The 115,343-nt window shown below is 52.3% G+C and carries 82 protein-coding genes and 2 pseudogenes (1 of these 84 running past the window's edge); 54 read left to right on the forward strand and 30 right to left on the reverse strand.

All coding sequences use genetic code 11. The features are described 5' to 3' along the window. Positions 1-790: 790 nt before the first annotated feature. From GGR27_RS05415 to GGR27_RS05425, 3 genes are all read right to left on the reverse strand, one after another. On the reverse strand, positions 791-1,633 hold the full coding sequence (locus GGR27_RS05415) for a CPBP family intramembrane glutamic endopeptidase (RefSeq protein ID WP_168036405.1): 843 nt from the start codon (positions 1,631-1,633) through the stop codon (positions 791-793). Positions 1,634-1,825: 192 nt separating this feature from the next. Beyond that, complete coding sequence (locus GGR27_RS05420; RefSeq protein ID WP_168036406.1) at positions 1,826-2,278, reverse strand: nuclear transport factor 2 family protein; 453 nt, start codon at positions 2,276-2,278, stop codon at positions 1,826-1,828. 76 nt (positions 2,279-2,354) lie between these two features. After that, positions 2,355-2,924 carry a Crp/Fnr family transcriptional regulator gene (locus GGR27_RS05425; RefSeq protein WP_168036407.1) on the reverse strand — a complete coding sequence of 190 codons (570 nt, stop codon included), beginning with the start codon at positions 2,922-2,924 and terminating at the stop codon, positions 2,355-2,357. A gap of 838 nt (positions 2,925-3,762) precedes the next feature. On the opposite strand from GGR27_RS05425, the gene GGR27_RS05430 reads away from it, so the two are divergent. Both GGR27_RS05430 and GGR27_RS05435 read left to right on the forward strand, forming a co-directional pair. Next, positions 3,763-4,827 carry an alpha/beta fold hydrolase gene (locus tag GGR27_RS05430; RefSeq protein ID WP_168036408.1) on the forward strand — a complete coding sequence of 355 codons (1,065 nt, stop codon included), beginning with the start codon at positions 3,763-3,765 and terminating at the stop codon, positions 4,825-4,827. A gap of 320 nt (positions 4,828-5,147) precedes the next feature. Continuing rightward, on the forward strand, positions 5,148-5,729 hold the full coding sequence (locus tag GGR27_RS05435) for a hypothetical protein (RefSeq protein ID WP_168036409.1): 582 nt from the start codon (positions 5,148-5,150) through the stop codon (positions 5,727-5,729). A gap of 106 nt (positions 5,730-5,835) precedes the next feature. Here GGR27_RS05435 and GGR27_RS05440 read toward each other — a convergent pair whose 3' ends face one another. The 8 genes from GGR27_RS05440 to GGR27_RS05475 all read right to left on the reverse strand — a co-directional run bounded on the left by GGR27_RS05440 (position 5,836) and on the right by GGR27_RS05475 (position 14,938). Then, positions 5,836-6,417: an AAA family ATPase gene (locus tag GGR27_RS05440; protein WP_168036410.1), complete on the reverse strand. Its 582-nt coding sequence runs from the start codon at positions 6,415-6,417 to the stop codon at positions 5,836-5,838. Positions 6,418-6,620: 203 nt separating this feature from the next. Then, positions 6,621-7,499, reverse strand: coding sequence for an alpha/beta fold hydrolase (locus GGR27_RS05445; RefSeq protein WP_168036411.1), 879 nt, complete (start codon positions 7,497-7,499; stop codon positions 6,621-6,623). 44 nt (positions 7,500-7,543) lie between these two features. Continuing rightward, positions 7,544-8,236: an SRPBCC family protein gene (locus GGR27_RS05450; RefSeq protein WP_168036412.1), complete on the reverse strand. Its 693-nt coding sequence runs from the start codon at positions 8,234-8,236 to the stop codon at positions 7,544-7,546. A gap of 89 nt (positions 8,237-8,325) precedes the next feature. Then, positions 8,326-8,907: a Crp/Fnr family transcriptional regulator gene (locus GGR27_RS05455; RefSeq protein ID WP_168036413.1), complete on the reverse strand. Its 582-nt coding sequence runs from the start codon at positions 8,905-8,907 to the stop codon at positions 8,326-8,328. Between the two features lie 255 nt (positions 8,908-9,162). Next, positions 9,163-11,844: an FtsX-like permease family protein gene (locus GGR27_RS05460; RefSeq protein ID WP_168036414.1), complete on the reverse strand. Its 2,682-nt coding sequence runs from the start codon at positions 11,842-11,844 to the stop codon at positions 9,163-9,165. An 11-nt stretch (positions 11,845-11,855) separates the two neighbouring features. Beyond that, a complete protein-coding gene (locus GGR27_RS05465) occupies positions 11,856-12,206 on the reverse strand; it encodes a PadR family transcriptional regulator (protein WP_168036415.1) in 351 nt (116 codons plus the stop codon). Positions 12,207-12,971: 765 nt separating this feature from the next. Beyond that, positions 12,972-13,676, reverse strand: coding sequence for an ABC transporter ATP-binding protein (locus tag GGR27_RS05470; protein WP_168036416.1), 705 nt, complete (start codon positions 13,674-13,676; stop codon positions 12,972-12,974). An 8-nt stretch (positions 13,677-13,684) separates the two neighbouring features. Beyond that, complete coding sequence (locus GGR27_RS05475) at positions 13,685-14,938, reverse strand: efflux RND transporter periplasmic adaptor subunit (protein WP_168036417.1); 1,254 nt, start codon at positions 14,936-14,938, stop codon at positions 13,685-13,687. 1,209 nt (positions 14,939-16,147) lie between these two features. Here GGR27_RS05475 and GGR27_RS05480 point away from each other — a divergent pair. Then, positions 16,148-17,884, forward strand: a complete 1,737-nt coding sequence (locus tag GGR27_RS05480) for a M6 family metalloprotease domain-containing protein (RefSeq protein WP_168036418.1) — start codon at positions 16,148-16,150, stop codon at positions 17,882-17,884. Positions 17,885-19,803: 1,919 nt separating this feature from the next. On the opposite strand, the gene GGR27_RS05485 is transcribed toward GGR27_RS05480, so the two are convergent. After that, positions 19,804-20,322: a RidA family protein gene (locus tag GGR27_RS05485; RefSeq protein WP_168036419.1), complete on the reverse strand. Its 519-nt coding sequence runs from the start codon at positions 20,320-20,322 to the stop codon at positions 19,804-19,806. Positions 20,323-20,710: 388 nt separating this feature from the next. On the opposite strand from GGR27_RS05485, the gene GGR27_RS05490 reads away from it, so the two are divergent. The 12 genes from GGR27_RS05490 (at position 20,711) to bglX (ending at position 40,993) form a co-directional block, all read left to right on the forward strand. Further along, positions 20,711-21,523 carry an arylamine N-acetyltransferase family protein gene (locus GGR27_RS05490; RefSeq protein ID WP_168036420.1) on the forward strand — a complete coding sequence of 271 codons (813 nt, stop codon included), beginning with the start codon at positions 20,711-20,713 and terminating at the stop codon, positions 21,521-21,523. 100 nt (positions 21,524-21,623) lie between these two features. After that, on the forward strand, positions 21,624-22,922 hold the full coding sequence (locus tag GGR27_RS05495; protein WP_168036421.1) for an amidohydrolase: 1,299 nt from the start codon (positions 21,624-21,626) through the stop codon (positions 22,920-22,922). Positions 22,923-23,497: 575 nt separating this feature from the next. After that, positions 23,498-24,106: a hypothetical protein gene (locus GGR27_RS05500; protein WP_168036422.1), complete on the forward strand. Its 609-nt coding sequence runs from the start codon at positions 23,498-23,500 to the stop codon at positions 24,104-24,106. 155 nt (positions 24,107-24,261) lie between these two features. After that, positions 24,262-24,672, forward strand: a complete 411-nt coding sequence (locus tag GGR27_RS05505) for a DUF6463 family protein (RefSeq protein ID WP_168036423.1) — start codon at positions 24,262-24,264, stop codon at positions 24,670-24,672. 367 nt (positions 24,673-25,039) lie between these two features. After that, positions 25,040-26,692 (forward strand): hypothetical protein, encoded by a 1,653-nt coding sequence (locus tag GGR27_RS05510; RefSeq protein ID WP_406603637.1) that lies wholly within the window; start codon positions 25,040-25,042, stop codon positions 26,690-26,692. Between the two features lie 779 nt (positions 26,693-27,471). Next, a complete protein-coding gene (locus GGR27_RS05515; protein WP_168036424.1) occupies positions 27,472-30,426 on the forward strand; it encodes a SusC/RagA family TonB-linked outer membrane protein in 2,955 nt (984 codons plus the stop codon). A gap of 10 nt (positions 30,427-30,436) precedes the next feature. Next, a complete protein-coding gene (locus GGR27_RS05520) occupies positions 30,437-31,900 on the forward strand; it encodes a RagB/SusD family nutrient uptake outer membrane protein (RefSeq protein ID WP_209037889.1) in 1,464 nt (487 codons plus the stop codon). 110 nt (positions 31,901-32,010) lie between these two features. Beyond that, positions 32,011-34,113 (forward strand): RICIN domain-containing protein, encoded by a 2,103-nt coding sequence (locus GGR27_RS05525; RefSeq protein WP_168036425.1) that lies wholly within the window; start codon positions 32,011-32,013, stop codon positions 34,111-34,113. A gap of 92 nt (positions 34,114-34,205) precedes the next feature. Continuing rightward, the gene (locus GGR27_RS05530; protein WP_168036426.1) at positions 34,206-35,450 is read left to right on the forward strand and encodes a T9SS type A sorting domain-containing protein; all 1,245 of its coding nucleotides are present in this window, start codon (positions 34,206-34,208) and stop codon (positions 35,448-35,450) included. Between the two features lie 34 nt (positions 35,451-35,484). Then, positions 35,485-36,789 (forward strand): hypothetical protein, encoded by a 1,305-nt coding sequence (locus GGR27_RS05535; RefSeq protein ID WP_168036427.1) that lies wholly within the window; start codon positions 35,485-35,487, stop codon positions 36,787-36,789. A gap of 216 nt (positions 36,790-37,005) precedes the next feature. After that, positions 37,006-38,484, forward strand: a complete 1,479-nt coding sequence (locus tag GGR27_RS05540; RefSeq protein WP_168036428.1) for a glycoside hydrolase family 30 protein — start codon at positions 37,006-37,008, stop codon at positions 38,482-38,484. Between the two features lie 193 nt (positions 38,485-38,677). Further along, entirely contained in the window at positions 38,678-40,993 is a 2,316-nt protein-coding gene (bglX, locus tag GGR27_RS05545; protein ID WP_168036429.1) for a beta-glucosidase BglX, read from the forward strand. Between the two features lie 588 nt (positions 40,994-41,581). On the opposite strand, the gene GGR27_RS05550 is transcribed toward bglX, so the two are convergent. Then, positions 41,582-44,596 carry a ligand-binding sensor domain-containing protein gene (locus GGR27_RS05550; RefSeq protein WP_168036430.1) on the reverse strand — a complete coding sequence of 1,005 codons (3,015 nt, stop codon included), beginning with the start codon at positions 44,594-44,596 and terminating at the stop codon, positions 41,582-41,584. Between the two features lie 876 nt (positions 44,597-45,472). On the opposite strand from GGR27_RS05550, the gene GGR27_RS05555 reads away from it, so the two are divergent. After that, the gene (locus GGR27_RS05555) at positions 45,473-46,918 is read left to right on the forward strand and encodes an amidohydrolase family protein (protein ID WP_168036431.1); all 1,446 of its coding nucleotides are present in this window, start codon (positions 45,473-45,475) and stop codon (positions 46,916-46,918) included. 89 nt (positions 46,919-47,007) lie between these two features. Beyond that, positions 47,008-47,319, forward strand: a pseudogene (locus GGR27_RS05560) (multidrug DMT transporter permease); the annotation flags it as partial. On the opposite strand, the gene GGR27_RS20525 reads toward GGR27_RS05560, so the two are convergent. The 3 genes from GGR27_RS20525 to GGR27_RS05575 all read right to left on the reverse strand — a co-directional run bounded on the left by GGR27_RS20525 (position 47,316) and on the right by GGR27_RS05575 (position 50,625). Continuing rightward, positions 47,316-47,615: a type ISP restriction/modification enzyme gene (locus GGR27_RS20525; RefSeq protein ID WP_168036433.1), complete on the reverse strand. Its 300-nt coding sequence runs from the start codon at positions 47,613-47,615 to the stop codon at positions 47,316-47,318. The pseudogene GGR27_RS05560 and the gene GGR27_RS20525 overlap by 4 nt on opposite strands. An 854-nt stretch (positions 47,616-48,469) precedes the next feature. Continuing rightward, on the reverse strand, positions 48,470-48,967 hold the full coding sequence (locus tag GGR27_RS20380) for a T9SS type A sorting domain-containing protein (protein ID WP_168036434.1): 498 nt from the start codon (positions 48,965-48,967) through the stop codon (positions 48,470-48,472). Between the two features lie 119 nt (positions 48,968-49,086). After that, entirely contained in the window at positions 49,087-50,625 is a 1,539-nt protein-coding gene (locus tag GGR27_RS05575) for a trypsin-like serine peptidase (protein WP_168036435.1), read from the reverse strand. Positions 50,626-51,310: 685 nt separating this feature from the next. Between GGR27_RS05575 and GGR27_RS05580 the strand changes: the two genes are divergently transcribed. The 5 genes from GGR27_RS05580 (at position 51,311) to GGR27_RS05600 (ending at position 59,228) form a co-directional block, all read left to right on the forward strand. Further along, complete coding sequence (locus tag GGR27_RS05580; RefSeq protein WP_168036436.1) at positions 51,311-51,952, forward strand: TetR/AcrR family transcriptional regulator; 642 nt, start codon at positions 51,311-51,313, stop codon at positions 51,950-51,952. 11 nt (positions 51,953-51,963) lie between these two features. After that, the gene (locus GGR27_RS05585; protein WP_168036437.1) at positions 51,964-53,325 is read left to right on the forward strand and encodes a TolC family protein; all 1,362 of its coding nucleotides are present in this window, start codon (positions 51,964-51,966) and stop codon (positions 53,323-53,325) included. A 23-nt stretch (positions 53,326-53,348) separates the two neighbouring features. After that, a complete protein-coding gene (locus GGR27_RS05590) occupies positions 53,349-54,410 on the forward strand; it encodes an efflux RND transporter periplasmic adaptor subunit (RefSeq protein WP_168036438.1) in 1,062 nt (353 codons plus the stop codon). Positions 54,411-54,645: 235 nt separating this feature from the next. Continuing rightward, complete coding sequence (locus tag GGR27_RS05595) at positions 54,646-57,693, forward strand: efflux RND transporter permease subunit (RefSeq protein ID WP_168036439.1); 3,048 nt, start codon at positions 54,646-54,648, stop codon at positions 57,691-57,693. A 329-nt stretch (positions 57,694-58,022) separates the two neighbouring features. Next, complete coding sequence (locus tag GGR27_RS05600) at positions 58,023-59,228, forward strand: coiled-coil domain-containing protein (RefSeq protein WP_168036440.1); 1,206 nt, start codon at positions 58,023-58,025, stop codon at positions 59,226-59,228. Positions 59,229-59,281: 53 nt separating this feature from the next. Here the strand turns inward: GGR27_RS05600 and GGR27_RS05605 are convergent, their stop codons facing one another. Next, entirely contained in the window at positions 59,282-61,432 is a 2,151-nt protein-coding gene (locus GGR27_RS05605; protein ID WP_168036441.1) for a Sip1-related alpha-galactosidase, read from the reverse strand. Positions 61,433-61,950: 518 nt separating this feature from the next. On the opposite strand from GGR27_RS05605, the gene GGR27_RS05610 reads away from it, so the two are divergent. Beyond that, positions 61,951-63,108, forward strand: coding sequence for a S1C family serine protease (locus tag GGR27_RS05610; protein WP_320060340.1), 1,158 nt, complete (start codon positions 61,951-61,953; stop codon positions 63,106-63,108). Positions 63,109-63,323: 215 nt separating this feature from the next. Here the strand turns inward: GGR27_RS05610 and GGR27_RS05615 are convergent, their stop codons facing one another. Beyond that, positions 63,324-64,211, reverse strand: coding sequence for a beta-1,6-N-acetylglucosaminyltransferase (locus GGR27_RS05615; RefSeq protein ID WP_168036442.1), 888 nt, complete (start codon positions 64,209-64,211; stop codon positions 63,324-63,326). A 325-nt stretch (positions 64,212-64,536) separates the two neighbouring features. Here GGR27_RS05615 and GGR27_RS05620 point away from each other — a divergent pair, with 325 nt between their 5' ends. The 10 genes from GGR27_RS05620 to GGR27_RS05665 all read left to right on the forward strand — a co-directional run bounded on the left by GGR27_RS05620 (position 64,537) and on the right by GGR27_RS05665 (position 78,122). After that, positions 64,537-65,418: a poly(ethylene terephthalate) hydrolase family protein gene (locus tag GGR27_RS05620; protein ID WP_168036443.1), complete on the forward strand. Its 882-nt coding sequence runs from the start codon at positions 64,537-64,539 to the stop codon at positions 65,416-65,418. A 227-nt stretch (positions 65,419-65,645) separates the two neighbouring features. Further along, the gene (locus tag GGR27_RS05625; protein WP_168036444.1) at positions 65,646-66,218 is read left to right on the forward strand and encodes a TetR/AcrR family transcriptional regulator; all 573 of its coding nucleotides are present in this window, start codon (positions 65,646-65,648) and stop codon (positions 66,216-66,218) included. Positions 66,219-66,292: 74 nt separating this feature from the next. After that, complete coding sequence (locus GGR27_RS05630) at positions 66,293-67,288, forward strand: NADP-dependent oxidoreductase (protein ID WP_168036445.1); 996 nt, start codon at positions 66,293-66,295, stop codon at positions 67,286-67,288. A 161-nt stretch (positions 67,289-67,449) separates the two neighbouring features. Beyond that, positions 67,450-68,610: an iron-containing alcohol dehydrogenase gene (locus GGR27_RS05635; protein WP_168036446.1), complete on the forward strand. Its 1,161-nt coding sequence runs from the start codon at positions 67,450-67,452 to the stop codon at positions 68,608-68,610. A gap of 339 nt (positions 68,611-68,949) precedes the next feature. Further along, positions 68,950-69,636: a type 1 glutamine amidotransferase domain-containing protein gene (locus GGR27_RS05640; protein WP_168036447.1), complete on the forward strand. Its 687-nt coding sequence runs from the start codon at positions 68,950-68,952 to the stop codon at positions 69,634-69,636. 280 nt (positions 69,637-69,916) lie between these two features. Continuing rightward, the gene (locus GGR27_RS05645; protein WP_168036448.1) at positions 69,917-70,570 is read left to right on the forward strand and encodes a hypothetical protein; all 654 of its coding nucleotides are present in this window, start codon (positions 69,917-69,919) and stop codon (positions 70,568-70,570) included. 321 nt (positions 70,571-70,891) lie between these two features. Next, complete coding sequence (locus tag GGR27_RS05650; RefSeq protein WP_168036449.1) at positions 70,892-73,936, forward strand: hypothetical protein; 3,045 nt, start codon at positions 70,892-70,894, stop codon at positions 73,934-73,936. A 105-nt stretch (positions 73,937-74,041) separates the two neighbouring features. Then, the gene (locus GGR27_RS05655) at positions 74,042-74,842 is read left to right on the forward strand and encodes a 2Fe-2S iron-sulfur cluster-binding protein (RefSeq protein WP_168036450.1); all 801 of its coding nucleotides are present in this window, start codon (positions 74,042-74,044) and stop codon (positions 74,840-74,842) included. A gap of 49 nt (positions 74,843-74,891) precedes the next feature. Next, on the forward strand, positions 74,892-75,884 hold the full coding sequence (locus tag GGR27_RS05660; RefSeq protein WP_168036451.1) for an FAD binding domain-containing protein: 993 nt from the start codon (positions 74,892-74,894) through the stop codon (positions 75,882-75,884). Between the two features lie 66 nt (positions 75,885-75,950). After that, a complete protein-coding gene (locus GGR27_RS05665) occupies positions 75,951-78,122 on the forward strand; it encodes a xanthine dehydrogenase family protein molybdopterin-binding subunit (RefSeq protein ID WP_168036452.1) in 2,172 nt (723 codons plus the stop codon). Positions 78,123-78,350: 228 nt separating this feature from the next. Here GGR27_RS05665 and GGR27_RS05670 read toward each other — a convergent pair whose 3' ends face one another. Next, positions 78,351-79,157 (reverse strand): T9SS type A sorting domain-containing protein, encoded by an 807-nt coding sequence (locus GGR27_RS05670; RefSeq protein WP_168036453.1) that lies wholly within the window; start codon positions 79,155-79,157, stop codon positions 78,351-78,353. A 407-nt stretch (positions 79,158-79,564) separates the two neighbouring features. On the opposite strand from GGR27_RS05670, the gene GGR27_RS05675 reads away from it, so the two are divergent. The 3 genes from GGR27_RS05675 (at position 79,565) to GGR27_RS05685 (ending at position 81,823) form a co-directional block, all read left to right on the forward strand. Further along, a complete protein-coding gene (locus tag GGR27_RS05675; RefSeq protein WP_168036454.1) occupies positions 79,565-80,665 on the forward strand; it encodes an ATP-binding protein in 1,101 nt (366 codons plus the stop codon). Positions 80,666-80,814: 149 nt separating this feature from the next. After that, the gene (locus tag GGR27_RS05680; RefSeq protein WP_168036455.1) at positions 80,815-81,387 is read left to right on the forward strand and encodes a hypothetical protein; all 573 of its coding nucleotides are present in this window, start codon (positions 80,815-80,817) and stop codon (positions 81,385-81,387) included. Between the two features lies 1 nt (position 81,388). Next, positions 81,389-81,823 carry a T9SS type B sorting domain-containing protein gene (locus GGR27_RS05685; RefSeq protein WP_168036456.1) on the forward strand — a complete coding sequence of 145 codons (435 nt, stop codon included), beginning with the start codon at positions 81,389-81,391 and terminating at the stop codon, positions 81,821-81,823. 178 nt (positions 81,824-82,001) lie between these two features. On the opposite strand, the gene GGR27_RS05690 is transcribed toward GGR27_RS05685, so the two are convergent. From GGR27_RS05690 to GGR27_RS05700, 3 genes are all read right to left on the reverse strand, one after another. Continuing rightward, positions 82,002-82,688, reverse strand: a complete 687-nt coding sequence (locus GGR27_RS05690) for an NADAR family protein (RefSeq protein ID WP_168036457.1) — start codon at positions 82,686-82,688, stop codon at positions 82,002-82,004. A gap of 121 nt (positions 82,689-82,809) precedes the next feature. Further along, on the reverse strand, positions 82,810-83,085 hold the full coding sequence (locus GGR27_RS05695) for a hypothetical protein (protein ID WP_168036458.1): 276 nt from the start codon (positions 83,083-83,085) through the stop codon (positions 82,810-82,812). A gap of 255 nt (positions 83,086-83,340) precedes the next feature. Continuing rightward, positions 83,341-84,030 (reverse strand): hypothetical protein, encoded by a 690-nt coding sequence (locus tag GGR27_RS05700; RefSeq protein ID WP_168036459.1) that lies wholly within the window; start codon positions 84,028-84,030, stop codon positions 83,341-83,343. A gap of 375 nt (positions 84,031-84,405) precedes the next feature. On the opposite strand from GGR27_RS05700, the gene GGR27_RS05705 reads away from it, so the two are divergent. Continuing rightward, positions 84,406-85,230: a sulfurtransferase gene (locus tag GGR27_RS05705; RefSeq protein WP_168036460.1), complete on the forward strand. Its 825-nt coding sequence runs from the start codon at positions 84,406-84,408 to the stop codon at positions 85,228-85,230. Between the two features lie 66 nt (positions 85,231-85,296). Here the strand turns inward: GGR27_RS05705 and GGR27_RS05710 are convergent, their stop codons facing one another. Next, positions 85,297-86,154, reverse strand: coding sequence for a LytTR family DNA-binding domain-containing protein (locus tag GGR27_RS05710; protein WP_168036461.1), 858 nt, complete (start codon positions 86,152-86,154; stop codon positions 85,297-85,299). A 152-nt stretch (positions 86,155-86,306) separates the two neighbouring features. Here GGR27_RS05710 and GGR27_RS05715 point away from each other — a divergent pair, with 152 nt between their 5' ends. The 6 genes and pseudogenes from GGR27_RS05715 to GGR27_RS05740 all read left to right on the forward strand — a co-directional run bounded on the left by GGR27_RS05715 (position 86,307) and on the right by GGR27_RS05740 (position 93,893). Continuing rightward, on the forward strand, positions 86,307-87,914 hold the full coding sequence (locus GGR27_RS05715; protein ID WP_168036462.1) for a SulP family inorganic anion transporter: 1,608 nt from the start codon (positions 86,307-86,309) through the stop codon (positions 87,912-87,914). A gap of 163 nt (positions 87,915-88,077) precedes the next feature. Further along, the gene (locus GGR27_RS05720; protein WP_168036463.1) at positions 88,078-88,494 is read left to right on the forward strand and encodes an SRPBCC family protein; all 417 of its coding nucleotides are present in this window, start codon (positions 88,078-88,080) and stop codon (positions 88,492-88,494) included. Positions 88,495-88,734: 240 nt separating this feature from the next. Beyond that, on the forward strand, positions 88,735-90,498 hold the full coding sequence (locus GGR27_RS05725; protein WP_168036464.1) for an alpha/beta fold hydrolase: 1,764 nt from the start codon (positions 88,735-88,737) through the stop codon (positions 90,496-90,498). A gap of 109 nt (positions 90,499-90,607) precedes the next feature. After that, positions 90,608-92,117: pseudogene (locus GGR27_RS20530) on the forward strand (class I SAM-dependent DNA methyltransferase). Then, on the forward strand, positions 92,107-93,459 hold the full coding sequence (locus tag GGR27_RS05735; RefSeq protein ID WP_168036465.1) for a restriction endonuclease subunit S: 1,353 nt from the start codon (positions 92,107-92,109) through the stop codon (positions 93,457-93,459). Before GGR27_RS20530 ends, GGR27_RS05735 begins: the two are co-directional and overlap by 11 nt. Positions 93,460-93,476: 17 nt before the next feature. Continuing rightward, on the forward strand, positions 93,477-93,893 hold the full coding sequence (locus tag GGR27_RS05740) for a hypothetical protein (RefSeq protein ID WP_168036466.1): 417 nt from the start codon (positions 93,477-93,479) through the stop codon (positions 93,891-93,893). Positions 93,894-94,173: 280 nt separating this feature from the next. Here the strand turns inward: GGR27_RS05740 and GGR27_RS05745 are convergent, their stop codons facing one another. The 4 genes from GGR27_RS05745 to GGR27_RS05760 all read right to left on the reverse strand — a co-directional run bounded on the left by GGR27_RS05745 (position 94,174) and on the right by GGR27_RS05760 (position 99,014). After that, positions 94,174-94,797, reverse strand: a complete 624-nt coding sequence (locus GGR27_RS05745) for an HNH endonuclease family protein (RefSeq protein ID WP_168036467.1) — start codon at positions 94,795-94,797, stop codon at positions 94,174-94,176. Next, positions 94,781-96,088 (reverse strand): AAA family ATPase, encoded by a 1,308-nt coding sequence (locus GGR27_RS05750; RefSeq protein WP_168036468.1) that lies wholly within the window; start codon positions 96,086-96,088, stop codon positions 94,781-94,783. Before GGR27_RS05750 ends, GGR27_RS05745 begins: the two co-directional genes overlap by 17 nt. Positions 96,089-96,429: 341 nt before the next feature. Then, the gene (locus GGR27_RS05755; RefSeq protein WP_168036469.1) at positions 96,430-97,524 is read right to left on the reverse strand and encodes a T9SS type A sorting domain-containing protein; all 1,095 of its coding nucleotides are present in this window, start codon (positions 97,522-97,524) and stop codon (positions 96,430-96,432) included. Further along, positions 97,521-99,014 carry an SUMF1/EgtB/PvdO family nonheme iron enzyme gene (locus GGR27_RS05760; RefSeq protein ID WP_168036470.1) on the reverse strand — a complete coding sequence of 498 codons (1,494 nt, stop codon included), beginning with the start codon at positions 99,012-99,014 and terminating at the stop codon, positions 97,521-97,523. Before GGR27_RS05760 ends, GGR27_RS05755 begins: the two co-directional genes overlap by 4 nt. A gap of 212 nt (positions 99,015-99,226) precedes the next feature. Between GGR27_RS05760 and GGR27_RS05765 the strand changes: the two genes are divergently transcribed. Both GGR27_RS05765 and GGR27_RS05770 read left to right on the forward strand, forming a co-directional pair. Continuing rightward, a complete protein-coding gene (locus GGR27_RS05765; protein ID WP_168036471.1) occupies positions 99,227-102,520 on the forward strand; it encodes a type I restriction endonuclease subunit R in 3,294 nt (1,097 codons plus the stop codon). Positions 102,521-102,758: 238 nt separating this feature from the next. Continuing rightward, a complete protein-coding gene (locus tag GGR27_RS05770) occupies positions 102,759-103,535 on the forward strand; it encodes an amidohydrolase (protein WP_168036472.1) in 777 nt (258 codons plus the stop codon). Between the two features lie 185 nt (positions 103,536-103,720). Here the strand turns inward: GGR27_RS05770 and GGR27_RS05775 are convergent, their stop codons facing one another. Then, positions 103,721-104,872 (reverse strand): BamA/TamA family outer membrane protein, encoded by a 1,152-nt coding sequence (locus GGR27_RS05775; protein ID WP_168036473.1) that lies wholly within the window; start codon positions 104,870-104,872, stop codon positions 103,721-103,723. 229 nt (positions 104,873-105,101) lie between these two features. On the opposite strand from GGR27_RS05775, the gene GGR27_RS05780 reads away from it, so the two are divergent. Beyond that, positions 105,102-106,019, forward strand: coding sequence for a helix-turn-helix transcriptional regulator (locus tag GGR27_RS05780; RefSeq protein WP_168036474.1), 918 nt, complete (start codon positions 105,102-105,104; stop codon positions 106,017-106,019). On the opposite strand, the gene GGR27_RS05785 is transcribed toward GGR27_RS05780, so the two are convergent. Both GGR27_RS05785 and GGR27_RS20535 read right to left on the reverse strand, forming a co-directional pair. Then, positions 106,005-106,214: a hypothetical protein gene (locus tag GGR27_RS05785; RefSeq protein WP_168036475.1), complete on the reverse strand. Its 210-nt coding sequence runs from the start codon at positions 106,212-106,214 to the stop codon at positions 106,005-106,007. The genes GGR27_RS05780 and GGR27_RS05785 overlap by 15 nt on opposite strands. Positions 106,215-106,249: 35 nt before the next feature. Next, positions 106,250-106,741 (reverse strand): DUF6932 family protein, encoded by a 492-nt coding sequence (locus tag GGR27_RS20535; protein WP_406603638.1) that lies wholly within the window; start codon positions 106,739-106,741, stop codon positions 106,250-106,252. A 328-nt stretch (positions 106,742-107,069) separates the two neighbouring features. Here GGR27_RS20535 and cas6 point away from each other — a divergent pair, with 328 nt between their 5' ends. The 8 genes from cas6 to cas2 form a co-directional block, all read left to right on the forward strand. Further along, complete coding sequence (gene cas6 / locus GGR27_RS05790) at positions 107,070-107,729, forward strand: CRISPR-associated endoribonuclease Cas6 (protein WP_168036476.1); 660 nt, start codon at positions 107,070-107,072, stop codon at positions 107,727-107,729. A gap of 7 nt (positions 107,730-107,736) precedes the next feature. Next, on the forward strand, positions 107,737-108,597 hold the full coding sequence (locus tag GGR27_RS05795; RefSeq protein ID WP_168036477.1) for a hypothetical protein: 861 nt from the start codon (positions 107,737-107,739) through the stop codon (positions 108,595-108,597). Beyond that, entirely contained in the window at positions 108,587-110,122 is a 1,536-nt protein-coding gene (locus GGR27_RS05800) for a hypothetical protein (protein ID WP_168036478.1), read from the forward strand. The genes GGR27_RS05795 and GGR27_RS05800 overlap by 11 nt, the downstream gene beginning before the upstream one ends. A gap of 70 nt (positions 110,123-110,192) precedes the next feature. Further along, on the forward strand, positions 110,193-111,083 hold the full coding sequence (cas7p, locus tag GGR27_RS05805; RefSeq protein ID WP_168036479.1) for a type I-PGING CRISPR-associated protein Cas7/Csp1: 891 nt from the start codon (positions 110,193-110,195) through the stop codon (positions 111,081-111,083). After that, positions 111,080-113,503 carry a CRISPR-associated helicase Cas3' gene (gene cas3, locus GGR27_RS05810; protein WP_168036480.1) on the forward strand — a complete coding sequence of 808 codons (2,424 nt, stop codon included), beginning with the start codon at positions 111,080-111,082 and terminating at the stop codon, positions 113,501-113,503. The genes cas7p and cas3 overlap by 4 nt, the downstream gene beginning before the upstream one ends. Beyond that, positions 113,500-114,000, forward strand: coding sequence for a CRISPR-associated protein Cas4 (locus GGR27_RS05815; RefSeq protein ID WP_168036481.1), 501 nt, complete (start codon positions 113,500-113,502; stop codon positions 113,998-114,000). Before cas3 ends, GGR27_RS05815 begins: the two co-directional genes overlap by 4 nt. Positions 114,001-114,107: 107 nt before the next feature. Continuing rightward, positions 114,108-115,112, forward strand: coding sequence for a type I-B CRISPR-associated endonuclease Cas1b (gene cas1b / locus GGR27_RS05820; protein WP_168036482.1), 1,005 nt, complete (start codon positions 114,108-114,110; stop codon positions 115,110-115,112). 46 nt (positions 115,113-115,158) lie between these two features. Then, positions 115,159-115,343, forward strand: partial view of a CRISPR-associated endonuclease Cas2 gene (gene cas2 / locus GGR27_RS05825; protein WP_168036483.1) — the 5' portion only. It continues 79 nt past the right edge of the window; the window shows 185 of its 264 coding nt (coding positions 1-185); its start codon is at positions 115,159-115,161; its stop codon lies off the right edge, out of view.

A 115,343-nucleotide genomic window follows, 5' to 3' on the forward strand; every position in this document is an offset into this window, starting at 1 on the left:
CCTACACCCGCAGTTAATTAAAAAAGTGTGGCCGGAGGTGGTTAACTTCGGACTACGTACGGCCCGAGCAGCCTAAAAACCTCCCCGGACCATTGCTCATAGGATTAAAAAAATATCGATAACAGGTAGCACAATTATTAACTGATGTCACGCAGATTATTTAGCCACATAAACACAAAAGCACAAAAAAAACTTTTTTCAACTACGCCGAAGCCCCTTTTCCCTACACTTTTGTGGTTCTGTGTTTTTGTGGCAGAATCTGCTTGCGTAAGGTCAGTTATTAAGTTAAGCAATTCAAGGGTAATTTTGCCTCCCCGTACGGCGTATAGCTTTCTGGGATAAACGGCATAGCTCGCGGAGCCTTGTCTTCAACCATACAGATCCCCGTCCGGCCTTGGAGGGGCCTGCTGTCGTCACATCCACTCTGGTTAGCGTTATCAGATAGCTGAGCGATAATTTTTATCTGGAATGTATAGTCCCTGGGCCCTCATAATCTTTCGGTTCGTTCCCGACCGGTGCGGGGTCGGTTATGGTTCGTAGTGATTTAAGTAGTGATTTAGCAACACTTTCGTGCGAGCCCTTCACTTGCGGGGTCCGTCGAGGAATAGAGAATGAACCCACCGTTTAATCAGCCCGGCGGTCACATTGCGAATGATCCCATAGGTGTATTAGCGTCGTTGGCAAAAGGCGGATTTGGATACCGGACGGTTATTAGTATAGCTAAAACAATCGAATAACTCAATGGCCAAATCAGGTTATAGCAGAGAATTAATCATAGCAACGTTTCCCCTCACATTTTTTCCTTGATTGCCTTCCTCCAATAGTACAGTCCAAAAGCACAGGTCACAATTGCAAACATAATTCCGTTTTCACCGAGCCAATGCTCCGTACCTTCAATTTTTGATGTCAGAGGAGGGAATACTTTCTGAATGTACACATTGCTTACAGAATGAAAGATTACTGCCGGCCAGATACTTTTAGATTTAAAGGTGTAATAAGTCATAATGAATGACATGGAGATCACAAAAACGAAAAAGGTGATAAATTCCAACGTGATGTTTTTGCTGTAATACAGCAATATTGGCCAATGCCAGAATGCCCAAATAAATCCGGCGAAAAGTGAAACGCCGGTGAAGGAAAGGACCTTTTTTAATTCATAGATCAAAAATCCTCGCCACCCTATTTCTTCTCCTAAAACCGTGGCTGCTGCTCTTATTACTCCGACAGTTCCTAACAAGATAATGGCTATGACTATTATTGACGTTGGATTTAACGTTCCTATTCCAACCAACCCGAGTTCTTCTGCCCAATCCGTAACTGCTTCTTCATTAGCTAAGCCTCCAAATCCGCAAACCCAGATTAGTACATAAGTGATCAAGCCATATAAGGCGGGAATAAAATAAGCCCATCGAATAAATTTCCAATCTCCCCAATTCCAATTCAGGGAAGCCGTTGACCGTCCTTTTAGTTTCATGGTGATTATTGCCGCTATAGCTGGAGACCACATGAGTGCACCAACGTATATTCGAGAAGGGTATAGATTGACGATGGCATAGTGAAATGGCGTGCTTATAACGGTAAGAATAGTTAAGAAAATAAGGATTGTTTGCCACGCTTCTTTTCGTTCAGTCATGTCTTTGGGTTTTAGTTTTAGTTAAGGAAGGCGAATTGGACAGCGTTTTGCTATGTGTGCCTAAGGGTTTACTAGTAGGATAGTAGCGGACATTATAAAAACTAACGATTCCACTTTAGAAGGACTGCAACTAAAAATAGCGACTTCGATTAAAAATCAAAGTCGCTATCTTTATATATTGTTGTCAGTAGGTTATTTTTCTATCTTGGCATAAAAATTTCTCCATTCCGAAGCATCATAGATCAAATTCGATTCTTTTATGCGGCCATTTTCAACTCTAAACCATTCAGTTGCCGTGTTTGATTCCAGGCCTTCAACGGATGATTTAAAATTATAGAAAACGGCTACCCAATTTCCATTTTCGGCAATGTTGATAATTTCTATCGCCGTAATTACGGCTCCGATTTGCTTGGCCAGTTCAATGAATTCAGTTTTAGAATTTAGTTTTACCATGGGGTTCTTAAACTTATAATCAGCCGTCAGTAAATCCAGGGATTCTTGAATTTCTGCAGGATTGTTAAACCCATTTAGGAACTTTTTTACGATTTCTTGATTCGTCATATCACTATTTGGCATTTTTTGTGCGTAGCTGTTAATTGAGAACAATATGATCCCAACTATAAGTGCATAATTCATTAATCTCATGATCACTGTTTTTAATTTACGATGTGACAAAGTTCCTAAACATTTAGGGTTCTATTCTTGGTAAAAACCAAGATTGTTAAATTTTAACTCTATTGATTAACTTACTGAAGTTAGTAGCGTCGATTCGTAAATAGGAGGCAATATCTTTCTGAGAAACCATATTCAACAAGTGCGGGCTTCTCTGGACAAAACTTTTAAAACGCGTTTCTGCGTTAAAAGCCATCAGTTGATGATGTCTCTCTATGATACCTAGTAAAAATTGTTCTGCTATTTTTCTAAACAGTGTTTCAAGTTCTCTGTATTGTTCTATTAATTGTATATGTTTTTCATACGGCAATCGTAATAATTTACTGTCAGTAATTGTTTCAAGATAGTATTTTGAGGGTGTTTGGGTAAGGAAAGATTCCACAACGCCGCTAAATGAAGGAGTGTAGGCAAAAAATAGTACGTGTTGTTTTCCATTGTTTAAGTAATATGATTTTTGAATTCCTTTGTTTACGAAATATATGTAGCGTTCAGTTCTCTCTGGTTCCGTCATTATGGTTTTCTTTGGTATCGTACATTCAGACCAATGTGAGGTGTACTCGTCTAGCGTTTCACTATTTAATTTGTAGATATCTGATAGAAACTTTTTCAATTGGTCCATTTTAGTAAATTATTGTTAACGCATTTATCTCTGCACAAAATATATGGATTCTATGACAGGCAGTTTCTTCAGGAATGTAGTTACTCCTGAAATGACAGGTTTAACATGCTACAACCCTAGTTCAAAAGTGTGATCAGAATATACAAGTTTAAACTTTGATAGCCAATATATTTGGATGATAACTTTGCAAGGAGCTAAATCTCATCAGAAAAGCAGAAAAATAGGCGTTATGTTAATTTGCATACTATTGGACATTTTCCCCGGACGCTTGGAGGACCTCAACAATTTCGCCTTTGGCTTCACGGCAGAGGACGCTCCAAGGTCCTCAAGTAGGATTTTAGAACCTTGGAGCGTCTCGAAACTAAAGCGTAGCGAAGGGTTTCGAATCCTCCAAGCGTCCGATTTGAAAATGTCCAGTAGTGTGGTTAATTTGTTATTCTATTTTAAGAAAATGGACCTTGTTAGAATAGTAAAGACAAAATCTAGCTAGGATTTAGACCTTTGAGATCAAAAAACATGCCGCTGACATAGCCGCACAACCATTAGATTAAGTAATTTGGGAATGATTTTGCCTCCCCGTACGGCGTATGGCTATTCAGGATAAAAGGATCTCAGCGCGTAAATAGCTGTTTCAACGCCCCCCGTTTGCCATGAAGCCAGCCGAACTGTTTAAGGTAGGAATACCTTGCCTCGCTACGCTCAGCTAGGGCCGGAGAGAATAGAAAAGCTGATTATCTTTGATAGAAGAAAGTGTCGAGTATGTCGCTTTTTACGCTGTTCAAGGCGTCTGTTACACTCAAGGTTTATAAACTGAAAGCAATAGTAAATCTTAAAACGCATGATGATAATTAAAGCTGTTATCTATCTCGCCACTTTACTGTTCATAACAAGCACCGCCATAAGCTGCCAGAATACCAACACAAACCCAACTAAAAAGCAAGATAACTATTACGAGCAAAGCCTACAGAAATTCAAGAAGTTCGAGCGGAACCACGGTGCATTCACCTTAACGCAAAACGGCAAAATCCATTACTATCGGGTAGGAGATACCAAGTTACCGACCATCCTTTGGTTACACGGAACGTTCGGAAGTTCCTACGACTTCATGGAGGCAAGTCAGGAATTATCAGCGCAGGGCTACGGAAGTTTGTGTATTGATTATTACGGCCATGGCCAAACCAACCGACCTGATTCAGCCAAATCTGTTTACCACATGGCTGACGATATTGACCAAATACTCGAAGTCGAAAAAATAGCAACGGTGGTACTGATCGGTGTGTCACGGGGTGGTACCATCGCGACGGCCTACTATGACGAGTATTCGGAAAAGGTTGATGCTTTGGTGTTAGTGGATGGGGGAAGCGTAATGTGGACCAGTGAAGTACAGAAGTTATCCGAGGAGCAAGCTAGAAATAAATTGGGTGACTTCACCGCGCGTAAGGTTGAAAGCTTCGCAAGTCAAGCCTCCGCTTTCAGTCATTTCAAAACCGGTGACGCTCAGCAAGATTGGAAGTTGTTCAATACCATCAAGAGAAGACCAGCGGGTGATACATCTGCCTGGAGCATAAACTACGGCATAAGTGAATGGCTCTGGGAAGCTAACACCAGTCAAATCCTGGACGGGGCCTTCCGTCCCAGTCAGGTTCCGCTGTTTGAATCGAGTAACGTACTGTTGCAACCTGAAGTCGTGTACCGAAATTTGAGCGTGCCTCTACTGATCATCGATCCGATCATGGAGGGAGATTGGCTGATGGATTTTGAGGAGCAGAATCGACAACTCGCTGACGCACATTCAAATTTTATTGAGCATTTGATGTATCGGGATGTCGGGCATAATGTGTTGCTGTTGGAGCCGGAGAGATTGTTGGCTGATGTGGCGAAGTTTTTGGCTCGACTCGAGTAACTGGTCTTACGTACTTGCTATAATTTCTGAGCACGGAAGATTATTTAACACATAAAACACAAAAGGAAGAGACAAAAGCACAAAGTAAGAGTTAATGAAATCAACGCACTCACGCCATTTTGTGCTTATGTCCTGTTTTGTGCCTTTTGTGTTCCGCTATGTTCATGCTTAGAAAAATTCCCGTGCGTAAAGTCAGTTAAGTAACCTCCGTGCAGCACAACAAGCGACATGTTGGCGATTGAAGATAGAAAACAACATAATATGCGTAATTTAGACCACTCAATTATTTATCACCGCATTACCCTATTAATTACCTCATCATGAAATATCTTTTCTCCGCGCTACTACTCGTGTGCAGCTTCTTGGCAAGTGCCCAATCAGATTCTACGTACATCAACAGTCCGGTATTCTTGCAACTCGGGGTAGGTATTTTTCCCAACATCGGGAACCTAAAAGGAGAAATCTCCGCCGCCGTGGGGTACCGGTTCAATCAATACGTCGGCTTGGGCGCGGAATATCGTTCCTCAAGTACCCACAACGAAAGCTTCGGGACTTCCGCAAAGGGCGTAGGGCTACACTTGCGGGGTCAAAACCGCCGTGGCTGGCTAGCTGGTTTGGGTGGCGGGAAAGTCTTATCCGGATTTCAGGGTAGCGATAACATTGACTCCCAGCAGTACCGAACCGGTGGGTATTACTACGCTGCCGACGTGGGTTATCAGTTTCGTTGGGGAGGGACCCTCGGTCTGTTCGCAACGGCGGTCAAGGACATGACTTTCGATGGTTATCTCTACAACAACGATACCAACGTTGACGAACCAACGGGCACTTCCCGATTGGAAGAATTCGGGAGTTTTGGGGTGAAATTCGGGTTTGCATTTCCTTGGCGGGGTAAGCGACGGTAAGCATAGCGGAGCGCAAACGAACGTAGAATGAGCCATTACCTTAAAATTGCACCAACATGTTAATCGCCGCACGCAAACAGTTCCTCCTACTGGTGATCATACTGTTCTACGTACTTGATGTAGATGCGCAAAGATTCAGACGTTTAGCTATCTCCGATGCGACTTGACGCGGAGTCAAACTGTTGTTATTGATCGACAAGATGTTTTTCTCACTGATTTCTGTTTCGCTTGACTTCATGCGGTATTTCAACTCGCCTTCCAGCAGCCATTTTTCGGATGACTTCACGTCCTGCTTTGAAGGCTTCAGCCGTAATCTGTCGGCACCGCGGTTTCTGACCAGCCTGGTATCCAAATCCGCACATAATTCGACTACCGATACTTCGGCGCCGTGCTTTTGAAACACTTGGAAAATCTCGTCTACGTAGGTCGTATCGTCCGGGTCATCAAAAGCCCACACGTAAGTGAAAATAAGCCCGGGCAAGTTGCTCGCCGCTATTTCTTCGAAGAAACTGAACCTGATTAACTTATCCAGTCTTCTGAAGGCCGGTGTGCCGTGGTCGAAAAACTTATTGACGAGCTCAATCGATAAGTGGTTGTGAAACAGTTTGAAGCCCGTGATGTCGGCCAAACTCATTCCAACGGTCATTTTTCCAACTGCCGGAGGTCCGGTTATGATGATAAGTTGCATGGTTGCTGCGTTTAAGTTTGAGTGATTGCCAGTGAGTTGTTTCGGTGTCAGTAACGACCTTGTTCCCAAGATAAGTTACCGGTCTTCCCGGGGGGGAGAAGTCGACGCGGAGGTAACGGTGCGGAGTTGCATTGTCAAGAAGCTACGCTTGCCTTCCGAATTTCCCCGGCATCCTGCGACCGCGCCCCTAATCATTTGCCGGACTACTGCGAAATGGGCGTCACCGACGATTTTCGCATAATCAATTCCTGGATCATTCTATTATTTGTCCTATTTTGAACGTGCTTAGAATTTTCGAGTAGCACTACGTTACCAAAAGGGAATAGCTTGGAGAATCTGGCCACCATCTTTTTGCCGGGGAAAAGGAGGTCTTTTCCGGCCGCAATTAGTGTTATCGGGGTTTTAATTTGACCGGCATCCGCCGTGCTGATGACGGGGACGGGCGTGAAGTCCATCCTGAAGTGTAGGAAAACTTTGGAGAGGTACTTTATGGCGAACTCATCCCTTTCGGTAAATATTTCATTGAGAAACTTCTCTACGAACTTGCGCTTTTTCGTTATTTGGTATAATTTCATGGGGAGAAAGACCTTTAACAAGGTCACGAATGGGTTGCCATTGACTAAGTAGGCGGGTGCGGCTAGGAATACTTCTTTGATTCTATCTTCCTTGTCCGCGAGGGTTTTCAGGATGACTAAACCCGCGAAGGAAAACCCAACGAGGGTGACGTCTTCCAGTTCCAACGAAGCGATGACTTCGTTAAGCCACTTCCCGTAGGAGTCGTCTTCCATGCTTAATCTCGTCTCGGCGCTCTTGTTGGGCTGGGCGAGTACGTCAACTGCAAATACTTGAAACTGAGCCGATAAATTCGGGTAAGTTTCCAGGCTGATTGGAGCGCAAGCGTTGGACCCGTGTATTATTATTAGTGGTGGATTTGAAGCACTCCCCGTAACTACCAGGTTGGTTGCTCCGTAGCTGGTATCAACCGTTTTGTATTGATACACTATTTCTAGTTCACGTAGCTTATCGTCGTATAGTTCGAGTATCTCTTTCTTTCCAGATTCTGATTTGAAGAGCGATGCCATAGTAGTTATTTGCTTATTCTTATATTTTGCTAACTCCAAAAGATCTACCGGTCATTTTCCTGAGAAGTCATCTCCCTCAGGTTGGTCAACCCTGCAACCAATAACTTAACAACCATAGGCTCTACCAGCCACATCGGCATTCTCTTGGGGTCGAACCGTACGTGACTTACCGCTTTGCTAAAATTGGTAGGCGTTGGTACGAACGACCAGTCGCCCCGGAAAGTCTCGACTCTAGAAAGCTTCCTTGAAGCGGGTGGCGTTATAGTGGCGTTCCAATCTTCCGTCCATTCAACCCCTTCACCACTACTTTCGCTTGTTGGGGAGAACAGGTAACGGATGCTCATTTCCGTGTTTTTCAACGGAAAAGGCTCTTTATGGATGACGTAGGTTAAAAGCTCGTGCGCGGACTCCTCCGCTATATCGTACGTAGGATATTTTTTATTTTTCGGGTCGTCAGCCAGGGTATGTATTTCCCGTTTAAACGATGAAATACAGGCCGTCGGCGATGCTTCGATTTCTCCTTCGATCTTGTATTCCAGAAAATTTTTTCCGGCAAGTTCTCGTGTACGAATCACCCACGTAGGGGTGTCCCGCTTGTCTGTTTTGACCGTCCGCCACTGCGTTTTCTCCCATTTTTTGATGCTTTTTTCCCTTGGGGACGTGCAACTTTGGCCAGAAAAAGCTAGGAAAATCAAGAAAAGAAGGAGGCCGGCGGGAGGAGTTGTTCTGTAGATCATGGGAATGGTGGTTCTGAAGGAGCAAAATTATGCTCCGGCAAAAACACTGGCATTCACTTAAGTTAAAATCGTATTCACAACGTGGGCTGTTAATCCTGTTTACTCATCAATCTCTTACGGATTCTGCTCAGAGATTGTGGTTTAATACCGAGGTAACTCGCAATTTGGTGTTGCGGCACTACGCCGAGCAGCCCCGGCTTCGTTTCCAGTAAATTAAGGTATCGTTCCTCGGGCGAGGAATTGGCAAAACGAGTCAGTGCCTCTTTTGCTTCATTTATTTTTCCGATGGCCATTTGCTGAAAAACGGCATCAAGTCTGGGGAGCGCCGCCCGTATTTCTTGCTCGTACTCCTCATTACTAACAGTTAAAACACAATCTACGGCACATTCCCAGGTGTATTCCGAAGGTTTGCCGTCTTTGGCAAAAGGTGTAAATGATTCGCCTTGCGTGAAAAAGGCCGTCGTTTTTTCTTCTCCGTCCGCCGTTAGGTACTCCCGGACGCAGCCCTCCACCACGAGGTAACACTTTGTCGGGATTTGCCCCTGCCTCAGTAATACGGTCCCTTCATTGAACGCACGGACGATGGTTTTCTCAACGATGGTTTCAATTTCTTCCTTATTCAGAAAGGGTATCTTACTAATTTGGGCCCTTATTTTTTCCTCTAGGTTCATAATTATTGAATTGCGCGCCCGACGCGGCAGTACGATTTAGCCGGCCCTTGCTGCCCTTTACCTTTATGATATCAACTGTGTCGTCCTACTCAATATACTGATTTTAATGGTCTAATCGCAGTTGGCTCTGCTGGTGTCCTAAAGGGCTTCTGATTTGCGTTTGGACACGGGCACCCCGCGCAACTACCAGCCGCACGGCTTTCTTTGCTAGTACGGTCATTCTTTGCCATAGTTAATAATCCTAAACCGCTCAGCTTATTCCCCGGACAACACCCTGGCCGGCAGCACCCGCATCGCCAGCACCGTAACCATACTAACCACCAAAACGGTAACCAGCAAAGTCAAACCCGCCGCCAGCAAGAACACCCACGGCCCAACGTCAATACGGTACGCAAAACCAGCTAACCACTCGTCAACGGCCAGCCAACTAAGCGGAGTAGCAATGAGCAGCGCCACCGCGAGGAGCGGTAAATACTCCCCATTGTAGCGACGCAGAATCGACCACTGGCTAGCCCCCAGTATCCGGCGTATCCCAATCTCCCGCTGCCGCAGCGTCGTCAGGTAAGCCGTGAGCGCGATGAGCCCGAGTAAAGCCAGCCCGAAAGCAACAAGGCTGAAGTAAGTGCTCAAAGTAGAAATACGCGACTCATCTTCATAAAGATCCTCCAGATTTGCCTCCAAGAAAGCGTGGGTGAAAATGGGGTCGAGGTTCATGCCGTCATAAACCGTCCTGACATCCTTTAGAATCTCCGTCGGGCTATCTTCTCGATACCGAACGGCCGCCCAGTATACGTAGCGGGGGTTGCGGGAAACGGTCATGAGCATGGGACCGACCTGCTCCCGGAGCGAGAACACATTGATGTCCCCAAAAGTCCCGTAGATCTCGTAGGGGAAACCAACTTCGCCGGTCTCTTCGTCGGTGTACTCCGGTTCCTCGATGATGGTGCGGCCGACCAGGTCAGCGTCCGTCAGGCCGTAGCGGTTCTTGAGGCGTTCGGCCAGAGTGTTGTTGATCAGGACCAAGCGCGCCGGTGCCTGCTCCGGGTCGGCGACCAGTTCCGGAATGGAAGTCTCTATGTCCAGCAAGGCCAGCGACTGGAAATCCATATAAACGTTGTAGGCGTCGTCGAATACTTCACTTTGCCCCTCCAGTTTATACGTGAGCTGATTAAAATCCTGTTGCCCCAACGGGGTGCCCGCCCCGACGGAGGTAACGGACGGCAAGCGCAGCACCTCTTCCCGAAAAGTAGCGAAGCGGCTACTGTCGGCGTTCACGTTGACGTACAGCACTCGATCGCGGTCGAAACCCAGGTCTTTGGTTTGCATGTAATTCAACTGCCGGTTCACCAGCAAGGTCAGGCTACACAGGGCGATGAGCAGCGTAAACTGGAGCGTAATGATCACTTTTCGGGTGGACACGGCGCCTCCGCCCCCGGACTTCATCCGGTGGTCAAAAAGCCCGATGATGGGCTGGCGAGATAGGTATACGGCGGGGTATAATCCAGCGAGCGAGCCAATCACTAAAGTGGCGGCTACCACGATTCCCCACACCACCGGGGAGCGGAGTGCGCCCTCCCCGATGGCCGTTCCCATCAGTGCGTCGAAGCGCGGCAGGAGGAAGTAGAGCACGGTCATCACCAGGGGAAAGGCCAATAACCCCAGCAGTGCGGCTTCGAGCAGGAACTGTCCGGCGATTTGCCCGTCACCGGCTCCGAAAACCTTGCGCATCCCGATCTCCCGACTGCGGCCGGTGTGCATCGCTACGGCGAGGTTGGTGTAGTTGCTGATAGTCAGGAGCAACACCAGCAGCGCCATGATGCCAATCACGTAGAGGTAGGCCGGTTTGCCGGGCGGTTTGAGTTCGTAGAGTAAGTCCGACCCCAGATGGATACTCCGCAGCGGTTGCACGATGACACCGCCAAATAAGTCCTGCTGCGCCAGGGACGCATTGATCTTGGCAAAGTTGTCGTCGATGGCGGCGGCCAGCGTCGCAGCGTTTTGCGCGGCGTCGGCTTCCACGTACAGCCGGCTGCCCCAGTAAGCGATGCGTTCGCGGTGCAGGGCGATGCTGAAGTCGAAGTGAGTGTTCGGGGCCGGGTCCGCCAGCACGCCGGCGATGGTGTAGGTAAACGTATCGATGGTGAGCGGCTGGCCGATGATGTTCTGGTTGCGCCAGTCGGGGCCGAAGATTTTCTCGGCTTCCCCGGCGGTCAGGGCGGCGGTGTTCGGGGCGGCGGCGAAGGCGGTGGCGGAACCACTCAGGAAGCGGTAGCCGAAGAAGTCCGCGAAGGCGGCGGGCGTATTTGTTTCTAATAGATTCTCAACTTCGAATTTCCCCTCCCGCAAACGGATCAGTTGTCGCTCGGGAAAAGTCTGAAATTGCACCGCGGTCAAAATACCCGGCAGCTCCGTCAGCGCCCTAACCCGCTCTAACTGCTCATCCGCATCCGTCTGATTATAATCAGAAAAACCGATCATGCTGTAGCCCTGGGAACGATACTGCATGCCCAACCGGTACTTCGCCTGCGCGTTCGGCGTGGTGGCGTCGTAGCGTAATTCGCTCCGCAAATAAAGTAGGGCAATGGCCGCCGTAACGATGCCGATCGTCAGGCACAGATAATTAATTAGATTATAAATTGGGCGCGAACGCAGGGTGCGGAGGCCGGTTTTCAAATAGCTGGGTAAGAGGTACCCCAGGGCAAATCCCGACGGACGAGCGGCCTTACCGTACTCCGCCACGGCCACCCGGGGAACGTCCCCGACCTTCTCCCGGGCACGGGCAAACGCCTCTGCGGGCGGCAGACCGGACAACAGAAAATGATCGTACCGGTCGTACAAACCAGACTCCAATTCTTCCAAAAAAGAAGGGTCGCTACCGGCGGAAATAAGCTGGCTACGCCACTGCGCCACCGCAGCGGACACATCAAAAGACTTCATACGAAAATAATTTAATCGGCGATGGAAAGTGGGTTCCCCTCGGCATCCCACAGGCGGGAGAACATTCGGGAGACGTTGAGCCACTGGCGGCGGTCTTCGGCGAGCCGTTCCTTACCGGTGGCGGTGATTTCGTAATATTTGCGTTTGCGTCCGCTTTCCGTTTTTACCCAGTGGGAAGCGATCAATTCTTCGTTCTCCATTCTTTTTAGGACGGGGTAGAGCATGGCGTCCGTCCAAGCAAGTTCTCCGGCGGAGAGTCGTTCTACTTCCTGGATGATGCGGTAGCCGTAGTTTTTTCCGTGGGATAGGATGGAGAGGACTAAGGGTTTTGTGGAGGCGGCTACTAGGGTTTTTGTGGTCATGGTTTTATTGTTTTTATTAATATTGATCTATTTAACCTGGTTCAAAAGACTTAGTATGTTATAACCAGGCCCGGAGGGTCGTCTCTTGTAGCGTGGGGATGCTTCCCCACGTTTTCGTTTTACAATGCGTAGGATTAATTTCCCCTATTTTCGTTTTTACCCATTTTATATTTCTTTTCGGAAGAAAAGAAACAAAATTCTTGTCCTTTGAGCCTGGCTGATCAATGTTTTGGTGCTGGAAAGGCTAAAATCCGTAAACTCGCCGCTCACTTTGTGTCTCAGGATTAAACTTCTTGGTAACATCAACTGGTGGTTTTAATACATAATTAGTGGGGGCTCAAACAGTACGGATTTCTTCACGCCTTTCCAGCACCAAAACATCGGCCAGGCTCAAGGGACGATCAACAAGGACTTGTGATATTTAATATATCTTATCATTTAGGCCCGGAGGGTCGTCTATCGTAGCGTGGGACCACGAAGTAGACGCGCAGCGCATGCTTCCCCACGTTTTCGTTGTTCCCACATTCTGGTATTCCCATATTTTGTTATTCCTACATTTTGGTATTTCCATATTTTAATATTCCTATATTTTTAATATTCCACATGTCCGTTGTTTCTACATATTTATCATTCCAAAATTTTGTTGTCCCCGTATTTTAGTCATTTCATGTTGCTGTCGTGCCAATCTTTTTGTTTTCCCGGATGCCTCCCCAAATTTCCATTCAAAAAGGAGTAATTGTTAATTCTCTCAAAATCTCCAAATAATCATCTCGCAAGAAACTCCTTTTCCAACCCCAATACTTTTCCATCAAACAACTCCACCACCCGCCCAGCAAACCCAGCATCCTTCATAGCATGCGTAACCATAACAATAGTAGCCCCACCCGCATGAAATTCTTTTAATTTACGCATCACCGACCGGCTATTCTCCGAATCCAAATTACCGGTCGGCTCATCCGCCAGAATAAGCGAAGGATTAGTCACAATCGCCCGCGCAATCGCCACCCGCTGCTGCTGCCCACCGGATAGTTGCCGCGGATAATGACCGGCCCGGTGCCCCATTTCGAGTTCGCTCAGGGCTCTGTTAACCCGCTCCCGCCGCTCGGCCGTCGGCACCTTGAGGTAAACCAACGGTAGTTCGACGTTTTCAAAGGCGGACAACTCGTCGATCAGGTTGAAGCTCTGGAAGATGAAGCCCATGTGGTTCTTGCGGAACGCCGCTCGTTTACGGCGGGAGAGGGTAGTGACGTCTGTCCCCAGAAAGTTATACGTCCCCCGACTCGGCTCGTCAATCATGCCGACAACGTTGAGCAGCGTCGATTTACCACTTCCGGAAGGACCCATGATGGCTACGAACTCCCCCTGAGCAATATTTAGGTTAAGCCCGTTGAGGGCCGCGGTTTGGAGCTCGGCGGTGTAATGAATTTTATGGACATCCCGCAGGGAGACGACGGTTGGTGTTGCGGACATAGGGGTATTTAATTAATGATGATAGTTTCGTATTCCTGAAATCCGTCGTAAGCGGACGTGATGACCCGGTCGCCGGGGCTCAGGCCCTCCAGTACTTCGTAATAATCGGGGTTCGCCCGGCCGAGCTGGATGGGCGTGCGTTCCGCGCGGCCGTCGGGTAATAAGCGGTAGACCCAGCGCCCGCCGGTCGAGCCGTAGAAATTTCCGCTGGCCAGTAGGACGGAAGGTTTGGGTGTCCCGAAGAGGAGGCGAATGCGCTTACTCTGCCCCTTGGTCCATTCCCTGGCACCAGTCCCGTACTTTGTCGGGACGCCCAACGCCATAACCTCAATTCGAAACCGCCCATTCTCTACCGCCGGATAAACTTTGCGCACCGCCAGCTCGACGGTGTCGTCACCGAACAGCAGCAGACCGGGCTGATCGGGGTAGATGCGATCGAGGTGAAATTCGTCGACTTCCGCGACCAGGATCGGCCGTTCCAACCGGTAAATCTCGCCCAGCCGCTCGCCGGTTGCGATGGCCTGACCGCCGCGCACCGTGAAATCGCTCAAGCGACCGTCGGCCGCCGCCAGTACGTAGCGCCGGTCCAGAATCGCCCGCACCCGTCCCAAATTACGGACTAACCGAACCTCCGCATCTGCAATCTGCCGGAGTTGCGACCGCCGCGCGCTACTGTCCGCCCGGTAAGCTTGTTGCAGCAAATCCCGCCGCTGGGCGTAGTAAGCAAATCCGTTTTCCGTCGGTTCGAAGTCGCTGCGGGCGATCAGCGAATCCGCAAGTAAAACGGTACTCCGCGCAAATTGCTTCTCCCGCAACCGCAGTTGATAATCGACTTCCACGAGCTGGTCGCGCCGCGTAAAGTCGTTCTGATTGAGCAGCAGCCGCGTCTGCCGCTGGGCGTTCAACTGCTCGATCAACTGGCTTTCACGCTGCATCACTTCCAGCTCCAGGTCCGCGTTAGAAATAAACAGCAGCGTATCGCCCCGCCGCACCTGCTGCCCCGACTCCGCATAAATCCGCCCCACATTCCCCGCCACTTTGCTGTCTACATAATAGGTCTCCTCCGGAATCACCCGCCCCGTCAGGTTGATGTACTCGTAAAACTGATCGTTCGTCACTGTTTGCACCGTCAGTTGTCCGCCGGGCACGCGCGTTGTACTATCCTGGCTGAGGTAGTAACCGGCCAGTCCGGCTACGGCCACCAGTAGTATTGCCGCGAAGTACCAGCGCTTGAAGCGGGGGGTGTTTCTCTTGCTGTCCATTTGCCTAATGTTGTTAGGTATGTAAGCCTAATGGTATTAGGTATGATTTGTAAGTTTTGGGGGTTTTGTTTTATGGAAGTGGGTTTGGTTCTCAGCTGAGTTTGCTGGTTCCTATAAAAATCTGGGTCCCGACTAAGTCGAGACAAGCACCAGAATGATTCGAGAGGGAGCGGGGTAGCAATCGTGTACTGTTTCAGGTCGCTAGTTAGTGTGCTTCCAGTTAAGTCGGCACGACCGCGCCTTAATTGGAAAGTACCCTATTGTCGGTAGCTAACGTACGCCAAGTACATTCGAGGCCCTTGCCTTGCTATCAGGAGTCTCTTCAGCATGTATGCAGTAGCTCGAGTCACTGAGCTTGCTTCAGTACAACTAAGAGACTTTACTACAAGTATCGAGAACTATAAATGATTGCATTAACAATTATTGCGATGACAATGGTAGCAACTTGAACAACAGGAGTATTACTAATCCAACCCCATCAGTAAGCAAATTACAGTATACTTTACCCTGTAATTGCTCCTAAAACCTCACTATATTGATTAATTTTTATAAATTAGACATCAAATTTAGATATTTTGTAAGATTTTTCATGCAGTTTGTTATTTATTTTGCTATATTGAAGTGTCAAAACATTATTCGGCTTTGGGTGCAGGTTTCAGAATGCACGCAGGGGGCGAGAAGCAGTACTAAAAAACACACACAATACACTTGCAATATGATGGCTTTGCAAAAATTAGAGCACCAATATTTTGCTAGGAAATTACTGGCAGGTAATATGCCTTTGCAATATTTTAGGCAAGTACGTGAGGGCGAGAATAATCTTGGAGTTGAAAGACATACACATTCTCCCCCAACAGTATGAATGTAAGGAATGATCATTCTCATTTCTTCTATGCCTGATTTGGACGTATAACCGTTATGGTCTTCTACTCTGCTACGTGATTTGATGAATAAGCTTTCAGTTCTATCGAAAGTTGCTTTAGAGGGTGCTAGAATTGTTTGTCGCCACTATGGAGGCAAGTGGAATAAATTCTCTCACTACAACATCGGCCCACATGGTAATCAGGCGTAAATCAAAAGCGCTGCCTAATCGTTAACCAGTTTGCAAGTACCGTCAAGCTATACTATCAGGGGTGCGAAACGGCATGACGTGCTAGCCCCAAATGTACTATACTGTACACCTTTCACTTTACCTAAATATTTGACACGATGCCAGCACCATTTATAAATCAAAAATTTACCTTCACAAACCCTGACGGTAGTACCATTGAGGTTGTAGGTTCAGGAAACCAGTTTTATGCTAGATTTGAAACCGAAGATGGTTATACGGTAATTAAAGATCCTAAGACAGGATACTACAGGTATGCTCAACTTTCTGATGACAATAGTAAATTGTTGCCAATAGCGAAGAGTATAAATGATGTAGATCCTAGTGGACTTGGAATAGAAAAACACGTACGTCTGCGAAAGTCGAGTGTAAGGCAAATAGTTCAAAGTTCTCCTTTGGCAGAGGGGGCAGTAGTCCCTCGATGGAAAACCCGTCGAGCGATGAAGAAAGCCGCTGTTACTCAACGTCTTTTAGTGGATGGCCCTCAAACTGCCCCGGTGACCGCACCTACCGTTGGTAATTATGTTGGGCTTTGTATACTTGTCAAGTTTCCGGATGTTACGGATACAATCAGTGTCCAGGAAGTTGGCAACTTCTGTAATCAACCTGGGTATTCTGGATTTGGGAATAACGGCTCAGTACGCGACTATTTCTTCGATAATTCAAGGAGTAAATTGACTTACACTAATGTTGTGACACGATATTATACTGCTTCAAATAATCGCTCATACTATACGGATCCCGCAATTTCGTTTGGGTCCCGAGCGAGAGAACTAATTACAGAAGCATTGGATCACTTTAAATCACAAGGATTCAATTTCGGTCAACTGACCTCAGACAGTGGTGGCTTTATTTACGCTTTAAATGTGTATTACGTTGGGGCACGAATGAATAACTGGAGTGAAGGTCTTTGGCCTCATCAATGGGGACTAGCCTCGTCGTATGATGTTGGTGGGGGTAAAAAATTCTCCGACTATCAAATAACTAACATGGGCAGCAGCCTGACTTTAAGGACCTTCTGTCATGAAAATGGTCATATGATATGCAGCTTTCCTGATTTGTACGATTATGGCGGAAATTCTAATGGGGTAGGAAATTTTTGCCTCATGTGCAATGGCGGAAATGACAAAAATCCAGTGCAGGTCGGAGCCTATCTAAAAAATGAGGCAGGTTGGTCCACTAGTTTAGTACCTATAACAGCAGGCACTACCGCTAGCCTCAATGCAGCTAATAATGACTTTTACATCTATTCAAAAAATGCGAATGAATATTTTATCATAGAAAACCGTCAAAAATCAGGTCGAGACACGTTTCTTCCAGATTCTGGACTGGCTATTTGGCACATAGATGAACTGGGTGATAATGATAATGAGCAGATGACGTCAGCAATGCATTACGAATGTTCCATAGAGCAAGCCGATAATCAATTTGATATGGAGAAGAATGTGAATGCTGGTGATGCTAACGACCTTTTTAGTGCACCTAATAAAATACAATTTTCTGACAGTACCAGCCCCAATAGTAAGTGGTGGGATGGTAGCAATTCAGACTTGAAAATTTCGGATATATCTGCTTCAGGATCAATTATGACATTTAAATCCCTCGGTGTTGCCGGTTGGGTATTTGGCAAGAATGCCGTTTACATCAGTAGCAGGGTAGGTACAAAGTGGGCACACGCAATAATTGAGGATTCTGCCGGTTGGAAGAGAATTGCTCCAACTTCGCTAGATGGAGTCACCAATGTGGTAACGATTTTGAATGCAGCTGTTACTAAAAATAAAAAAGTCAATGTTTACTTTGGCACAGATGGTGAAATCTATGGCGTTTATATGTCTTGATAGTAAATTAAGGCGGCACAGATTTCTCACTAGAAATGAACTTGTGTTAATGAGATAAATTTTTTAACTTAAATAATATATTATGTGGTATTACGGCAAAAATGTGAGGTATGTATCATCATACGTTAATTCTAAGTTGTGTCATGCAATCATGAAGGATATTCCGGATCATACTGGTTGGTTAAGGATCGCTCCAACATCAACCGACGGAGTCACCAATGTATTAGCAATTTTAGCTGAAGCAAATGCTAATGGTCAAAAAGTTAACATTGATATCAGCTCAAACCAAATTACAGGGGTTTACAAGTCATAGTAAACACCTAAATATAACCTAAAGACATTTAATTATGGCGTTTTTTAAAGTAACCTACACTGCAGATTCCCTCTCAGGACTAGCTTCTTTGGTCGGTCTTTCAAGCTCAAGCAGAAAAAGCGAATCTGATTCTACTGTTGAAGGTGGAGATGTATTTGCTCCCCCTCCGTCACCACAGAGTGTAAAGGTGTTAGAAAATCTCGACTCAGCCCCCGATCAATTAGCTCCGCCACCTTTTCCGGGTTCAGACATTATGGGAGAAGGCGGTAGCTCAATCCAAACTGGAGTCGCTCCACCACCAGAGCCGGATTCGCTGATGCCGGATACATTGAGTGACCAGACTCAGGATGGGGTAGGACCACCTCCGGGTCCGTCAACGGGGTAGACTACACGCTCCAATAAAATAGAGATTATGTCCTGCAATTTTCCACTGCGCGCGTAGAGCACGTGCACGTACATGAGGCCCAGAGATGAGGAAATTTACTATTTTTCGCTAAGGCTATTGACGAAATCATGGATAATAAGACTCAATTTCTAGCCTTCACCGGATTGTATTGTTCTGAGTTTGACGAGCTATTATCTCCCTTTAAACGGCGACAGCGTCCAGATTTCAAGAACTTCAATATTTGAGTTAAAGAAGAAAAAACTACTTATCTCAGTGCGAATCAATAAGAACACGGCTGTATTTCCAGGAGCCTTAACCAAATTAATTTTTATAATCTACCGTCTTAATGTAGATGCTATTCAGTAATGTGAAGGGATGACATTAAACCTTGATCAGCCTCAGGTTGGTCAGTGGATAAAACTATGGACAGCAATCTTTCATTAAGCTTTCATCGAATTACACTCTCACCCACCGCGGATTAGAGATGATTTAGCTAGGCTATTCAGAAATCGTCAGCACCGCGAATCTTTATTTCTTAAGCGAGCAACGACAACATTTAACACCGATGGTTTGGATCGTCCACTATGCCATAACGTTGATTATAAGGCGCAGAGATTTGATTTTCGACCAAAAAAAGTATATATCATCAAAAATACAGTAATATGCGATGAATTACAGTTTATTCGCTTTCGAGGAATACCTAGAAGGGGACTATTACGATAAGGATATGGTTGAGATTGAGCTTCCTGGTTTTAATCGTCCTTTATTCAGTCGGTAAACGTTATTGAAAAGCCGGCCATCAAGGGTGCAATTCAAAAGTGATTAAGCTGTTACAGCCTACAAAAAGAAAGAAAAGAGTAGAGCCAACCGTTTTCAGAAAAGGTTCAACACCTGACTTACTTCTCATAGAACGGTAGTTGAAAATACGATTAGAGGTCCAAAATACCTTTGTGCGCTCACTGATCGAAACCGTGAATCTAAGCTGGAAAAAATGTGATAACGTGGTGAAAAAAGAAGTAGGGCTTCAAAATTCACGCGTGACTCCACGTCAGATTACGTATCAAGGTATTTAGGATCACATGCGCGCAATTTTTATTCTTTGCTAGCCATGATTTCTATTATTACAATTATTATCAATTTAGATATTCTTATTAAATTGGTATTGAGCTTCACTCAAGTTCTTAGGTGAGTCCTACAATTCACTTCAATACCAAACTACCCTCACCGAACCTCCACAACAACCTCCACCTCAACCGCCATCCCCCCCGGCAAAGACCCCATCCCCACCGCCGCCCGCGCGTGCTTGCCCCGCTCTCCGAACACCTCCACCATCAAATCGGAAAATCCGTTGATTACTCGGGAGTGCTCCGTAAAGTCCGGGGCGGCGTTGACCATCCCGTGCACTTTAACGATCCGCACCACCCGGTCCAGACTACCCAATTCCAGTCGCAGTGCGGCTAATTGTTGGAGCCCCGCCAGCCGGGCGGCCGCGTAGCCTTCTTCGACGGTCAGGTCCGCCCCGAGTTTGCCGTTGACGCGGGTACCGTCGGCGCGCGTGGGGCCTTTGCCCGCTAGGAAGATCAGATTGCCGGTGCGGACGGCGTGTACGTAATTGGCAACCGGGGTGGAGAGAGTAGGGAGGACTAGCTGCAGCTCGCTTAGTTTTTGCTCCGCGCCGGGGCGGGGGGCGGCGCAACTGGTCAGGACTAAAAGTAGGAAGCTTAGTGAGCGGTATTGCATGAAGTGAAGTTACGTACCTGCTCGTGATGCTAAGCAGAGGTGCCGGTCCAAAACTTATTAGTCACGCCGCTAATTCTCTTTGACGTGACCCCCAAATAGGCGGTTTAGGTGGACGTAGAACCTTACGGTAGGCAGCTTCTGTGCAAAAGAGAGGATCTGATAAGCATCTAATACTGTGATTAACGGCACTATGGGCGCGGTCCCGATAGCTATCGGGAGTGCAAGGTTAAATCGTAAGGTGTCCTACTGCCTACCAGCCTACCGCCTAATCCAAGCGGACGCAGGTGCAAGGTTAAGCCGTAAGGGAGCAGGGTAGGGTGGGCCAACCAATTCTACTATACCTTCCGACTGATGTATCTACTCACTGCCGCCGACCGCCAACCCCGATATGAACGACTCTAAAATAACCGACTACCTAAACAGGATAAAAGTCAACGATTTCACCCCCGGCCTAGCCGGCCTGACCAAGCTCCAGGAACGCCACCTGGAAAACATCCCCTTCGAAAACCTGGACATTCCCGCAGGTCGGCGGATTACCTTAGACCACGATCATCTTTTTAATAAGATCGTTCAAAAGAACCGCGGCGGCTACTGCTTCGAACTCAACACGCTGTACGCGGAACTACTCAAGTCACTCGGGTTCACCCCAAAGCCAGTCCTGGCGAGGGTCTGGCTGAGTAACCCCAAGAAATTACCCCCAAGAAACCACCTGGCTTACTTAGTTGAGTTGGATGGACGAACCTACCTCACCGATGTAGGATTCGGGGGGCTGGTCACCCGCGTCCCGCTAGACATCAACGTGTCTGTCCCCGTCAGCGACAAAGACGGACTGGTGAGGATAGCGCCGGTTGCCGGCCAGCAATTTATGGTGCAGCGAAAAACGAAAAAGGGGTGGGCCAGTCAGTATAGTTTCGAAAACGTGGAGGTGAGCGAAGAAGACATCGAGATTGCTAATTACTACATGTCCACCAATCCCAGGTCCCACTTTTGTCGGCACTTATTCGTGGGAAAACTTACGCAGGACGGAAGAATCGGACTGTTCAACAACAAACTCTCCTTTCGCAAGGGAATAAAAAAGATTACCACTAAGCGAATCGACTTCGGCGAAGACTGGTTGGCGGCAGTTAGGAACGAATTTTCCCTGAACCCGGACTTTTCGGGAAAAGAACTCACCGCGCTGTTCTACACTGATCCGGATTGATTCGTAGGCTTATCGGACCAGACTGCATTCAAACCAATCTACACGGCACCCGCGACCGCGCCCCCATTTGTATATTGACCATCGAAAACAACACAAACCAATGAAATCACTTTTTCCGTTCTTCCTGTTGCTCCTAAGCCTCACGCTTTCCGCCCAGTCCGATTCTCACGCGAAGACGGCCGCCGCCGCCGCCGAAGTAGAAGCCAAGGTAATCGAATGGCGGCACCACGTCCACGAAAACCCCGAGCTCAGCAACCGGGAATTCGAGACGGGCAAATACATCGCCGCCCACCTCAAAAGCCTGGGCATGGAAGTGCAGGAGAACGTAGCGCACACTGGCGTCGTCGGTATTCTTAAAGGCGGAAAACCCGGTGGCGTGATCGCGCTGCGGGCCGACATCGACGCCCTGCCCGTCGTGGAAGAAGTCGATCTGCCGTGGGCCAGTAAAGTAAAAACGACCTACCTCGGTAAGGACGTTGGAGTGATGCACGCCTGCGGCCACGATACCCACGTCGCCATGCTGATGGGCGCCGCGGAAGTACTAACCAAGCGTAAAGCCGATATCGAAGGTACCGTCGTCTTCATGTTCCAGCCCGCCGAGGAAGGTGCGCCCGTAGGCGAAGAAGGTGGTGCCGAACTGATGATTAAAGAAGGAGTACTTTCCGACAACAAGGTCGACGTAGCCTTCGGTATCCACATCAACGCCCAGACGCCGCTCGGGGAAGTCAACTACAAGCCCGGCGGTGCGATGGCGGCGTCGAACAGCTTCAAAATCAAGGTAAAAGGCAAGCAGGCTCACGGCTCCCGCCCCTGGACGAGCGTCGACCCCATCGTGGCGGCCGCGCAGATTATCATGGGTCTCCAGACGATCGTCTCCCGCCAGACGGAACTAACCAAGGAAGCCGCCGTCATCACCGTCGGCAAGATCGAAGGGGGCGTACGCTCCAACATCATCCCCGACGAAGTAACCATGATTGGTACCATCCGCACCCTCGACGAAGACATGAAAGCCGACATCTTCGAACGCATCGAGCGGACGGCCACCAACATCGCCGCCGCCAGCGGAGCGACCGCCGAAGTGACGATCAACAAAGGATACCCCGTCACCTTTAACGACCCGGACATCACCCGCCGGTTGATGCCCATCGTGGCCGCGACGGCTGGGGAGGATAACATTAACCTCGTCCGGGCCATCACCGGAGCGGAGGATTTTTCCTTTTATGCGCAGGAGGTGCCGAGTCTGTTCGTCTTTCTGGGTGGCTTGGACCCGGCCAAAGAACCGACGGACGTCGGTGGCCACCACACGCCGACCTTCGAGATCGATGACCGGTCGATGAAACTGGGGGTGGAGATTTATTCGAATATTGCGTTAGATTATTTGAGTGGGGCGGGGCAATAACTACCGAACTGGCAATTTTATTCATCACGCGGAGCAAACTACCGGCCGTGGCCCGTAATACCATTTTGCTGCCTAACCGGTAGCGCGCGGTACGCCGGTTATACATGGCAAAGAATGCTCGGGTCGCGAAGGTATTCGGGCAGCCTCGTATAATCCCGGGATGTATGGCCAGCGGTTTAGTCGCCTAGGTGCCTCACTGGCTGACTTGTAAGCGGGCTTACTTACACTGAATAATTATTTTTAATACGGGGTAATTCCCCTAACTTTAACTACGTACCCACGCTACTGGACATTTTCAAATCGGACGCTTGGAGGACTCGAAACCCTTCGCTACGCTTTAGTTTCGAGACGCTCCAAGGTTCCAAAATCCTATTTGAGGACCTTGGAGCGTCCTCTGCCGTGAAGCCGAAGGCGTAATTGTTGAGGTCCTCCAAGCGTCCGGGGAAAATGTCCAGTAGTATGCTACGTACCAGTTTGGTCTCGACCTGCGTTTGTGGTGCTGAGATGAGTTGATCCATAGTATAAACGCAAAGCTATGGCGCACGGAACGATAAACACCAGTAAAATAAGCAAACATGAAATTTAGACTACTCTTTATAATCTTGCCACTCCTGGCCTTTTCCTGCGAACAAGAGCAGGTCGAGCCCCTCGATCGACTTTCGGAGAATTCTTCCCGGGTAAACGTTGTCTTCACCGATGTCCAGACTAGCGAAACCATCGAAAGTGGTGCGCGCGCGGTAAGTCCGGAGATCAGCCGATTGGAGGCTGGTGTTTACTACAAGGGGCCTGATTATTACTTATCGAAAGATCTATCCCTTGCTATTGATTTTCCCGATGGGGAGATTTACGACGTAACGCTGACTTTTCACAAACTACAGGAAGACCTAGGCTTGATTGATGTGGATTCCACCACCGGTGGTTGGCGTTATAAGGACGCTAGTCGTAACCTTTCGTACTACAAAGATCACTTCCATCGCATTGAAATTTTAAAAAGGGGCAGTGAATTTGGTGGCAGCGATGTTTCTTTTGAATCTTACGAAACAAGTACGGTTTTAGTGGATGGTGTAACTAAAACTAAATTGGAAATCTTACTGGATAGTAAGTTTATAAATTCCTGGTATCTACCCGAGTCTGAAACAGAAGGATTTAACGCTAGCGGAACACTGACGGTTTTTCTGGATTAAAGTGCCCTACCGTGAAGCATAAAAGTATGGTGTGTTTTTACCAGAAGTAAGGCGGCATAATGTTAGGCACGCTCTAAAGTATAGCCGCTATGAGTACGTCAGTATAAACTACGCGAAGACCGTGGTGACTATTTAAAGAGCTGAATGCGTATTAGATGAGACTAACGAACGGAAAAATACTGGCGATCGTGGGAGTCATGCATTCCCTTTTTGGCCTGACTCCGTTTGCGTTCGGGAAGCAATTTCATGGCTTTTCAAGCAGGTATTTTTTCATGATAAGCGATGGGCTTGTGGAGTTTCCGTTGCTGAACGGTCAGATGAATTATGAGAACTTTGCGGGATTCTGGTTCGTCTACTTCGGTTTGTTGCTTGTTCCTCTCGGCGTGCTGCTGAATCATATTGAGGTGAGGGACGGGCAAATGCCGGAAAGTTTCGTCTGGACGTATTTGATCGTTGTCTTGATCGGTGTGTATATGATTCCTTTTTCTGGGATGACCGTCATCATGTTACCTCACGCTTTGTACATGGGGTATCAAGTGAAATTTAGGAATATCAGCAAAGTCTAGTATCGGATGGATGGTTAAAAACCTACTGCTACGGACTTACGAACCGGCGTGCCGGCTATTGATACCGTTAATATCGACCAACGAACCCAGTCCGTCCGCCACGACTAACCATCGCCAACTTGGGTAAGAAATCTCCTTTTGAGCTTAGGCTGTATTGTGGATAGCCATGTATTTTATTGGCGGTCTTAATCGCCAACCTTCATGGCACCTGCGCCCGCGCATCCCTCCGTATATTGTCTGTCTAAATCACTGTCAATCCATGAAATTATTACACTCATTCCTGCCGATTCTCCTGAGTTTTTCCCTATCCGCTCAGGTTGATTCTGCCGCCAAGACGGTAATTACCGGCACCGAGGTTGATACTGAAATGCCTGCTTTTCAAGTGCGCCTTCCGAATGATTTGGCTGACCAAGCCCTGGACGGCCGCCTAATCCTACTACTCTCCAAAGACGACAGCGAAGAACCCCGCTTCCAACTATCCGACGGACCCGAAACCCAACTAGCCTTCGGAATGGACGTAGAAAACTGGCAACCGGGCAGCCAACTGGCCTTCAACAGTGACACGCCGGGCTACCCGTTAAAGTCGCTGGCCGAGGTGCCCCCGGGCGATTATCAAGTACAAATACTCCTCCACAAATACGAAACCTTCAACCGCAGCGACGGCCACACGGTAAAATTACCCATGGACCGGGGCGAGGGGCAACAGTGGAACAAAGCACCGGGCAACCTGCTCAGTACGCCCCAGAAGCTGACCATTGAATCCGGACAAAACTACGAGCTGGCGTTCGACCGAACGATACCCGCCATCGTGCCTCCGGAAGATACGGAATGGATCAAGCACATTAAGATCAAATCCGAACTACTGAGCGAATTTTGGGGTCGGGATATGTACCTCGGCGCGCACGTACTTCTGCCCCAAGGCTGGGCGGAACACCCGGATGTAAAATACCCACTAGCGATCATGCACGGTCATTTCCCGGCCGATTTTGGCGGCTGGCGCACCGAACCGGCAGACACTACCCAGCCGTGCGAATACAGTGAGCGTTTTCAAATGGACTGTTACAACCACGTCGTCCAGCAAGAGGAATACGATTTCTACAAAGCCTGGACCGGACCTGATTTCCCACGCGTACTAGCCATTGAAATACAGCATGCTACACCTTACTACGACGATAGCTACGCCGTAAATTCTGAAAATCTGGGCCCCTACGGCGATGCGATTACCTACGAGTTGATCCCCTACATCGAAGCACAATTCAGGGGCATCGGCGAGGGCTGGTCGCGCTTTATGTACGGCGGCAGCACCGGCGGCTGGGAGGCCATCGCCGCCCAGGTTTTGTACCCGGACGACTACGGAACCTGCTACGCCGCCTGCCCCGACCCTATCGACTTTCGGGCTTTTTGCCTGACCAATATCTACGAAGATAAGAATGCCTACTACCTGGAAAGTGACTATAAACGGACCGAAGTGCCCGGGCACCGCGACTACTTAGGTAACGTACAAAGCACCCTGCGCGAAATGAACCAGCGCGAATTGGTGCTGGGCACGCGCGGCCGGTCGGGCCAGCAGTGGGATATCTGGGAAGCCGTTTACAGTCCGGTCGGCGACGACGGCTACCCACAACGCATCTGGGACAAAGAAACGGGCGAAATAAACCCCGAGGTGGCCGCTCACTGGCGGGAGAACTTCGATATCGCTTACATAATGAAGCGCGACTGGGCGGAATTAGGCCCCAAGTTAAAGGGTAAAATCCACCTCTACTGCGGCGACATGGACAACTACTACCTCAACAACGCCGTGTACCTGGCCGAGGAAATCCTCGAAGAAACCAGTCAGCCCTACTACGACGGCGAAGTAGACTACGGCGACCGGGCGGAGCACTGCTGGAATGGCGATCACACGCAACCCAACGCCATTAGTCGCCTGCGCTACCACCGGATGTTTATCCCTAAATGGGTGGAGGAGGACTTGGTGAAACAAGCGCCGGTTGGGGCTGATTTGAGTTCCTGGCGCTATTGAGAAGCGTACTAAGCCGGGGTTTAATATAGTAGCAAGTTAGAGGGCGCGGTCGCGGGATGCAGTGGGGATTGGATGAATAGCCGGGCGCATCCGTTTCTCCGTATTCCCCTGCGCTGAGTAGATGCCTAAGTAACCAGTTCTACCCTTCTGGGTAGCCGACGGCCTATTGGCCACGGAACTTGATGGACCGTGCGCCGTCAAAAGCTGGACTAGTTGCGGCTACCCATTTTTAGGTAATTGATGTTACGCAGATGTTTTCGCCACACCAACACAAAAGCACAAAAAGTGGTGGGTGGCTACGCCAAGCCACCATTTACTTACTCTTTTGTGTTGGTGTGTTTTGCTTTGCAGTGCTTCATGCTATGTGGCACAATCCGGTTGCCTAAGGTCAGTTAGGTAAAAACTGATGACCGCGACACGGCCGCCCTGGTGACAATCTCAGTCAGGAACCACACTACTGGCATTTGCCGCTTCCCCAGCGTAGTGTAGATTGCGGCTCAACCAGTAGGTCAATCAGCTTTCTTGCGGACTCCGACGATTTTATGATTTTCACCACGAAAATGGCTCAATTCCAGGGTTTGGAGCGAATGAAGAGTGTTTGTCAGGTGCGTTTTTTTGGTGTTTAGCCTCCCGTTGTGCCAAATTTGCAGTCAGCAGAACGCAAGTGGTCAATCAATAATTTTGAATCCACGGCTTGAGCAAATTTTAATTCCAACGTGCTGGTAACTGGTCTTACTCCAGTAAAAAGTGCGAGTCGATCTATAGTAACACCCGAATTTATGAGATTTTCAGTGATTTTTATCAGCTTTATGTTCCTCTTGTCGGGTGTTCTCACGGGTCAGGACCGTCAGGTTAGAGGCTTGATTACCGACGCCACGGACGGTACGCCGCTGATCGGGGCAACCGTTATGGTCGCCGAGACAACGACTGGAACGGTAACCGATTTTAACGGTGAGTTCGACATCCGCGTACCCGAAGGAGGAAGCCTCGTGGTTAGCTATTTAGGCTACGATAACTACACGGTCGCCGTTGATGGCCGGACGACGATCGACATCGAAATGTCATCCACGGCGGCGATGCTGGAGGAATTGGTCGTGGTCGGTTACGGTACTAAGCAGCGTAAAGACATCACCGGAGCCGTGACTTCGGTTGAGGCCAAGGACCTGGAAAAGAAGCCGATCACCCGTTTGGAGAACATCCTTCAGGGGCAGGCGGCGGGCGTCCAGGTCAATCAGTTTTCCGGTGCGCCGGGGAACAGCATTTCCGTTCGGATCCGGGGGGCGACCTCGCTTTCCGCGGGGAACGAACCACTTTACGTTATTGACGGCGTTCCCGTCCTTAATACGGAAGGCATTAACCCGGCGGACGTGGAGTCGCTGGAAGTGCTGAAAGACGCTTCCGCTTCGGCCATCTACGGTGCGAGGGCGGCTAACGGGGTTGTTCTGATTACCACTAAGAAGGGTGTTCCCGGAAAACCCAAGATCAGTCTGAGCACCAGTGTAGGTTTCAGTCAGATCACCAAGACGCTCGACCTACTGGATGCCGCGGGCTACGTGGACCTCGTCAACGAATCTTACGTCAACGCCGGTCAGGCACCCGTTCTTGACGGAGCGGACTTTACGGAGGACACCGACTGGCAGGACGAAGTGTACCGCAATGCCACCACTACCAACCACCAGTTGTCGCTGAGTGGAGGAAACGGGAAGACGCGGTATTTTGTCTCCGGTAGCCAGCAACGGCAGGAAGGAGTGGTCCGGGAATCCGATTTTCAGCGGACCGGCCTGCGGGTCAACTTCTCCACCGAGCTGAAGCCGGGTTTTGAACTCGGTACGACGATGAACCTCTCACGGGTAAGCTTCAACAGTGTTCCGGATAACAACCGGGTCAATCAGGGCGGCGTAATTTTGGGCGCGCTGTCTTCCCCGCCGATCATCGGTATCCTGAACGAAGACGGTACCTACACGACTAACCCGTTGCAGGCCTGGGAGAACCCGGTGGCTAACATCATCGCGCCGCAGGATCAGTCCGCCACGAACCGTATCGTGGGTAACCTGTACGCCGCGTTCGACGTGCTCCCCGGACTACGGTTTAAGACCTCCTTCGGTATCGAAGCGTACGCAAACAAAAACGATTACTTCCTGGACCCCTTCAGCACCCAGTTCGGGCGCAGCCTCCAGGGCATCGGCATCGCCAGCACCAACCAGGAGATGATCTGGCTAACGGAGAATACGCTGACCTATGATTATTCGGCCGGCGCGCATGCTTTCACTTTTCTGGGAGGAATTACCGCTCAGGAGTCCGCCTACGAATCTACCTACGCCCGGGCGGAAGGATTTCCGAACGGGGCCGTTACCACGCTGAATGCGGGTAGCCGGAAGATCGACGCGAGCACCGGAGCCTCGCAGTGGGCTTTGTTTTCCTACCTCGGCCGTGTGTCCTACAAGTTTCAGGAAAAGTACCTTGCCGACGTGAGTTTCCGGGCGGACGGCTCCTCCCGTTTCGGGGCGGGCAATCGGTTTGCTTACTTCCCGTCCGTCTCGCTGGGGTGGCGGGTCTCCGAGGAAGGATTCCTGAAGGGGAACGACGCCATCAACGACCTTAAGATTCGTGTGAGTGCGGGGATGACCGGTAATCAGAATATCGGCGACTTTGCTTCCTACGGCCTGTTCGCGACGGGAGCCAACTACAACTTTAACGGACAGATATTCCCCGGTACCCGGCCGTCTACCATCAGCAACGAAAACCTGCGCTGGGAGACGACCTCCCAGGTGAACATCGGTTTCGACCTGGCGCTGTTCGACTTCCGGGCTAACCTGACGATGGACTACTACCTGAAAAACACGTCGGACCTGCTGGTTAACGTGGACCTTCCCCGGTCTACCGGGTTCGGTAGCGGTATTCAGAATTTGGGCGAGGTACGGAACCAGGGGCTGGAGTTCAGTCTGAAAACGTACAACGTCCGGGGGAAGAAAGTAGACTGGAGTACCAACTTCAACGCTTCGACGAACAGTAACGAGGTCATCAACATCGGTGGACCGGACAAAGTGATCTTCGCCGGCGGCATCCCAGAGCGGGGTGATGCGGTGATCGTCCGGGAAGGTTTGCCGCTCGGTTCCTTCTTTGGCTGGGTTAGCGAAGGCGTTAGTCCCGTAACGGGCGATATCGTGTTTAGCGACCTTAATGACGACGGGATAATTGATGATGAGGATCGCACGGTTATCGGAGACGCCAATCCAGATGTATTGCTGGGCCTGAACAACTCCATCACCATCGGGGGGCTTTCGCTCGACGTGTTGTTTCAGGCGACGATCGGTAACGACGTGCTTAACGCCACCCGCATCGAAACCGAAGGCATGTTCACGGTCAATAATGCGCTGGCGACTACGGCCACCCGCTGGCAGAACGAGGGAGACATCACCCGCATCCCCCGGGCGGTATTCGGTGATCCCAATCAGAACAGCCGCATCAGTAGCCGCTTCATCGAGGACGGTTCGCACTTGCGCCTCCGGAACGTGACGCTGTCCTATAATTTACCCACGGAACTACTTAGTCGCTTCAAAGTACAAACGATGAGCGTTTACTTCAGCGGTCAAAATCTCTGGATACTGTCCGATTACAGCGGCTACGATCCGGAGGTTAACCGGGACGGTGGCAGTGCTATTTCTCAGGGTATCGACTACGGTACCTACCCCCAATCCAAGATTTTTACCGGCGGCCTCAAGCTGGAATTTTAAGCCCATCCCCATGTATCAGCCAATTAAACTAGCCATGCGCGCCCTGCTCCGTTTCTCAACCATCCTTTGCACCTGCGGCCTCGCCCTCCTGAGCACCTCCTGCGTGGATTCCTTCCTGGACCGCGAGCCGATTTCGGAAGTGACCGAGGGTAATTTCTTCCAGACCGGTGCGGATGCCGAAGCCGCCCTCGTGGCCGCCTACGATGCGCTCCAGAGTGAATATTACATTTTTGACCGTTTCACGAACGGTGACGTCATCTCCGACAACTGTTATGCCGGCGGTGATAATCCGAACAACTTTCAGCTCGATCAATTCGAGGTAGCGACCAATAATGGAACCGTCGAACGGGACTGGGGCTACCTGTACGAAGCGATCGGCCGCGCCAATGCCGTGATCGATAACGTGGGAGAAATTAGTGCGGCCGACCTGACGGAAGCCCGTAAATCGGAGATCCTGGGCGAGGCCCGCTTCCTGCGCGCTACGCATTACTTTCAGCTGGTCAACCTTTGGGGTGGCGTGCCGCTGGTGTTGGAAAAGGTGAACTCGACGGACCCAGAAGTCGTCTTCCAGCCCCGGGTGAGCGAAGCAGCCATTTACGCGGCGATGATTGTTGATCTAGAAATTGCGATGGACCTGCTGCCCGCTACCTGGTCGAGCCGGGCAGAACGAGCTACGAAGGGTGCCGCCCAGGCGACGCTGGCAAAGGCCTACGCCCACCAGCCGGCGCCGGATTGGAATGCCGTAAAATTGCACGCTGAAGCAGTAATTGACGGTAACGTTTATTCCTTACTAAATAACTTCAATTCCCTGTGGGACGGGACGGATGAAAACTCGGCCGAATCCATTTTCGAAGTCCAGTACATCGGTGGAACCAACGAAGCGAATTGGGGCCCACAACTCTGGTTGCCGCCCAGCCTGACGGGTGATAACTGGCGGAAGTTTAATACGCCGTCCAATGATTTGCTGACTGCTTTTGCCAGTACGAGCGACGACGCTCGGGAACGGGCTTCTATTCTGAAAGAGGCTAACTTACCCTGGAACGACCCCGATTACCCCACGGGTGTTATTCCTTTTCCCTTCAAGCAACGGCGGGCCGGTGGATTTTCCAGTCCGAATAATTTCATTTTGCTGCGATTGGCCGACGTCATCCTGTTGGCGGCGGAAGCTAACGCCGAGTTGAATAATTTGGATTTGGCTAAGAATCAACTCAATCAGGTCCGCCGTCGGGTCGGCTTAGGAGACATCACGACTAATGATCAGAATACGTTGAAAACAGCTATTCAACGGGAACGCCGTCTGGAGCTTGCTTTCGAGGGACACCGTTGGTTCGATCTCAAACGTACCGGCCGGGCCATCGAGGTGATGAATGCTTTGAACCGTGGCTACGACGTGACCGAGCAAAAATTGCTGTTACCGATCCCTCAGTCAGAGATCGATCGCAATCCGAGCCTAATTCAAAACCCCGGATATTAAATAACTACCTGCTTAACTGGACTCCTTTCGACTGATGGGCTACCCGACCGGCCAACGTTTGCACACGACAGCCCGGAAATAACGGTGGCCCATCCTAATCAATTTTAATTATGTGGAAATCTATTTTACTCCTCTTTTCCTTAAGCTTGTTATCCGGGTGCCTTACCGCTCAATCAGTCACGCCGTGGCTGACGCGGGGCGACCAAAGCGTGCTGCTTTCTGAGCGTGCTACGGTCGACTTTGCCAGTAATTCCAGTAGCAACGACGCTACCATTACGCTTGATAACGGCACGGCTTACCAAGCCATCGACGGCTTCGGGTTTATGCTCACCCAGGCCAGCGCTCAGGTGATCCGGGGGCTTAATACCACCCAGAAAAACAAACTGTTGCGGGAGCTATTTGGGAATGATGGGCTCCGACTTTCCGCCATCAGAATCAGCATAGGGGCCTCTGATCTCAGCAATTCAGTGTATTCCTATAACGACGTTAATGGAGACACGGACATGAATAACTTCAGCCTGAATGGGCCGGACAAAACGCACTTGATTCCCATCATTAAGGATATTCTGGCCATTAATCCGAATATTAAAGTCCTGGCGACGCCGTGGTCCGCCCCACCCTGGATGAAGACCAATAACGCTTACGTCGGCGGACGCTTACAGAACCAGTATTACGCCGCTTACGCCCGGTATTTTGTCAGATACCTGCAAGCGATGAACGCCGAGGGTATTTCTATCTGGGGGATCACACCACAGAACGAACCGGAAAATGAATTCAACGAGCCGAGTATGCTGATGACCGCCGACGAGCAGGTCGACTTCATTAATAATCATTTGGGGCCACAGATCGTTAATTCGAGTTTTAGTCCGAAGATCATTGCCTTCGATCACAACTGTGATAATACGGCGTATCCGACTCAGGTCCTTAACCAGTCGAGTTACGTGGATGGGGCGGCTTTCCACCTGTACGCGGGGGATATCTCGGCCATGTCGACGGTTCGCAACAATACGGGCAAGAATGTCTATTTCACCGAACAGTTTACGGGGAGCAACGGTAATTTTAATGGTGACTTCAGCTGGCATATGCGCAACGTAGTAACCGGCTCACTCAATAACTGGTCGCGGACCGTTTTTGAGTGGAACCTGGCGGCCGACAGTAACAATGAGCCCCGTACGCCCGGTGGCTGCGAGACCTGCCTGCCGGCGGTGACGATTCCAAATGCATCAAGCTATAGCCGCAACGTATCTTATTATATCATTGGGCAGGTGGCGAAATTCGTCCAGCCTGGTGCCCGGCGCATTGGGTCGTCGAATAACAATGGCAACCTTTATTCCACGGCTTTCCGTAATCCGGACGGGCAGCGGGTCGTGCTGGCTTACAATGATGAAAATAGCAGCACGACGGTACGGGTTAGGGAAGGGAATAATTCTTTTGATTATAACCTATCCGCCAAGTCAGCGGTGACTTTTGTGTGGACGCCTGGAGATGTTGGTTTTAGTGGCTATTATAATATCCTCTCGCGGAGAAGCGGTAAAGGATTGGACATTGCCAACAACTCAGGCGGCAACAACGCTAACGTGCAGCAGTATGAAATTAATAATGGCGGTGGAGATAACCAGCGCTGGGAGCTCATCGCTGCGGGAGGTGATTACTATGACCTCAAGGTGAAAAGTACCGGTAAGTGCCTCTCCCAACGTACAAATAGTAATGCCAACGTCGTTCAGCAAGACTGCAACGGATACAACCGCCAAAAATGGCAGTTCATCGAAGTGGAGGATGGTTATTATTCCCTGCGAAACAGGCGTAGCGGCAAGCGGCTGGATGTGGCGGGCAACTCCACGGCCAATGGGGCAAACATCCTGGTTTGGAACAATAATAATAATACCAACCAGCAGTGGCGCTTCGAACAAGTGGAGACTACGGCGAATCGTTCGGCGCGCACGCAGGTGCAAAGTAAGTTTGTGGAACGGGCAGAGCGGGTCGGGCTATTTCCCAACCCCGCGGTCGATGAGCTAACCGTAACGCTGCCCGATACGCACGACTTTAGTAATGCCACCTTGTTCGATGCTGCGGGGCGTCAGGTTTTGATGGCTCCCGTCAGTACCGAAGTAACCCAACTGAAGCTTAATCTAAAGGAATTGCCTACCGGCTTGTACACTATCCATTTTAATTCACCGACGCAGCCGATCGTAAGAAAACTGATTAAGAACTAATATCGCGCACGACGAGGAGAAGGGGGGATGGTTATTATCATTATCCTCCTCCCTTTTTACAACCATAATATCCAAAATATAATTACTGAATTATGAAAAGATTCTACCTGCTTTGCTCTTTACTAACCCTACTCTGCACCGGCGTCCGCGCCCAGATAGACGTAACCGTTCGCGTTGATATGAACGGCATAACGATTGATGATACGGGGGTTCACATCGTCGGCACCTTCAATGGCTTTGACCCTACGGCCACTCCAATGACGGAGACTTCTCCCGGTAGCGACATCTACGAAGCCGTTATCAACCGGCCCGCCGACGATAATATTGAGTACAAAATTCTTAATGGTAATAATTACGGAGGTGAGGAACCTAGATCTCCCTGTTCCTACGAGTACAACGGTAACCGCGTCTTCACGGTCCCGATGATGAATACCACCTTACCTACTTTTGTCTTCGGTGGGTGCCCGGAAGGTGTTACCCGGATTCCCGTGACCTTCCGAGTGGATGCGGCAAATCAGGACGCTAGCCAGGGGGTTTACGTTGTTGGTGAAATGACCGGTTTTAACAACGATGGCTTTAGGCAATTAAGCCAGGTGGGCGGTACTACGGTATACGAAACAACGATCATGGTGCCCGCCGATCTATTAAAATTAAATTTTAAGTATTCAATCGGGCCGGACTTTGGCAGAGCGGAATCCACGACACCGGCACCGTGCGCTAATCCAGATAACTCGGATCGTTTTTATCGCCTTGATGGCGACGTGGAAGAAACGGAAGTATATTTCTTCAACACTTGTGAATTTTCTCGGGCTTTACCGGTGGAACTTACCCTCTTCGAAGCCGTCGCGGCCAAGAAAAGTGTATTTGTAAACTGGGTAACCGCAGCCGAAGAAGACGTGGATTTCTTTCGGGTTGAACGCTCCGTTAACGGTGTTGACTTTATCCTGCTTCGTGAAATACTGGCCAGCCAGAACGGCCGTGGGAATGATTCCTACCGCACGGTAGACGAGCAACCCGCTAGCGGAACCAATTACTACCGGCTCACTACGGTCGATCTGGACGGCACTCAACACCTGGAGGGCGTGCGTACGGTTTCTTTCCGTGGAAGCACCGGCGAAAACCTGATCCTGTACCCCAACCCCGTTACCGATCGGCTTACGGTTTCTTTCCGTGGAGCCGGTAACATTAGCATCGTCGACGTTCTCGGACGCCCCGTTTACCAAGCCAAAGCAACCGACGGTTTTAACTGGACGGGCGTTGCTGAATTACCCGCCGGACGATACTACCTGCGCCTGGAAACGGAAACCGGCGTATCTCAAGCATCTTTTATTAAGTAAACTCATTATTCGCTTTAACTAAATCAATTTAATTATGAGACAATTATTTACTTTCCTTTGTCTATTGGTCAGCCTTACGGTTTACGCCCAGATGGTGGAGGTAACCATACAGGTCGATATGACCGGGATCGCCGTATCCGAAGACGGCGTGCACGTGGCTGGTGATCTTACTAGCTGGTCAACCGATTCCATCGAACTCACTGCGGCCGGTGATGACATCTATGCCGCCACCGTGTCGCTACAAAGCGGACGGGATATCCAGTTTAAATTCCTCAACGGCAACGCTTGGGGAACGGAGGAGACCCCGCCGCTAACCTGCGCCGTTAATGGTAACAATCGCGTATTTACTACTCCTTTGGAGGACGTTACGCTGACGGCCATACCTTTTAACGCTTGCGCCGCCGATGCAGCGACCAAAATGGTCACCTTCCGGGTGGACATGAGCGGACAAACCGTTGACGCCAACGGCGTACATATCGCCGGCAACTTCCAGGGCTGGTCTCCGGGGGCTACCCGTCTGACGGACGCCGGTAACGGAATCTATGAAGTTACCTTACCGGTACTCAACAGCTTGCTCGTATTGCAGTACAAATTTGTTAACGGTAATGATTGGCCTATGGCCGAAGACCCACCCGAAGGTTGTGAAAGCATCGATGACAACCGGTTGGTTATTGCTACGGGGACCGACGATATTGTACTCCCGACCCAGACTTTTTCCGGCTGCGAAAACCCGACTCCGACTAAGGACGTCACCTTCCGGGTAGAGATGACCGGTTTTGACGTTTCTCCCAATGGTGTTCATTTGGTGGGCAACTTCCAGGGCTGGTCCCCCGGCAGCACCCCTATGACCGATGTAGGTAATGGTATCTACGAAGTTACTATTCCGGTTCCCGCTGCCATCATCTCGATTAATTACAAGTTCATGAACGGTAATGACTGGGGGACGGAAGAAGATCCGCCCGAAGGTTGCCAGACCGATGACAACAACCGTTTCGCCGGCCTTGCACTAACTACTGATACGTTGGCCATTCCCGGCGTGAAGTTTGGTTCCTGCGAAAGCCTCACTTCGGTACGGGAATTGTTCGCCGGTAATGAATTCTTACTGGCCCCTTCGATTAGCAGCGACTTCGTTTCCGTTCGGTGGGAACTCGCCCGCGCTCAACCGCTGAACCTGCGTGTACTGGACATGAACGGCCGGACGATGGTCGAAGAAAAAGTGCTCGCTACCGACATGGCGATGACCCGCACCCTCGAAGTAGGTGGCTGGGCTCCGGGAATGTATTTCGTTTACCTGCAAGCGGGTAATGCGCATTCCGTACGGAAGCTGATGGTCCGGTAAGCGATCCATTTCTGACACGATTTCTAATATTGATGACCTCCCGGTTGATAATTATGGTCGGGAGGTCGTTGATTTTGCCTTCTGATTTTTGTAACTGACCTCACGCAACCGGATTATACCACGTAGCACGAAGTACTGCGTAGCCATACACCGCTTTTTTGTGCTTTTGTGGCGAAAAAAATCTGCGTAACATTAGTTTGTAATATTTAATTTCATATGCTCCTTAAACAACAAAGCAAACTCTTTTCCCTCCTGACCCTGCTCCTCCTGCTGGTCTGCGGATGCGGCGATGATGACATTCCCGTGCCCACGGTCCCGATGGAAGAAGAGGAACCCACACCAACGGGTGAACCGGGGACCGTTACGGTCTGGACGACCAACGGCGAAGGTTCCGTCCTACTGTCAAAGTCTACGAACTTACTCCCCTTCAAGGCGGGCCTGACCGGCGGAATACCCATTGGTATCGACACGTCCACGGCACTGCAAACGATCGACGGCTTCGGAGCCGCCCTTACCGGTTCTTCGGCGTTCGTGCTCCGGGAACACCTGACGGACGCTAAACGGGCAACCTTACTACGGGAGTTGTTTACCCCGGAAGCGGGAATCGGCATCAGCTTCATGCGGATAACCATCGGTGCTTCCGACTTTTCTACGGCTGATTATACCTATAATGACAACCCCGCCGGAGGAGCCGATCCGGATCAATCCGAATTCAGCCTCGGCCGGGATACGGATCACCTCGTTCCGGTTCTTCAGGAAATAATGGCCATCAGTCCCGATTTAAAGATCATGGCAACGCCCTGGAGCGCTCCGGCCTGGATGAAAACGAACGGTGACATCCGCAACGGTGGCCAGCTTCGGGGAGACCTGTTGAGTAGTTATGCGCAATACTTTGTGGTCTATCTCCGGGCGATGTCCGCGGCCGGTATTTCGATCTACGCCATTTCAGTGCAAAACGAACCCCTGCTCGCTAGTGGTTACCCAACGATGGAAATGGAGGCCGCCCAGCAGAGCACGTTTATCCGTGACCACCTCGGTCCTGCCCTGGCCGCTGCTGACTTAGACACCAAAATCATTATTTACGATCACAACTGGGATGATATCAAGTATCCGCTCGACGTCCTGAGTGATGACGCGACCAAAGAATTTATCGCCGGCACCGCATTCCACTGCTATGCGGGTGACGTAAGTGCTATGAGCCAGGTCAACACCCAGCATCCCGACCGGGGCATTTATTTTACGGAGTGCTCGGGTGGGGGGTTCTCGACTGATTTCGGTACCAACCTTTCCTGGAATACCGATAATTTGCTGGTAGGCGCCACCCGCAATTGGGCGAAAACAGTATTGTTCTGGAACCTCGCGCTCAACGAAAATAGCGGCCCGCAAAATGGTGGCTGTAAAGATTGCCGGGGTGTCGTTACCATCAATGCGGGAAATGGAAACATTAGCCGGAACGTCGAATACTATTTATTAGGGCACACGGCCAAATTCGTTCAGCCGGGCGCCGTCCGGATACCAACACCGACGCGCCGGGGAGAAGGCATTTCCCAGGTCGCTTTCCTCAATCCGGATCGTAGTCGAGTACTCGTGGCTTTTAATCACAACAGTCAAACGTCCACCTTACGGGTAACCGAAGGCGGCGATAGCTTTCAGTACAGCCTGCCGGCCGGTAACCTTGTCACTTTTACCTGGTAACAGACCTGACGCGACCCGATTGTGCTACACAGCACGAAGTACTGCAAAACAAAAGACACAAACACAAAAGAACAAATAAACAGTGCTTCGGCGCAGCCGCACACCGCTTTTTTGTGCTTTTGTGTTTGTGTGGCAAAAAAATCCGCGCACAACAAGTTTTTCCTAATATCACGAGTTCAATAAAATTCATTCGATGCGTTTCCCAAAATTATTACTTGCCCTCGTGGTGATAGGAGCTGTCTTTTTTAGTACTACTTTCTTGCCCACTTCTCCCGGGCGGTCCGTCGCCAACGGGGGCGTTGCGGATGCTCACTTACAGCTAGCGGATTCGCTGCTGCAACTAATGACTTTTACCGAAAAGCTCGGTCAGTTACAGCAACTCGACGGCGGTATAAGTTATAACGACCTGCCCCGTCTGATTACCGAAGGCAAAGTAGGTTCGGTGCTTAATGAAGTTAATCCCGAGCGTAATGCGGAATACCAAAGAATAGCCCGGGAAAAAAGTCGGTTGGGCATTCCGCTGCTCATCGGGCGGGACGTCGTGCACGGGTTTAGGACCATCTTTCCGATCCCCCTGGGCCAGAGTGCGTCCTGGAATACGGAACTGGTACGGGAGGGGTCTCGCATTGCCGCGGAGGAGGCGAACGCGGCAGGAGTCAACTGGACTTTCGCGCCAATGATCGACGTAGCACGTGATCCCCGCTGGGGCCGCGTCGCGGAGTCACCGGGGGAAGATCCTTTTTTGACGGCGGAAATGGGCGTAGCGATGATCGAAGGTTTCCAGGGGGAGGACATGAGTGCGCCCGGGCGAATTGCTGCCTGCGCGAAGCACTTTGCGGCTTACGGAATGGCCGAAGGTGGCCGGGATTATAATTCCGCCATCGTCGGGGACCGGTATCTGCACGAAGTTTACCTGCGACCGTTCAAGGCAGCGGTTGCCGCCGGGGCCGGGTCGTTCATGACGTCGTTTAATGAAATCAATGACGTGCCTGCTTCGGGCAATCAGTATTTATTACGGGACGTATTGAAGCAAAAATGGAATTACCCCGGTATGGTCGTCAGTGATTGGGAATCGATCACGGAAATGATCGCACACGGTTACTCCGAAGACCCTAAAGCGGCGGCACTGGCTGCGATGAAGGCGGGCGTTGATATGGAAATGACCAGTACTTCTTATAACGATCATTTGGGAAACCTTATCGAAGAGGGTAAAGTCGATAGTAAGCTTATTGACGATGCGGTAAAGCGTATTTTGGTGCTCAAGTCGCGGTTGGGGCTTTTCCAAGGGGCGCGGTCGCGGGCGACGCGACAGTTAGTCCCGACTCAGTCGCGGATGCAATGGGCGGTTCAAAAGCAAGGAACGGACTACCTCGAAACTGCGAAACAGGCGGCCATAGAAAGTGTAGTCTTGCTCAAAAACGAGAACCAAACGCTTCCCTTATCTACCACCCTAAAGTCAGTAGCGGTCATCGGCCCACTCGCCGACGCACCCCACGAGCAACTGGGTACCTGGTCGTTCGACAGCAAAAAAGAGGATTCGCAAACACCCCTTACCGCACTACGCACTGCGCTGGCTGGTCAGGCTACCGTCAACTACGCTTCCGGCCTGAAGATCAGCCGCACCAAAACCGACGAGGGTTTCGCGGAAGCGCTGGCCGCCGCCCGTGCGTCCGAAGTCGTGTTGTTCTTCGCCGGTGAGGAGGCGATCCTGTCCGGAGAAGCACATAGCAGGGCACACCTGAACCTTCCCGGTGCCCAGGAAGAATTACTGAGTCAGATCAGTGCGCTCGGTAAGCCAGTTGTTTTGATAATTATGGCTGGTCGCCCACTCATCCTCACGGACCTGTTACCCAAAGTAGATGCCTTACTTTACGCCTGGCACCCGGGAACGATGGCTGGCCCCGCGCTGAGCGACCTGCTATTAGGAAAGGCAAACCCCTCCGGTCACCTACCGATCACCTTCCCCAGGGCCGTCGGGCAAATCCCCGTTTATCACGCCCATAAGAACACGGGCCGCCCCGCGTCGGCTGATAACTGGGTGCCAATTGATAGCATTCCCGTACAAGCCTGGCAAACCTCACTGGGTAATACTTCCCATTACCTGGACGAAGGATTTACGCCATTACTCCCCTTCGGCTACGGACTGTCGTATACGGATTTCTCCTACGGCCCACTCCGGTTGGAAAAGGAAGCATACGGAAAAGAAGAAACGATTACCGTCTCCATCGACGTCACGAACACGGGTAAAGTAAACGGCAAAGAAGTCGTACAACTCTACCTACGCGATCACTTCGCCAGCGTCACCCGCCCCGTACGGGAACTAAAGGCCTTCCAGAAAATTAACTTGGCTGCCGGCGAGCGTCGTACGGTAAGCTTTGAGCTGTCTCCCGAAGAACTTTCTTTTTATCGGGACGACCTTACTTATGGTACGGAAACCGGTGAGTATACGGTTTGGGTTGGGGCGGATGCCGGGGTGGAAAAGGGGGTGGTGTTTCGGACTGGCGAATAGTTGGCTTTGATCACGAGAGGTTTTCAACACATAATGCACAAAAGGAAGAGAAAAACACAGAATGGAAAGAATTAGTAACTAACTGACGTTACACAGATTTTTTCGCCACACAAACACAAAAGCACACAACAGTGGTGTTCGGCTGCGCTAAATCATCATTTGCTTATTCTCTTGTGCTTGTGTGTTTTGCTGCGCAGTACTTCGTGCTATGTGACCTAATCCGGTTGCAAAAGGTCAGCAACTAAGCTGTTCCATACTACTGGACATTTTCTCCAGACGCTTGGAGGACCTCAACAATTTCGCCTTCGGCTTCACGGCAGAGGACGCTCCAAGGTCCTCAAATAGGTTTTTGGAACCTTGGAGCGTCTCGAAACTAAAGCGTAGCGAAGGGTTTCGAGTCCTCCAAGCGTCCGATTTGAAAATGTCCAGTAGTGTGAAGCTGTTCATACTATTTTGTGCTTATGTTTTATTATGTGTCTTTTGTGTTCCCCGCCTTACTATCTTGTCAGTGGTTCGCTACGAGTGTTCGGACAAAAAACCAGCTGGCTGCGCTGGCTGATTTATTTATCCGACCACCTGCGCACGTAATCACCCAAACTCCCGCACGTAACCATTCAAATTAACCTCCCGAGGCAAAGCCATCTTCTTCTTAAGCCGGTATTTAGCCTGTTCCACCCCATTAAGGGTAATGTTAAGTATGGAGGCAACCTCCCGGTTATTAAGTTCCATTCGAATAAAGCAGCAGAGCCGGCTATCATTAACGGAAAGGGTAGGGTGGACCTCCCGGAGGCGACCCACGAAGTTCTGGTAGCCCTGGTCGAAGATGAGTTGGAATTGTTCCCAGTAATCTTCCTGGGTGAGTTCCTGGTCGATGACGCGAATGACCGAGCGTAATGATTTAGCGGGGGCAGTTTCCTCTTTTGCGTTCAGGAGCTGGATTTTGTTCTTCAGGTCGTTGAGAAACTTGTTTTTGTGCGCCATCTGGAGCAGCGAAGCACCCAGTTCGGACTGCTTGGTGGCGACTTCTTCCTTCAGGGTTTGGTTCTTTAGGCTAAGAATTTCCCGTTCTCTGGCCAGGGCTTGTTGTTGGTACCGTTCCCGTTGGCGGCTGAGTAGAAACTTATTCAGCAGATAAATAGATAAAAGGCCGAGTGCGATAATTCCGATGATAAACCAGCGTGTTTGCCAGAACGGAGGCTGTACGATTACGGACAGGGGAGGGGAGGGTTCACCCCAAACACCATCCGCTCCGGCAGCCTTGACGTGCAACCGGTAAGTTCCTCCCTCAAGATTAGAATAGTAAGCCATTCGTTCTCCCGGGGCGGTAAGGTTCCAGTCCTCATCAAAACCTTCTAACCGGAAAGCGTAACGTATTTCCTGCGGGCTTGGGTAGGCCGGCGCGGCGAAGTAAAACGCGATTCCCCGATCCTGGTAAGTGAGATTTATCTCCGTATCCCGGTCGTTGAGGTCGCCGGATAGTATTTGTCGTCCGTTCCGCCCGCCGGGTAGGACGGTGCGGTTGGCTAACTGAAGTTCGGCAATGAGGACTTCCGGGGCGGCCAGCGACGGGTGCATCCGGTCCGGATCGACGACGGAAAAGCCGTTGACGCCGCCGAAGATCAAAGTGCCGTCGGCTAGTTTCTGGATCGCTCCGGGGTTATAAAGATTATACCCCAATTCTTTTTCCGCAGCCATTTCGAGTAGACTATTATCGGTCGTATTCCAACGGAAGATCTGCTTGAGACCGGTGATCCAGAAGAACCCTTCATCGTCAGTGGTTATCCCGTTGACCATCTCGAAAGGATAGCCATTCGATTTATTAAAACGAGTAAATTTCTCCTCACCGGCGCTTAGTGAATTGAGCCCATTGTACTCCGTCCCGATCCACAGCGTCCCGGCTGAATCCTGGAACAGGTGACGAATCTCATCACTACTGATACTGTTAGAATCTTCGGGAGAATGCTGAAACCGTTGGAAAGTGCCGGAGCTAAGGTCCACCCGGTTGAGGCCTGAATGCTCGGTGGCAACCCACAAATACCGTCCGTTTTGATCGAGTAAAATATCGGTGACCAGGAGGCCGGATAATGACTGCTCATCATTTGGTTGGGGCGTGAAATGCTGAAATGCTTCGGTGCCGGGCGGCAGGTAATCAAGTCCTCCGCCGAGTAGCCCGACCCAAACCCCTCCGGTCGGATTAATGGCCAAATCCCAGACATTGTCGTGGGCGAGGCTTTCCGGCTGGTCTTCATCGTGGCGAAATTTGGTGACTGTTTTGGTGCTTTGGTCGAAGTATCCCAGCCCCCCGGCGTAAGAGCCGTACCAGAGTCCACGGTTACCATCCGGGGCGAGCGCCGTAATTACATTATCTATTTCTGCCCCTTTACCCTGCACCCGCGTCCGCGCCCGCTGATTCTTAAGCTCCATCAGCTCGTCGCCGAAGGAGAACAGGCCGCCGCCATCGGTGCCCAACCAGGTCGTGCCTTCCTGATCTTCAGCCACCGCCAGTACGGAGCGGAGGCCCCGCGCTCGTTCCAGATCATACCGCCGGTCGGTGACGAAAGGTGGTTGAATGGCCCGGTGCACGTTGAGACCGCCGTTGAAAGAGCCGACCCAGAGGTTGCCGGCACCGTCGAAAAGCAAGTGGTAAAGCGCGTCGGTATTGAGGGAAGAGGCCCGCGTGGCGGCGTAAGTAAATGCTTCCTGGCGACCGGTAGCCGGGTCGATAAGGTTGAGCCCGCCGCCGTCCGTACTTAACCAAATGTTGCCGTTCCGGTCTTCCGCGATGTCGGTAACGATGGGGTGGCTGACCTGCCCGGGCGCGTCGTATTGTTGCCATTGCTCACGCTCCGGCTGGTAGCGATACACGCCACTTCCCGAGGTCGCTACCCATACGTCGCCGTTGCCGGTCAGGCAGAGGGCTTTGTCGAAACTACTGAGGTCGTCGGCGTCCGGCGCGTGCAGTACTTCGATGCGCCGCTCGGAATAATTAATTAGATTAAGGCCTTTGCCGGAGGTTGCGACGTACACGTTTCCGTTCTCGTCTTCCACGAAATCAAAAACAAAATCGCTACTTATTTGACCCGTAAACGGAGATTCGGCGTAGGTAGAAAAATGGTGGAGTAGCTCCCCCGCTTCGTCGAGCACGATCACGCCGCCGCCGAAAGTACCGATCCAGACGAGGCCGCGGCTGTCCTGAAAAAGTGCCCGGACGGTGATGGTCGACCAGTCTACCGGGCTGTCTCCTGCTCCACCCAGCGAAAAGGGCGTGAAGCGTCCGGTGCGCTTGTCGTAAATGCTGATTCCCTTGTCGCGGTGGCCGGCCCAGATGCGCCCCTGGCGGTCTTCGAGCAGCGAAAGTACTTGCGGACCGTTGATGGACCCCGTTTCGTCCCCCGGCGTAAATACCCGAAAATCATAGCCGTCGTAGCGATTCAGGCCGTAGCGGGTGCCGATCCAGAACAGGCCGGAATTGTCCTGAATGATGGTGTAAACCGTGTTGTGGGAGAGACCGTCACCGACCGTCAGATGCTCGAAGGGTGGGGATTGGCTTGTTAATAAGAGGCCAGCCAGCAGTAAGAAAAGAATATTGAAAAATCTTGGCATCGAGCTGGGGTGAGGGGGCGTAACTAGGAGGAGGTAAAGAATGAAGGTACAGCAAACGAATGTATGAATAGCGGCGTGGATTCGTCCGCATATACCAGACAGGCTGCCTTTATGCTGGTTGTTGTTTCGTTAGTGCTTTTTCGGGGCGCGGTCGCAGGTGCAGGGGTAAGCCGGAAGGGGAGCAGGGGGTTCTGGGCCAGGGCCAAATAGCTTTTCCCCTAATGGTCTTGGTTTTGAATTACTGATGTTACGCAGATTGTTTCGCCACACAAACACAAAAGCCATACTACTGGACACTTTCCCCAGACGCTTGGAGGACCTCAATAATTACGCCTTCGGCTTCACGGCAGAGGACGCTCCAAGGTCCTCAAATAGGTTTTTGGAACCTTGGAGCGTCTCGAAACTAAAGCGTAGCGAAGGGTTTCGAGTCCTCCAAGCGTCCGATTTGAAAATGTCCAGTAGTGTGCACAAAAGCACAAAAAAGCGGTGTACGGTTAAGCCGAAGTACCGCTTACTTATTCTTTCGTGTTTGTGGGTTTTGCTTCGCAGTACTTCATGCTGTGTGGTATAATCCGATTGCGTAAGGTCAGTGAATAAGGCAGAACGTCAGCGTCCTATCTCGATAATCCATATTTGTGACGTTAATGATTAAATTCGAACGTAAGCGTGTATTTCAAATGATTTAGGTGCTCAGGGGTGTGATTGGATGTATGTTTCGTTATATTGTAAGGTCAAAATATTAATAGTTCTCAGTCTGAGTCATGACTGTAAGCTTAGCCCAGCGACCGTAAAAAATTGTTGAGGCAGGTCTAAGGGTAGACACGCACACTTTCAAACATTACGGCTTTGCGGGAACGCGAAGCCAAAAACACAATTATGAAGAAGGCTTTAAAGATTATTGGTATTATAGTAGGTGTTATCCTACTATTCGGTACCGCAGGTTATTTCGTTTGGTTTCAAAATACAGCAGAACACACACTAAAACTTCAAGCATCGGCGGTTTATAGCCCTGATAAAAGTAATAACTATTTAATAACCAACGCAAACATCATTGATGTTGAAACTGGTGTAGTTGTGGAGGGCCAAAACCTGATCATACAGGACGGTATTTTCGAGTATATTTTCGCGGGCCGAGCTCCCGATAGCCTGAAAGCAGACTATGAAGTTATAGACGCAAAGAATCGTTACCTCCTGCCGGGAATGATCGATATGCACACCCACCTGAACAGCGGTGGGTTGATGTCAACGAACGTAGCTACCCGGCCAATGGCGTTGGAGCAATTTGCGCGATACGGCGTGGGTACGATCTTCACCCTGGGTGGACACGGGTTCAACCAAGAAATCACGGCAGCACTAAGGGATAAACAACGAAAGCACGAAGTTGTAGGCCCCATAATTTTAGCTGCTGGAGATGTACTTACCGAGCCGGGTGGATATCCTATTTCGTACGTACCCATGATTTCAGGCTTACCGGAAGATGAAATAGACCTTGACGAACAAGGCGTCCTCACGATAACGGATGAAACTGATTTAGACGCTATATTCTCTACAAAGAAAAAACTTGGTCTCGATGGCATCAAAGTCATGGTAGAATCTAACCTAGATGGTAATTCAGCAATACCGAGGCTGTCGAATCAGTTGCTGAGGAAAATCGTTCAGAAAGCTTCCCGGTATAGTCTGCCGGTTTTTGCTCACGTGACCCGTCAGGCCGACTTGCAAGATGCCGTAGATGCTGGCGTAGATGTCATCGTGCATACTACAGCGGACCAATTACTAACGGATGCCGGACCTCTTTTGGAAAAAATGGTAAGAAATTCTGTCGCTTATACACCGACGCTTTCCGGGGCGCATGGTTTCCAGTACGTAAGTTCCGGTGAACTTCTGGAAGACCCCTTTATGCTGCAATATAGTTCCGAGCGAACTAATCGCAGCCTGAAAAACTGGCCGCTAAAACAACTGATGCTAAGCCTTAATAGTGATAAAGAATCATTTAAAGATACAATAATGCAAAACTTCACGATCATGCACGAGGCAGGTGTTACCGTACTTATGGGTTCGGATGCGGGGCCCCCTATGGTCATTCCTGGATACAGTGCGCACAAAGAATTAGAATATATGGTGGAAGGTGGCATGACAAATGCAGAAGCCCTTCGTGCCGCAACGATCGCTCCTGCGGAATTTCTGAAAATGGATGATCGCATGGGGAGCATCGAGGAGGGGAAAATTGCGAGCTTTCTGATGCTGGAGAAGAATCCGCTGGATGATGTGAAAAATTCGCAGACAATTAATCGGGTTATGCTTGAAGGTTATTGGATTGAATAGGATCAATTGAGGAGTTTTGGGTTCACCTGAACATGTTGCGTCTCGGCATTCGTGTGACCTACTATCCGGCCTATCGTTCCAAGTACAAGCCCGTGAGCGGAGAAAAGGTAACGTACGGCGACTACTTCAAACTCGGCACGCCAAAACTTCACCTGATCGGTATTGCCGGGGGTGTGATCTGGTGCCTGGGGTTCGTACTGAACATGATCGCCGCGGGGGAGGCGGGTTTCGCGATTTCTTACGGACTGGGGCAAGGAGCGACGATGGTGGCGGCTATTTGGGGAATTTTTGTCTGGAAGGAATTTAGGGACGCGCCCAGGGGGACCAATAAACTGATTGGCCTGATGTTCTTCCTGTTCATCAGTAAACTGTCGTTAATCATTATGGCCAAGGACGTTTAATTCGCTGGGTAAAGGGAGTTCAGCTTTTGGCTTACAAGATCGGTCAGCGGGTTGACCCCAAAAAATAAGTATCTCCCGCGAACCAAAACCCCATTACACCTTACGGAAGAAACGCTCCGATCCATGACCCCCACCACCCGCCGCACCTTCAATAAAACCCTCGTGTCGGTAAAGTAGGGCACATACGGGAGGTCGACTTTGAGGAACTCCGCGTAGCTTTCCCGGCAGCCGGGATTATGCAACATGGCGTGGATGTAGTCGAACGTGTCGCGGGGGTGAAAGTAGCTGAAAATCAAATAGAAATTTCAGCCGTCAGCCCTGCATCAAGTAGCGTCGTAATTACCATACACACGAGGATTTAGTCACTAAAACCAGTAGTCCGTAGTAAACACTATTCGTAAGGGATTATGAAGATCTGAATGTTTCGACCGGAATTCTTCATCTCCAATCCACGGTCCGAAGATAATCTCGTCCAGAGATGCCACCCGTAGAGCACGAGCCGATAGCCCGAAGTGGATCTTCGAATAGCGAATTTTTAAGCCGGGAGAAACTTCAAAAGATTCTACCCTTAGTTCGTTAGAAACGAACGGATAAGGCGCTTGACCTTCGTCAAGTTTGAACGCTCTTCTAAAAGGAATAAACAGTTCGCTCCTGATAAAAAACGAAAACTTCTCTACAAAATGGTATTCAAGCTGTACCGAAGGACTGATCCCGAGAGATTCGCTTTTGTGATAGTACCTAAGAATACGTGTATTATCACTAGGTCTAACTAAGCTGTGATCGAACGGTCGCGTAAAAGACTGGCGAGTCATTTTAATACCGAGAGAGGGTAGTATACTTATTCGATTAGAAACGCTTAATTCGCGATTGACCCCCAGGTAGAAAAGCTGTGCATTCAAAAAGTCAGGTTGACCCGCAAATACTCGAGGATCTGGAGTGTTGAACAGTCGAGTATCAGAGTTTTCGAGCCCTACGTCTAGTCTTACGCCCCACTTTGATTGAGCGTAGCACGCACACGTGTAGAACAGCATGACTAGTACCGTTAGGGCGAGCCTCACTGTAGATCTTGCTGCATTATAGTTTTCTTCTGTAACAAAGAATAGTTGCATAGGTGTGGATTGAGTAAAATACATCGGAACGTTTACAATAATTAATTCTTAACGATGATTTTATTGACTGCAGTATTCCCGGATTCAAGGTTCGTACGAAGAATGTAAAGCCCCGTACTTAGTTGTTTGGTATCTAAAGTTATTTCTTCTTCGGGGAAGTCCACCATGGTACTGTACAATTCTTGGCCGGTCATGCTGATAATAGTATAACTAATTAGTTTATCGTTTTCCACTTTGACGCTAACGTTGCCAGTATTCGTTGGATTTGGAGTAACCGTTACGGCGAAATTGTCCAATGTCGTACCGCCTAAGCCACAATTTTCAACGCGTACGAAAATAGGTGAGGTGCTCGATCCACAAACATTCGTGACCGTTAGGTCTACCCTATGGGTTCCTACCTGCGTTCCGATAAATCTTACCGGTTGGCCGGGAGAAACTATACTATTCGGGATGAATATACCCGATGAATTCGTAGTAAGTACGTAGGAATCTACCCCTGGTGATACGGGTAAAATATATTCATTCTGGCCGTGGTCCAACTGGCCTCTACAAATAGTTCCGCCAGGATTCGTATATCCGACTGGTCGACCAACTAATAGTTGTCGTTCAACGGTAATTGTATTGGCACACTCTGGAAATATAGAGCGAATCGTACACGTTAGGGTAACTTCCCCCCCCGTCCAGGCACTGGTGAGAGGTCAACAAAATTTGCGGTATTTTCGGTAATCGTTGCCAAATTACGGGGGCTAACCGTCCAGGTTATTAAGGAGTTCGGCGGCCGATTTACCAAGGTGAAGCGCTGAGTAGAATTGCATACGTTCTTAATTCCGTTCATGTTAGCACTCTCCAGCGCAGTCATAAAATTAGGATCTCGTCCGGCTCCTAGGGCGTCTCGTAATCTTGTTGCTGCCGTTCCTCCGCCGAGCCAAGAGCTGAATAAACGACCATTGCTGTTTACACTAGAAGTGGCGTCACACGGAACAGAATGTGGCCAACCACTCGAAATCCAACCCACAATTCTCCCCTGCGGATTATAGTGAGGGGCACCGGAAGATGCTCCCTCCAGGGACCCTCTATCTCCCCCCGTACCGGGGGTTAAGACAAAATCAAAGAAATTTCCGTCAGGGGTAGTTTGGTCGCTCTCAAACGTAACCTTTTTTACGTCCCCCCGAGGATGATGAATGAAGGTAGAGTTTGCCGGTTGTAGGTTTCGTCTATCCCAACCGGAGAACGCAAAAGGCTCCCTTAGCTGTTGCCTAAGTTCTAATAAAGTAAAGTCGGAACCGGTGAATCTATCCCAACTCGATATCTCCGTACCACCGCTGTAAGATACCCACCTACTAATATCAGGCTCGACACCTTGTGAATCGCCATCTGAGTCGACGCAAACGGCACTCTCATAATTGAATCTAAAAATAGCATTCGTAAGCTCGGCCGTAGAAAGAAAGCAGTGCTCGGCAGTCAGAACGTAAGGGGTATAGTCATTGCAGGCATTATTAATTAATGCACCCGTACAGGCACCACTTCCTATCAAAATTTTACAAACGGACTCTATCTGTAAGTCCAAGTCCGGTATGGGTGATGGTGATGGACAAGAAGCGTTGATGTTGCAAGACAGTGAACTTCCAAAAGCAGCATCACTGCGCGCGGCCAGCGCCCGCACGCCCAGCATGTAAGAATCAATAACGAGCGTCGGCGCTTTTTCCACTTCGGGCCACCTGGCAACGAGGGTCACTGTACTACCATTTATGTAATCCGTATTCAGGGTTTCGTCCACTACGTTCGACCTAGTTATGGGGCCGACACTCATGAACGATTCAGGACTGTAGAGGTACAATTCCCCGCGTTCTGGTAGAGAAATTTCACTAAACCGGAACGATAAAGTCATTGCTTGTTTAGCACTGACCGTTAACTGCCATGTTACCAACCCGTTCGCTACGGTCTCCAATCCATCACTATAATCAATGGTACGGAACACACGGTACGCTATTTCTTCGGCGCTTCCCGCCTGCGCCGCTTTAGTTCTTCCCTGGAAATCTTTGGGGAGTTGGAGGTCGATCTTTGGGCCATTAGCTGGATCATTCCAATAGGGCTGGGCTTCAAGCTGGGCAGATTCGCTGAAGGAGGTCGTAGCAACCTGTGCCCGTAAATGTATTGAGAGTACTACTAAATAAACTGCTAGTATATATTTGTACATATTTCTAACTTTTAGTGTTTAAGTATTAAAAATAAATCACGAATACGTATTAATTATATGTAAGTTATGTTTGTATTTTAGTTTATGTAAAGGAAATCCAATAAAGTTTTGAACTTTAACACATGACGATGAGTACTCTAGCAAAGCGAACTTAAGTAAGAATAACAGGGGGGACGTGCAAAGCTCTTCACGCTTTTAAGGAACGCCAATTCAATAACTGTCCGATTTAGCTTCGCTGCTCCTGCGGGGTGCAGCTTGCTATCGCGGCGGTATTCTTCACCATTTGAAAACCACCGTCCCGACTAAGTACGGGATGCTGGTCTTCAAATCGCTCGAATACCACCACGCTAGTGGCGCTTCAATCAGGACAGTTATTAAAGCGGCGTTCCTAAATCGGACGCTCGGAGGACTCGAAACCCTTCGCTACGCTTTAGTTTCGAGACGCTCCAAGGTTCTAAAATCCTATTTGAGGACCTGGAGCGTCCTCGGCCGTGAAGCTGAAGGCGGAATTGTTGAGGTCCTCCAAGCGTCTGGAGAAAATGTCCAGTAGTATGGGACAAACACAACACGTCAAAGCAATCTACCCGCTTGACTTATCGCACGGAAAAGTGGCCTCAGAGGAGTGGACAAACAAAATTGTCCGTAAATTTGAACAACGTCCATAAAATAACCGTTGCTCAACCACATGGGGATAACCGAACGCAAAGCCCGCGAAAAAGAAGAACTACGCCAGCTCATCATCACCACGGCCACCGATCTCTTCCGGGAAGTGGGCTACGCCGGTGTGAGCATGCGCAAGATCGCCAAGCGGATCGAGTACAGCGTCGGTACGCTTTACGTGTACTATAAGGATAAGGACGAGTTGTTCTTTGCCGTACAGAAAGCCGCCTTCCGCCGGGGGCTGGTGTACATCCAGGATTTGCCGGAACTGGAGCAACCCATCGACCGCCTACGGGCCATGGGCGATCGCTACATCCGTTTCGGACTGGAAAACCCGGATCTCTACCGCCTCATGTTCATGATGGACAAGCCAATGCAGGCGCTCGAAGACGACCGGCAGTGGGAGCCGGGCATCGAATTACATAATATGCTGGCGGCGCTGATCAACGATTGCATCGCCGCGGGGCAACTGCCGGACAAAGACCCGGACCGGACGAGTTTTTCCGTCTGGTCATTCGTACACGGCATGGTGAGCCTCTACATTGTCGACCGATTACACATCTACGAAAACCTGGAAAGCACTACTCAATTACGCGGTATGGACATCGAGGAATTGTTGTTTGCGTCTAACCGGACGATGATCGAGCTGATCCAAACCGACCGCTAAAATTTTTTGCCATGATGCTGAACACCGTTCATAAAGTTTTATCTGTTATCAGCTTTTTACTTGCCGGGACGGCGCTGTTCGCCCAAACCACCGAACTGGACGCTTACGTAGAAATCGCGCTACGACAAAACCCTACCTTGATCGCCAGTCGGCTGCTGGAGAACGAGCGTAGCCTGGGTATCGAACTAGCCGCCGCGAACCGACGACCGACCGTCGATCTGCGGTCTGACTACATACTAGCCGTCGGAGGGCGTACGCTTGATTTCCCCGTGGGTGATCTGTTTAACCCGGTCTACGCCACGCTCAACGAAGTGGCGAATGAGAGCCGTTTCCCCACTAACCTGGAAAACGTGAACGAGCAGTTGATGCCCAATAATTTCCACGATACCCGGGTGGAAGTTCGCTTGCCGCTCTTGCAACCCCGCATTCAGCGGGAGGTAGCCTTGCGACGTAGCCAATTACGAGAAGGTGAATTGGCCACCGAAACTTTACGCAACAACATTCGCCGGCAGGTGCGGGATCTGTATTATTCCTACCTTCTGGCCAACGAAGGCGTAAGTATCATCGACAGCGCGCGGATCGTACTGACGGAAGTTTTACGCGTCAATCAAGTGCTCGTCCGGAACGACAAGGCTACGGCGGATGTCGTTTACCGTACGGAGTCGGAACTGGCCGGTTTGGACGGACGCACGGCTAGTTACGCCCAGCAGAAATCGGTGGCTGCCGCCGCGCTTAACCGGCTACTTGGTCGGGATGTCAGTACGGAATTAGCTATTGCCAGTCCGGATGAACTTCCCAGGACCCTTGCTCCTCTGGAAGAACTTCGCACCCGCGGCCGCGCACAAAGAGCCGAACTAAAACAACTCGACCAGGGGACCAGTAGCCTTGAACTCCTCGCCGAACTCCAAAACGCCGGCGGTAAACCTACCCTGGACCTATTCCTCAACGCCGGCGCCCAGGGCTTTCTCGACCAAGAATTCGACGGCCAACCCTACGTAACCGGCGGCGTGGCCTTCAACTGGAGCCTTTACGACGGCAAAAAACGCGGCCTGCAACAACAGCAAACTCGACTGCAGGGCGAGCGATTGCGTCAGGAACGAGCCGATGTCGCAAACGGCGTAGACGTCCAAGTATGGCAAGCCTGGCAACGGATCACAAACGAATCTGCGCAACTGGACGCCGCCGAAAAAGCCGCCACCGCCGCCCGCGCCTCCTACCGGATTATCGAAGCCAAATACCGCGCCCAACAAGCCTTGCTCGTTGAATTACTGGACGCCCGTAACCAGGTCACCCAGCAAGAACTGAGCATTAACCTTAGCCGCTTCCGCCTGCTCCAGGCCGACGCCGCCCTCCGTGCCGCCCTCGGCGAATAAATTCACTATTAAAATCATTTCCCGTGCACGCCAAGATTATACTGACCCTAGCCGCCACGCTACTATTTTTCAGTTGCAAAACGGATTACCCCGGCCAGGAAGCCGTCACCCGCGCGCCCGACGCCCCAGTGCCCGTCGAGGTCATTGCGATCAGCCCCACCACCGAGCCGATACCCATCGAAGCCGGCGGGACGATCGGTGCCAAAACCGAAGCCCGCCTCAGCTTCAAGATCGGCGGCGTGGTCGACCGGATGTACGCCCGCGAAGGCCAGTACGTCCGCCGGGGAACGGTGCTGGCCAAACTGAAAACGACGGAGGTGGACGCGCAAGTCGCCAAGGCCACCCAGGCCCGCGATAAGGCGCGGCGCGACGTGGACCGCGTCACCAAACTCTACGAAGAACAGGCCGCAACGCTGGAACAAAAAGAAGGGCTCACGACGGCCCTCGAAGTAGCGGAATCAGACCTCGAAATCGCCGGATTTAACCGCAAATACGCCACGATCACCGCCCCGGTCAGCGGCCGCATCATCAGAAAAATGGCCGAAGCCGGTGAGCTCGTCGCCCCGGGAACGCCGCTGTATTTCCTGGCCGGTGAAGGAGCCGACGACTTCGTGCTACGCATCAACGTCGCCGATCGCGACCTGCTCAACATCCAACTAGATGACCGCGCCTTGGTCGATCTCGACGCATACCCCGACCAGCCCGTCCCCGCCAAAGTAACCGAGATCGCCGCCGCTGCCGACCCCCGCACGGGCTCCTTCCAGATCGAACTTACCCTCGACGGACAGGGCCGTACCCTCCGCAGCGGCTTCGTCGGCCGGGCCAAAGTCTATCCCTCCAAAACTCCAGAGTACTACCGCATTCCCACGCAGGCAATCGTGGAAGGAGAGGGAAAGCACGTCAGAATCTTCGTACCGGACGCAGAGGGAAAAGCCCGCGAAAAAACCATCCGTTTCACCCGCCTGCTCAACGAGGCCGTCATCGTTCCGGCCAGCGAATTAGCGGGCGTGGACCAGGTCATCACCCGGGGAAGTCACTATCTGACGGATGGTAGTAAGATTGATTTTAAAGAATTAAAAAGATAGAGGAAAGAAGCACACTACTGGACATTTTCAAACCGGACGCTTGGAGGACTCGAAACCCTTCGCTACGCTTTAGTTTCGAGACGCTCCAAGGTTCTAAAATTCTACTTGAGGACCTTGGAGCGTCCTCTGCCGTGAAGCCGAAGGCGAAATTGTTGAGGTCCTCCAAGCGTCCGGGGAAAATGTCCAGTAGTATGGGAAAGAAGATAGAATAAAGACCACAGACTAAACACCAAAAATGCAACTCCCAAACTGGTCCATCCAAAACGGTTCTTTCGTAGCCATCCTAACCCTGATCGCCGCCGCCGTAGGCATTCTTTCTTACCAGAGCATGCCCCGCTCCGAAGACCCGAGTATTAACCTTCCGAGGTATATCCTGACGATCGTCTACCCCGGCACCAGCCCGCAGGATATGGAAGAACTGATCGTTAATCCGTTGGAGGACGCGCTGGAAGAGGTGGACGATCTTGATAAAGTCACTACCGACATCTCTGAAGGCGTGGCTTTTTTCCGAATTGAAGCTTCGTTTAACATCGAGGACTGGGACGATAAAGGTGTAGAGATCGAACGGCAACTGAACACGGTCCGGGATCAATTACCGGCGGGTATTGTTTTTTACGAATTCGGGCAATTCAAGCAGGAAGACCGGGCGGTGGTCCATCAGATCGCGCTCACTTCCCCGGCCGCTCCGTACTACGAATTGGAGCAGATTGCGGAGAACGTCGAGGACCGCCTCGAAGCCGTCGCGGGCGTGAAGGCAGTGAAATTAGATGCTTTTCCGGATCGACTGGTGCGCGTTAGTATCGACTTCGAAAAGTGCGTGGCGCGGGGCGTGGCACCGGGGACAGTCATCCAGGTCCTGCGGGAAAACAACGTGAACGTGCCGGGGGGCAACGTCGCCGCGGCCGGGACCAGCTTCAGCATCAAAACGAGCGGCAGCTACGATGACCTGGAAGCGATTCGCCAGACCGTACTGGTCAGTCGCGACGAACGGCTGATCTACCTCCGCGACGTGGCCGACGTCAACTTCGCCTACGAAGAAGAGCGGTGGCGAGCACGCTACAACGGCGAACGGGCACTGCTGCTTTCGGTGCTGCTGGAGAACGAGAGCAACATCATGAACGTGAGTGAAGATATTCACGCGGCCCTCGACGAGGCGCGCGTTGATCTGCCGCCCACCGTTCGCTTGCAAACGGCCTTCGAGCAGGCTCCGGCGGTGAAGGCTCGTATCGGCGATTTCTTTATGAATCTCCTGCAGGGTGTATTACTCGTGGGCGTGATCATCCTGTTATTTCTCGGCTTGCGGCCGGCGTTGATCGTGATGATCGTCATTCCTTTGTGCATTCTCGTTTCGCTGGCGCTACTGAACGGGAGCGGTTTTGCCCTGCAGCAGATCAGTATTGCCGCCTTAGTGCTCGCGCTCGGTTTGTTGGTAGATAACGGCATCGTGGTGGTAGAAAACATCAATGATTATTTGAAGCAGGGGCTGTCTCCGGCTGAAGCGGCGGCCAAGGGCACGGGCGAGGTCGGGTGGGCCATTGTCAGCTCGACGGTAACGACCTTACTGGCGTTCCTTCCGCTGACGCAGCTGGGTGGCGGGCCGGGGGAATTCCTCAAATCTTTGCCGGTCACGGTGATGCTCACGTTGGGGATTTCGCTGTTGCTGGCGCTTACTTTTAGTCCGCTACTAGCATCTAAAATACTGAAATACCGGGAGGGCCGGAAGGCGCCCTTACCGCAGCGAGCCCTACACTGGGTGATCGCCAAGATCTACCGGCCGGCGCTTAACATTAGTCTGCGGTACGGGGCGCTCGTGATCGTAGTGGCGATCGGGTTGTTAATTGGCGCGGTAAGCCTGTTCCCCAGCATCGGCGTCAGTTTTTTCCCGACGGCGGATAAGCCCGTGCTCCTGATCGACGTCAAAACGCCCCCGGGCAGTGATCTGGAGGAGACGGACCGTGCGGTGTCGTTCGTGGAGTCCGTGGTAGGTGGTCTAGAGTATACTCGTGATTATTCCGCTAACGTCGGCCACGGGAATCCTTTCATTTATTACAACCGAATTCCACGAAATTTCCGAAAGAACGTAGGCCAGATACTCGTCAATTTCACCGAATGGGACCCGGTCCGTTTCTACGCCACCTTACGTGATTTAAGGGAAACATTTGGCGCGTACGCAGGTGCGGAGATCACTTTCCAGGAGCTAAAGAACGGCGCCCCCGTCAACGCCCCCATCGAACTACGAATCAGCGGCCCCGACGACCGTCAAGTCGAAGCACTGACCGGTAAAGTAGCCGCCATCCTGATCGCCACGGAAGGAACCATCAACATCCAAAACGACCTTCTCGAACGCAAAACCGACCTCCACCTGAGAATGAACCCCGAAAAGGCCGGCCTGACCAACCTCAACACCCTCGATTTTGACCGTACCATTCTCGCCAGCCTCTCCGGCCTCACCTTCGACGAAGTCAGCCTGGCCGACGGCGAAGACTACCCGCTCAACATCCGCATCGCCTACGACGACGCGGCCCCGGGCATCGAAGACTTCGACCGCGTGTACGTTCCCACGCGGACCGGCGCGCAAATTCCGCTCCGCCAGGTCGCCGACCTGGAATTCGTCAGCATGCCTTCCTCCCTCACCCACTTCGATCTGGAGCGGGTCGCCATCGTCACCGCCGACGTCACGAACGCCGACAATACCATCGCCATCAGCCAAAGTATCCTGGCCGAAGTAGAAGCGATCGACTGGCCGGCGGGCTACAAATACACCGTCGGTGGGGAATACGAAAAGCAACAATCCACCTTCGGCACGCTGGGTATTATTTTAATACTGGCTATGCTCGGTATTTTCGCCGTGCTAGTCTTACAGTTTAAATCGCTCCTCCAACCCATCATCGTTTTCTCCGCCCTGCCGCTGGCGGTGACGGGCAGTTTCGTAGCCCTTTGGCTGACGGGTTGGTCGTTCAGTTTCTTCGCTTTCGTCGGTTTTGTCTCGCTGTCCGGCATCGTGGTCAACAACAGCATTATTTTGGTGGATTATATGAATCAGTTGCGCGACGAAGGGCTACCGCTGGCGCGGGTCGTTCGGGAGGGAGCCGAACGGCGGTTTGTGCCCATCGTGCTCACTACGTTGACGACCATTCTGGGCCTGCTGCCCCTCACGTTACAGGCGACGAGTTTGTGGTCGCCGCTGGGCTGGACGATCATCGGGGGCATGGTTTCTTCTACGCTGCTGACGTTGCTGGTGGTGCCGGTGCTTTATGGGTGGCTGACGGTTGGGCGGGGGTAGGGGGTTTTAAACGTACGGGCGCGGCCGCGGGTGCAGAGGATTTTTCGGTGAAGAGCGGGGTGAGTTAGGCAGCTACAGCTGCGGTTGAACCCGAACGCAAATAATTTCCGCACCCCGAATGCGTTGTTTGCACGAATCCGTTCGCTCAACGGTACTTTTGGCGGAGCATGTCTTTGCTCTTTGGGGTCCAGCTGATGTAAACAACGGACGCGCCGCCCCCGAAAAAACTGACGGCTAAACAATCAGCCGCGTTCACTAAACCCAGACCCATAATTATGAATGTTGACCGCCCGTACAAAAATGGAGTGTTCGTGCTAGTTATAGCGAGCTTGAGCTTATTTTCACAGACAACCTTAGCCGGCCAAAACCTCCGGGGCGTTCAGGACTCCCTCCGCATCGTTTATTCGAATTATTTCGAAACTGTCTCCTCTTTCAATAAGCTGGATAGTCTCGACAGAGAACTCGGTACGATCCGCTCCAACTATTCGTCTTTCCGGCAGGAACTCAACGAGAATAACGCCAAGATCGGCGAGCTGACGACCGCGGAACTGACCACGCTATCCACCCGGTGGGCCAACCGCCGCGCCCAGATCATCGAAACCGCCGGCTTCGTGACCGTCGCCGAAACCAGCCTCAGCGCGCTGACGCTACTCCAAGAAGTGACGGACTACACGAACGCGATTTCGGAGCTCAACAACCCCGGCAACGAGGAACTGGGGTTCAACCTGAACGACCGGATCATTCAAATCCTCGAAACCGAAATCGTTAAGGGCCGAAGGAAAGTGAACGACGGCGAGGCGGACAAATTTCTGGCCATCGCCTCCGGCATTATCGACAACCCACTGACCACCCTCGTGACGAGTAGCATCCCGGTCGTATCCTCCATCAAGTCGATCTTCGACCTGGTCGTGGGCAGTGCCGTGCGGGGTAAAGACATCTCCGTCGACGACATCACGGAGCTACAAAAATCGATGGAGCGCTACGTCGCCCACTACGAGCGCCTGGCGGTCGCCCAGTACGACTTCGAACAGAACCTGAGTGCCGTCAACATCCGGCGTCAAACCATTGAGTTACTACTGAGAAATTTCACCAAGGAGCGGATCAAAACGATCGATCCCTCCTTCGCTCAGAAACCGAAGAACGACGACCTGGAGCTCAACACTATCATCACCCGCTACTACCTCCAGGACGACGTGCAGGCGGAGCTCGATCTGCTGGTCAGCGAGTACGACAACGATTACGGCGCGTTACTGCTGGACGAACGAACGACCTACCCCTCCTACGGCATTGCCCAAGCCCGGCTCATCAAGGACGAAGTCGAAACGATCGGTAAGGAATACATTAAAGTGTACAACGACTACCAGTCGTCCCTGTCAAAAGCACTGCTTCAGAGCGCCGACATCGGCAAAGTCGGTAACATCGAAAAGAAGATTAATTTTCTGGACGGGCAGTTGCTCAAAGTGACGAGCGCGCTGAACAGCGCGATCAAGATTGAGCGCTTGGCGAAGGAGTTTGAGCCGCTAAATAAGTTCTAGGGCGGGTGGGCTTTTGGTTTTGAGGAAGGGGCCCGTTCGTGTCGCCGGGGCCGTCACCATTCAACAACCACCGTAAAGTTTCTCCTGACTTCCGCCAAAATTTCAACGGTCAATAGCTCGTTCACGTACGCAAAAGCAACTTCTTTGCCACCACACGCAACCGACGTCGGGCGTTCGGGAATAATCGCCGCAAAGGTGCCGTAGTCAGCTACCACCACTTCCATCCTCCCCTTCTTTACGTTCTGTGTTACGATCGTACCTGGCGAATTATATTTATTAAGGAGACCGATAACGGCGGCACGCTGCACTACCGGTAAAATAAAGAATAGCTGATAGCCCATTCTGGGAAGTTCTAATTGAAGCTTCTCCTGCTTACTGAGTCGCCAGCTTTCATTTGAGAAGTATTCGTGGACCACAAAGTCATCGCCCTCCAGGCCCACGACGTCGCTGGGGGACAGGGTCCCCTTCACTAAATCCGAATCGGCCAGGTTCCAGGCGCCGACCAGACCGACTTTTTCATCCCCCGAAAAGGCCTTGAATACTTTCGGCTCTTGTAGTTGAAACAGACAATCTTTGGTCGGCGTCAGTGGCCGGGAGGGGCGAATTAGCTTTCCATCGGAATAACATAGCGCCCGCAGTATTGCAAAATCTTGCGACCCCGGTTCGTCGGTGACGTAAATCGGTCCGTTATTGATGGCCCTGGCGATGGCGTGAAATTCCGCGTCGGGGTTATGGGATTCGAACATATCAAAATCTGGAAATACCATCTGCTGAAAGTAGATAGAATTGTAAAACGCCATGACCAGGTGAGCCGCCGCGTTACCCCTTTCCATTCCGTAGCCAACGCCTCCCTCGTGTTCCGGGAAATAATCTTCCACCGCCCTGGCGACGGCCGAGCTGCCAAAATTTAGGTAGGCTTCCGCGGTCATGTCCATGCAGTTGATGACCGCGCCGTCGAAATAGGTGTCGGCGGATTGGTACAGGGCTGCGTGCATTTTTTCGCTCAGCGTAAATATGGGGTAGTTGTTAACCGCCATCTTCTCCGTAACCAGTTGGTTGTCCACTTTCAAAAAATCAACGCCCTGATCGCTTAGTTGCTCGTGCATGGATTGGTAAAAAGACAGGAGGGAATCGCTCTCCGGCCTGATGAAGTGATGAGTAACCAGCGCTGATGAATCGGGGTCCGTCGGGCGTACCTTTTGTTGCCAGGAAAATAATTCGGCTCGGTACCGCTCCCCGAGCTCTGAGTCCGGATTAATACCGTTCCAGTAGCCATTAAAAGTGTGCCACATCCCGACGTTCTTGATCCCAAAGTGTGTTTTTAAGGTATCGTTCAGTGAGCTGAAGCCGTTGGGGAATTTAGTTGTGTCCGGCCGGAATGAATTCAGCATGCCGGCGGTCGCATCGAGCCAGCCGTCGTCAACGATCACGTAACCGAGGGGAAAATCATTTTCGGTAAAGGTTTTTACGCTTTCGATGATTAGGTCTTCGTTTAACGCTTTTCCCAGGTTGGAAGCATTCCAGGTACACCAACCGAGGTAATCCAGCTGGTCCGGAAAGGACTTATTGGTTACCAGGTTGTCGGTGGCACCCATGGAGTTCAGTCCAGCCCGGTAAAGGCCCGCGAATAGTGCGTGGGGGTCGTCCCCAAAGCCAATTACCAGCTGAGGTATTTTATCGGTAGCTAACGCTGGTCCGTAGCTTACTGACTTTGCCCCGAACTTACCCTGGTGACTTCCCAGGGTAGTCCGGTACCCCCGGCCACTCAGGGGCATGGCCGCCCCAAAAAGCCCGTCGTCGTATTTCCAGTAGAAGAACTGTACGTCCCAGTCCTCAATGTCGCTAGGGTCAGTGACCAGCATTGGTTTGGTCCAGGAGTTCCAGGGTTTGTAGCGCCACAACGCGACGCCCTGGTCGAACCCCGGCATACCGTCAAAGAACGATCCTTTAAAATTATCCGCGTCGGTTTGATTTACGGTGGGCTGTTTTAGGCTGATCAGCACGTAGTCGTTCTCGACTAGCGCTTCGGCGGAGGCTTCGGTTCCCGCGGCGTTTTCCGCTGAATACCCCTTCAACGCCGTAAGCCTTTCCTGGCCCCGGTAGATTACCGTAATGCCATCGTCCCCCCGCTGCAGTCCCAAGGGGGAAGCTGGGGGGCGGCAACTCAGCGATCCTACTACGACGATGGCTAAGATTAATTGCATAATTCGCCTAAGCAAATAACAAACGGAGGCGCACATTCTGAAAAATTGATTTTGCATAGTTTATCTATCCAATAAAATAATCTTACGCAGAATCTTTTCGCCGCGTGAATCTAAAAGTACAGAAAAGGCGTGATCGAATGCGCCGAAGTATTTTTAACCCGCCATTTGTGAGTATTTGATCGTGTGGCAAAATCCGGTTGCGCAAAGTCAAATACCAAATTCAAATAAAACAGGTCTTCGCTGCCGGAGGGCGTGCTTTGGTTTATTCATTGATTACGCTGACCGTGAATCCAGTAGTTCTCTGCACTGGCTCCGCAGTTTAGTGGGTATCCTTCTGCCCCAGTACCGCGCAATTGTCCCCGGGGTGGCACCAAACCGTGTCCGCTCCGTCCGCAAATCACCCCGGCACCCGCGACCGCGCCCAAAGTTGAAGGTGGCGAGGTAGCTAACGTGCCTTACCCATAACAATACCCCGTCCGGCAACGTTTTTCCCCAGATACTTAACTGAACCCCACTCCGTGAAAAACTTCTTTTTCTCCTTTCTCATTATTTTCCTCTCCTTTTTAGCCGGCGGTTACCTCTTCCCTGGCGGCTTTTTTTCGAATAATTTGAAGAACGGAGCAACTGAAATGAACGTCCGCAACGTCACCGCCGACCTGTTTTCGGACCAAGCGACGCTACCCAAAACGACGCGCCCGGTGGGCAACACCATCGCCTACACCGACCAGGAACTTCACACCATCAACCTCTTCGAAAGCGCTAGCCCCGGCGTCTGCTACATCACCACCAAGACGCGCCAGCGCAGCTTCTGGAACCGCGACGTAACGGAGGTGCCTTCCGGCTCGGGCTCCGGCTTCGTGTGGGATAAAAACGGGCACATCATTACCAATTACCACGTAATTAAAGACGCGAGTAAAGCCATCGTGACGCTGGCGGACGGCGTGGATTACCAGGCGTCCCTCGTCGGAGCGGCGAAAGAAAAAGACCTGGCGGTGCTAAAAATTCAGGCCCCCGCGAACGTGCTGATGCCCGTGCCGGTTGGCGTGTCCAGCAACATCCGCGTTGGGCAGGCGGTCTACGCGATCGGTAACCCTTTTGGTCTCGACCAGTCGTTGACTACCGGGATCGTCAGCGCGCTCGACCGAGAAATCAACAGCCAGGCGAACGTGCCGATCCGGGGGGTGATTCAGTCGGACGCGGCGATTAATCCGGGGAATTCCGGTGGCCCGTTGCTGGACTCGCGCGGGCAGCTGATTGGAGTAAATACGGCTATTTACAGTCCGAGCGGGGCGTCAGCCGGTATCGGGTTTTCCATTCCCGTCGACGTGGTGAGCGTGGTGGTGCCCGATTTGATTCAGTACGGGGAGCTACGCCGGGCCAGCATTGGCGCGGAATTCCGGCCTCTGCGCCAGGGGCAGGGCTTGGCATTCTACGAAATTATGCCGAATTCCGCCGCCGCCCGTTACGGCCTGCGCGCCATCTACGAGGATAAGCGGAGCGGTCAGTGGTTGTTCGGCGATATTCTGACGGGCATCAACGGCCAGGCCGTGACCAACACGACCGAGCTTTACCTAGAACTGGAAAAGTATCAGCCGGGGCAGAAGGTGCAGTTGAACATCGTCCGGAAGGAGCAGGAAAGTGCGGTAGAGATCGTGTTGGGGAGCTCGGTGGAGTAGGCGCGGAGTCGCTGACTGACGGTACGTGAACCACTTGCCACAAAAGTACAGAAAGGGCTCTTGCGAGTTTCGCCGGGGCGCCATTTGCTCACGCTCTCGTGATTACGTTATTGCGTGGTAAGTGCTGGCCGCTGCGTAAGGTTAGCTAATAACAGGGGATTCTACGTTGGTTACGCTTTGTGGGGCTACGTCGGCGGGGGGGTGGTACTGTTTATTTAACCCGCACTGACGTCCTGCGTTTCCTTGCGGTGCGCCGTCAGCTTTTCGATCAGTTCAGTTTCACGCCCGTCTATCTTGCGGGCAAAGAGACAATCGCTGCTGACGATGGCCGAGTAGTCGCTCTCGTCTAAGAATGGTGGGGAGCCCTCTTCCGCCTTCGCCCAGTCGATGAAGCGCCGCGAATCGTTCACGACTTTGTGCGCGAACGGTGAGTTCATGACGACGGTTTGGAAGTAGATCTCCTCCGCACAAAAGGTGTGTTTAAATCGATCAAGGATGGAGGGGTTGCGGTCGGTAAAATCAATTACGTACCGTAATATTTCCCGGGAGAGCGACCAGTACGTGCTCCCGCCGTACAGCTGTCCTAAATCTTCGCTAATCGGTCTTTTGAACTTGACTAACTTTTGTAGGCGGATGATGCGATTAACCCACTTTCCGTGCTGCTTCGCGTCGATCAGGCTGCAGAGGTTGTAGTATTCCAGCCGTTCCAGACCACCGCCGCTCCACCGGGGGGAGGGGAGGGAGAAATGCTCCAGGTAACTCCGGTCGTCACCTTCCATCAGAGAAGCAAAATGTCGACTGCTTTGCACCGGATAATCTTGGCCCGTGATCAGGTGGAAGTATTGATTATCCGCGTTCGTCAGGGCAGTCCGCGCTAACTTGATGTACGACTTGAGGTGATTGACCGCGCCCCAGTTTACTTTGTAATCCTGGCCGACGTACGCTACGTTCGGCAACTGCCGTACCTCGTGGATGGTGGCTGCCGGAACGACGCTCTTCTTGTCGACGTGTACGTAGACGTTGAACCCGTCACCTAATTCATTGATAAGCACCTTCAGTTGCTCGAAATCCTTGTAGGCGGTTATTAGGGCGGCATGCTTCATAAAGGGGGTTGGTAGCGGAGTGACCGGGCGGGTGCCCAACGAGCGAATAGGGAAAGAAAGGGTGTGGGACGAGACTATCCCGCCGGGTCGTAGTGTATAAAGTTGGCCGAGCCCCCGGTAAGTACACGCAAGCGTGCGCCGCCGGGAAACGGTACGGTAAATCCGCACAAAATTACAACATCGGAGCGCATTATTGAGCTTGGTGGATGCTTACGTAGTCCGGTGGCTCCGTCAGCGCCGCGTACCGAGGCCAAAAAGTTAACGACGGACGGCAACCACCCCGCGCCTCCCCACATTAGTACGGGCACAAACCCTCACGTACACCATGGTGGCTAGATGTTGCTTACTGTTAAGTCTGTTTTTACTGGCGGCCCCCGGTTCCGCGCAGCGTGCCGGCTCCGGAGATTTGGTATTAAGTAACGGCCCCGGTGCGTACGGCGTGGCTAAAATCAAGCAGTCGGGGGGGATACGTAACGGTCCGGAATACGGGTCGGCCACCATCTATTATCCCACCGACGCCAAGCCACCCTACGCGAGTATCGTGATCGTGCCCGGGTTCAGGTCTTTCAAAGCTAAGCTTAAGGACTGGGGCCCTTACCTCGCGTCGCACGGCATCGTGACGATGCTCATCGGTACGAACAACATCTTCCAGAACCCGCCCGGCCGGGGGGAGGCGCTGCTCGACGCCGTGGTGTCCCTCAAAGCGGAACACAGTCGTGTTAGTTCTCCGCTCAACGGTCGGCTCGACACCAGCAGGGTAGCGGTGGGCGGCTGGTCGATGGGCGGCGGCGGGGCGCAACTCGCGGCGGCTAGTGATTCGAGTATTCGGGCGGTCGTGGCGCTCTGTCCTTACTTATTCCGTAAGAAATTATCACCTTCCGACCTCGACCACGGAGTTCCGTTATTAATTTTTGCCGGGGAAAAAGATTTTACCGCGCCGACCGCCAGCCAGGCTAGCGTGCATTACGAGTTGACGCCGGCGGAAACGGACAAACTGATTTATGAGGTCAAAGGTCGCGGCCACCGGGCGGGCAATCACCCCGCAAATGCCAACGGCGACGTGGGCAGGGTCGCTTTGGCCTGGCTGAAGAAGTATTTGGTCGGGGAGGTACAATACTGCGCACCCTTGCTCGCCGCGCCGCCTTCGGCTTCCGAATACGAGACGAATCTGGAATGCGATCGGGAGGTGCCTATTACTGGGCGTTAGTAATTATACTAGTTAGGTGTGCGCCGGTAGATATTATTGGGTGCCGCACTGATGTTACGTCGGCAACCGTCACTCGCGGCACGTGGTAGTAAGGATTGGGCGCGGTCGTGGATGCAAGGTAAAATTACCAGTGAGCAGGCTCGCTCGGAATAGAACACACAAATACAGCAAAAGAATGAACGTTCATTCACTTCGTGCTGTTACGGTAGATAGATTCACCCAACGGCATGAAAGTAAAAGTAACGGACAAAAAGCGCGCGCTCCTGGAGGCCACCCTGACCCTGGTGAACAACAGCGGGTTCCACGACGCGCCTATGTCGAAGATTGCTAAAACCGCGGGCGTGGCACCCGGTACGATCTATCGTTACTTCGAGCATAAGCAGGACTTGATCAATACGCTTTATCTGGAGGTAAAGTCTTCCTTCAGTACGGCGGCGTTTGGGGGGTATACGTCAAGCATGCCGGTCGAGGAAGGATTTCGGGTAATCTGGTACAACATTGCCGATTATAAGCTCAACAAGGTCAGCGAAGCTACCTTTTTATCGCAGTGCGACAACACGCCCATCATCGACGAAAGCATCCGGGCGGAAGGGCTCGTGCACCTCCAACCGCTCCTCGATTTATGGGAGAGAGGTAAGCAGGAAGGCGTAATCAGGCCGCTGTCGAACTACGTCCTCTACGCCTACGCCGTGTACCCCTTGTCGTTTTTACTCGCCGTGCAGGAGCGCGAATTTTATAAGCTGGATGAAATGACCAAAGACGAGACTTTCCAGGCTGCCTGGGCCGCCATAACGCCGTAAGCTTTTTTTGCGAACGAGCGGAATCAAGTTTTATTAATCAGCACACTGTCAGTAAAATCTAAAATTATAGCAGCATGAACAAAGTAATCTTACTGGGCAAACGCCCACACGGCAAACCCCAAACATCGGATTTTAAATTCGTGGAAGAAAATAAGCCTAAAATCAGCAAAGGTGAAGTGCTCCTGAAGCTAAGTTTTGTTTCCGTTGATCCCTACCTGAGGGGACGCATGATCGACGCCAAATCATACGTTCCGCCCTTTCAACTAAACGAACCGATCACCTCCGGCTGCGTCGCGGAAGTTGTCGAATCAAAAAATGAGCGCTTCAAGCAAGGCGACTTCGTTGCGGGGTCGATGGATTGGAAGCAATACCAGACATCAACCGGTGAAGGACTGCTGAAGGTAGACGGTAAGCAAGCCCCGTTATCCACGTATTTAGGCGTACTCGGCATGACCGGTCTGACGGCCTATTTTGGATTAACGGAAATCGGAAAACCTATAAAAGGTGAGACGATCGTAGTCTCCGGTGCCGCTGGTGCCGTGGGCAGCACGGTAGGCCAAATCGCCAAAATGAAGGGCTGCCGGGTCATCGGCATCGCGGGGACCGACGAGAAAGTAGCCATGTTGAAGTCTAAGTTCGGCTACGACGGCGCCATTAATTACAACACGACGAAAGACATCACCAAAGACATCGCCGCCGCCTGTCCGAATGGCGTAGACGTGTACTTCGACAACGTTGGTGGAGACATCTCGGACGGCGTACACGCCAACCTCAACCGGCTCGGTAGAATCATCGTTTGCGGGGCTATTTCGACCTACAACAATACCTCCGTCCCTACCGGGCCCCGGGTAGAAAGCTTCCTGATCAAGAAAAGTGCCCTGATGCAAGGCTTCATTGTTAGTAATTATGCGGCGCGGTTCCCCGAGGGCATGAAAGAATTATCGGGCTGGATGAAAGAAGGTAAACTGACGTATTCGGAGACTATAGTGGAGGGGTTCAACAACATTCCTCAAGCGTTTATCGGCCTTTTCGAAGGTAAGAATAGCGGTAAGATGATTGTCAAAATCTAAATAGTAACCGCTCACTGCGCAACTGGATTTAGCTGCGCAAGTACGGCGTCACATAAAAACGAGCCAATTATCCCTCGGCGCGGTCGAATGGCTATTTTGTGTGTTTCTGTGCTTTTGTGGCAAAACAATCTTTATAATATAAATTAATAAAACATAATACCATGAATAACTTCCAATTCCAAAACCCAACAAAGATCCTGTTCGGTAAGGGCCAAATGGCGAACCTCTCGAAAGAGATCCCCAAAGACGCAAAAATACTGATGCTCTACGGCGGTGGCAGTATCAAGAAAAACGGCATCTACGACCAGGTAACTAAAGCTCTTGCGGATTATACCGTAGTAGAATTCGGCGGCGTCCCACCGAACCCCGAGTACAGTATCCTGATGGGTGCCCTAAAGGTGATCAAAGACGAAAAGATTGATTTTATCCTCGCGGTGGGCGGCGGCTCGGTAATCGATGGGGCTAAATTCCTTTCAGCGGCAGCACTGCACGAAGGGGACAACCACTGGGACTTACTTACCGGCAACAAGCCCGTCACCGAAGGCATGCCTTTCGCGACGGTCCTGACCCTGCCCGCTACCGGCTCGGAAATGAACTCCGGCTCGGTTATCACCAACGAAGAAACCAAGGAGAAACTAGCCATGGGCGGCCCCGGTCTGTTCCCAGTCTTTTCCGTGCTCGACCCCGAGGTAGTCAGCTCCATCCCCCAGCGCCAGCTAGCTAACGGAATTACGGACGCATTCACGCACGTGCTGGAACAGTACATGACGTACCCCATCGGTGCGTTGCTACAGGACCGCTTCGCCGAAAGCATTATGCAGACGCTGGTCGAAGTTGCCCCCGCCATCCAGAAAGATCCGTCTGATTACAAAGCCGCCGCCAGCTTCATGTGGAGTTGCACGATGGCGCTGAACGGGCTGATCCAAAAAGGCGTCCCCACCGACTGGGCCGTCCACGCCATGGGCCACGAGCTAACCGCGCTCTACGGCATCGACCACGCCAGAACCCTGGCCATCGTCGCCCCGAGCCACTACGAATACTACTTCGAGAACAAGAAGGATAAGTTAGCGCAGTACGCCGAACGCATCTGGAACGTGACCGAAGGAACGACCGACGAGAAGGCTAAAGCCGGTATCGAAAAAACCGTAGCCTTCTTCCATTCCTTAGGCATCGACACCAAGCTTTCCGACTACACGAAAGACTATTCGGACACGGGGGATATCGTCTCTAAGCGATTTACCGATCGCGGCTGGATGGGCCTGGGCGAACACAAATCTTTGATGCCCGCCGACGCGAAGAAGATTGTGGAGATGAGTTACTAACAGTATGGTTTTCCTTAGTAATTATTTGCGGAGCTGTTGCTCAAGATACCTGAATAAGTAAGTTGATAGTATTAAAGCAACATTCCACAACCCTCTCCCCCGGCCCCTCTCCGAAGGTAGAGGGGAGATGAGTCAGCTCGCTACGCTCGTCAAAATGTTATGATAATATTGTCCAACTACTTATTAACAAATTTTAAATACTTAAAATTGACTTTTTACTCTAACGTTCCAACGCCTGCTGTGACGTCCCCCCTCTCCTCTTCTGGAGAGGGGCCGGGGGAGAGGGCTACCAAGCGCGCAGATAAAATAAATCCAAATCAATAAATTAAAACAACAATAATGAATATTTTAATAGTATTAACCTCCCACGACAAACTAGGAGACACCGGCAACAAAACCGGTTTCTGGGTAGAAGAATTCGCTACGCCTTACTACCACCTCACGGACAACGGCGCCAACGTAACCCTGGCCTCCCCCGCCGGTGGCCAACCACCAATTGACCCGACGAGCGATAAGCCGGAAAACCAGACCGAATCGACCAAACGCTTCAAAGCGGATACCGCGCTCCAAGAAAAGCTAAGCAAAACACACAAGCTCGCAGAAGTATCCAGCAAGGATTACGACGGCGTTTTCTACCCGGGTGGCCACGGCCCCATGTGGGACCTCGCGGAAAGCGACGACTCCGCCAAACTCATCGAAAGCTTTCATACGGCCGGCAAACCCGTTGCTTTCGTCTGCCACGCCCCCGCCGCCCTGAAAAAGGTGAAGAACGCCGCGGGCGAGCCGCTGGTGAAGGGAAAGAAAGTAACCGGATTCACCAATTCGGAGGAGAAGCAGGTCGGGCTGACCGACGTAGTACCGTTCCTCCTGGAGGATATGCTCAAGGAGAAGGGCGGCGTCTACAGCAAAGTCGGTGACTTCGAGCCCTACGCGCTGGAAGACGGACTGCTCATCACCGGGCAAAACCCAGGTTCTTCGGAGAAAGTGGCTAAGCTGTTGATGGCACAGTTGGCGGCTAAGAAGTAGGACCAATACGGAATTTCGAAGTGACTCTCGGGAATGCCGAATTTACTGAAAGGCTCAGAATTGCTATTTAGCGGTTCTGGGCCTTTTTTGTCTCCCGTTACTCAGTATTCGGGTTACGCACACTCAAACACGCTTTCCCATCGCGGGAGCCATGGCTATTCTGGGTAGATTTTCAGACGGCGTAACGAACGGGCCGCTCGCGGCATGAAGAGGGTAAGCCGACCATCCGGCCACATCCCTCAGTACTTCCCTTATGGCTCGTTTATTATTTTTAATCACTTTGACCATCACCCTCTTTAGCTGCGGAGGTAGTGGCGAGACCGTCGCTCAGTCCGGCACTTTTTCCGGTTCTTCCGACTTGAAACTCAACGAAAAAGGCCGCATCACGTCCGCCGTTATCCTCACCCTGGCGGACGGTCCCTTCGCCGGTACCTACGAACTGGGGAACGAAGTAACCAAAGGCAGCGTCCGGTTCTCGGCAACCTCCACCGAGCACGTGGAAAAGCACCCCAAGTTTGCCGGTACCAGCGCACTGAGTACGATCGGCATGCGGACGGAGGACGGAAGTTTCGGCATTGGCCACGTCAACCGCGTCTTTACCGGCGAGCCGCAAACCGGCCACCTGCCCTCCATGACCTGGAAGGACAAAAACGCGGCCGAAGCAAGGTGCGGCACCATGCTGCTCAAAATTCCCGGCTCGGAAGATATTCGCCACATCTACGTCGATTTCCTGGACTGCTCCGGCATCGACATCAGTGGTTTCGGCGACGAATGGAAGGCATCTAAATACAGCGCAAATCGCACCCGCCCCGTAGCTGGGAAATTCAGCGAGCGCGTTCAAATCGAGGATATTAATTCCACTAAAGACACCAAGGACGTCCACGAGACGACGATGACGTTCGAATTTGTGGGAGGGCAGAACGTGGAACTGTAATCGTAAAAATGATTAATAGCACCGTATTGACAGCAAAAAATCAGTAGTTTTTGCAGGCTTAACTGCCGGTTGTAATGGTTATGCCCACCTCAAAAATTCCTTCTAAGGAAGTTTTTGCGGCGACCTATACGTGAAAATTTGCTACGATTACCGTAGCAGATAGGGGGCCTTCACGAACGCTCGGCACCCAACAAATTAAAAGCCTTCGCCCCCGCACGCACGGCCCGAACGCAACAACCCGGCATCTACGTCCGCGCCCCGAAACGCAGCACGTAACGCTAATTAAATTTAGCAAACTAAATCCGCAAACCCCGTCCACTTATGCATACCCCGCTTTCCCGCCGCCTGATGCTTATCCGGCTTGCCCAGCTTACCGCCGCGGCCGCTATTCCCCTTTCCGCCTTTACGAGCTGCTCGGGCTGCGACGGGTCCGAACAAGCCGACGGAACCCCCGAACCCTACGCCACCTGGGAGCGACTACGCGCCGTGGCCCGTTCCAGTAGCGACCACCTGCCCGCCAGGCTGGCGGCGGTGGCGAAAACGGGCGACTGGCGAGCGGCCTACCGAATCGTACGGGATGATTTCGTCACCCTGCCGGGTCGGGATGCTGACGAGCCTTTCCGCCTGAGCCACAAGGCCGTCCGGGCCGGAGCCTACGCCTGCGAACGCTCGGGAATGGGCACGCCCGTGGAGCAGTACCAGGTGTTGAGCAAACACCTGACGGCGATGGGCCTGGTAACCGAAGTGGTGGTCATCGATCACGAGCCAACCGCCACGAGCTTCCGCGAGCAACTCACCCGCAACACCCCGCCGGCGTACGACGCCACGCTGTCCAAGGCCTTGGAAAAGCGCGTGAGCCGGGTCATCACCGCACCGGCCGCCGTCGCAACCCCGGACACCGGGCGGGACGAACTGAGGGAACGGGTTTTTGCGGCCCTGCCCGCCCCGGAACCGAAAACGGAACAAGAATCCAAGCCGGCCACGCAAAGTGTTCCACTGCTACTGGTCACCGAAGCGGACGGGAAAACGTACGCGCTGCCGCTCGTCGGCCCGGACGACCAGCCCCGCGAGGTGCGTGACGCGGACCGCAAGTCGTTTCGCGGGTCGATGGATCTGGCCGCCCCGAAAAGCTTGTCGGTAAACATTCAACTGAAAGCAAAGTACCGGGGTGACAACCGGCAGGTAACCTTGCTGGCCCAGGAATTTTCCGCCGACCGCGTTGCCGGCCGCCACGTAAACGTACTTTTCGACCACGGCTACCCGCTGGAGTCGTTGGGCGCCGTACCCATCGGTTCCCTCACTACGTTCACCCCTGTGTTTCAGGTGGCGCGCTTGCCCGACGACCCGCTCTACGGGGAGCAGGAAACCGTGGTGGGAGAGCCATTCACGTTATTTGGCGACGAAGTGGAGCGCACCGCCGAAGGGCTCATGATCGGCGACATCCCGATTGCCGCGGCGGTGCCCCGCCCGGAACTAGCCCGGCGGGTGACGGAAGTCCGCATCCGCGCCCACGCCCTCAATTACCCGGAGGTACGCGTCGATTTGTGGGCCACGGATGCTGCCGGCCAGCCGGTGGAAGGTCTGGGCCCGGCCGATTTTTCCCTCGTGGAAAACGGCCACCCCATGCTCCCGATGCTACGCAAAAACCGAATCGACGCCCGGGTGGTGATTATGTACGACAGGACGACGAGCATGCCCAGGAAATTTCTTGAGAAAAGCTTCTACGAAGCTTTCCGGGCAAAACTAGAAAAGACCATCCTGGCCGTTCAGCCGGAAGCCAAGATCGAGTTTATACTGGGTAACGACCGGTATTATAAAAACCTAACCGACCTGGTCGATAAGCAACCCAGCCTCATCATTTGCGTATCCGATGGCAAAATCATCGGCAAGGCCGAGGACGAACACCGCGGCGTGCTTCCGGAGCTGCCGCCGGTCATTTTCATCCACGTGCTGGAGGAAGAACACGAGGATTTGACCATTCTGGCGGAGTTCATTGAGGTTGTGCCGCTAAAAATTACCGAAGAGGCGGCCATTTCCGCCGAAATAGCGGAAAAGCTCGATTCGTACAAGCTCCCGTCCTACCAATTCAGCTACTACGGCGAGCCCGCTAAAGATGCCCCCACGCCCGTAGCAATGACGGTTAACAATCACGCGGGTAGCGGTAGTTATTCAATCCAGTCCGGAAGTAAAGCCCCCGTGCTGGAAGGGGTGTACGTGGATGTCCGGGCCGGCGGCAAAACCCAACGGTTTACACTGGGCGGTCACGATCTGCGCATAAGGCCGCTCGCCCAACCGTCCGACGCCGATGACGCTTTTAACGCGCTCCTGGGGTCGACCAGCATTTACGTGGAAGGCGCCGGCCCGACGGGGTCCGTGATGGTGGACGACCTACTGAGCGCCCGCCTAACCACCCGGGATGCCATTACGCTGGAGAAGCCCCGCGAAAACTTCACGGCCTTTAAGGATCACCTTAAGCAGTTTGTCATTAAAGACACCCGCGCGCTCAGTTTGATCCAGGGCTTGCCGGATACCGTGGACGCGGATACCCTAACCTTTCCGGAAGGATTACGCATCTGTGTACGCCAGCATAAACTGCGACTGGCTACGGGCGTGATGGAGTCTCGCGTCAGCCTGCTGCCCACCGCCCGTTGGCGGACGGTCGCCGACACGCCCGCGGTGGCTTTCCGCCAGACGTTCGACCGCACGTGGGAACTGGTGCGCGCCGAAGAAGCCCTCTTCGAGATCAGTACGAGCAGTTTGCTCCGGGGCCAACCCTTGGTTCCCTTCGCGAGTATCAGGAAAGAGGATGGTACGTTCGCAGAAGGCTGGGATTACCAGCGCAATAAGTCCGTCTACCATGCCTTGAATAGCTACGGCCAGGCGCGGGGTACCGCGCACCACATCGTGGGGCTGAACCTCCCGCGCCCGGTTTGGTACAGCGTTCACCGCGAGACGGGGGCGGTCATTGGTATTTTGCCGGACCTGACGGGTGGTGGTCGCAGTAATAAACAGAAACTACTGGAACTTAGCAAGGTGGAGGTAACCCTGAATGTTTTCATCCACTCCGCGGCTACGGCCGGGCTCATTCCCGCCGGCGCATTTTTTGCCCTGGTCGCCAAAATGTACATGATCGCCACCGCGCACCTGCTTACGCTGGAGGCGACGACGGACAGCCGCTGCGAAATACACAAGGCGATTTACGGCGGGTCGCTCGACCTGGTGGTCGGGGCAATTACCGGCCTTTTCGTGCCCCGTACGCTGACCGCGCTGCACGGTCTGGCGGGCGCGGCCGGTGCGCCGGTCAACACTTCTAATCTTCTGCCAAAATGCGCGGGCTTTGGTAAGGGGGATCCGGCTGGAACGTAACCCGACCTGATCTAATTCATCGAAATGAGCGCACCACGGGCTTTTACCCGAACTACCGTGCCTCAAGCTCCGTTGCTTTCATGCAGCGTTTAACCCCCAGCAAATATGAACCCGGACAACCCACAAAAAAGCGAAGCACCGCAGCGCGCACTATCGAAGGATGAGGAGAAAGTCCTCCTGGATTTGGGCCTGTCGGGTGACTCCCGCCGCAAATTTCTGGCCGGTGTTTCCACCGCCGGCCTCGGCCTGCTGGCCACGCCACTCTGGGCCGGAAAAACGTCGGGCGACGTGCCGAGGGAAGCTCACCCCACCGACCCCGCCGCCATCCTGAACGAAGTTGACGTCCGCCTCCGCGTCAACGGCAAGGTGCACGACCTCAAGCTCGATTCCCGCACCACGTTGCTGGACGCACTCCGCGAACACCTCGACCTCACCGGCTCCAAGAAAGGCTGTAACCAGGGCCAGTGCGGTGCCTGCACGGTGATGATCGACGGCGAACGCCGCTTATCCTGTCTCTCTCTGGCCGCCTCCTGTAAGGATAAAGAGGTTACTACGATCGAAGGTCTCGCCAGTGGCGACGATCTGCACCCGGTGCAAGCGGCCTTCCTGAAGCACGACGGATTCCAGTGCGGTTACTGCACGCCCGGGCAAATCTGTTCTTCGGTTGCGCTGCTGGAGGAAGCTAAGAACGGCGACAAGAGTTACGTCAGTGAGGACTTTAAAGATGCACCCAAAAACCTCGAACTCTCCGAAGAAGAGATCAGGGAGCGCATGAGCGGCAACATCTGCCGTTGCGGAGCCTACAACAACATTGTTCAGGCCATCCGGCAGGTGCAAAGTGGTGACGGGGCGATGCCGCAGTGGACGTTTGCTTCCCCCGAGCAGATGCAGAAAGCGCAGTCCTAAAGTAACCATCCCACTCGGGTGGCTTAAGCGCCCCGGCAAAAGAAACAACATGAGACCATTTACCTACGTAGCGGCCGGCACGCCGAAAGAAGCCCTGAAGGCTGCCGCCAACTCTTCCGCCTCCCATTATCTGGGCGGCGGCACCAACCTGCTCGACCTGATGAAGGAAGACGTAGAGCGCCCCGAGCAGATCGTCGAGGTCGCCGACCTGGACCTGGCGCAAGTCAAGAAAAACAAAGGCGGTGGTTACACGATCGGCGCGACGCTGAGTAACTCCGCCACGGCCAACCACCCGGACGTTCGGAACAACTACCCGTTGTTGTCCATGACGATCCTCGCGGCGGCTACCGTCCAGATACGGAACATGGCGACCAACGGCGGTAACCTACTGCAACGGACGCGTTGCCCCTACTTCTACGAAACCTCCATGCCCTGCAACAAGCGCGAACCCGGCTCCGGCTGCGGTGCCCTGAACGGTAGTAATGCGGGCCACGCCATCTTCGGCTGGTCGGAAAGCTGCGTAGCTACCAACCCTTCGGACATGAGCATTGCGCTGGCCGCACTGGATGCTTCGGTACGCGTACAGGCTCCCGACGGCAGTAGCCGGCTCATCCCGTTCAACGACTTTCACCGCCTACCGGGCGACCAACCGGAAAAGGACACCACGTTACGCCCGCACGAACTCGTGCTGGCCATCGAACTACCCGCTCCGATATACAAAGACCATTACTACTACCTCAAAATCCGGGAACGGTCCAGCTACGCCTTCGCACTCATTTCAGTGGCCGCTGGCTTAGAGATAAAGAACGATCGGATTACCAAGGTAGGTCTCGCCCTCGGCGGCGTAGCCCACAAGCCCTGGAAACTAACTTCCGCGGAGGAGTTTTTAGTCGGCAAAGCACCGACCGAAGAGAATTTCACCCAGGCCGCTACGCTTGCGCTGAAAGATGCGAAGACGCTCGAGCACAACAAGTACAAAGTACCGATGAGCGAAAAAGCCATCGCCCGCGCCCTCGCCCAGGCCTACGCCAGAAAAGCATAACCCACTCCCGAAATCGGTTGATCCGGACGGCCACCGCCTCCGGAAGCCACCCACAAAGCAACATCCATGAAGACGAATAACATAAAGGGAACGGGGGAAGCCATCAACCGCGTCGACGGTCGCCTCAAAGTGACCGGCCAGGCTACTTACGCCGGAGAATTCTCGGTAAAGAACAAGGTCTACGCCCAGGGCGTAAACAGTACCATCGCCAAGGGAAAGATCACCTCGATCGACGTCACCGAAGCGCTCGCGCAACCGGGCGTAATCGAAGTAATTACCTACCAGAACGCCCTCAAGCTCAAGGGCCACGAGAAGGACTTGCCCGCCATCGACAACACCACCCCGATGGCCGTGCTGCAATCGCCAGACGTGCATTACTACGGGGAGTACGTCGCCCTCGTCGTCGCCGAAACCATCGAGCAGGCGCAGTACGCTTGCCGCCTGGTAAAGATCGAATACGCAAAAGAAGAAGCCTTAACCGATTTCGCAGCGGCCAAGTCGACCGCCATTAAGCCGGCTGCGCCCGAGGATTATTTCCGCGGCGACGTAGAAAAAGGCCTCGCCGAAGCGGACGAAACCCTGGAAGTGACCTACGTCACGCCCATCGAGCACCACCACCCCATGGAGCTCCACACCGCCATTGCCACCTGGATGGGCGACGAAGTAGAGATCTACGCCAGCCAGCAGATGATCGACAACTCCGTCAAGACCATCGCCAACACGTTCGATATTCCGGAAAAGAACATCCGGGTCATATCTCCCTTTATCGGCGGTGGCTTCGGTTCCAAGCTACAGACCCACCGCCACGTGACCCTCGCCGTCATGGCCGCCAAGATGACCGGCCGGCCCGTCCACGTCACCGTCACCCGGACGCAAATGTTTACGAACACGACCATGCGGCAGCGCAACGAGCAGAAGATGCGTCTCGGGGCTACCAAGGACGGCAAACTGACCGCACTGGCCCACGAAACGCTTTCCCACACGTCCACTTACGAGCAGTACCAGGAGCCCTGCGGCACGGTATCCAAGATGCTCTACGCGACACCGAATAACGAGGTAAAGCACCGCCTCATGCCCCTCAACCTGCAAACGCCCTTCGCCATGCGCGCACCGGGTGAAGCACCGGGTAGTTTCGCGTTGGAATCGGCCATGGACGAGATGGCCTGGAAACTGGGGATGGACCCCATCGAGTTCCGTATCAAAAACGATACCCAGACCGACCCCAGTAACGGTAAACCCTTTTCTTCCCGTTTACTGAACGAATGCCTGCGCATCGGAGCGGACAAGATGGGCTGGGAAAACCGTCCTAAAACGCCCCGCAGTCGCCGCGAAGGCAGTTGGCTCGTGGGCTACGGCGTCAGCGCCGCCTCCCGGGCTTCCCCCTATCAGGAAAGTGCGGCGAAGGTTATTTTGCGGGCTAAGGGTGGAGAAGTCCACGCGACCGTGCAGACCGACGCTACCGATATCGGTACCGGAACCTACTCTATCCTGGCCCAGACCGCCGCGGAATACCTGCAAATCCCAATAGAACGCATCACCGTTGAACTCGGCGATTCGCGCTTCCCGGTTACCCCCGGATCGGGTGGTTCCTGGGGCGCCGCGTCGTTCTCGATGGGCGTCAAGGTGGCCTGTGACAACGTATTGAAGGAACTTAAAGAAAAAGTAGGCATGAGTGAGGACGCGCAGGCGAACGTCGCGCAGCTATTGCTGGATAATAACCTCGCCACCTTCGAAGCTACCGGAACGGCGACACCCGATGAGGGTAGGGCGGGGTATTCCGTCTTTTCGTTCGGCGCCAACTTCACCGAAGTTTGGGTAAACGAGCATACGGGTATGTTCCGGATCAAGCGGATGGTCAACGTCAGTTCGGCCGGTAAGATCCTTAATCCCAAGACCGCATACGGACAAATTCTCGGAGGCTTGACCATGGGTGCGGGTATGGTCATCGCGGAGCAGACGAAAGTTGAGCCTAATTTCGGTAACTTCATCACCCGGTCTTTCGCTGATTACCACGTGCCGGTTAATCTCGATATGGCCAACGTAGAAGTGATATTCTTGCCCGAGGAAGACAAGATTGCTAATGCGATGGGTATTAAGGGAGTTGGCGAACTGGGCATCACCGGTGTAGCTTCCGCCATTGCCAATGCGATTTTTAACGCGACGGGCAAGCGGTTCCGTGACTTACCGATTACGCCGGAGAAGATGGTGATGGCGGAGGTCGAGGCGGGCGTGGTTTAAATAGGGTAGCTCATCCCCATCTTTAGCTCCTGCGACCGCGCAATCCGGTCATCCGACTGGCCTTCTCCCACTTTACGGGGCTTGTCCGTAGTGAAGTTAAATTATACTAAGCAACCGTACTCAAACGAATAGCTGCCTCAGACATGAGGCAGCTATTCGTTTGAGTATTTAATTTGATTCAGGGTGTATGCCGCTACTTTAAGGGCCAGTACCGTGGCATTATTGGGACTATTTGATTACAATTCTCCTGCGGGCAATACGGTCGCCCGCACGTATCACTACGACGTAAACACCGGCGGGTACGTTACGGCTATTTATTTCAAAACGATCGCTATTGGTTTCCGTACCCGTCTGGCTGCGCATTACTTTTCCGGATACATCCAACAGCGTTACTTCGCTCACGAATAGGTCCGGCGCCTCCACGACGAATCGTCCGTCGCTCGGGTTGGGAAAAATAGAAATAGCGTCGTCGGGAATGGTCCGGGCGTCCTTTCCCCCAAGTAGTAGCCCATCGAAACAGTAATGGAGATTGTCCGCGATGTCGGCCAGGTCGACCGTGGATATTTGATCGGTTAGTGGACCGGATACCTTTCCGTCTTCAACCGCCAACACGGACGGGCCACAGCCTGGCAAGTCAAATATGGGATACAGATTTGAAGAATTAGAGGTGTCTTGGCTAATCCAAAAAAGATGTTGGTTGGTAGAGAACAAAACCAGCACCTCCTCGCCGATGGTTAAGTGATCCATGGATCCGTTACAATTAAGACCATCCGGCCCGTATAGCGACACGGTATCGGCAGCTAGTTGACCCGCAATAACGGTAATGATGCGAAGTTGGTAAAGCGAAAAGAAACTCTCGGGATCACTGTCGTTCCGCAGACCGAGAAATTCAGCGTGTACGACCGCAGTCGAGTCCGGCGCCCCCGCTAGGTATGAGTCGGCGTACTCGCAAAAGGTGGTAGTCGGCTCACAAAAACAGGCCATGGCGGTAGCGGAGACTGAAAAAAAGCAGAGGAAAAGAAAAAGATTTTTCATGTAATAAGGTATTTAGGTAACTTAAATATAAGGATATATTTTTTAAGATAAAATAATAATTCAATTATATTTTCTATCACGTAATGAAATACGTCTTCCGAGGGTAAACTTGGGGTGACTAAATTATTTGCTACTTCTTCTTCTAATTATTGACCTATTCCAAACAACGACAGCGGGATTTTTTGGCGCGGGCGCAGGTGCAAAGCGAACCCGAAAGAGCAGGGTTAAGGTGGCTCCCGCACTACGATAAACACTACCTGTTACCGTCCGTACGCGCTGTTTGTACAACCAACCTCCCGAAAGCACTTGCCAGGCGTGTCGGGATATGGACGCTTCCCACCAACCCTTCCCCACCCAAGCCGTAATTTGCCGCCCCGCCCACCGTACAGCCAAACAAAACCTCACCCATGCCCGCCCCCAAGACGACTGACCCGACTAAAAACATCCTCCGCGCCCACGCCGAAGATGCCTACGCCGACGAACTGACTGCCCTTGCCGCCCAGGATGAATTCACCCGGCCCACGGGCTGGAATTTATCTCCCCGCGCCGTCGTCACCTACCTGCTGGGCGATACGCTGGCGGACGGAACGGTCATCACCCAGAAGTATTTCGGCGACCGGCGCATCATCGAAGTAGCCGTCTCCAGCCTGGTAACGGACCGGGCTTTGCTCCTGGTCGGCGTACCCGGGACGGCAAAAACCTGGGTGAGCGAGCACCTCTCCGCCGCCATTAGTGGGGATTCAAAACTACTCGTCCAGGGAACGGCCGGTATGAGCGAAGACGCCCTCCGCTACGGCTGGAATTACGCCCGGCTACTGGCCGAAGGGCCGAGCGAAGGCGCCATGGTGCCCAGCCCGGTCATGGTGGGGATGCAAGCGGGTAAACTCGTCCGGCTGGAAGAACTAACCCGTATTCCGAGCGACGTACAGGATGCACTTATCACCGTCCTCTCGGAAAAGATCCTACCTATCCCGGAACTGAACAAGGAAGTACAAGCCGTTCGTGGCTTCAACATTATCGCCACGGCGAACGACCGCGATAAGGGCGTCAACGAACTATCGAGTGCCCTGCGCCGCCGCTTCAACACCGTCGTGATGCCCCTGCCGGCCACGCTGGAGGAGGAGGTTCGCATCGTTACCGACCGGAGTGCCGCCGCCGCGGCCGGCATGGAACTCCCCCCAATCAAAAAAGACGTAGCCGCCGAGATCACCCGCCTCGTCACCATCTTCCGAGAACTCCGCAACGGGCGGACCGAAGACGGGCGGACGCAAGTAAAATCACCCAGTTCTACACTCTCCACGGCCGAAGCCATTTCCGTCATCAATCAATCCCGTGCCCTCAGCCACCACTTCGGCTCCGGCAGCCTGGAACCGGAACACCTGGCGGCCAGTCTCACCGGCGCGATCGTCAAGGACCGGGGTCAGGACGAGCCCGTCTGGCGGGAGTACCTGGAAGTGGTGGTGCGTCAGCGGAAGGGATGGGAGGACTTGTGGGAGATTATGAAGTGAAGCCCGCGGTGAATCGGTGGGACTGACGGTCGTGCGACCAAACTAGTAATCCTGCTTTCTCCCGGTACCGCTAATCAGTCTATCTTGGTATCCAATACAAAATACCAAGGTCAATCAATTTTTCCAAAAGCATACGACCGACGCTCCGCTTGCTTGGTCTACTGGCCGGGTTGCTCTGTACGTTTGCTTTAAACGCCCAGTTCTCGGAAATTCACCTGGACAGTGGCGGCGAAGAACGCGCCTCCGAATTGCTGGTCGTTGGTGACCGGATCATGATCGCCGGCAGCACGACGGCCGGAGCAACGGATCGCAACAACGGGCTGTATCACCTACTCGACCTCAGGGGTAGGCTACTCCACTCAAAAGAACTGAACCTCGACCGGCGTACTTTCATCAACGCCAGTAGCGGGGTAAACGACGGGGAGTTTATGCTCGGCGGTTGGGTAAATAACTTCGGATTAAGCGACGACATGGCTTTTTACCGGATCGACACGGCAGGCACCACCGTGGCGAGCTGGCGCTACGGGGATTTCGCGGACGACGAGCAAGTAAACGCCATCGCCAGGATCGACGACAATAACTTCCTGGCCGTCGGCAACATCGGCTCTTCCAATCTCGCAACCGCCCTGCTCATCGACTCCACCGGGAACCTGCGCTGGCGCCGCACCCGAATTTCTCCCGGTCGACACCACCTTTTGCGCCGGCGATTCAATTGTGGTTAATTTGACAGCAGCTAATGAAATCAATTACGATTGGTCTGACGGTTTTGCCGGTCCACGCCGTACGGTTGGTCGTTCAATTGATTTGTCGATAATCGTTTCTAATGCTTGCCAGGAAACAGTCGTCGCGGTGCGCACGACGGCCGTTAGTTGCTGTGAGGTGTATTTGCCGACGGCTTTTTCTCCGAATGGGGACGGTGTGAACGACGTCTACCGGCCGGCGCTGGGGCGGTCGGGGTGTCGTTCATTCGATGCCTATACCCTGCGAGTTTACGACCGGTGGGGCGGGCTGGTATTTCTTAGTGATGGGTTGACATTGGGCTGGGACGGGGAGGTCAACGGCCGGCCGGCTACTGGAGGTGTTTTTACGGTGGTGGTGGGGTATTTCGATGGGGTCGGGACGGTGGAACGAGCCGGAGTGGTGAATGTGTTACGCTGAAAAGAAAATTAATCGTCGAATTGTACTGTTGTGTAATCGTATATAGATGGAGTCTCGTGGACGACAAAGGTCATTCGATCGAGTTAGGAAACGATAAGGCCGTCTTACTTTCATGACGACTTCGCGGATCAAGCTAAGTTTTTAATGTTTGCTTCTGAAGATGTCCTAAATTCGTTAGTCAACCCAACATCTCATCCCGAATCTCCGTAAGGACCTCCCCGAGTAAATTAAGCCCCGGCCAATTGTCTCTGTCCTGAATTAGCGAATCGCTTGCAGCAAGCCCGGCACCCCAGATTTTATTCTTTACGGATGCGTTCACCAAGGTTTTTCCGGCGGTAGCCAATAGATCAGCCGCTAATTCATCATTCTGGGAGAATTTTAAGCGATTACCACGCAGCACTATTTCGCTACGGGCATACTTCCATACGGGCGGATCGAAATTTGTCACCGCCCCGCCAATTCGCTGCTGTTCCTGGGGGTCGTTGGATTTCAGTATGTTCTCCGCGGCCTTAATATTCATGAACAACAGCGCTTTGTTGTGTAGCAGGAATTGTTGCGTGGAAGAGTAGGTGTGCTCCTCACTGAAGGTTACCGGGAGTAGTACTCTATTGATGATAGTAAATACCGAACCCTTGAAAGTGCATGGATGGTGCTGAGAAAGGGTGCTGTCAGTTTCACTAAAGCAAGTAAAAAGCTCCTGCCCCCCGTTGCGAGCGATTCGCTTTCTTAGTAAACCACCAATATTGTAGGTAGCTACTTCGCTATTGAGTTTTTCCTCAAAACTGAAGTCTGAGATGTCTCTTCGGCTAACAAAAAAGCTATTCGACCCTAATATTTCTTGATCCGCTAATTTCTTCGTCGCCATATCATGCTAATTATTAAATTTATGTAGATTTAATCAAAATATAGGCAATAATTATATATAACAATAGCATACGCCGGTAAATCACTCGCGAAGTTGACCGGCCGATAGCCGGAACGACCATTTAAACATCTGCCTTCACCCGCTCCCGAATCCGCTCCAGTTGCTCGGCCAGCCATTCATCCAGCCCGCCGTACCAATCTTCGTGGCGGCTCGACGTCGTGCAGCCCCCGGCGTCGGGCACGCAGCTCGTGTGCGTATGGGCGTGTTTGCAGCTCGGGCAGACGGCGGCCGTCTCAAAAGTATCCCAATTATGGTTGCAGCGTTCGCAGTACCAGTGGGCCCGGCCGTCGGGTGTCCATTTACAGTTCGGGCAGGCGATTTTCATGTCTTCGTTCATCGGGGGAAGAACGGTTGCGGGGCGGTTTGGGTTGAGGGGAATGGAGAGTATAGAAGTAAGAGTAAAGAGATAAGATCTTGGAGTTTGCCGCCGGAGCCGTCTTTACTCTTTACTCCTCAAGTGCGGAGCACCCTCTGTGTTTCCAGAAGAGGAAAGAATATAGAATAAAGAGTGAGGATGTGAGAGCTTGCCGCCGGAGCCGTCTTTACTCTATATTCTTTCAGTGCGGAGCACGATCCATACTCTTCAAAAAACCTAGCTCATCCGTGTCGTCTTACTCATCCGCCATTTATAGTAGCGAACGAACGCCAGTCCGAGCACCGTCGGTGCCGTCCACAGCAAGATGGCCCAGTTGCCGGGGAAAAAGTCGCCAATAAACCGTTGCCCCCCGAAGGCGAGAAAGGCCGTCGTGGCGGCGATGTACGTGCTCACCATTTTCGTCAGATGGGTCACCAGCCAGTTGTAAACTACTTTCCGACCCCGCAGATCGCCTACGAGCGAAGGCAGGCTAATCAACGACCCGAGAATACCGAAGATCAGAAACAGCGGATCGGCCGCCGGGCCCCACCAGTTGAAAAACGCACCGATCAGAAATACGCCACCCGCAGCCAAACCCAGCCGTAGTGCCAAATCCGTCCGTAACATACCGGGCGAAGGGCCTTTCTTGTGCCGCAGCACCGCGATGCCATAATACAACTGCCGCCCGGTCAGCAGGGCCAGATAGCCGAGGAAGAGCGCCGCGCCGATCTGTCCGTCCAGATAATTAAATACGCTCAGCAGCCCCGCCGTGATGACGACTGTCCACATGCAGTACACGTAGTACCAGCCGTACCGAGCGTGCGCCAGCCCTCCCTTCCTGGCGATCGCCGGAACGAAAAAGAGTACGATACTACTGAAGCCAGCAAAGATGTGGACGGTGAGGAGAAGGCGTTCGAGGGTTTCCATTAATTATTCGTTTCCCCAAATATCTACCGGAACGTCAATGAATACAAGGCCTGGGGCCGAACGACAACCCTATGGGGCCGGATGGTTAGTTGCCGGGACGGATGGTTTTAGGAGGAGTAAAGAAGTAAGAGGATAGAGTAAGGACGTGGACGCTTGCCGCCGGAGCCGTCCTTACTCTCTACTCTTTCAGTGCGCAGCACGATCTTTACTCTTTTAAAGCGGAGCAAAGAAGTAAGAGGAAAGAAGAAGGACGTGGGAGCTCATCGCCGGAGCCGTCCTTACTCTATACTCTTTCAGTGCGCAGCACGATCTTTACTCCCAATCTTCAAATGCCCATAGATCAAAAGGACCCCAGACCAAAGACCAAAGACCAAAATGCCCCTAATAACCCCAACCACCCTAGCAAACTTAACCAACAACCCCGCTACCCTAATCTTCGACTGCCGCCACGACCTGTTCCACCCGGAAGCCGGATTGGCCGCCTACCGTGAAGGCCACATTCCCGGCGCCCACCACCTGCACCTCGACGAAGATCTGTCCGGCGAGATCATCCCCGGTAAAACCGGCCGCCATCCTTTGCCGGAGTCGCAGTTGTTCGCCAACCTGATGTCTACCTACGGGCTGAGTAAGGGCAAAACCGTCGTGGCTTACGACGATAAAGGCGGTGGTATCGCCGCGCGGCTCTGGTGGATGCTCCGCGCGATCGGCCACGAAGACGTGCGCGTGCTCGACGGCGGTTGGCCGGCCTGGACCGCCGCCGGTTTACCGACCGAAACGGGTGACCTACCCCTCCCCGAAACGGACTACCGCCGGGTAACCGAACCCTACTCCGCTCCAACTTACCAACTCCGCACCCGCGTACGCGCCCAAATTATCACGCTAAATTCATCTCAGCTTTTAGTCGACAGCCGCACGGCCGACCGCTACCGGGGCGATCACGAACCCATCGACCCGGTAGCCGGCAGCATCGACGGGGCCGTAAACTACCCGTGGCCGGAGAACCTGACCGCCAATGGCAGCTTTAAATCAGCAGAAGAACTCCGCACCCGCTTCGCCGCCCTCAACGACCAAGAAGACATCACTTTCTACTGCGGCTCCGGCGTAACGGCCTGCCATAATCTACTGGCCTTTTACCTGGCTTACGACCGGATGGAGGGTCTGTATCCCGGTGGATGGAGTGAGTGGATTACGGAGGTCTAAGGTCTAGAGTCTGTGGTCTGAAGTCTATAGTCTTGATACCAAAGACCAAAGACCACAGACCAGTTTTTACGAAAGCACATACTCCCGCACCCGCCCAACGTAACTCCGACTAACCGGCACTTCCTCCTCCGTCCCCACTAGATTGACTTTCAAGCCCTGCGCATTACCCCGCACGGCAGCGATGTGATCGGTATTCACCAAGTAGGAGCGGTGGCAGCGAATAACGGTGGAATTGCTCAACTTATCGGCGGTCTCGGCCAGGGTGGCGCGGATGGTTTCTTCGGCGAAGTGGCCTTCCCGGAGGTAACCTACCCGGACGTAGTTCTGCCGGGCTTCGCAGAAAAGAATATTACCCGGGTCGAGCGAGAGGTTATCGGCCAGGTCCGTTAACCGCGGCGCGGACGGGGCGGGGGTGAAGCGGCCGGTGATGCGACTCAGGCTACTGGCCGTCCGCTGGTTGTCCCGCTCGGCGCGGAGTTGGAGGGCCATGCCGGAAAAAGCGATCGGGAATAGGCCGATGGCGATCGTCGGCAGGGCGATGGAGCCGAAGACGAGTAGGGAAAAAGCGGACCAGTCGACGAGCGCGTTGTAGTACACGAAGTTGCCGACGGTGATGAAGAACAGCACGCCCGCGCAGTCGAGGATCCACCGGCCGAGCGTCCAGTCTTCGCCCGTGCGCCGCCAGCCGAGCACCCGGTTCGTGAACCAGGAATAAGCCACGGCGATGGCGAACGTGACGCCCGCGTAGCCGACGGAGATCCACAGCGCGTTTTCGCCGAACTGCAGACCGAGGGGGCGCAGGAAGTACAGCGCTAGGAAAACGAACAGCGCCGTGCGGGCGTGCCCGAATACGATGGCCCGGCCGAACTCCCGGTCGGGGAAGGGCCGGCGGAGCGGATTTTTGGGGAAGCCAGTCGGTTGCATGGGGCTACGTTGCGGGACGCCGAAAGTACGCAAGGTTCGGCGAGTCCGCTTTGCCGGCCGGCCGTGCCCAAGCAAAAGTTGGTTCATGAACTAAACCGATCGTTTCTTGTAGCTACCTTTTACGCGTTCTTCACTCACTCAACTTCACCTTAGTGTCCAACACCCCCAGCCTCACCGCCAACTTGCGCAGTGACCTCCCCGCCGCCCTCGTCGTTTTCTTCGTGGCCCTGCCGCTCTGCCTAGGCATCGCCCTGGCCAGCGGCGCGCCCGCCTTTTCCGGGCTGATCGCGGGCATCATCGGCGGCATCGTGGTCGGTGCGCTGTCGGGCTCACAGATTGGGGTGTCCGGGCCGGCGGCCGGTCTGGCGGCAATCGTCCTGACGGCAATCGGGTCGCTGGGCTTCGAGAACTTCCTGGTGGCCGTCGTGCTCGGCGGGCTGATTCAGGTCGGGTTCGGCCTGCTGCGGGCGGGCGTGATCGGTTACTACTTTCCGAGTTCGGTCATTAAGGGCATGCTGACGGGCATCGGGCTGATCATCATCCTGAAGCAAATACCCCACTTTTTGGGTTACGACGCGGACTACGAAGGCGACCAATCTTTCTGGCAAGTTGACGGCGAGAACACCTTTACCGAGATCATCAACGCGCTCGGTAACCCCAGCGTGGGGGCAACGACCGTCGGCTTCATCGCCCTGGGGATTCTTCTGCTGTGGAGTAACGTGCTTTCGAACAAGGGCAAGATCTTCACTCTGATCCAGGGGCCGCTCGTCGCGGTGGCGGCCGGTATTCTGTACTACGTCCTCACGCAGGGTAACCCCACCTGGGGCGTTGCGCCGGAGCATTTGGTACGGGTGCCCGTCCCGAAAAGTTTCGACGATTTTCTCGGCCAGTTCACCTTCCCGAACTTCGGGGCCATCACCAACCCCACGATCTGGGTAACGGCCTTCACCATTGCCCTCGTGGCGAGCCTGGAAACCCTGCTTTGCGTCGAAGCGACGGATAAGCTCGATCCGGCGCAGCGCGTCACGCCCACCAACCGCGAATTGATCGCGCAGGGCTCGGGCAACATCCTTTCCGGCCTCATCGGTGGCCTGCCGATTACGCAGGTAATCGTGCGGTCGTCGGCCAACATCCAGTCGGGCGGCAAGACAAAAATGGCGGCGATTATCCACGGCGTATTCCTGTTGTTGTCGGTCATCGCGGTGCCGACGTTGCTCAACAAAATCCCGCTGGCGGTGCTGGCGGCGGTGCTGCTGATCGTCGGGTATAAGCTGGCCAATCCGGCGACGGTTTCGGCGATTTACCGTTCGGGTTGGAAGCAGTTTGGCCCCTACATCGTCACGGTGCTCGCCATCGTGTTTACGGATTTGCTCACGGGCATCGCCCTCGGCCTGGTGGTCGCCATCATCATCATTTTGTACAAAAGCTACCAGAATAGCCATTTCCTCCACCGGGTCGATTCTGACGACGCGGCCGGCCGCCACCACGTACAAATGCAGCTGGCCGAGGAGGTCACGTTCTTCAATAAAGCGGCCATCCTGCGCGAGCTCGACGGCCTCCCCGAAGGTGCCATTCTCGAGCTGGACGTCCGCAAAACCCGTTACCTGGACTACGACATCGTCGAGATCCTCGAAAACTTCGCCACCAAAGCCCGCGACCGGGGGATTGACATCGAGATCATTGCCGTTGGGAAGCGGGTGATGAATCCGCCTAGTTATATGAAGTTTTTTGATTTGGCGCCTGCTGTTGAGGGGCATTGATGGGTCTGTGGTCTACAGTACTAAAGACCATAGACTATAGACCATTTTTTGCGAGGTCGCGGGTGCAAGGGGTAATGGTAAGAGCAAAGGTTCTAGAGCAAAATTCATACGACCGTTTGTCCCAAAGATGCAGATGCATACAAAACGAAATAAACGACAAACCATGCCCGCCGCTTCCTACCGCACCGTAGTCAACGCCCCCGCCGATCATCTCTGGTCCCTGCTACTCGACAAAATTACCCGCCCGGATAAGTACATTTCCGGCGTCACGAACGTCCGGATCGACGAGGTGATTGACGAACGTACGCTGGTGCGAAGTATGGAACTGGGTAATGGGTTGACATTGAAGGAGCTCATCACGGCCGACCCCAAAACGAAGACCATTGTTTTTAAAGCCATCGAGGAAAAGCGCTTTACCGCACTGGTTGTTAATACGGTCTACGAGCAAGCCGGTGTTTGCTATCTGGAATACACGATGAGTAACATTCCGCTGGGTGATCACGCGCCGGTGATTGGAAATATGGACGGGCTGATTAAGGCTTCGGTGTTGGAGATGCGGGGTGTGGCGGAGGCTGGTTAGGCTTGGAGGCTTTTATCTTATAGCGCGAGGTGTAGGCTGATTTTTTTGATCTCCACGTTTCCTTTATACCTGAACACGCTACGTCTCGGAAAATATCTGCCGGATCCACAAACAAACTAATATATGGTATTTTTTAATATGCAATTCCTTAGCTTCGTGCCACCTAATTTACAGTAAAAACCGGCAAACACGCTCTATCTCTCTCTACCACCTATTCTGGTAAGCTTCTTCACACTACTCATGAAAAATATCATAATTACCCTACTCGTAGTAGCCTACGGCACTACGCTCTGTTCCCAAACCCAAGACTTCCTTTCCCGACGGTCCAATGAATCAATCGTGAAAACACAGGCACTGGTGGCGGAAGTTCAGTTGGCCGTCGCGGATACAACCAAACTACAGTCCGTTCTCACGAATAAATCCTTGAACGATGGGATCGTACATTTTCCTTATCCCATAATGTTCATTCATGGCCTAAACAGTAATTCTAATACATGGCTGCAATTCTATACGGATGCAAGTACGCAGGGGTGGGATTTCGGGGGTGAAATACTCTTCAACCTTAATTCTGACAACAACGATGAACACTGTAACTTATATGAAGGTGCGTTGATCGACGTAGTCGACTTCAACAATCCGATAAGCCCCGGTGACTTCTACGCAATAAATTTTAATACTGACATACGGGGCAACTCGTACGGTGATAATTACGATAACCCGTTCCTTAGCAACCAGGCCGCCATTTTCAAGCAGGCCTGGGCGGTACGCAACGCGATCGCACGGGTGCTGGCGGTAACGGGCCGCGACAAGGTAATTCTTGCCGGCCACTCCATGGGTGGGCTCGCCGCGCGAGCTTACCTTCAGAACGAGAGCTTTCACCAAGCCGACGGTCAACATCACGTAGCGAAGTTAATGACCACCGGGACGCCACACGGGGGAAGTAATTCTAGCGGATATGGTCTCGGCCCGCTGTTCTCGAATATCGACGAAAGGTCGGATGCCGTCCGTGATTTACGGTCAAGTTATAGCTACTCCAACTCTCCCGGAGTATTCCTATTTGGTGGGGTGGAAACAGCTTCGGTGCTCAACGATCATTTGATCGGTGGATTTTATAACAACGACGTAGGCTGTGACGGCGCTTCACTGGGTTTCATAAAGGGGCTTAACCAACAATCGCCGGTAGCGGATATCGATTATTCTTGCATAACGGGCAACGGAGGGTTAGGTATAAATAGTGATGGCGTAGTGCTCGTTACTAACGCTCAAATCAATAACTTCCTCGACGTAGCCGCAGAAACATTTAATCTGACCAGCGAGACGCTGATTTTCCACAACGAGCTACCTACACTAACGGAAGAAAACTTCCGCGCCCTCGACGAACCCGATTATTCTAGGCTGGCCTACGAGATTCAGCTAGACACCGTTTACAACGGGTACATGAACGTGCAGGCGAATGACGCGGAATACAATCTGATCGACTACGATGACTTCGCGCTGACCGTCGCGCAAGATTCGTGGGTACAAATTATAGTCGACAGCCCCGCCGACCTGCTCGGCTTGGGGATCACCGTAGGGGAGGAAGACGTAATCTTTAATGAGGAATTCAGCGTGGGGGAATACACCCAAGAACCCATCTTCTTGCGGGCCGGGCGGTACACGGTAGAGTTTTATTCTTACCCACGGGCGGACGAGTGGCAGAACAGTTACGGCTTCCTATTCCAAACGGTAGAAAACCCGACTTCTACGCAAGATTTAGGACAGGATCGATTGGCGGTCTACCCGAACCCGGTAAGCGACCGGCTCGGTATTAAGCTCGCTAGCCCGGTAACGGGAGCCGTGCGGGTGTCCGTAACCGACGTTAGTGGGCGTCAAGTGATCAATTACGCGCAAGACGGGTACGGAACGGATATGGAAGTAGCCGTTAGTGCGCTAAGGCCAGGAGTCTACGTAGTGCGGGTGATGACGCAGGCCGGTGTCTACGTGGCGGAGTTTATTAAGCGGTAGCGTCCCGGGGTTTTCACGGCTTGCCGTACCTTCCCCGCTCCCCCCGAAATAACCCTGCACCCGCGACCGCGCCCATGGCCAAACAAAAGAAAAGACCCCCACCAGCTCCATCGAAGAAAACCTCTGGGCCACCGCCAACAAACTGCGGGGCAAGGTGGAGAGCTCCGAATACAAGCACGTGGTGCTGAGCCTCATCTTCCTGAAATTCGCGAGCGATAAGTTCGTCGCGCGGCGGGAAGAAATGATCGCCGCCGGGCAGGGCGACTACCTGGAAATGAAGGAGTTCTACAATATGCAGAACGTCTTTTACCTGAGCGAGGAAGCGCGGTGGAGCTACGTGATGGCCAACGCCAAGCAGGACGACGTGGCGCTGAAGATCGACCAGGCGCTGGCAAAGATCGAGCGCAACAACCCGGCGCTGAAGGGGGCGTTGCCGGACAATTACTTCACCCGCCTCGGCCTGGACGCCGCCAAGCTCGCCGCGCTGCTCGACACGATCAACAACATCGACACGATCGCCGGCGGCGGGGAGGAGGACGTCGTCGGGCGCGTCTACGAATACTTCCTCGGCAGATTCGCCGCCGCCGAGGGGAAGGGCGGGGGAGAGTTCTACACGCCGAAAAGCATCGTGAACCTGCTGGCGGAGATGATCGAGCCCTACTCCGGCAAGATCTACGACCCGCGCTGTGGCTCCGGCGGCATGTTCGTGCAGTCGCTCAAATTCGTGGACAAGCACCGGGGCGACAAGAAAAACATCAGCGTCTACGGTCAGGAATACACAGCTACGACCCGCAAGCTGGCCAAGATGAACCTGGCCGTGCGCGGCATCAGCGCCAACCTCGGCGACGGACACCTTTAGCCGCGACCAGCACCCGGACCTCAAGGCCGACTACATCCTGGCCAACCCGCCCTTTAACCAGAAAGACTGGCGGGCGGCCGACGAACTGGCCGACGACCCGCGCTGGGCCGGCTACCCCACGCCGCCGACGGGCAACGCCAACTACGGCTGGATTCTCCATATCCTCGCCAAACTGAGCGAGGGCGGGACGGCCGGGTTCGTGATGGCGAACGGCTCGATGAGCAGCCAGTCGAGCGGGGAAGGGGACATCCGCCAACGTCTCGTCGAGAACGATGCGGTGGATTGCATGATCGCCCTGCCCGGGCAGCTGTTTTACACCACCCAGATCCCGGTTTGTTGCTGGTTTTTGGCGAAGGACCGCAGCGGCGTTGGCCATCCCCAGGCGGTCGACCGGCGCGGCAAAGTCCTGTTCATCGACGCCCGGCAGATGGGCTCGATGATCGACCGGACGCACAAGGAACTGACGGAGGAAGACATCGCCACGATCACCGAAACTTACCACAACTGGCGTAACGGTTTGGAAGCCTACGCAGATGTGGCCGGCTACTGTAGATCAGCGGACTTGGCGGAGATTGCGAAGAATGATTTCGTGCTGACGCCGGGGCGATACGTGGGGATTCCGGAGGAAGAAGATGACGGGGTTCCGTTTGAGGAGAAGATGGGGGCGCTGACGCGGGTGCTGAGTGAGCAGATGAAAGCAGGGGCGGCGTTGGATTTGGTTATTGCGGAGAATTTGAAAGTGTTGGGCTATGAAGTTTAAAGAAATAGTCTTACAAGACGGATTAAATAAAGTAATTGATTACAGAGGCAAGACGCCAAAGCTGTCAAAAGCTGGTATTAAATTAATTAGCGCAGCAAATGTAAAAAGGGGAAAGCTTGATTTTTCGACTTTAAAATGTATTAGTACTGATACATTTGAAAAGTGGGCTACACGAGGGTTTACTAGACCTGGTGATGTCTTGATAACCACCGAAGCACCTGTAGGTGAGATCGCGCTCTATCCAGATGACGGCCAAACCTATCAATTAAGTAGAAGAGTTATTGCTCTCCGAGCTGATCCTACAGTATTCGACAACGAATATTTGTACTACTATCTACAATCGAGACGACCTCAGTACGCTTTGAGCGCGAGAAGTAATAGAGGGTCGACAGTTCCAAGAGTACTAAAACCAGACATCTTAGAACTGCCAATTTTGGCTCCGTCCTTAAAAATACAGAAACGAATTTCAATTGTATTAGGATCAATTGACAGAAAAATTGATCTGTTGAAACAACAAAACAAAACCCTAGAATCCCTAGCCCAAACCCTCTTCAAATCCTGGTTCGTAGATTTCGACCCGGTGATCGACCGGATGCTGTTGGCGGGTAAGGAATTGCCGGAGGGGTTGCGGAAGCGGGGGGAGCTTAGGCGGTCGGTGGTCTTTAGTGAGGGATACGCGCGGTTGCCGGAGGCGGTTTTGGGGTTGTTTCCGGTGGGGGTTGGGTTTTCGGAGGGGTTGGGGCGGTGGGTTCCGGCGGGGTGGGCGGTTGGACCAGTATCTAAATTTGCCGATGTAATTGGTGGAGGTACGCCCAGCCGAAAGGTTGATGAGTATTTTACAAACAATGGAATACCTTGGTTATCACCTAAAGACCTATCGGGCTATAATTATAAGTACATTGACAAAGGCGCGCAGGATATCACTAAGCTTGGTTTATCCAAAAGCTCCGCAAAGATTTGCCCTATTGGGACGATTCTGTTTTCTTCGCGAGCACCGATAGGATACGTTGCAGTAGTATTAAATGAACTTACTACAAATCAAGGATTTAAATCACTGTCCCCTAAATCTTACGAGATGACGGACTATCTCTATTATTATATGAAGAGAATCACTCCGGAGATTGATGCTGCCGCTACTGGATCGACATTTAAGGAAATCTCGGGAGGTGCCCTGAAACAGATTATGATTTTAATGCCATCTTTGAGTGTACTCAGTCAATTTGGAGATTCCCTAGAAGGGATTAACAACAAGCAGGAATTACTTAGAGAGCAAATCCAAACCCTAACCAAAACCCGCGACACCTTACTGCCGAAGTTGATTTCGGGGGAGTTGGTGGTTTGAGAGTCAATACATAGACCATGACTTTTTGCACGGGCATAGCTTACGTCGGGTTTCTGCTTGCTGGTTTCTTCGTACTAGTCGCCATAAACCTCTTCGTCGACCAAGTAAAAGGGAAATCACCGTCGGAAACGCTCGCCATCGGGTTCTTTTCGTTCGTAGCGACGTGTATTGGCTTGCCGTCTTTGTTTCTCTACCACTGGTGTCTGGACGGGCGGGTGCTCCACGTTGGTTTTTGGACGGGGGGGTGTTATCTGTGCCTGGCGGTTGCTGCGGTAATCGCTTTTCTTGGGTTCAAGTACATCAAAGATACTAGTAGTCCAGACAGGATCGTGCCCGGTGGCCTCGGTGAGGGGCTTATTTTTTTGGCTTATTTGGCGGTTGCGGTGATCTTAGGGTTGGTTGCCTGGTTGGGGCTCTGGATTTTGGGTGGGTGACTTTCACTACGCGTGTTCGGGCAAAAAACTGGTAAGCTGGCTGTGTTCCCGCTGCGAGTGGCCGGACAAAAAATGGACTGGCTGCGCTGGTCAGTTTATTTATCCGACCACCTTTGCTACAATGGCGGTATCGACTAATAGGGTGAATTTTACTAAGCAGGTTACTTCATATTCTATGTTGCTTGGAACAAACGAGTATTACGTTTAAACTATGATCAAAACCTGCGATACTTTGCTGCTGAAGTTGATTTTGGGGGCGTTGGTGGTTTGGGTGAATTTACTATCCCCGACGAATCTTGTCCTTAATGTAGGCGATAATAATATCCTCGTAGGGGCGGCGAGCAGCCATGTAGTCACTGAGCAGTTTGGCGAAGTTCGGCTTCTTGTTTCTACCCAGGTGGGCATTCTGAAAGGTTGTTAACGCCAAGCGCCGCCGCCGCTTGTGCTCTCGGTGGTTGAGGTTCAAATGTGCTGGGCTATCAAGACCGGTTTGGTGCCGATCAAATGAAGCGGTAATGCTTCCGTCACCGAAGCCATAAGCTAGGGTAGCGATGTGGGCACCGTTGTGTGGTTTGATGTAAATCTTTGTGTCCCCCTTACTGGTATCACAGTGGAAATGAGGCGTGCCATCGACGTACAGCATACCCGTGCAGCAAGCGAGCATATTGGTGTAGTCTAATCGGCGATCGGGTGGGCGGACAGATTGTGGGTGCCAGTGCTCCAATTTGGTTTTAGCCAGACGGATACGACTGGTGCAATAGGCACAACAATTGGATTGTTCCGCAAGTAGTTGTTCCTTGATATCGTCTTTACCGTTGGCGGCGGATAGTTCTTCGTAGGTGCCACCGCTGGCCCGGTGAGTAGTGAGGACCGTTGGTTCGGTGCTCTTAATAATTAGCCTCACTGGTCTCGAAAGTTATCAGGGTTTGGAGTTGAATGATCTCAGGATCATTGGGGCTAATCTTTTCAGCGAGGGCTTCCAGTTTTAATTGGGCGGCGGCCAGGTTTTCGGCGGTCGGATCGTTGAGGTGACGGCGGATGGCGTCAAAGTCTTTGCGAACGTCCTCGGGCCGAGTCGGTACACCCATCAGACTGGAGATAACGTCGCCGGCTTCCATGCCGTAAGGTTCCTGCAGTTGACTGCCGGGGATGATACGATTTTTGGTGAGCAGGAAAAGTTGGTTGTCCTGTAGTTGATTTATTACCAGCGGCGCGTGCGTCGAGATAATGAATTGAATGTTGGGGAAGGTGTTTCGTAATGCTTCGACGATGTTAGCTTGCCAGCGGGGGTGGAGGTGGAGTTCTATTTCGTCAATTACAACGATGCCGCTGGAACTTGTGGGTTCATCTAAGTGTCCGTTTCCCGCCAAACACCGAAATACTAAATCCATTACTAAGCCAAGAACTACTTTTTCTCCTGCGGATAATTGGTTAAATTGTATTGTGCCTCCTTGCTTTTTATAGACTAAAAACTGCTCTATTCCAACCGTTTCTAATTTTACCTGGTTAAAAAAATCATCACCGCTAAGAATTCTTAAAAACTGCTCTATCACCGTTTCGAATGCCGAAACGTAGGGAGATCTATACTCTGCGAAAGGCGATTTAACAATCTCGCTATTTTGTAAATTTATTATGTGCACGTAGTACGCCGTTATTTTGTCAAAATCAACTCGACCATTAAAAGCACCAAGGTAGGTGTGTGTTTTATCAGTAATTTTAGGATAAGTTTTTGAATTACCATTATCAACGTACTTTGTTGCTCCGGCGTGATAGTGAGCAAGGATTGGCACTGAAGCAGTTCGTTTAACCACATCTCTACTCAACTGGTCTACTAGATTCTGCTCGTGCGTGCTGAAAGCTCTCATCAGCGAATCCACGGTACCTGCCCGATTCACTATTTGGTGTGAAAACCGGTATTCATCCCGTGTATCTTCAAATACTATATGAGTAACCCATCCACCTACATCGTGGTCATTGTTCACGTCAAACCTGTTGAAATTTATTAGGTCACTCTGCTCGCCTTCTAAGGAGAAGGGAACTAATCCTGCAAGCGTCGCAGCCACCGCCTCCAACACCGTACTCTTCCCACTCCCGTTCACCCCAATAAAAGCCGCCACGTGCGGGTCCGTAAACTCCACCACGTGCTTTCCGGCGAAGCCGCGCAGGTTCTCGATGGTTAGGGATTTGATGGTCATGGTTGGTCGGTTGTGTGGCCATTGTGGTCGTTTTACACATCGGATGAACTTATTTGAGAAGCACGCTGCGCGCGCTCCTCAAATAAGATACATCCGATGAGAAAACGAGTGATCTACTTCCTCAAGGATGTAGTGATTTTAGCTTTTGCTGCTGCTGCTGCTGCGCGGTCTCATCGGGTGCATCTTTTGTCCGGGCGTAGTCGAGATAAAAGTTAGCTTACGCTGTTGCCAGAGGCGGTCATCAGACGTGTAAAATCACGAGTACTCACGTTTAAATCCCAAGATACTAAGTTCCCCATAAACCGTCTCTCCCTGCCGCCCCGGTTGACGTGTCGAATTACTCACCGAGGAACAACGATAATTGCTTTAACGCGATCTCCCGCGAGCCGGTTACCTACCCGGATAAAGTACTGTCCGGCGGGCAAGAATTTTTCGTTGAGGTCCAGTTGATGAATCCCCGCGCCCCCGTTGAGTACGGATTGAGCTAGTACCCGCCCGGCGGCGTCGACTACTTCGTACTGAAGGGGCTGCTGATTGGGTAGCTCACCTTTGATGTCCAGGTTAAGGGAGGTGCCATCATTGGGGTTGGGGAATACCGTGTAATCCCACTTGGTCGGGGTAGCGTAGTTTACCTGCCGCAATTGGGAAAGCTGGAAACTACCGTCGAAATCAACGCTGCGTAGCCGGTAGAAACTGGTGCCGGAGTACGGTGCTTCGTCCCGGGTTTCGTAGTGTAACACTTCATTCGGTCCCGAGAAGCCGCTTGCCAGGACGGTTTTACTCAATGGGTCGAATGACTGGCCGTCCCTGGTCCGTTCTACCACGAAGAAGTCGGTATCCCGCTCCTCCGTCGTGACCCATTTCAGGAGGACAAATTTTTCGTGAGGTACGGCTTCGAAACTGATGAGCGTCAGGGGTAGTAAGGCACCGTTGAAAGTTCCCACGTCGTGCCCGTCTCCGTTGCCGCCGCTGAACACCAAAGTAGCGTCGTAAGCAGACAACATGGTGGCTAGAGATTGCATATCGTGCCCGTCTCCGTTGCCGCCGCCGAACACTAGTGTGGCATCGTAAGCGGATAGCATAGTGGCTAAGGCTTGCATATCGTGTCCGTCTCCGTTACCGCCGCTGAATAGCAGACTGGCATCGTAGGCGGACAACATGGTGGCCAAGGCTTGCATATCGTGTCCGTCTCCGTTGCCTCCGCTGAATAGCAAGTTGGCGTCGTAGGCGGATAACATCGTGGCTAAGGCTTGTATATCGTGCCCGTCTCCCGCGCCCCCACTGAATAGTAACGTCGCATCGTAAGCGTTGAGGCTTACCGCGAGGGGGGCGGCGTCGTGCCCGTCTCCGCTCCCACCGTCGTACTGGGCCGTGAGCGGTGAGTGACAAACGTTCAGCAGCAGAATAATTAGTAAATATCTGGTTAAAGTTTTCATTGTTGGCCGGTACTGATGACGCCACGGATACCGTTGGATTGGAGGGATGGGGTCCCGGCAAAGGTGCCGAATCTGCGGGAGGCGAATCTTAATTCTGCGGGGAAACTTTGAAAAGAGCCGCCGCGGAAGGCCAGGCCGTCCGTAATGGGGAAATAAGGTGAGAGCGTACCGTCTACATCAAGTTCTCCCCTTCCGTGAAAACCAGCATAAGTACTGGTAGACGGATTACCTAAGCTAATGGCCCGCTCATACAGGTTCCCGCTAAGTTCCATGATACCGTAGTAGCTGCCGCCGGAGACCGTACGGGAAGGCGTAGGGGCACTGGCCGCGAAAATGCCGTTGCGGAGTGGATTTCCCGAAGTCTGGCCGTAGCTGGCATTACCGAAACTGGAGCTGGGGTTGCTGATTTGTTCGGCGGGCGTGCCGGCGCTTTGCAAAATATAGCTGGTGACCGCTATGGTGGGATTGCCCCACGCGTACTCCCCGCCAATGGGTGTAATCGGGCCCCGTGCCGCTTTCTCATATTCTAGCTCCGTCAGGGGGCGTAACCCGGCCCACTGAAGATAGGTGCTATAGAAATCGTTGGGGATGTAATTCATCGGGACGTCAGGCAAAGTAGTCGTAGCCGCTGAACCCGGTAACCAGGACACGCCATTTCTGGATTGCTCCGCATTTGTGTTTTTACCGAGTGGGCCGGTAACGTCGAGCGCATCCTGTTGTGCCGGGTTGAGGGTATTGAAGAAATCGACCCACTGTTGTTGGCTGACTTCGTACTTCATGCAGTAAAAGGGCGTGAACCCTTTGGGAAAATCCTCTCCGTAGGTCCGCTCCGTCCGATCTCCACCGAACCCTTCAGCAAAACCTAGTCCGAATTGAAGAAAGCCCGTCGGAAAGAGCCTAATCGGATCATTAGAGTTTATACGAGTGCTACTAAAGAACGTGTCTTCTGTGGTGCCTGAATAAGTGGCAAAGGAGGCCTCAAAGGCTGGCTCCGTACCATTCCCGACGGTAAAAGGACCTTCGGGGACGTAAACCATTTCCGTGGCGAATACGCGCAGGTCGATGCTCGAGTTACCGTCGTAACCGCCCGCTTCGTAATTCCATTCCATTACCACGTCGGTCATGTTGGCCGTACCGCCGCCGTCCGCCGCACGGTGCACCATGTGGCCAAACCTTTTTGGCCCGAACAAGTTAGGTGCATCCCCAATGGTGTCGATAGCCACGAAGCCGGTGGGGTAGGTGACCTCGTAGTCGAATATTTTTTCGAAGGGGCCGTCGTTGATACTCACGACGAAGAAGACGTAGGCGGCATCCCAGTTGGCCGGGCCGTCGGAAAGGCGCCAAGAGTTGTCCCAGGCCAAATCGTACTCGAAAGTAGCGATGCCATTTGCCTGGGAAACGAGCTCCACGTTGCTAACGCGAATGTTGTTGGCAGCCACGTACGTGGGGGCCAGCAGGAGTAGTAGGAGACAGGTACAGAAGATTTTCATTGACAGTTGTTTTTTGTTTTATGCACGACCGCGGTGGGGCGTTACCGAAATAGTGAAAATTCTTTTTGCTAGGTAATTATGTTCAATCACTTCAACTAGGTCAGGTTGCTAAGTTTCCCACAAACCGTATCTTCCCACCTTTACGGGCCATTTGCCCCTCCGCTTTGCTCTTTCCCAAACACACCTTGCACCCGCGCCCACGCCCCTTTTAAATGTCAAACCACTTCAACGAAGCCACCCTCGAAGCGGCCATCATCAACCTCCTCGAAGAACAGGGCTACCCCCACTATTTCGGCCACCAACTCGACCGCCCCGACGAAGAAACCGTCCTGCTGCGCGACGACCTAACCACCTACCTCCGCACCCGCTACCGAGCCCAAAACCTGACCGACCGCGAGATCGCCGGGATCATCCACGAACTGGAACACCTGCCCGCCTCCGATCTCTACGGCAGCAACCGGGAGGTGATGCGGCTCGTTACGAACGGCCGGAACTTCGTACGGGAGGACCCGCGCGACGACAATTTTTATCTCTACCTGCTCGACTTCCCCGGCGAGGTCGCTACGGATTTTACCACTACCGCGTCCGCGTCCGCACAATTGATGAACGTAAGCGACGCCCCCATTTTTTCCGGGGTGGGGGATGCTAACGTCTATCGCTTCGTGACGCAGTTGAAAATAACGGCGACCAACGGCAGTTTCCGCATTCCTGACGGGATTCTTTACGTGAACGGCTTGCCGCTCGTTGTCTTTGAATTCAAATCGACCGTACGGGAAGAAGCGACGATCCACGACGGGTTCGTGCAAATACAGACGCGCTACGGTCGGGATATTCCACAATTAATTAAATACAATGCTTTTTGCGTCATTAGTGACGGCCCGAACACCAAGGCCGGTAGCTTTTTTGCGCCGTATGAATTTTATTATGCGTGGCGGCGCGTCGATAAGCCGGACCCCACGGAGCACGTTGGCGATCAACTCTTTACGCTAATCCGCGGTATGCTCGACAAGGACCGCCTGCGCGACATCATCCATGATTTTATCTTTTTGCCGGATACCGCGCCGCCGGACCTGAAGATTCTCTGCCGCTACCCCCAGTATTACGCGGCGCGGGCGCTTTACGCTAATATACTGCGGCAACTGAAACCGCGGGGCGAGGGCAAGGGCGGGACTTACTTCGGCGCGACCGGCTGCGGAAAAAGCTACACGATGCTTTTTCTTACCCGTTTACTGATGCGCTCACAGCGGCTCAACAGCCCGACCATCGTACTGATCACCGACCGGACCGATCTCGACGACCAACTCAGCGCGCAGTTCACCAACGCCAAGGAGTACATCGGCGACCGGGTCGTTAAGACGGTAATTAGCCGTAATGACCTGCGGGATGAACTGGCGGGGCGGGCGAGCGGCGGCGTTTTTCTTACTACCATTCACAAATTTAACGAGGATACTGAACTGCTTTCCGAGCGCACCAACGTGATCTGCATCAGCGACGAGGCGCACCGCAGCCAGGTTAATCTGGAACAAAAGGTGGTCACGACCAAAGACGGGGTCTTTATTCGTTATGGGTTTGCCAAGCACCTGCACGACAGTCTGCCGAACGCCACGTTCGTTGGCTTCACCGGCACGCCGATCGACGCCACGCTCGACGTATTCGGCCCGGTCGTCGATAGTTACACGATGACGGAATCTGTCCGCGACGAGATTACCGTCCGGATCGTCCGGGAGGGCAGGGCGGCAAAAGTCCTGCTCGAAGGGAGCGTCGTGCAGAAGATGGAAGACTACTACGCCGAGGCCGCGGCCGCCGGTGCGAGCGAGTACCAGGTGGAGGCCAGTAAGAAAGCGACCAGCGGAATGAACGCTATTCTCGGCGACCCAAGCCGGCTCAAAGCCCTCGCCGAAGATTTCGTGGAGCATTACGAGCGGCGCGTTGAGGAAGGTTCGACCGTGCTCGGTAAAGCTATGTTCGTGACCTCCAACCGCCACATCGCCTACGATCTTTATAAAGAGATCATTGCCATCCGCACTAGTTGGGCCGACCGCAAAACAAATTCAAATACCTATACTGCTATACCTACCGCGTCTGAGCTGTCTCCCCTCTCCTCTTCCGGAGAGGGGCCGGGGGAGAGGGCTACTCAAAACAGCCAAACCCAGCCCGTCGCTTTCAGCAACCTGGTAATGACCCGGGGCAAAGACGATCCCAAAGAGCTTTACAACCTACTCGGCACCAAAGCCTACCGAAAAACCCTCGATACCCTTTTCAAAGATCCCACCTCCAACTTCAAAATAGCCATCGTAGTGGACATGTGGCTGACCGGCTTCGACGTACCCGAGCTGGATACTATTTATATCGACAAGCCCATCCAGCACCATAACCTCATCCAGACTATCAGCCGGGTCAACCGAAAACTCGCCGGGAAGGAGCGGGGGCTGGTCGTGGACTACATCGGCATTAAGACCCAGATGAACCTGGCCCTGGCGATGTTCTCCAAGGCTGACGGGCAGAACATTGAGGACGTAAACAAATCGATCGTCGCCGTCCGCGATTTTCTCGATCTTCTGCGGAAGTTCTTCCACGGCTTTGACACCAAACCGTATTACGCAGGCACCCCACTCGAAAAACTGCGCACCCTCAACGCCGCCGTCGAATTTGCCATGGCCACTCAGAAGCGGGAGCACCGGTACATGCAACTGGTTAAACGCCTCAAGGCGGCTTACGACGTGTGCTCCGGTAGTGGCGTGATCCGGCAGGACGAACGCAACGAGCTGCACTTCTTCCTGGCCGTGCGCGCCATCATCGCCAAGCTCACCCGGGGCGACGCGCCCGATACGGCAATGATGAACGAAAAGGTGCGAGAGATGATGCGCGAGGCCATTGCAAGCGATGGCGTCGAAGAACTGTTTACTATCGACGGGACGGACGGCCGCCAGGATATCTTTAGCGACGAATACTTGGAACGAATTAAAAAGATTAAGCTCCCCAACACTAAGGTCAAACTGCTCCAGAAATTACTGGCCCAGGCCATTGCCGAGTTTAAGAAAGTTAACCGGTTGCAGGGTACTAATTTCAGCGAAAAGCTACGGGGCCTCGTTGAGCGTTACAACGACCGGACGGAAAACGACACTTACGTCGGGGACGTCATCGAAGAGATGTCCGACAGCATCATCGACCTCTACCAACAACTCACCCGGGAGATGAACTCTTTCGGGGATATGGGTATCGACTTTGAAGAAAAAGCCTTTTACGATATTCTCCTGCAACTCAGCGTCAAGTATGATTTTACGTACCCCCTCGACAGAATGCTCGACTTAGCTGAAGCCATGAAAGTGATCGTCGACGACAAAGTCCGTTACGAAGATTGGAGCGAGCGCGCCGACATCAAAGCCGAACTCAAAGTTAGTCTCGTACTTCTGCTCGCCGAATTCAAATACCCTCCGATTACGAATGACGACGTCTACCAAAAAGTATTCGAACAGGTGGAGGGCTACAAAATGAACCGGCGGTAATGTTATGTAGTGTTTATGGGCCCGGAGGGTCGTCTATCGTAGCGTGGGACCCCGAAGGAGCCGCGCAGCGCATGCTTCCCCACGTTTTCGTTGTTTTTTTTCATTTTTGTTATTCCACATTTTCGTTATTCCACGTTTTCGTTTAAATTTCCTACGTTTCAGTCCAACCCCACGATTCATGCAATCCCCTATTTTGATCATTCCACGTTTTTGTCATACCAAGTATTAAACACCAACCATGCAAAACCTACGCGCCACCCTCCTCCAAACCGAAATAACCTGGGAAGCCCCCGCCGAAAACCGCACCCGTTACGCCGCGCGGATCAAAGAACTAACCGGCCAAACCGACCTAATCATCCTCCCAGAAATGTTCACCACCGGCTTCACCATGAACCCCGGCCCCCACGCCGAAGCGATGAACGGTCCGAGCGTGAACTGGATGGCCGAACAGGCCCGACGCACCAATGCGGCAATCACCGGTAGCTTGGTGATCGAGGAAGGCGGGAAGTACTATAACCGCCTGATTTTCATGCGCCCCGACGGCCAGTTCGATGTCTACGACAAACGCCACCCCTTCTCCATGTCCGGCGAGCACGAGCACTACGCCGCCGGCACCGAACGCGTGACGATCAAGTTTCGCGGCTGGCGCATCCGCCCCCTGATTTGTTACGACCTCCGCTTCCCCGTCTGGTCGCGCAACCACGATGATTACGATCTATTGATTTACGTCGCCAACTGGCCCGACCGTCGGGCGCACGACTGGCGTATTCTCTTGCAGGCCCGCGCCATCGAAAACCAGGCTTACGTAATCGGCGTCAACCGCGTCGGGGCAGACGAGAACGGCCACGCCTACAATGGCGATAGTTGCGTCATCAGCCCCGGGTGGGACGGGGTGATTTCTTCAGTAGCAAAAGAGGAGCGCACGTGGACGGAAACCCTCTCCGCCGATCACTTGCGGAAAGTACGGCAAAAGCTTCCCTTTCTGGCAGACAGGAATGACTTTTCGGTACTATAATCACGAAATATCTAATTAACCATAATAACTATATCCCAACGCTCCAACGTCCCCCCTCTCCTCTTCTGGACCTCCGCAGGAAGCAGCGCAGCTAAAGGGGCCGGGGGGAGAGGGCTCTTATTGCTCTTGATCATTCTTAATAGCTAATTATTCAAATAATTAATGATCACTTAAAATCATTAACCTCAAAACGCCTCCCCCAAACCAATATAAAACCCCGTCCCCCGACTAAGCCCCAGCCCAACCCCGTAATCCACCCGCAAATTCACGTTCTCGCTCGGAATGATCGCCACCCGTAGCCCCGTCCCAACGGAATACCGCAACTGATCGATCCCGAGCGAACCGACGTCATCCGCCACCTGACCGAAGCCACCGAAGAACACGACGCCGACGTTCTTCCACGTTTGCCAACGGTATTCCGCCTGGGTAAACAGGGCCAATCGGTCGCGAAAACGGAACTCGATGAAGCCGCGCAGCAGGTCGTCACCACCCAGCGTACTGAGTTCCTGCACGGGCGCTTCGCCGGCGGCGTAGCGCGCGAACAATTGCACGCCGAACACCGACCGCTCGTTGAGCCGCCGGTAGGTGCGCAGGTCCAGTTTACTGATTTGGAACACGCTCGTCCCGCGCAGGGCGGTGCCGTAAAAGCCCTGCGTAAACTCCGCCAGGACACCTCGTTCGGCATTGATTAGGTTGTCGCGCGAATCGTAAGAACTAGCGAATTCCAGCCCGACGCTGCGGCTGCCGATGCTGTCCTGCAGACTCGTTCCGGCCGGAAAACCCGGCTTCTCCTCAATGATCTCGTTGTTGAAATAATGATTGTAGCGAAAGCCCCCGCCAATGAATAATTTTGGTAGTACCTGTCGAAGTAACACCGGTTCGACGAGAAATTGTTGGTAGGTAATCTCACTCCGGTCCTCCTCGTCCGACCCGTTGCCGACGCCGTAGTAGCTGTGCGGAAAGTCAATGTAACCGAGGTTACCGCGCAATAGCCACTTTTCCTCGGGGAAGAAAACCGTAAAACTCGACGTAGCAAAGATTTGGTTGTTGAGCGTATAACTCGCACCGAGGGGCACGTTGGACGTGCGGGTTTCCGGGCCGGCACCCTTCGGTTTAAACAGCAAGCTCGCTCCGAAGCCAAAGCCTACGCTCGTATTCGGATCGTAAAAAACGATGGGTGCCAGGACGACCTTTGCGCGAAAGGCGTTTGTATCCACTGGTGGCCTGCCGAGATTGAATTCTAGTAGGTCGGTGAGTTTTTCGATGAAGCCCTGTGCGGGGAGGGTTAGGGGGAGTAGCGTGAGCAACAATCCGGAAAGTAAGTGTCGGTGGGGCATGGGTGAAGGTCTAACCGGGAGAAGTCCCGCGGCGGGTGGAAAGTTTGCCGCGGCTTGCCCGGCTTGCCCGCCCATTTTCTTGGCACCCGCGTCCGCGCCTAATATTTGGGCGCGGACGCGGGTGCCGGGTGAGTTTAGTAAAAGAGACAGGGAATTGTCTTCGGTAACCCCCCAATGGAGAGTTGTTTGGTGCGGTCGGGAGAATAAGTACCTTGGGCTACTAAAAAGTATGGCCGATAAACCGGGAACCAAAACCATTAAGATCTTACTGAAATTACTGGCGGCACCGTACCGCCTAAGGTTGAAACAACTGGGGGCGGCGGTCGGCCTTTCCGACCGGGGGACGATCACCAAACACCTCGATTGCATCCGGGCGGCCGGTATCGTGGTGAAACGTGACAAGCACGACCGGTACGCCGTGATTCCGCAGACTGGATTTAAGGAGTTGAACTACCTGAGTCCGTTTTCGGAGGCGGATAAAAACAGGATGAAGGAACTTGTCGGACAGCTTTCGACAGCGGAAGCTACCTCATTGATCAACAAATTAGAAAGTCTTTATAACTGGCAAGCACTCGGGATTGAGGCCCTGCGCCGTCCGGAGTTAGAAAAATTGGATGCCATTGAAGAGGCCAAACGACTCAAGAATCAGGTTACGCTAGTGAATTACCGTAGCCGAAACAGTAACGATGAGCGCGACCGCAGGGTAGAGCCCTTCGGCATTTATCCAGAATCGGGTATGATCATGGCTTACGATACCGAAAAGCTCCGCGTAGCTTACTTCTTTTTAAAGCGGATGGACCGGGTGCACGTTCTGGAAGAACCCTGGCAGTTTGAACCATCGCATAGCAACGTGGCCAGCGACTGCTTCAACATCGTTAAGAATAAGCAAGTGCTGGTCGACCTGACCCTCGGGGTAAGTGCTTACAATGACCTTATCGAGCGCAACCCTGCAGCGCGGCAGTTCACGAGGAAGGGTAGTAAAGAAAATACGTACGCTTTTTCGGGTAGGGTAAATCACGAGTTCATGGGCCTCACGCAATTTATCCTGGCTAACTGGCGCCACGTAACGATACACGCGCCGGCAACGCTCCGGGAAACAATGGTGCGCGAAGCCAAGCAACTAATGGAGCAACTAAGCGGCGCGTAGCTCTCCGTCGAGTAGTTCATACTCCCGGAGGATCGCACTCAATTCATCGACGAATTCTTGCTTACGCCGTAAGTACTGGTCGCGTGCGAAGGGGTCGGCGGCGTTGAGGGTGATCAGGGGGTTGATCCGCTCGATTTGTTCGAGAAGGTCGGCTGCGCGGGTGGGGGCTGGGATTTGGAGATTTTCTTGATTCATTATCCACTCTGTTGTTGGTAACATTCAAAACGAAGTTACCCAATCCAGAGTTGTAAGAAGCCTTTGTCGTACTGTACTTTGCGATGTCCCATTTTTTTCGTTTTTGTGAATTGGTTTAGCCAGTAGACTTTATTGTGCTCGTATATCTTGTGTTGGGAATCGTTAGAATCAAGTACCTCAATCACGTAAGCGTCCACGCCATAAAGTTCTTTACTACTTTCTAGTAGATTGAGTACTGATCTCTCATTGGGGCGGAGTTTTGTTGTGGGGACGAAACACAAAATATCAATGTCATTTGGATTTTTTTTGCTCGTAACGAAGCTACCATCAATCCACTGCTGATGTGAGCCAACAACTAGTTTTAGGTCCTCACAAAATTTCTTGTAGCCATCGAATAATATCTTTCTCGAGTTAGAATTTGAGAAAGCCTCCACAAATTGTTGCCTAACGTCCTTTAAAGAAACGGGGACAGCTTCATAGGGTTCGATGTATCCACGGCGGTTTATTTTCGGATGAGCCGTAGCGATAAATTTTTAGTATTCCCGAAGGGGTCAATTAAGTCAAGTAGGTAAAAGCTGCGATAATAAATACCTTTCAATTGCGGTCCTGGCGTTCGTGGCTGACCGACCGGAAGCAAACCAATTCGATTACCAAGATAAGGAAACTATCTGCTATAATCAATACCGGATCGTTTTGTATATTTATCCATCCGGAGTCATTTTCAAGCTAATGCATAACGAGGCGAAAGATTCATTCTTTCTTCTTGAATAGTGGATAAATTAGTTTTTTGAACCCCTGCCGGCATTCTACCCACACCCCTGCCCCCATCTTTACACCATCAATCCAAAAGCATCCATGCGAATAAACTTCTTCACCTCGCCGAACCACACCCGGCTAGTGCCCTTCAACTACCAGCAAAAGTTGGTGGGGCGGCTGCACCAGTGGCTCGGGGAGAACGCCTTGCACGATACGATCTCCCTTTACTCGATCTCCTGGTTGGGTAGGGGAGAGGTTCGCTCCGGCGCACTCAGTTTTCCCAACGGAACGTCTTTTCACATTAGCGCAGCCAGTGACGCCATGTTGGCGGACGTCGTCGAGGGCTTGCAAACCGACCCGGAAATCAACTGGGGGATGAAGGTGACGAGCATCATGCCGCAGCGGGAGCCCGTCTTTGAAGACCACGCCCGGTTCGTGATGCAAAGCCCCGTTCTGATCAAGCGTAAAGTGGAGGACGGTACCCAGCAATTCTACTACCACACCGATGAGGTGGCGGGCCAGTACCTGACGGAAACGATGAGGGCTAAGATGGCCCACGCCGGCGTGGAAGGCGATATCTCCCTTCGTTTTGACCGGGAGTATGATAAGCCACGCATCAAGATGGCTACGTATCGGGGCGTGAAAAATAAGGGCTCTTTATGTCCGGTCATTGCCGAGGGCGACCCGCACTGCCTGGCCTTTGCTTGGAACGTGGGGATTGGGAATAGTACGGGGATTGGATTTGGGGCTATTAAATAAAAGCAATATGAAAAATATCGATCTTAGTTTCTATTTGGAACCACCGGAGTTAACGGTAAGTGGGACAATAACAATTGATGCTCTTGCACCACTATCGATGGTAGAATCTCAACCGGGCGCATATTTTAGAACCGCACTAAAACCGCCACCAATGATGGTATACGGAGCGCTCGAAAATATGCTGGGCTGGCACCTGCCCCTGAAAGACGGGGAAGGTAACGTCAGTCGGAATACCGTCCTAAAGGGACTAGCCAAGGCAGCAAAGAGGAGGCATAAGAAACTGGAAGAATATAAAGGTCACCCTTGGTTAAGTGGTAAGCCCCTTATCAGCTCAAAAACGGGCTACTTCAGTCTGCTTCAATATCATCTGACTCTAGAAGAAGCAAACACGCCCGCGGAACCATTAGTGTATGATGATTTGTGGTCGATGCATCTTAGGGACAAGGGAATGAACTTCACGGGGGGTAGCAGGAACTATGACGGACAATTGGAAGCGTTCATTACCCAACTACGTACTTCGGCTAGTACTTTTAAAAAAATGACCCCTGCGGAAGCAAAATTGCGCAGTGAAGAAAAGTATGAGCTTGGTGACAGGAAAGGCTTTGAGCGCATCGAGCTTGATAAAGTATACGAGACAAACACGCGGAAGGTAAACCCAATCTCCTTTCGATCTGGCTACCCCATGTATTACGTCAGTCCTAAGAAACGTGGGTTTGTAGTGCCGAATGAACTTTACGTAATGGCCTTTCGGACTACTCCGGCAGTACTATCGATACTTGAAGATGCTTTCCAACACAACTACGCCCCCACTTACCTTGGCAGTAGCGAGGGTTGGATTAACTTGAAAATTAGCAGCGATGAATCTTAATTTCAATACTTGGCATCCAATGCCCCGTTATGGTCTGGCTGCTGCGATCGTCGACTATGAACGGGAACACAAAGGCAACTTCCCCGAGCTCACTGCTCCGGAGCTTGCCCGCATGGCTATCGCTTCATTAGCATTGAATAAGCGTGGGTACCTGCTTCGGACTGTACCTAACCGCGACGGTGGGGCCAATAGCGTACGCTATCAGGACTTTAATGAAGTTGAGAAGCTAAGACCCGGGAAACCGGCTAAGCAGAACAGTGCCAATGGTTTCTTTCTTGCTCCGCACGTATTAACGAGTAATGACTCTGGGAAGATGGTGAATGAATTTGCTGCCCTCACAAATGCTTTAAAAGGGCCGTTAGATAAAAGCTTTCAACTGAAACGGTCTTTTTCCCCAATGACTTCGAAAACAAACGCCGGCCGGGGTACGATGAGTGACCCCAAAGACGAATTGTTACAGGCTGCCTTTACCGCCGTTGCGAGCTCTACTAAACGCAAAGCCGCCGCGCTGGACTACGACAATTACACGAATATCGGTTTAATTCCAGATTTACCATTAGTTACTGAAGATGGCACGGAATACCCTTTAGTGGAATACGTACATATACTTGAGTTGATTCAGAAGAATCTGGGGGATGTTCGTATCGGTACTAAGGACCTTAAAACCAATAAGTACGGCCCCCGGCCGGCTTATTACCGAGGGAACTTCCAGTATGCACTAAGTAATGTGAATTTTGGAAGTCTTCAGCTATTAGCCGCTCTTTCTCGCCTGATGGAGGAAGGACAAGCGATCCGCCCCGAGCGGGTACAAAGGTTAATTGGGTATATGGAGCACCGTCCCCTACATATCATCGGTTACGATAGCGGCCGCCAGGAGCAATTCGGTAGTCATCTAACGGAACTGACTCGCAACGGTATACTCTACCATATGCTTAACGACATTTGGAAAGTTGACTTTTACGACATAAAAGACAATAAGTATAAAGATCCGAAGTGGAAGCATTTTAAGCGCAATCTCGACCGCTGGTTACGACGGTTTGATTGGCCTTCTTTCATTGCCTTTCTTTCCGTCAGAGCAACTTATCCAATATCATTCCTTCAACCAATTAAATACTTTATGAGTCAGAAAATAAGCGAAGAAATCATCGATTCCGCCCTCGCCCTAGGTAAATCCATTAACTATGCTGCCTTTAAGTCCGCGCAAGAAAAAAAGAAGGCGGACAAAGCAACCGCGAGGACTGTATTTGACTACAAGACACGTGTACTAGCTAGCCTTGAAAGCAATATTAGGAGTGCTCGCCAACCCGAGCAACTTCTTGCACAGATTAGTACTCAGATCGGTCGTATGACTAACTACGATGTAGACGGAAAAGCAGAAGCATTTATGCGTGCGATTCTGACTGAAGAACTAGATTTGAAACAAGGTCAGAATCTACTAATTGCCTTTATGCGCCTCAACCAGTCTTACGATAGGGCGGTAGCTGAATCTGAAAAATCTACGGACGAAAGCGAGTTCACTACCTAACCTTACATCTTTCCAAATAAACATTATAACTGCGTCCGCGCAATACGCGTGGCTGCCTCAAACATATAAAATGAAAACTGTAAAATCCATTCTCATCACCAGTGTTGCTACGCTGGAAAATCACGCCGCCAACCGAGGTGAAAAGCTACTGGGTAACGCCAGCAGCGTCAAACGACGCCCCGACGGCCGCGTGTACATAAGTGGGCAAATGCAGCGCCACGTTTTATTTAGCGCGCTTGATCGACTCAATGAAGGGCACCCGGATAAAGGCGAAACCTACGTGAGTAATGGCGATGGTATTAGTACCGATGTCTCTAAAGACTTACGTAGCGATCTAGGTGGATTCCTGGATACGAATAAAGGAGACTATTCCGGCCGCCGTACCGCGCCGCTCTCTGCCACTCCTGCCGTGGCCCTCGAAGAAAGCCAGATCGGACAAGACCTTCTCGTCAGGTTAAAGATGGACCCCACTAAGGACAAAGACGCGAAAAAGCAAGCTTTAGCAACAAATGAATTTAGTGAATCAGACGAGATGGTTGCTAATTTTCACCTCGATCTCGGCGCGGTGGGAACGACGAAAAAATTCGAGTACGTAAATGAAGCGCACTTATCGACTAATTACGAGCACCATATTAATGACGAGGAGCACCGCCGCCGCGTAGAACTGTTTCTCGCAGCCACAAACAGTATGACGGATTATGCCAACCAGGCGCGTAATGCCGTATCAGGCGAACCACATCGCGTACTGATCGTACTCGACCCAGGCATGAGCCGTAAAGCCATCCATTATTTCACAGTTGGAGAGGCGCGGCAAGAGAACATCCTCCGTGAGTTGGAGCAGAGGGGCGCTACCTACTTCTTGGGGAACGATAGCGACTCGAACGCAAGCGTCTATGATGCCTACCAAAAGGCAAACGCTGCGGTTGCTAAAGCTAATCTTTACCGCCCTACCGCCGGATGAAAGAACTAAGTAAATATTTTGGTAAACCTTCGGGGATTACGCTGCGGAAACACACTGATAACGTACATCGCTTCGGAGCGTTTGCCCGACACGGATTTCCTTTTCTAGCCAGTAAGTATAAAAACTTTTTTGGGCTAGATTTGGATATCTTGTGTTGGGGTGCAGAGGAAAAACACGATTATGGAAAAGCATATTCCGTATGGAATAAAGCCTGCGCAAAAGATGTGCTGATTTACGAGTCTTGGCTACAGCTGAAAGGCCACTCTTTGCGGCCTTTCAGTCGCAAATTACATGCTGAATACGAACAAGACTGTTACCGCAACAAGCGGGCTTCCGCACCGCATCTACTTAAAGCCTACTATCGTCACGAGTTCGCTTCCTGTTTTCATTTGCTAAAACACGAACCGGAGATAGCCCACGAAATACTGGCTGCCATCGCTGCACATCACGGAAAGCTCTCGCTTTCGAAATGGTCAGAAAAGCGGTGGCGGGAGGACGGGGTTAGGGAGGGTGAAACGAAGGGGCCTTTTCTCGAAATCTATAACAAGTTCAAGCAAGTTAGTGATAGCTTAGCTGGACCGTACGACTTTACGGAACGAGTTCGACTTCGATACCGCTACTCCGCTATTCGAGCACTTCTCCAACTTGCCGACACTCGGGCCAGCCGATGGGAAGGGATGGGGGAGGAAGGCACGGTTGCACTGCATAATTTTCAGCGACCGAGAGGATACGGATATGATGGCCGACTTAGGCCCGTACAGAAGGCTGCGAAGAGTGCCGCCGGAGCTTGGCGGACTATATTGCGTGCCCCAACGGGTAGCGGAAAAACATACGCTAGTCTTTTGTGGGCGGAGGAACAAATTCTTGGACCCAACCCACGCGCGGATCGTTTGGTGATCGCTATGCCCACCCGGTTCACTTCGAATGCTTTGCGCAACTCAGTGCTGGAACACTTGCCGGAAGTCGGCTTGCATCACTCCAGTGCATTCTACAACCTTAATGGAGAGGATGGAGACCGAAGCTTCGGGAGCATGGCGATTGAACGGCAGAAACTAGCAAAGTATCTCGCTTATCCCGCCACCGTCTGTACAATAGACCACTTACTGGCCTGTCTGACCGGTACAAAAGAACAGCACTACAGTACTTTTTTCTTCCTCGCGAATAGTTGTGTCGTATTTGACGAATCTGACTTCTACGACGAATTCGTACAGGCAAACATTCAGACTTTGCTCAAGGTTTTTAAAATTCTAAAGGTTCCTACTCTGATTATGAGCGCTACCGTGCCGGACTCCGCTCGGGAACTATATGGTGTCCATGACCCCATCCGAACGGCCCCGCAACCCAATAGTGATCGCGTGATAAAAAACATGCATTTCACCCCAAACGTAGCTGAACCAAAGGATGTAGAGAATTTTATCGGCCGTATGATTGAGGCGGGAGAAGGCATTATTTACGCAAACACTGTTGCTCGAGCGCTGGCGTACTACACGTACTTATCCGACCGTGTCGAAGAATTACCCATTACCATTTATCACAGCCGGTTCACGGAAGTTGATAAGAAGCGCATTGAAGAAGAGTTAGAGATTAGCCTCGGCAAGACTGCTCACACCCAGGGAAAAGCCAGGGGTATTGTGATTATGACACAGATCGGGGAGATGAGTATCAATATTAGTAGCAAATTGATGCTGAGTGATTGTTGTCCCTGGGATAGATTAGCACAGCGGGTCGGTCGACTAGCACGATTTTCGGCTACCGGCGAGGGTCGCACCGAAGCCGAGGTGATGGTAGTTGAACCCGTAGATGATAAGGGGGAAGCTTATGCATGGCCATACGTTGAGGAGGTAGTCCAAGAAGGTAGAAACACCTTTATTCCCGCGCGGGCTTATGCACGTACGCGGGAAGAAATCATTCAACTTGCCCCACAACAGGCCTATCGACTTACTCCCGATAATCTTGTAGAACATACAAATGCGCTTTACCCTGAAACAGAGGCGTTTTCGGTGGCCGCTAAAGCAAATCAGGATAAATACGAGGACTTGATACGTGACAATTGGTTGTTGGCGGGGGCGGTTGGATCCTCCTTAGATGAATCAGAGATTGGAACTTGGAAATCACGAAATATAGTCGCTCAGGTAAATGTATTTACGGAACATCCGCCCAACGGTCGCTTTCGTAACTACCAGGCAATGCATGATTTTGCGCTGACGCACGGCGTGAGTTGCCCGGTATATAAAGTAGCTGGTGAGATGCGAAAAGTAGAAGGAGAAGGGCCAGCCATTCGCCTAACGGATATTGTTGTCGGGTACGACCAGCGGTCTGAAACTATTCCTTTCTACGTAGCCGAACCAGGTGCTTACAAACCAGTTACTGGCTTAGCCTCACTTTATGGCTATGACTGGACTATAGCGTCACAGTTGTGACCCACTCCGCCTCCCACCTAACCTACCTCCTCCTCTGTCACCGCAAGCTCTGGCTCCACCACCGCCAGATCCGCATGGAAGATAACTCCAGCGACGTTGCCGCCGGAAAACTACTCGACCGGACGACCTACCAGCGGCGCGCGAAGAAGTGGACGCAACTCTCCCTCGGTCATTTGAAGATCGACCACTTCGACGCCCGGGAGCGGGTGGTCAAGGAAACAAAGAAGAGCCCTAAACTCGAACACGTCCACGTCGCCCAGTTGAAGTACTATCTGTACGCACTGGAGCGGCGGGGCGTGGCCGGGGTCACCGGCTTGTTGGAATACCCGGCGCAACGGCGGACGACCGTTATCGAATTAACGTCGGCGGATCGCGCGGTCACCATCCCGGGATGGGAGGCGGAAATCGACCGGATTGTCGGATTACCGGTGTGCCCGGAAGCGATTCAGAAGACCTACTGCAAAAATTGCGCGTTCCACGATTTTTGCTATATCTAACCCCTGAGGGTAATCTACCTACACCCTGCTTCCTTTCTTTGCGCGGCCTCGATCCCGATCCCGATAGCTATCGGGACCGGGATTGGGCCGCGCAAAAGAAGAAGCCTATGAAACGTGCCTATTACTTATTCAATCCCGGCCGGATGAGCCGGAAGGACAATACGCTAAAATTTCAGCCCGGTGAAGACGCCGCCGACCAAAAGCCACGCTACTTGCCCGTGGAAGGGGTAAGTGCGCTCTACATTTTTGGCAGCGTCGACGCCAACAGCGCGCTCTATAATTTCCTTGGCCGTAAGCATATTCCCGTCCATTTTTTTGACTACCACGATCACTATACGGGTACCTTCAGCCCCCGGGAGCACCTACTTGCCGGGCAGATGCTAGTCAATCAGGCAAACGCTTACCGTCTGCGCAAAAGACGTTTGCACCTGGCGGGCGGCTTCGTGGAAGCGGCCACGTTCAACATGGTCAAAAATTTAAAATACTACCAGGGCCGGGGGCGTGACGTAAGCGACCTTACCGAGCGCATTCAACTACTACGGCCCAAAATCGCATCCACCGGAAACGTGCCGGAACTAATGGGTATCGAGGGGAACTGCCGCCAATTATATTACGAAGCCTTTCCCACCATCGTGCCCGGCTACGACTGGGAAGGCCGGCAGAAAAGACCGCCCAGTAATGAGTTGAACGCTTTGGTCAGTTTCGGTAACGCGCTTTGTTATTCCGTATGTCTCGACGCCATTTATAATAGCCAGTTGAATCCTACGATCAGTTTTCTCCACGAGCCGGGCGTGCGTCGCTACAGCCTTGCGCTCGACGTGAGTGAAGTTTTCAAACCGATGCTCGTCGACCGGCTGATCTTCCGGCTGTGTAACAAAAGAGAACTTACCGCGCGTGATTTTGACGTGGTTGATGATGCTTGTTTTCTCTCCGAGCGGGGCCGTAAAACGTTCGTGAGCGCCTGGGAGCTTAAGCTTAAGGATAGTATCCAACACCGTAAATTGAATCGCCGCGTCACGTACCGTCACCTCATTCGGCTGGAATGTTACAAGATTGCCAAGTACGTAATGAAGATAAATGACACTTACGAACCCTTTCACGCCTGGTGGTAGGGGCGCGGTCGCGGGTGCCGGGTAAATCAGTAAAAAGCAAAGTTATATGTACGTGATCGCCGTCTACGATGTCGCATCAGAGCGCACTGGCAAGATGCTGCGGCTCTGCCGACAGTACCTCCACTGGATTCAGAACTCCGTTTTCGAAGGAGAACTCTCCGCCGTACGCCTGAAAGAATTAGAATTCGAAGCTGAGCAGATCATGGACCTCAGTTACGACAGCCTCATTAT

The sequence above is a fragment of the Neolewinella antarctica genome (genome assembly GCF_011927835.1).
Taxonomy (GTDB): Bacteria; Bacteroidota; Bacteroidia; order Chitinophagales; family Saprospiraceae; genus Neolewinella; species Neolewinella antarctica.

Bases quoted from the DNA above. Each gene is read 5' to 3' on its own strand.
- GGR27_RS05415 (WP_168036405.1), bottom strand. From the start codon at position 1,633: ATGACTGAACGAAAAGAAGCGTGGCAAACAATCCTTATTTTCTTAACT.
- GGR27_RS05420 (WP_168036406.1), bottom strand. From the start codon at position 2,278: ATGAGATTAATGAATTATGCACTTATAGTTGGGATCATATTGTTCTCA.
- GGR27_RS05425 (WP_168036407.1), bottom strand. From the start codon at position 2,924: ATGGACCAATTGAAAAAGTTTCTATCAGATATCTACAAATTAAATAGT.
- GGR27_RS05430 (WP_168036408.1), top strand. From the start codon at position 3,763: ATGATGATAATTAAAGCTGTTATCTATCTCGCCACTTTACTGTTCATA.
- GGR27_RS05435 (WP_168036409.1), top strand. From the start codon at position 5,148: ATGAAATATCTTTTCTCCGCGCTACTACTCGTGTGCAGCTTCTTGGCA.
- GGR27_RS05440 (WP_168036410.1), bottom strand. From the start codon at position 6,417: ATGCAACTTATCATCATAACCGGACCTCCGGCAGTTGGAAAAATGACC.
- GGR27_RS05445 (WP_168036411.1), bottom strand. From the start codon at position 7,499: ATGGCATCGCTCTTCAAATCAGAATCTGGAAAGAAAGAGATACTCGAA.
- GGR27_RS05450 (WP_168036412.1), bottom strand. From the start codon at position 8,236: ATGATCTACAGAACAACTCCTCCCGCCGGCCTCCTTCTTTTCTTGATT.
- GGR27_RS05455 (WP_168036413.1), bottom strand. From the start codon at position 8,907: ATGAACCTAGAGGAAAAAATAAGGGCCCAAATTAGTAAGATACCCTTT.
- GGR27_RS05460 (WP_168036414.1), bottom strand. From the start codon at position 11,844: ATGAAGTCTTTTGATGTGTCCGCTGCGGTGGCGCAGTGGCGTAGCCAG.
- GGR27_RS05465 (WP_168036415.1), bottom strand. From the start codon at position 12,206: ATGACCACAAAAACCCTAGTAGCCGCCTCCACAAAACCCTTAGTCCTC.
- GGR27_RS05470 (WP_168036416.1), bottom strand. From the start codon at position 13,676: ATGTCCGCAACACCAACCGTCGTCTCCCTGCGGGATGTCCATAAAATT.
- GGR27_RS05475 (WP_168036417.1), bottom strand. From the start codon at position 14,938: ATGGACAGCAAGAGAAACACCCCCCGCTTCAAGCGCTGGTACTTCGCG.
- GGR27_RS05480 (WP_168036418.1), top strand. From the start codon at position 16,148: ATGCCAGCACCATTTATAAATCAAAAATTTACCTTCACAAACCCTGAC.
- GGR27_RS05485 (WP_168036419.1), bottom strand. From the start codon at position 20,322: ATGCAATACCGCTCACTAAGCTTCCTACTTTTAGTCCTGACCAGTTGC.
- GGR27_RS05490 (WP_168036420.1), top strand. From the start codon at position 20,711: ATGAACGACTCTAAAATAACCGACTACCTAAACAGGATAAAAGTCAAC.
- GGR27_RS05495 (WP_168036421.1), top strand. From the start codon at position 21,624: ATGAAATCACTTTTTCCGTTCTTCCTGTTGCTCCTAAGCCTCACGCTT.
- GGR27_RS05500 (WP_168036422.1), top strand. From the start codon at position 23,498: ATGAAATTTAGACTACTCTTTATAATCTTGCCACTCCTGGCCTTTTCC.
- GGR27_RS05505 (WP_168036423.1), top strand. From the start codon at position 24,262: ATGAGACTAACGAACGGAAAAATACTGGCGATCGTGGGAGTCATGCAT.
- GGR27_RS05510 (WP_406603637.1), top strand. From the start codon at position 25,040: ATGCCTGCTTTTCAAGTGCGCCTTCCGAATGATTTGGCTGACCAAGCC.
- GGR27_RS05515 (WP_168036424.1), top strand. From the start codon at position 27,472: ATGAGATTTTCAGTGATTTTTATCAGCTTTATGTTCCTCTTGTCGGGT.
- GGR27_RS05520 (WP_209037889.1), top strand. From the start codon at position 30,437: ATGTATCAGCCAATTAAACTAGCCATGCGCGCCCTGCTCCGTTTCTCA.
- GGR27_RS05525 (WP_168036425.1), top strand. From the start codon at position 32,011: ATGTGGAAATCTATTTTACTCCTCTTTTCCTTAAGCTTGTTATCCGGG.
- GGR27_RS05530 (WP_168036426.1), top strand. From the start codon at position 34,206: ATGAAAAGATTCTACCTGCTTTGCTCTTTACTAACCCTACTCTGCACC.
- GGR27_RS05535 (WP_168036427.1), top strand. From the start codon at position 35,485: ATGAGACAATTATTTACTTTCCTTTGTCTATTGGTCAGCCTTACGGTT.
- GGR27_RS05540 (WP_168036428.1), top strand. From the start codon at position 37,006: ATGCTCCTTAAACAACAAAGCAAACTCTTTTCCCTCCTGACCCTGCTC.
- bglX (WP_168036429.1), top strand. From the start codon at position 38,678: ATGCGTTTCCCAAAATTATTACTTGCCCTCGTGGTGATAGGAGCTGTC.
- GGR27_RS05550 (WP_168036430.1), bottom strand. From the start codon at position 44,596: ATGCCAAGATTTTTCAATATTCTTTTCTTACTGCTGGCTGGCCTCTTA.
- GGR27_RS05555 (WP_168036431.1), top strand. From the start codon at position 45,473: ATGAAGAAGGCTTTAAAGATTATTGGTATTATAGTAGGTGTTATCCTA.
- GGR27_RS05575 (WP_168036435.1), bottom strand. From the start codon at position 50,625: ATGTACAAATATATACTAGCAGTTTATTTAGTAGTACTCTCAATACAT.
- GGR27_RS05580 (WP_168036436.1), top strand. From the start codon at position 51,311: ATGGGGATAACCGAACGCAAAGCCCGCGAAAAAGAAGAACTACGCCAG.
- GGR27_RS05585 (WP_168036437.1), top strand. From the start codon at position 51,964: ATGATGCTGAACACCGTTCATAAAGTTTTATCTGTTATCAGCTTTTTA.
- GGR27_RS05595 (WP_168036439.1), top strand. From the start codon at position 54,646: ATGCAACTCCCAAACTGGTCCATCCAAAACGGTTCTTTCGTAGCCATC.
- GGR27_RS05605 (WP_168036441.1), bottom strand. From the start codon at position 61,432: ATGCAATTAATCTTAGCCATCGTCGTAGTAGGATCGCTGAGTTGCCGC.
- GGR27_RS05615 (WP_168036442.1), bottom strand. From the start codon at position 64,211: ATGAAGCATGCCGCCCTAATAACCGCCTACAAGGATTTCGAGCAACTG.
- GGR27_RS05620 (WP_168036443.1), top strand. From the start codon at position 64,537: ATGGTGGCTAGATGTTGCTTACTGTTAAGTCTGTTTTTACTGGCGGCC.
- GGR27_RS05625 (WP_168036444.1), top strand. From the start codon at position 65,646: ATGAAAGTAAAAGTAACGGACAAAAAGCGCGCGCTCCTGGAGGCCACC.
- GGR27_RS05630 (WP_168036445.1), top strand. From the start codon at position 66,293: ATGAACAAAGTAATCTTACTGGGCAAACGCCCACACGGCAAACCCCAA.
- GGR27_RS05635 (WP_168036446.1), top strand. From the start codon at position 67,450: ATGAATAACTTCCAATTCCAAAACCCAACAAAGATCCTGTTCGGTAAG.
- GGR27_RS05640 (WP_168036447.1), top strand. From the start codon at position 68,950: ATGAATATTTTAATAGTATTAACCTCCCACGACAAACTAGGAGACACC.
- GGR27_RS05650 (WP_168036449.1), top strand. From the start codon at position 70,892: ATGCATACCCCGCTTTCCCGCCGCCTGATGCTTATCCGGCTTGCCCAG.
- GGR27_RS05655 (WP_168036450.1), top strand. From the start codon at position 74,042: ATGAACCCGGACAACCCACAAAAAAGCGAAGCACCGCAGCGCGCACTA.
- GGR27_RS05660 (WP_168036451.1), top strand. From the start codon at position 74,892: ATGAGACCATTTACCTACGTAGCGGCCGGCACGCCGAAAGAAGCCCTG.
- GGR27_RS05665 (WP_168036452.1), top strand. From the start codon at position 75,951: ATGAAGACGAATAACATAAAGGGAACGGGGGAAGCCATCAACCGCGTC.
- GGR27_RS05670 (WP_168036453.1), bottom strand. From the start codon at position 79,157: ATGAAAAATCTTTTTCTTTTCCTCTGCTTTTTTTCAGTCTCCGCTACC.
- GGR27_RS05675 (WP_168036454.1), top strand. From the start codon at position 79,565: ATGCCCGCCCCCAAGACGACTGACCCGACTAAAAACATCCTCCGCGCC.
- GGR27_RS05690 (WP_168036457.1), bottom strand. From the start codon at position 82,688: ATGGCGACGAAGAAATTAGCGGATCAAGAAATATTAGGGTCGAATAGC.
- GGR27_RS05695 (WP_168036458.1), bottom strand. From the start codon at position 83,085: ATGAACGAAGACATGAAAATCGCCTGCCCGAACTGTAAATGGACACCC.
- GGR27_RS05700 (WP_168036459.1), bottom strand. From the start codon at position 84,030: ATGGAAACCCTCGAACGCCTTCTCCTCACCGTCCACATCTTTGCTGGC.
- GGR27_RS05705 (WP_168036460.1), top strand. From the start codon at position 84,406: ATGCCCCTAATAACCCCAACCACCCTAGCAAACTTAACCAACAACCCC.
- GGR27_RS05710 (WP_168036461.1), bottom strand. From the start codon at position 86,154: ATGCAACCGACTGGCTTCCCCAAAAATCCGCTCCGCCGGCCCTTCCCC.
- GGR27_RS05720 (WP_168036463.1), top strand. From the start codon at position 88,078: ATGCCCGCCGCTTCCTACCGCACCGTAGTCAACGCCCCCGCCGATCAT.
- GGR27_RS05725 (WP_168036464.1), top strand. From the start codon at position 88,735: ATGAAAAATATCATAATTACCCTACTCGTAGTAGCCTACGGCACTACG.
- GGR27_RS05735 (WP_168036465.1), top strand. From the start codon at position 92,107: ATGAAGTTTAAAGAAATAGTCTTACAAGACGGATTAAATAAAGTAATT.
- GGR27_RS05740 (WP_168036466.1), top strand. From the start codon at position 93,477: ATGACTTTTTGCACGGGCATAGCTTACGTCGGGTTTCTGCTTGCTGGT.
- GGR27_RS05750 (WP_168036468.1), bottom strand. From the start codon at position 96,088: ATGACCATCAAATCCCTAACCATCGAGAACCTGCGCGGCTTCGCCGGA.
- GGR27_RS05755 (WP_168036469.1), bottom strand. From the start codon at position 97,524: ATGAAAACTTTAACCAGATATTTACTAATTATTCTGCTGCTGAACGTT.
- GGR27_RS05760 (WP_168036470.1), bottom strand. From the start codon at position 99,014: ATGAAAATCTTCTGTACCTGTCTCCTACTACTCCTGCTGGCCCCCACG.
- GGR27_RS05765 (WP_168036471.1), top strand. From the start codon at position 99,227: ATGTCAAACCACTTCAACGAAGCCACCCTCGAAGCGGCCATCATCAAC.
- GGR27_RS05770 (WP_168036472.1), top strand. From the start codon at position 102,759: ATGCAAAACCTACGCGCCACCCTCCTCCAAACCGAAATAACCTGGGAA.
- GGR27_RS05775 (WP_168036473.1), bottom strand. From the start codon at position 104,872: ATGCCCCACCGACACTTACTTTCCGGATTGTTGCTCACGCTACTCCCC.
- GGR27_RS05780 (WP_168036474.1), top strand. From the start codon at position 105,102: ATGGCCGATAAACCGGGAACCAAAACCATTAAGATCTTACTGAAATTA.
- GGR27_RS05785 (WP_168036475.1), bottom strand. From the start codon at position 106,214: ATGAATCAAGAAAATCTCCAAATCCCAGCCCCCACCCGCGCAGCCGAC.
- cas6 (WP_168036476.1), top strand. From the start codon at position 107,070: ATGCGAATAAACTTCTTCACCTCGCCGAACCACACCCGGCTAGTGCCC.
- GGR27_RS05795 (WP_168036477.1), top strand. From the start codon at position 107,737: ATGAAAAATATCGATCTTAGTTTCTATTTGGAACCACCGGAGTTAACG.
- GGR27_RS05800 (WP_168036478.1), top strand. From the start codon at position 108,587: ATGAATCTTAATTTCAATACTTGGCATCCAATGCCCCGTTATGGTCTG.
- cas7p (WP_168036479.1), top strand. From the start codon at position 110,193: ATGAAAACTGTAAAATCCATTCTCATCACCAGTGTTGCTACGCTGGAA.
- cas3 (WP_168036480.1), top strand. From the start codon at position 111,080: ATGAAAGAACTAAGTAAATATTTTGGTAAACCTTCGGGGATTACGCTG.
- cas1b (WP_168036482.1), top strand. From the start codon at position 114,108: ATGAAACGTGCCTATTACTTATTCAATCCCGGCCGGATGAGCCGGAAG.